The sequence below is a fragment of the Escherichia sp. R1 genome (assembly GCF_003000935.1).
GTDB lineage: Bacteria > Pseudomonadota > Gammaproteobacteria > Enterobacterales > Enterobacteriaceae > Escherichia > Escherichia coli.
In genome coordinates this window covers 230,687-346,029 of record NZ_PSRU01000002.1, presented here as the reverse complement: position 1 = coordinate 346,029, position 115,343 = coordinate 230,687, and the positions used below count along the sequence as shown (strand labels likewise).

General features: G+C 51.1%; 97 protein-coding genes and 1 riboswitch (2 of these 98 running past the window's edge). Of the genes, 31 read left to right on the top strand and 66 right to left on the bottom strand.

All coding sequences use genetic code 11. The annotated features are described in order from the left end of the window. The 26 genes from C4F37_RS04370 to wza all read right to left on the bottom strand — a co-directional run. On the bottom strand, positions 1-345 hold the 5' portion of the coding sequence (locus C4F37_RS04370) for a glycosyltransferase (RefSeq protein ID WP_001681956.1). Its footprint begins 759 nt before the window's first position; 345 of the gene's 1,104 nt are visible here — the first part of the coding sequence; it begins with the start codon at positions 343-345; its stop codon lies off the left edge, out of view. Between the two features lie 134 nt (positions 346-479). Continuing rightward, entirely contained in the window at positions 480-1,031 is a 552-nt protein-coding gene (gene rfbC / locus C4F37_RS04365) for a dTDP-4-dehydrorhamnose 3,5-epimerase (protein ID WP_001557076.1), read from the bottom strand. 4 nt (positions 1,032-1,035) lie between these two features. Further along, the gene (gene rfbA / locus C4F37_RS04360) at positions 1,036-1,914 is read right to left on the bottom strand and encodes a glucose-1-phosphate thymidylyltransferase RfbA (RefSeq protein ID WP_001681957.1); all 879 of its coding nucleotides are present in this window, start codon (positions 1,912-1,914) and stop codon (positions 1,036-1,038) included. A 57-nt stretch (positions 1,915-1,971) separates the two neighbouring features. Continuing rightward, positions 1,972-2,871, bottom strand: a complete 900-nt coding sequence (gene rfbD / locus C4F37_RS04355) for a dTDP-4-dehydrorhamnose reductase (protein WP_001023638.1) — start codon at positions 2,869-2,871, stop codon at positions 1,972-1,974. After that, complete coding sequence (gene rfbB / locus C4F37_RS04350) at positions 2,871-3,956, bottom strand: dTDP-glucose 4,6-dehydratase (protein WP_001557078.1); 1,086 nt, start codon at positions 3,954-3,956, stop codon at positions 2,871-2,873. Before rfbB ends, rfbD begins: the two co-directional genes overlap by 1 nt. 372 nt (positions 3,957-4,328) lie before the next feature. Continuing rightward, positions 4,329-5,222: a UTP--glucose-1-phosphate uridylyltransferase GalF gene (gene galF, locus C4F37_RS04345; RefSeq protein ID WP_001773992.1), complete on the bottom strand. Its 894-nt coding sequence runs from the start codon at positions 5,220-5,222 to the stop codon at positions 4,329-4,331. 174 nt (positions 5,223-5,396) lie between these two features. Beyond that, entirely contained in the window at positions 5,397-6,791 is a 1,395-nt protein-coding gene (wcaM, locus tag C4F37_RS04340; protein WP_001557079.1) for a colanic acid biosynthesis protein WcaM, read from the bottom strand. 10 nt (positions 6,792-6,801) lie between these two features. Beyond that, on the bottom strand, positions 6,802-8,022 hold the full coding sequence (gene wcaL / locus C4F37_RS04335) for a colanic acid biosynthesis glycosyltransferase WcaL (protein WP_000862600.1): 1,221 nt from the start codon (positions 8,020-8,022) through the stop codon (positions 6,802-6,804). Then, positions 8,019-9,299: a colanic acid biosynthesis pyruvyl transferase WcaK gene (wcaK, locus tag C4F37_RS04330; RefSeq protein ID WP_000770823.1), complete on the bottom strand. Its 1,281-nt coding sequence runs from the start codon at positions 9,297-9,299 to the stop codon at positions 8,019-8,021. Before wcaK ends, wcaL begins: the two co-directional genes overlap by 4 nt. Positions 9,300-9,863: 564 nt before the next feature. After that, positions 9,864-11,342 carry a colanic acid undecaprenyl disphosphate flippase WzxC gene (gene wzxC / locus C4F37_RS04325; RefSeq protein ID WP_001557081.1) on the bottom strand — a complete coding sequence of 493 codons (1,479 nt, stop codon included), beginning with the start codon at positions 11,340-11,342 and terminating at the stop codon, positions 9,864-9,866. A 1-nt stretch (position 11,343) separates the two neighbouring features. Next, positions 11,344-12,738 (bottom strand): undecaprenyl-phosphate glucose phosphotransferase, encoded by a 1,395-nt coding sequence (gene wcaJ, locus C4F37_RS04320; protein ID WP_000183120.1) that lies wholly within the window; start codon positions 12,736-12,738, stop codon positions 11,344-11,346. 55 nt (positions 12,739-12,793) lie between these two features. Next, positions 12,794-14,164 (bottom strand): colanic acid biosynthesis phosphomannomutase CpsG, encoded by a 1,371-nt coding sequence (gene cpsG, locus C4F37_RS04315; protein WP_001314854.1) that lies wholly within the window; start codon positions 14,162-14,164, stop codon positions 12,794-12,796. Between the two features lie 192 nt (positions 14,165-14,356). Beyond that, positions 14,357-15,793 carry a mannose-1-phosphate guanyltransferase gene (gene cpsB / locus C4F37_RS04310; RefSeq protein WP_001538925.1) on the bottom strand — a complete coding sequence of 479 codons (1,437 nt, stop codon included), beginning with the start codon at positions 15,791-15,793 and terminating at the stop codon, positions 14,357-14,359. 2 nt (positions 15,794-15,795) lie between these two features. After that, on the bottom strand, positions 15,796-17,019 hold the full coding sequence (gene wcaI, locus C4F37_RS04305) for a colanic acid biosynthesis fucosyltransferase WcaI (RefSeq protein WP_001538926.1): 1,224 nt from the start codon (positions 17,017-17,019) through the stop codon (positions 15,796-15,798). Further along, complete coding sequence (gene gmm, locus C4F37_RS04300; protein ID WP_024186851.1) at positions 17,016-17,495, bottom strand: GDP-mannose mannosyl hydrolase; 480 nt, start codon at positions 17,493-17,495, stop codon at positions 17,016-17,018. The genes wcaI and gmm overlap by 4 nt, the downstream gene beginning before the upstream one ends. A 2-nt stretch (positions 17,496-17,497) precedes the next feature. Next, a complete protein-coding gene (gene fcl, locus C4F37_RS04295; RefSeq protein WP_000043612.1) occupies positions 17,498-18,463 on the bottom strand; it encodes a GDP-L-fucose synthase in 966 nt (321 codons plus the stop codon). Positions 18,464-18,465: 2 nt separating this feature from the next. Beyond that, positions 18,466-19,587: a GDP-mannose 4,6-dehydratase gene (gene gmd, locus C4F37_RS04290; protein WP_000048190.1), complete on the bottom strand. Its 1,122-nt coding sequence runs from the start codon at positions 19,585-19,587 to the stop codon at positions 18,466-18,468. A gap of 26 nt (positions 19,588-19,613) precedes the next feature. Continuing rightward, a complete protein-coding gene (gene wcaF, locus C4F37_RS04285) occupies positions 19,614-20,162 on the bottom strand; it encodes a colanic acid biosynthesis acetyltransferase WcaF (RefSeq protein ID WP_001153594.1) in 549 nt (182 codons plus the stop codon). A 15-nt stretch (positions 20,163-20,177) separates the two neighbouring features. Then, positions 20,178-20,924, bottom strand: a complete 747-nt coding sequence (wcaE, locus tag C4F37_RS04280) for a colanic acid biosynthesis glycosyltransferase WcaE (protein WP_001358117.1) — start codon at positions 20,922-20,924, stop codon at positions 20,178-20,180. 10 nt (positions 20,925-20,934) lie between these two features. Next, complete coding sequence (wcaD, locus tag C4F37_RS04275; protein WP_001538929.1) at positions 20,935-22,152, bottom strand: colanic acid polymerase WcaD; 1,218 nt, start codon at positions 22,150-22,152, stop codon at positions 20,935-20,937. Continuing rightward, positions 22,127-23,344: a colanic acid biosynthesis glycosyltransferase WcaC gene (gene wcaC / locus C4F37_RS04270; protein WP_001023884.1), complete on the bottom strand. Its 1,218-nt coding sequence runs from the start codon at positions 23,342-23,344 to the stop codon at positions 22,127-22,129. Before wcaC ends, wcaD begins: the two co-directional genes overlap by 26 nt. Beyond that, positions 23,341-23,829, bottom strand: a complete 489-nt coding sequence (gene wcaB / locus C4F37_RS04265; protein WP_000888740.1) for a colanic acid biosynthesis acetyltransferase WcaB — start codon at positions 23,827-23,829, stop codon at positions 23,341-23,343. Before wcaB ends, wcaC begins: the two co-directional genes overlap by 4 nt. A gap of 2 nt (positions 23,830-23,831) precedes the next feature. After that, the gene (gene wcaA / locus C4F37_RS04260; RefSeq protein WP_001538930.1) at positions 23,832-24,671 is read right to left on the bottom strand and encodes a colanic acid biosynthesis glycosyltransferase WcaA; all 840 of its coding nucleotides are present in this window, start codon (positions 24,669-24,671) and stop codon (positions 23,832-23,834) included. A gap of 128 nt (positions 24,672-24,799) precedes the next feature. Beyond that, the gene (gene wzc, locus C4F37_RS04255) at positions 24,800-26,962 is read right to left on the bottom strand and encodes a tyrosine-protein kinase Wzc (RefSeq protein ID WP_001538931.1); all 2,163 of its coding nucleotides are present in this window, start codon (positions 26,960-26,962) and stop codon (positions 24,800-24,802) included. A 2-nt stretch (positions 26,963-26,964) separates the two neighbouring features. Then, positions 26,965-27,408, bottom strand: a complete 444-nt coding sequence (gene wzb / locus C4F37_RS04250; RefSeq protein ID WP_000482901.1) for a low molecular weight protein-tyrosine-phosphatase Wzb — start codon at positions 27,406-27,408, stop codon at positions 26,965-26,967. 5 nt (positions 27,409-27,413) lie between these two features. Then, on the bottom strand, positions 27,414-28,553 hold the full coding sequence (gene wza / locus C4F37_RS04245) for a polysaccharide export protein Wza (RefSeq protein ID WP_000978098.1): 1,140 nt from the start codon (positions 28,551-28,553) through the stop codon (positions 27,414-27,416). Between the two features lie 308 nt (positions 28,554-28,861). Between wza and C4F37_RS27500 the strand changes: the two genes are divergently transcribed. Both C4F37_RS27500 and C4F37_RS04240 read left to right on the top strand, forming a co-directional pair. Next, positions 28,862-29,011, top strand: coding sequence for a hypothetical protein (locus C4F37_RS27500; RefSeq protein WP_162829205.1), 150 nt, complete (start codon positions 28,862-28,864; stop codon positions 29,009-29,011). A gap of 200 nt (positions 29,012-29,211) precedes the next feature. Beyond that, the gene (locus C4F37_RS04240; RefSeq protein ID WP_000454700.1) at positions 29,212-30,795 is read left to right on the top strand and encodes a TerC family protein; all 1,584 of its coding nucleotides are present in this window, start codon (positions 29,212-29,214) and stop codon (positions 30,793-30,795) included. 67 nt (positions 30,796-30,862) lie between these two features. On the opposite strand, the gene asmA is transcribed toward C4F37_RS04240, so the two are convergent. From asmA to udk, 3 genes are all read right to left on the bottom strand, one after another. Further along, positions 30,863-32,716, bottom strand: a complete 1,854-nt coding sequence (asmA, locus tag C4F37_RS04235; protein WP_001538933.1) for an outer membrane assembly protein AsmA — start codon at positions 32,714-32,716, stop codon at positions 30,863-30,865. A 21-nt stretch (positions 32,717-32,737) separates the two neighbouring features. Further along, the gene (gene dcd, locus C4F37_RS04230; RefSeq protein ID WP_001773994.1) at positions 32,738-33,319 is read right to left on the bottom strand and encodes a dCTP deaminase; all 582 of its coding nucleotides are present in this window, start codon (positions 33,317-33,319) and stop codon (positions 32,738-32,740) included. Positions 33,320-33,410: 91 nt separating this feature from the next. Continuing rightward, positions 33,411-34,052 (bottom strand): uridine kinase, encoded by a 642-nt coding sequence (gene udk / locus C4F37_RS04225; RefSeq protein ID WP_001295424.1) that lies wholly within the window; start codon positions 34,050-34,052, stop codon positions 33,411-33,413. A gap of 317 nt (positions 34,053-34,369) precedes the next feature. Between udk and C4F37_RS04220 the strand changes: the two genes are divergently transcribed. Further along, complete coding sequence (locus tag C4F37_RS04220) at positions 34,370-37,687, top strand: diguanylate cyclase (RefSeq protein WP_000043712.1); 3,318 nt, start codon at positions 34,370-34,372, stop codon at positions 37,685-37,687. 109 nt (positions 37,688-37,796) lie between these two features. Here C4F37_RS04220 and alkA read toward each other — a convergent pair whose 3' ends face one another. Then, the gene (gene alkA / locus C4F37_RS04215; protein ID WP_001538936.1) at positions 37,797-38,645 is read right to left on the bottom strand and encodes a DNA-3-methyladenine glycosylase 2; all 849 of its coding nucleotides are present in this window, start codon (positions 38,643-38,645) and stop codon (positions 37,797-37,799) included. 133 nt (positions 38,646-38,778) lie between these two features. On the opposite strand from alkA, the gene yegD reads away from it, so the two are divergent. Next, positions 38,779-40,131 (top strand): molecular chaperone, encoded by a 1,353-nt coding sequence (yegD, locus tag C4F37_RS04210; protein WP_001538937.1) that lies wholly within the window; start codon positions 38,779-38,781, stop codon positions 40,129-40,131. Positions 40,132-40,143: 12 nt separating this feature from the next. Here the strand turns inward: yegD and yegI are convergent, their stop codons facing one another. The 5 genes from yegI to C4F37_RS04185 form a co-directional block, all read right to left on the bottom strand. Beyond that, a complete protein-coding gene (gene yegI / locus C4F37_RS04205) occupies positions 40,144-42,084 on the bottom strand; it encodes a protein kinase YegI (RefSeq protein ID WP_001538939.1) in 1,941 nt (646 codons plus the stop codon). Then, positions 42,081-42,842, bottom strand: a complete 762-nt coding sequence (gene pphC / locus C4F37_RS04200; RefSeq protein ID WP_032139937.1) for a protein-serine/threonine phosphatase PphC — start codon at positions 42,840-42,842, stop codon at positions 42,081-42,083. The genes yegI and pphC overlap by 4 nt, the downstream gene beginning before the upstream one ends. Further along, positions 42,839-43,498, bottom strand: a complete 660-nt coding sequence (locus C4F37_RS04195) for a vWA domain-containing protein (protein ID WP_000003163.1) — start codon at positions 43,496-43,498, stop codon at positions 42,839-42,841. Before C4F37_RS04195 ends, pphC begins: the two co-directional genes overlap by 4 nt. Positions 43,499-43,715: 217 nt before the next feature. After that, positions 43,716-43,772 carry a type I toxin-antitoxin system Ibs family toxin gene (locus tag C4F37_RS04190; protein ID WP_100249772.1) on the bottom strand — a complete coding sequence of 19 codons (57 nt, stop codon included), beginning with the start codon at positions 43,770-43,772 and terminating at the stop codon, positions 43,716-43,718. Positions 43,773-44,043: 271 nt separating this feature from the next. After that, positions 44,044-44,100, bottom strand: a complete 57-nt coding sequence (locus C4F37_RS04185; RefSeq protein ID WP_012767742.1) for a type I toxin-antitoxin system Ibs family toxin — start codon at positions 44,098-44,100, stop codon at positions 44,044-44,046. A gap of 278 nt (positions 44,101-44,378) precedes the next feature. Between C4F37_RS04185 and mdtA the strand changes: the two genes are divergently transcribed. From mdtA to trhP, 8 genes are all read left to right on the top strand, one after another. Further along, the gene (gene mdtA / locus C4F37_RS04180; RefSeq protein WP_000678976.1) at positions 44,379-45,626 is read left to right on the top strand and encodes a multidrug efflux RND transporter subunit MdtA; all 1,248 of its coding nucleotides are present in this window, start codon (positions 44,379-44,381) and stop codon (positions 45,624-45,626) included. Next, a complete protein-coding gene (gene mdtB, locus C4F37_RS04175; protein WP_001197836.1) occupies positions 45,626-48,748 on the top strand; it encodes a multidrug efflux RND transporter permease subunit MdtB in 3,123 nt (1,040 codons plus the stop codon). Before mdtA ends, mdtB begins: the two co-directional genes overlap by 1 nt. After that, positions 48,749-51,826: a multidrug efflux RND transporter permease subunit MdtC gene (mdtC, locus tag C4F37_RS04170; RefSeq protein ID WP_001773995.1), complete on the top strand. Its 3,078-nt coding sequence runs from the start codon at positions 48,749-48,751 to the stop codon at positions 51,824-51,826. It begins immediately after the preceding gene. Then, positions 51,827-53,242, top strand: coding sequence for an MFS transporter (locus C4F37_RS04165; protein WP_001538943.1), 1,416 nt, complete (start codon positions 51,827-51,829; stop codon positions 53,240-53,242). It abuts the gene before it with no gap. Continuing rightward, positions 53,239-54,642 carry a two-component system sensor histidine kinase BaeS gene (gene baeS / locus C4F37_RS04160; RefSeq protein WP_000675178.1) on the top strand — a complete coding sequence of 468 codons (1,404 nt, stop codon included), beginning with the start codon at positions 53,239-53,241 and terminating at the stop codon, positions 54,640-54,642. Before C4F37_RS04165 ends, baeS begins: the two co-directional genes overlap by 4 nt. Further along, entirely contained in the window at positions 54,639-55,361 is a 723-nt protein-coding gene (baeR, locus tag C4F37_RS04155) for a two-component system response regulator BaeR (protein ID WP_001538945.1), read from the top strand. Before baeS ends, baeR begins: the two co-directional genes overlap by 4 nt. Positions 55,362-55,540: 179 nt before the next feature. Then, positions 55,541-55,873: a YegP family protein gene (locus tag C4F37_RS04150; RefSeq protein ID WP_001300972.1), complete on the top strand. Its 333-nt coding sequence runs from the start codon at positions 55,541-55,543 to the stop codon at positions 55,871-55,873. Positions 55,874-56,019: 146 nt separating this feature from the next. Further along, positions 56,020-57,381: a prephenate-dependent tRNA uridine(34) hydroxylase TrhP gene (gene trhP, locus C4F37_RS04145; protein ID WP_000476012.1), complete on the top strand. Its 1,362-nt coding sequence runs from the start codon at positions 56,020-56,022 to the stop codon at positions 57,379-57,381. Between the two features lie 328 nt (positions 57,382-57,709). Here the strand turns inward: trhP and yegR are convergent, their stop codons facing one another. Continuing rightward, a complete protein-coding gene (yegR, locus tag C4F37_RS04135) occupies positions 57,710-58,027 on the bottom strand; it encodes a protein YegR (RefSeq protein ID WP_001361579.1) in 318 nt (105 codons plus the stop codon). A gap of 414 nt (positions 58,028-58,441) precedes the next feature. Between yegR and yegS the strand changes: the two genes are divergently transcribed. Beyond that, complete coding sequence (yegS, locus tag C4F37_RS04130) at positions 58,442-59,341, top strand: lipid kinase YegS (protein WP_001538947.1); 900 nt, start codon at positions 58,442-58,444, stop codon at positions 59,339-59,341. 81 nt (positions 59,342-59,422) lie between these two features. Here yegS and C4F37_RS04125 read toward each other — a convergent pair whose 3' ends face one another. From C4F37_RS04125 to fbaB, 8 genes are all read right to left on the bottom strand, one after another. Then, positions 59,423-60,196, bottom strand: coding sequence for a DeoR/GlpR family DNA-binding transcription regulator (locus C4F37_RS04125; protein WP_001295426.1), 774 nt, complete (start codon positions 60,194-60,196; stop codon positions 59,423-59,425). Positions 60,197-60,301: 105 nt separating this feature from the next. Further along, entirely contained in the window at positions 60,302-61,342 is a 1,041-nt protein-coding gene (gene gatD, locus C4F37_RS04120; RefSeq protein WP_001538949.1) for a galactitol-1-phosphate 5-dehydrogenase, read from the bottom strand. A 47-nt stretch (positions 61,343-61,389) separates the two neighbouring features. Beyond that, the gene (locus tag C4F37_RS04115) at positions 61,390-62,745 is read right to left on the bottom strand and encodes a PTS galactitol transporter subunit IIC (protein ID WP_001538950.1); all 1,356 of its coding nucleotides are present in this window, start codon (positions 62,743-62,745) and stop codon (positions 61,390-61,392) included. A gap of 3 nt (positions 62,746-62,748) precedes the next feature. Then, a complete protein-coding gene (gene gatB / locus C4F37_RS04110; protein ID WP_000823289.1) occupies positions 62,749-63,033 on the bottom strand; it encodes a PTS galactitol transporter subunit IIB in 285 nt (94 codons plus the stop codon). 30 nt (positions 63,034-63,063) lie between these two features. Further along, complete coding sequence (gatA, locus tag C4F37_RS04105; RefSeq protein ID WP_000182908.1) at positions 63,064-63,516, bottom strand: PTS galactitol transporter subunit IIA; 453 nt, start codon at positions 63,514-63,516, stop codon at positions 63,064-63,066. Positions 63,517-63,525: 9 nt separating this feature from the next. Next, complete coding sequence (gatZ, locus tag C4F37_RS04100; protein ID WP_000853836.1) at positions 63,526-64,788, bottom strand: tagatose-bisphosphate aldolase subunit GatZ; 1,263 nt, start codon at positions 64,786-64,788, stop codon at positions 63,526-63,528. Between the two features lie 28 nt (positions 64,789-64,816). Next, entirely contained in the window at positions 64,817-65,671 is an 855-nt protein-coding gene (gene gatY / locus C4F37_RS04095; protein ID WP_000289800.1) for a tagatose-bisphosphate aldolase subunit GatY, read from the bottom strand. A 226-nt stretch (positions 65,672-65,897) separates the two neighbouring features. Then, entirely contained in the window at positions 65,898-66,950 is a 1,053-nt protein-coding gene (fbaB, locus tag C4F37_RS04085; protein ID WP_000129551.1) for a class I fructose-bisphosphate aldolase, read from the bottom strand. Positions 66,951-67,206: 256 nt separating this feature from the next. Between fbaB and C4F37_RS04080 the strand changes: the two genes are divergently transcribed. Genes C4F37_RS04080 through C4F37_RS04070 form a run of 3 tightly spaced genes read left to right on the top strand, consistent with a single transcriptional unit; the run spans position 67,207 to position 70,447 of the window. Next, complete coding sequence (locus C4F37_RS04080) at positions 67,207-68,484, top strand: nucleoside permease (RefSeq protein WP_000858523.1); 1,278 nt, start codon at positions 67,207-67,209, stop codon at positions 68,482-68,484. Further along, on the top strand, positions 68,481-69,485 hold the full coding sequence (locus C4F37_RS04075) for an ADP-ribosylglycohydrolase family protein (RefSeq protein WP_001538954.1): 1,005 nt from the start codon (positions 68,481-68,483) through the stop codon (positions 69,483-69,485). Before C4F37_RS04080 ends, C4F37_RS04075 begins: the two co-directional genes overlap by 4 nt. Continuing rightward, positions 69,482-70,447: a carbohydrate kinase family protein gene (locus tag C4F37_RS04070; protein ID WP_000011944.1), complete on the top strand. Its 966-nt coding sequence runs from the start codon at positions 69,482-69,484 to the stop codon at positions 70,445-70,447. Before C4F37_RS04075 ends, C4F37_RS04070 begins: the two co-directional genes overlap by 4 nt. On the opposite strand, the gene C4F37_RS04065 is transcribed toward C4F37_RS04070, so the two are convergent. The 5 genes from C4F37_RS04065 to rcnR form a co-directional block, all read right to left on the bottom strand. Next, positions 70,421-71,167 carry a GntR family transcriptional regulator gene (locus tag C4F37_RS04065; RefSeq protein ID WP_000434049.1) on the bottom strand — a complete coding sequence of 249 codons (747 nt, stop codon included), beginning with the start codon at positions 71,165-71,167 and terminating at the stop codon, positions 70,421-70,423. The genes C4F37_RS04070 and C4F37_RS04065 overlap by 27 nt on opposite strands. 51 nt (positions 71,168-71,218) lie before the next feature. Further along, positions 71,219-72,037, bottom strand: a complete 819-nt coding sequence (locus C4F37_RS04060) for a glycoside hydrolase family 25 protein (RefSeq protein ID WP_001538956.1) — start codon at positions 72,035-72,037, stop codon at positions 71,219-71,221. Between the two features lie 64 nt (positions 72,038-72,101). Beyond that, the gene (gene thiD, locus C4F37_RS04055; RefSeq protein WP_000822280.1) at positions 72,102-72,902 is read right to left on the bottom strand and encodes a bifunctional hydroxymethylpyrimidine kinase/phosphomethylpyrimidine kinase; all 801 of its coding nucleotides are present in this window, start codon (positions 72,900-72,902) and stop codon (positions 72,102-72,104) included. Then, the gene (gene thiM / locus C4F37_RS04050) at positions 72,899-73,687 is read right to left on the bottom strand and encodes a hydroxyethylthiazole kinase (protein ID WP_001538958.1); all 789 of its coding nucleotides are present in this window, start codon (positions 73,685-73,687) and stop codon (positions 72,899-72,901) included. The genes thiD and thiM overlap by 4 nt, the downstream gene beginning before the upstream one ends. Before the next feature lie 34 nt (positions 73,688-73,721). Beyond that, positions 73,722-73,818: riboswitch (TPP riboswitch) on the bottom strand. A 91-nt stretch (positions 73,819-73,909) separates the two neighbouring features. Continuing rightward, entirely contained in the window at positions 73,910-74,182 is a 273-nt protein-coding gene (rcnR, locus tag C4F37_RS04045) for a Ni(II)/Co(II)-binding transcriptional repressor RcnR (RefSeq protein ID WP_000019944.1), read from the bottom strand. 120 nt (positions 74,183-74,302) lie between these two features. On the opposite strand from rcnR, the gene rcnA reads away from it, so the two are divergent. Both rcnA and rcnB read left to right on the top strand, forming a co-directional pair. Next, the gene (gene rcnA, locus C4F37_RS04040; protein WP_000134614.1) at positions 74,303-75,127 is read left to right on the top strand and encodes a nickel/cobalt efflux protein RcnA; all 825 of its coding nucleotides are present in this window, start codon (positions 74,303-74,305) and stop codon (positions 75,125-75,127) included. A 218-nt stretch (positions 75,128-75,345) separates the two neighbouring features. After that, positions 75,346-75,684: a Ni(II)/Co(II) efflux transporter accessory subunit RcnB gene (rcnB, locus tag C4F37_RS04035; protein ID WP_000153067.1), complete on the top strand. Its 339-nt coding sequence runs from the start codon at positions 75,346-75,348 to the stop codon at positions 75,682-75,684. An 81-nt stretch (positions 75,685-75,765) separates the two neighbouring features. Here rcnB and C4F37_RS04030 read toward each other — a convergent pair whose 3' ends face one another. The 6 genes from C4F37_RS04030 to apbC all read right to left on the bottom strand — a co-directional run bounded on the left by C4F37_RS04030 (position 75,766) and on the right by apbC (position 82,555). Beyond that, positions 75,766-76,800: a putative fimbrial-like adhesin protein gene (locus C4F37_RS04030; RefSeq protein WP_000405734.1), complete on the bottom strand. Its 1,035-nt coding sequence runs from the start codon at positions 76,798-76,800 to the stop codon at positions 75,766-75,768. Positions 76,801-76,815: 15 nt separating this feature from the next. Next, positions 76,816-79,296, bottom strand: a complete 2,481-nt coding sequence (locus tag C4F37_RS04025) for a fimbrial biogenesis outer membrane usher protein (protein WP_001538960.1) — start codon at positions 79,294-79,296, stop codon at positions 76,816-76,818. Positions 79,297-79,311: 15 nt separating this feature from the next. Then, positions 79,312-79,986, bottom strand: coding sequence for a fimbria/pilus periplasmic chaperone (locus C4F37_RS04020; protein ID WP_000677332.1), 675 nt, complete (start codon positions 79,984-79,986; stop codon positions 79,312-79,314). 80 nt (positions 79,987-80,066) lie between these two features. Further along, complete coding sequence (locus C4F37_RS04015) at positions 80,067-80,609, bottom strand: fimbrial protein (RefSeq protein ID WP_000830479.1); 543 nt, start codon at positions 80,607-80,609, stop codon at positions 80,067-80,069. 292 nt (positions 80,610-80,901) lie between these two features. Continuing rightward, positions 80,902-81,183: a YehE family protein gene (locus tag C4F37_RS04005; protein ID WP_001046487.1), complete on the bottom strand. Its 282-nt coding sequence runs from the start codon at positions 81,181-81,183 to the stop codon at positions 80,902-80,904. Between the two features lie 262 nt (positions 81,184-81,445). After that, on the bottom strand, positions 81,446-82,555 hold the full coding sequence (apbC, locus tag C4F37_RS04000) for an iron-sulfur cluster carrier protein ApbC (RefSeq protein ID WP_001538963.1): 1,110 nt from the start codon (positions 82,553-82,555) through the stop codon (positions 81,446-81,448). Between the two features lie 131 nt (positions 82,556-82,686). Here apbC and metG point away from each other — a divergent pair, with 131 nt between their 5' ends. The 9 genes from metG (at position 82,687) to C4F37_RS03955 (ending at position 100,449) form a co-directional block, all read left to right on the top strand. Further along, positions 82,687-84,720 carry a methionine--tRNA ligase gene (gene metG / locus C4F37_RS03995; RefSeq protein ID WP_001538964.1) on the top strand — a complete coding sequence of 678 codons (2,034 nt, stop codon included), beginning with the start codon at positions 82,687-82,689 and terminating at the stop codon, positions 84,718-84,720. A gap of 140 nt (positions 84,721-84,860) precedes the next feature. Continuing rightward, on the top strand, positions 84,861-88,649 hold the full coding sequence (locus C4F37_RS03990; protein ID WP_001538966.1) for a DUF4132 domain-containing protein: 3,789 nt from the start codon (positions 84,861-84,863) through the stop codon (positions 88,647-88,649). Positions 88,650-88,658: 9 nt separating this feature from the next. Further along, a complete protein-coding gene (gene yehI / locus C4F37_RS03985; RefSeq protein WP_001557088.1) occupies positions 88,659-92,291 on the top strand; it encodes a DUF4132 domain-containing protein YehI in 3,633 nt (1,210 codons plus the stop codon). A gap of 60 nt (positions 92,292-92,351) precedes the next feature. Next, positions 92,352-92,654 carry a hypothetical protein gene (locus tag C4F37_RS03980; RefSeq protein ID WP_001538970.1) on the top strand — a complete coding sequence of 101 codons (303 nt, stop codon included), beginning with the start codon at positions 92,352-92,354 and terminating at the stop codon, positions 92,652-92,654. Positions 92,655-93,355: 701 nt separating this feature from the next. Next, positions 93,356-94,444 (top strand): ATP-binding protein, encoded by a 1,089-nt coding sequence (locus C4F37_RS03975; protein ID WP_001773996.1) that lies wholly within the window; start codon positions 93,356-93,358, stop codon positions 94,442-94,444. Positions 94,445-94,454: 10 nt separating this feature from the next. Further along, on the top strand, positions 94,455-96,734 hold the full coding sequence (locus tag C4F37_RS03970) for a DUF5682 family protein (protein ID WP_001557089.1): 2,280 nt from the start codon (positions 94,455-94,457) through the stop codon (positions 96,732-96,734). Next, positions 96,727-97,863, top strand: a complete 1,137-nt coding sequence (locus C4F37_RS03965; RefSeq protein ID WP_001538973.1) for a vWA domain-containing protein — start codon at positions 96,727-96,729, stop codon at positions 97,861-97,863. Before C4F37_RS03970 ends, C4F37_RS03965 begins: the two co-directional genes overlap by 8 nt. Further along, entirely contained in the window at positions 97,860-99,863 is a 2,004-nt protein-coding gene (locus C4F37_RS03960) for an SWIM zinc finger family protein (protein ID WP_001538974.1), read from the top strand. Before C4F37_RS03965 ends, C4F37_RS03960 begins: the two co-directional genes overlap by 4 nt. 124 nt (positions 99,864-99,987) lie before the next feature. After that, positions 99,988-100,449, top strand: coding sequence for a YehR family lipoprotein (locus C4F37_RS03955; protein WP_001296231.1), 462 nt, complete (start codon positions 99,988-99,990; stop codon positions 100,447-100,449). 40 nt (positions 100,450-100,489) lie between these two features. On the opposite strand, the gene C4F37_RS03950 is transcribed toward C4F37_RS03955, so the two are convergent. From C4F37_RS03950 to btsS, 3 genes are read right to left on the bottom strand one after another with little or no spacing between them, the layout of a single operon-like run. Further along, on the bottom strand, positions 100,490-100,960 hold the full coding sequence (locus C4F37_RS03950; RefSeq protein WP_001295430.1) for a DUF1456 family protein: 471 nt from the start codon (positions 100,958-100,960) through the stop codon (positions 100,490-100,492). A 46-nt stretch (positions 100,961-101,006) separates the two neighbouring features. Continuing rightward, a complete protein-coding gene (btsR, locus tag C4F37_RS03945; RefSeq protein ID WP_000598641.1) occupies positions 101,007-101,726 on the bottom strand; it encodes a two-component system response regulator BtsR in 720 nt (239 codons plus the stop codon). Beyond that, positions 101,723-103,408 carry a two-component regulatory system sensor histidine kinase BtsS gene (gene btsS, locus C4F37_RS03940; RefSeq protein ID WP_001538977.1) on the bottom strand — a complete coding sequence of 562 codons (1,686 nt, stop codon included), beginning with the start codon at positions 103,406-103,408 and terminating at the stop codon, positions 101,723-101,725. Before btsS ends, btsR begins: the two co-directional genes overlap by 4 nt. A gap of 221 nt (positions 103,409-103,629) precedes the next feature. Here btsS and mlrA point away from each other — a divergent pair, with 221 nt between their 5' ends. Further along, positions 103,630-104,361 carry an HTH-type transcriptional regulator MlrA gene (gene mlrA / locus C4F37_RS03935; protein WP_001240405.1) on the top strand — a complete coding sequence of 244 codons (732 nt, stop codon included), beginning with the start codon at positions 103,630-103,632 and terminating at the stop codon, positions 104,359-104,361. A gap of 59 nt (positions 104,362-104,420) precedes the next feature. After that, on the top strand, positions 104,421-104,528 hold the full coding sequence (locus C4F37_RS03930; protein ID WP_001216963.1) for a protein YohO: 108 nt from the start codon (positions 104,421-104,423) through the stop codon (positions 104,526-104,528). Here C4F37_RS03930 and yehW read toward each other — a convergent pair. The 5 genes from yehW to bglX all read right to left on the bottom strand — a co-directional run bounded on the left by yehW (position 104,509) and on the right by bglX (position 110,732). Beyond that, positions 104,509-105,240, bottom strand: a complete 732-nt coding sequence (yehW, locus tag C4F37_RS03925) for a glycine betaine ABC transporter permease YehW (RefSeq protein ID WP_001538978.1) — start codon at positions 105,238-105,240, stop codon at positions 104,509-104,511. The two genes, C4F37_RS03930 and yehW, sit on opposite strands and share 20 nt — an antisense overlap. Positions 105,241-105,244: 4 nt before the next feature. Continuing rightward, positions 105,245-106,171 carry a glycine betaine ABC transporter ATP binding protein YehX gene (gene yehX / locus C4F37_RS03920; RefSeq protein WP_001538980.1) on the bottom strand — a complete coding sequence of 309 codons (927 nt, stop codon included), beginning with the start codon at positions 106,169-106,171 and terminating at the stop codon, positions 105,245-105,247. Beyond that, positions 106,164-107,321, bottom strand: a complete 1,158-nt coding sequence (gene yehY / locus C4F37_RS03915) for a glycine betaine ABC transporter permease YehY (RefSeq protein WP_000220861.1) — start codon at positions 107,319-107,321, stop codon at positions 106,164-106,166. The genes yehX and yehY overlap by 8 nt, the downstream gene beginning before the upstream one ends. Positions 107,322-107,327: 6 nt before the next feature. Continuing rightward, positions 107,328-108,245 (bottom strand): glycine betaine ABC transporter substrate-binding protein OsmF, encoded by a 918-nt coding sequence (osmF, locus tag C4F37_RS03910; RefSeq protein ID WP_001131270.1) that lies wholly within the window; start codon positions 108,243-108,245, stop codon positions 107,328-107,330. Between the two features lie 189 nt (positions 108,246-108,434). After that, positions 108,435-110,732, bottom strand: a complete 2,298-nt coding sequence (gene bglX, locus C4F37_RS03905) for a beta-glucosidase BglX (protein WP_032143645.1) — start codon at positions 110,730-110,732, stop codon at positions 108,435-108,437. Between the two features lie 195 nt (positions 110,733-110,927). Between bglX and dld the strand changes: the two genes are divergently transcribed. Next, positions 110,928-112,643 carry a D-lactate dehydrogenase gene (gene dld, locus C4F37_RS03900; protein ID WP_000097372.1) on the top strand — a complete coding sequence of 572 codons (1,716 nt, stop codon included), beginning with the start codon at positions 110,928-110,930 and terminating at the stop codon, positions 112,641-112,643. A gap of 38 nt (positions 112,644-112,681) precedes the next feature. Here the strand turns inward: dld and pbpG are convergent, their stop codons facing one another. Both pbpG and C4F37_RS03890 read right to left on the bottom strand, forming a co-directional pair. Next, entirely contained in the window at positions 112,682-113,614 is a 933-nt protein-coding gene (pbpG, locus tag C4F37_RS03895) for a D-alanyl-D-alanine endopeptidase (protein WP_001362798.1), read from the bottom strand. A gap of 173 nt (positions 113,615-113,787) precedes the next feature. Further along, positions 113,788-114,375 (bottom strand): Yip1 family protein, encoded by a 588-nt coding sequence (locus tag C4F37_RS03890; RefSeq protein WP_001295454.1) that lies wholly within the window; start codon positions 114,373-114,375, stop codon positions 113,788-113,790. A 169-nt stretch (positions 114,376-114,544) separates the two neighbouring features. Between C4F37_RS03890 and C4F37_RS03885 the strand changes: the two genes are divergently transcribed. Beyond that, on the top strand, positions 114,545-115,123 hold the full coding sequence (locus C4F37_RS03885) for a DedA family protein (RefSeq protein WP_001296821.1): 579 nt from the start codon (positions 114,545-114,547) through the stop codon (positions 115,121-115,123). A 119-nt stretch (positions 115,124-115,242) separates the two neighbouring features. Here C4F37_RS03885 and C4F37_RS03880 read toward each other — a convergent pair whose 3' ends face one another. After that, on the bottom strand, positions 115,243-115,343 hold the final stretch of the coding sequence (locus C4F37_RS03880; RefSeq protein ID WP_000079562.1) for an SDR family oxidoreductase. The gene runs 661 nt beyond the window's last position; the window shows 101 of its 762 coding nt (coding positions 662-762); its start codon lies beyond the right edge, outside the window; its stop codon occupies positions 115,243-115,245.

The following is a 115,343-nucleotide window of genomic DNA, read 5'->3' as shown; positions in this document are numbered from 1 at the left end:
AGCAATAATAATAGAAGGTTTTTCTAAATCAATTATCTTTTTTATGTTATCTCTAATGTCAGCAGAAGAAAATAATTGTTCATACCGAGTTCTGATATCAAATAATATTTGTAACTCGGCAATAAATGATCTAGATATTTTTTTTACTTCATATCTTTGAATATTATTAAATCTTGTTGGTATTAATTCATCTTTCTTTTCCGTAACATTTTCAAGGTTTATTTCAATCAAAACGACCTCATTATCCTCATTTAATAACTCATCAATTCTTCCTAATACAGAACTTTTGTACCCATTATTTGTCGGGAATATTGGAGCTGTAGAAACCACAACTATTTTAGTCATAAAAAACGCCTAGAAAGATAAATAACCACAAACCTTCATCAGGTCGAAATATTATTGCGCTTTGTGTTATAGATGTGCAATATAATTTACTTAAAGCATAAAAAATGATGACTATGTGCAGTGTAAAGATAACACTACTTGCTAAACATTTGAACAAATCTAAATGATGGTAAATTAATATCTTTCTGTGACAGAATCTTCTCTGATTGAGAGGGCCAGGCAATGTTAATTTCCTCATCGTTCCAAATGACTCCCCTTTCATGATTTAAAGAATAATAGTTGTTAGTTTTATAAACAAACTCTGCAATATCACTTAAAGTTAAAAAACCATGGGCGAATCCTTCTGGAATCCATAGCTGCCTTTTATTTTCTGACGAAAGAGTTACTCCAACCCATGAACCAAATGTTTCAGAATTAGGTCTAATGTCTACTGCAACATCAAATACCTCGCCAACTATACACCTTACTAATTTTGCCTGCTCAAAGGGAGGAAGCTGAAAGTGTAAACCTCTAAGTACACCTTTACACGATTTAGAATGATTATCCTGAACAAATTCAACCTTCCGCCCTACAGCCTCTTCGAAAACTTTCTGATTAAAGCTTTCCATAAAGAAACCACGCTCATCACCAAAAACTTTCGGTTCAAAAATCAGTACATCTGGAATTTCTGTTTTAATAACATTCATTTTATTAATAACCTTTAATCATTTTTAGCAGATACTGACCATAAGCATTTTTTTTCAGCGGTTTAGCTAATACTTTCACCTGCTCAGCATCAATAAACCCTTTACGGTAAGCAATTTCTTCCGGGCAGGAAACTTTCAAGCCCTGGCGCTCTTCAATGGTGGCAATGAAGTTGCTTGCTTCAATAAGACTTTGATGTGTCCCCGTGTCCAGCCAGGCATATCCACGTCCCATCATGGCAACAGATAAATGCCCCTGTTCCATATAGATACGGTTAATATCGGTAATTTCCAGTTCACCGCGGGCAGAAGGCTTAAGATTTTTCGCCATTTCCACAACGTAGTTATCATAGAAATAAAGCCCGGTTACCGCATAATTACTTTTTGGTTGTAACGGTTTTTCTTCCAGGCTGATTGCAGTACCGTTTTTATCAAACTCAACGACACCATAGCGTTCAGGATCATTAACGTGATAGGCAAATACCGTTGCACCACTTTCTTTGTTAACAGCGGCATCCATTAACTTAGGCAGGTCGTGACCGTAGAAGATATTATCACCAAGTACCAAAGCACAATCATCACCACCGATAAACTCTTCACCGATGATAAATGCCTGCGCAAGACCATCCGGACTCGGTTGCACTTTGTAGTGAAGATTTAGCCCCCACTGGCTCCCATCACCCAGCAGTTGTTGAAAACGAGGAGTATCCTGTGGCGTGCTGATAATCAAAATATCGCGAATACCCGCCAACATCAGTGTAGAGAGCGGGTAATAGATCATCGGTTTATCATAAATCGGTAACAGCTGTTTACTGACAGCCATAGTCACAGGATAAAGACGTGTACCAGAACCACCCGCTAAAATAATACCTTTACGCGTATTCATTCCATCATTCCTTTTAATTCATCTTGTTCCACCATCACGAACAAGATGCAAAAACTATTAAATTGCTGTAGTCGTAAATAATTCGTTGAGCATGCGTTTCACACCAACCTGCCAGTCAGGCAAGACAAGCGCAAAGTTCTGCTGAAATTTTTCTGTATTAAGGCGAGAGTTATGTGGACGACGAGCTGGTGTAGGATAGACTGTTGTTGGTACTGCGTTGAGCTTGTTGAGTGCAAGGGGAATGCCTGCTTTGCGCGCCTCTTCAAAAACCAGCGCAGCATAATCGTGCCAGGTTGTGGTACCACTGGCTACCAGATGGTACAAACCTGCGACTTCCGGTTTATTCAGTGCCACACGAATGGCATGTGCCGTACAATCAGCCAGCAACTCTGCGCCAGTTGGCGCACCAAACTGATCATTAATAACGGCTAATTCTTCACGCTCTTTTGCCAGACGCAACATCGTTTTGGCGAAGTTATTTCCTTTACCTGCATAGACCCAGCTGGTCCGGAAAATAAGGTGCTTCGCACAATGCTCTTGTAATGCTTTTTCTCCTGCTAACTTGGTTTCACCGTAAACATTTAGCGGTGCGGTTGCATCCTCCTCCTGCCATGGTATTTCACCGGTCCCCGGAAATACGTAGTCAGTAGAGTAGTGAATAACCCAAGCGCCGACTTCATTGGCTGCTTTCGCGATCGCTTCGACACTCGTCGCGTTCAGTAATTGTGCAAACTCCGGTTCTGATTCTGCTTTGTCTACTGCGGTGTGAGCGGCTGCGTTGACAATAATATCAGGCCGAATGCTTCTAACGGTTTCAGCCACACCTTCAGGGTTACTAAAATCACCACAGTAATCAGTGGAGTGAACATCAAGAGCAATCAAATTACCCAGAGGTGCCAGAGCACGCTGTAGTTCCCAACCAACCTGCCCTGTTTTGCCAAAAAGGAGGATATTCATTAGTGGCGGCCCTCATAGTTCTGTTCAATCCACGATTGATAGGCACCACTTTTCACATTATCAACCCATTTTGTATTGGACAGATACCATTCCACAGTTTTACGAATCCCGCTCTCAAACGTTTCCTGTGGTTTCCAGCCCAATTCGCGGCTAATTTTATCGGCATCAATTGCATAACGGCGATCATGCCCTGGGCGATCAGCAACATAGGTAATTTGCTCACGATAAGATTTCTCTTTCGGGACTATCTCATCCAACAAATCACAAATAGTGAACACTACGTCGATGTTTTTCTTTTCGTTGTGTCCACCAATGTTATAAGTTTCGCCCGCTTTACCTTCGGTTACGACGGTATATAACGCTCGAGCATGATCCTCTACATACAACCAGTCGCGGATCTGATCTCCTTTGCCATAAATAGGTAATGCCTTACCTTCCAGTGCATTAAGAATAACCAGTGGAATAAGCTTTTCCGGGAAATGATAAGGACCATAGTTGTTCGAGCAATTAGTCACAATGGTCGGTAAACCATAAGTACGTTTCCATGCGCGAACCAAATGATCGCTGGAAGCTTTAGAAGCAGAATATGGACTACTTGGCGCGTATGCTGTCATTTCCGTAAATAGCGGCAACGTTTCATTGCTATTTACTTCATCCGGATGGGGTAAGTCACCATACACCTCATCAGTAGAAATATGATGAAAGCGGAAGTTTTTTTTCTTTTCATCATCCAGACCAGACCAATAATTGCGCGCCGCTTCTAAAAGAACATAAGTACCCACAATATTGGTTTCAATAAATGCCGCAGGGCCAGTTATTGAGCGGTCAACGTGGCTCTCTGCTGCCAGGTGCATCACCGCGTCTGGCTGGTGCTGTGCGAAAATACGAGCCATCGCTTCGGCATCGCAGATATCTGCATGCTCAAATGAATAACGTTCAGAATCAGAAATTTCAGCGAGCGATTCCAGGTTTCCGGCGTATGTTAATTTATCGACATTAACAACACTATCTTGCGTATTATTTATTATGTGACGAACAACAGCAGAACCAATAAATCCTGCGCCACCAGTAACAAGTATCTTCACTTTTTTATTCCATATAGCCAGAGAGCATGCTGTGAAATAGACTGCTCCAGATTTGATTAATAGATGCATTAATGCACGCTACCGCCCCTGGCTTAACAGCTACCAGAGCACTGCGTACATTTCCACGATGTGACGAGCGTAACCCACTCGTGCCAAATCCGAAAAATTCAAACGCTAATTGTCTTACCAAACAGCTGTAGAAACAAGGAAAATCCTGGAAAAATTTGAACTATGATTGCAAGCTAACATGCTGTTTTTATTGTACTTATAAAAAAGACAACGGCAGTGAGATTCAATGAGCAAAACTTATGCTATGAATCTTCACTGCCGTTTTTAATTACTTACTGACCGACACTTCCAGTCAGGAATTTGTTACTCGCTTAACAACTTCTCAATGCCTTTGCGGAACTTAGCGCCCTCCTTCAGGTTACGCAGCCCATACTTCACAAACGCTTGCATATAACCCATTTTCTTTCCGCAGTCGTAACTGTCCCCAGTCATCAGCATTGCGTCAACTGCTTGTTTTTTTGCCAACTCAGCAATGGCATCAGTCAGCTGAATACGTCCCCATGCACCAGGCTGAGTACGTTCCAGTTCCGGCCAAATATCGGCAGAAAGCACATAACGGCCCACGGCCATGATGTCTGAGTCCAGCATCTGCGGCTGATCCGGTTTTTCGATAAATTCAACAATGCGGCTGACTTTACCTTCACGATCCAGTGGTTCTTTGGTCTGAATAACGGAGTATTCAGAGAGGTCACCCGGCATACGTTTTGCCAGCACCTGGCTGCGGCCCGTTTCGTTGAAACGAGCAATCATGGCAGCAAGGTTGTAACGCAGCGGGTCGGCGCTGGCGTCATCGATAACAACGTCTGGCAGTACCACGACAAATGGGTTGTCACCAATAGCAGGTCGTGCACATAAAATGGAGTGGCCCAAACCTAAAGGTTCGCCCTGACGCACGTTCATAATGGTCACGCCCGGTGGACAGATGGACTGCACTTCCGCAAGCAGTTGACGCTTCACGCGCTGTTCAAGGAGAGATTCTAATTCATAAGAGGTGTCGAAGTGGTTTTCGACCGCGTTCTTGGAAGCGTGAGTTACCAGGAGGATTTCTTTGATCCCTGCAGCCACAATCTCGTCAACGATGTACTGAATCATTGGCTTGTCGACGATCGGTAGCATCTCTTTGGGAATCGCCTTAGTGGCAGGCAACATATGCATCCCAAGACCCGCTACAGGAATAACTGCTTTTAAATTCGTCATTATTTCATCCACCTGTAAAATGGTTGCTGAATTATAGCTTGTTCGATTTTTTTCGCCAGCATCAATTACCCTGAATTGATTACTGAATTACTTGTGATGTTACGCCGCTTCGTTGTGGATTGCAGTAGCATTGTTCCTAAGTATGGCTCCATTTTTCCAGGAATGGTCGCAAATCTACTCTCTCCGTTCCGGCAATCTAAAGTTAATCTTTTCCACATTAACAATATGGTGATTAATCCTGTCGATATCGACGGAGCTTTGTCCTTTTTCATTCATCGCATGAACATTTGCAAGTGACAGCAGTGTTTCTTTTTTCGCCATAAAGACACCGCGTACGTCTTTGCGCATGTCGAAGTTCATGCTCAATGCGGGTCCAACAGAGGATTCCTGCATCACATTGATATTTCTCATAAAAAGGTGTTGCGGTTTATTGTGTAGCTCAAGCGACGCAGGCTTCATCTCAATGTTAGTCAGCGCCACAAAGGAGACAGCATTCCCGGCGGAGATTTGGATGCCGCGCAATTTATAAGCAAGATGAGTATTATCCAGTTGAATATCATTCACTCGGAAATTCTGCGGTATCGAGAGATATTTGCCTTTAATTACCCCATAGCCGATTAACATCCCGGCACTATTAATCATTTCAATATTATCAATCACAAAGTTGTCACAACCATAAATAGCAACTGTGGCGTTATCAATACCTGCTTTCTTACTGAAATCCGGTGTGATATTGCGGGCTTTGATATTACGAATAACAAAATGTTTACCATTTTCAACATGGATCAGTTGCCGACAATCTGATCCCGTGATATTCGCCACGACAAAGTTTTTCACTGCCTGGTTTTCCGGATAATTATTATCGTAGGTACTTCCCGCAAGGCCTATGCCGATGCCCCAGTTGATTTTGCCGTTAGTACAGTTGATGCGCTCGATGACATGGTCAGATATCAAAATATCACTGTCGTTAATCGCCACGTTCCATTCAATAGCGTCCCCCTGTAAGTCGCTGAACTTACAGTTGGTGATGTTGGCACCGATAATCTGGTTATGAAATCCCTGGCGTAAGATGGCATAATTAGCGTGGCTAACGGTCAGGTTATCGATGGTCAGGTTGTGCATGACCCGTTTGTTTTTGCCGCCGATATAAATCTGCGTTACCGGACCAAAGCCGCTCATCGCCAGCCCTTTGATGGTGCAGTCAGAGCCGCGCACATCCAGGGTGATGTTATGCATACTGCCGCCCCCCTCCCCTGTCACCTGGCTGCCATCCTGTAAGACAAATCGCCCTCTGCCGTTGCCGCGCAGGCTTCCAAGGATGTGTAACGTTTTGCCAGGAGGAATGAAGATGCCGGTGTTGATATTGTCACAAATCAATCCGGCGGGCACGACGACCGTTTGCCCTTCGCTGAAGGCTTGTTTAAATGAGGCGATCCAGTCGTGAGGGTTGTAGTCGTTAATGTTAACGCTTTGTTGAGCGGGAAGTGCGCGAGCGAAAGGGGTATGGAGGAAGGCAAGCGCCGAGCTTGCCGTCAGGAAGGTGCGTCGGGAGAGTTTTTTAAATGGCATGCGTTCTCCTCTATAAAGCCTGCAGCAAGCTGGCGAGTTCTCGATTGATCACCTGCTGGTTAAAATCGTGTTCGACTTTTTCGCGCGCACGTTTGACGACAGGAGCCAGTTCGTCGCTGTCCAGTTGGCTAAACGCCGCCAGTCGTTGCGCCAGTGCGCGAGCATCGTTCTCAGGCACCAGCCAGCCGGATTTATCGGCCTCCACCAGTTCAGGTATTCCGCTATGCAGAGTAGAAACCACCGGAATGCCGACCGCCATCGCTTCCATCAGCGCCACCGGAATACCTTCCATATCGCCATCCGCACCTGTAACCGATGGCAACAGGAAGACATCCGCGTCGTCTAGCATCGCTTTCACTTCATGGCTCGGTTTAAAGCCCGGCATCTCCACCACATCTTCCAGTTGATATTGTTCGATGAGGGTGCGCAGGCGTCGTTCCCACGGGCCAATGCCGAGGATGCGATAGCGAAATGCCACGCCCTGCTCTTTCAACTGACGGCAGGCTTCGATCGCCACATGCAGGCCTTTTTTTTCGGTTAAGCGTGCGACGGAAATGATTTCCAGCGGCGTTGCGGGCGCTTTCACCGGACGCGGGCTAAAGCGCGTCATGTCCACGCCCATGCGCGATACGGCGATTTTTTCCCTCGGACAGCCCATTTTTTGCAGCCTTCCGGCCCAGAGATCGCTGATCGGTAGCATCAGGTCGCCACGGCGGAACAGTTGCTGATATTCGGGAGTGTAGTGGTTGAGAACGTCCCGACTGGAGATATCAATACCGTGGAAGATAGTGGCAATTTTGCCGCGAATGACACCCAGTTCGCGTAGTTTTGCTGCGGTTACCCCCGCCGGGCCAAAATGAGCGATAAAGACATCGGCATGAAACGGTGTTGCGACCTGGCCACAAATGGCAGACAAAATCAGGTTCCGCGACTCGGCACCATAGCGTTTGAGGTTGAGCGCCTGCCAGGTATTTTTACGATGAATGCCGCGTAAGGTCTGGCTGGCGCGGTGGCGCAGCTTCGCCACTTTGCCCGTAGGTTCGTCCTGTAACCAGCGGGTTCTGGCGGCAAGGTTGTATTTCGTCCATGCCGCGTGGGTGTTCTCTGTATCGCCTTTTTGCAACGCGACAATCTCCACCTCAAAGCCCATATCAATAAACGCAGTGATTTGGTTAAGAACGAAGGTTTCCGACGACAGCGGAAATTTCAGTAAAAAGAAGCCGACCTTCATTTCACCTCCCCGATGCGTTCAAGCACAGATTGCACCATCTGCATTCCCGTCTGACGTTCGCGACTGACGGCTTCGTTAAGTCGCGTGTTCAGTGCCGGAAGCTGGCCTAAGGTATCCGCAACCATCGCTTGCAGGCTGCCGTCTAATAAATGACGGATATCAATCGCCATTTCTGGTAGCCCCAGTTGTTGCATGATCCCGGCGGATTTATGTTCATAGTTGATGGCAATCGCCGGGGTGGCAAAGTTCATTGAGATAATGGCGGAGTGCAGGCGCGTACCGACGGTGAGTTCACAGGCCCCCAGAATTTTGCCCATTTCCAGATCATTGAGTTCATCCATCACCACGTGGTAACGGGCAGGATCGCTGATGTGCTGGCGCAGATTGAGCGCCACCATGCGGTCGTCTTTGTTATAGCTGTCGATGCCCGTACAGGTGGAGAGCGCAATCACCTGATACCCTTCATCGAGAATGCGATTGACCACCCCGGCAAAGGCTTTTTCATACGCTTGTTGAGTGGTGCCGAGACGTTTGTCGAACGGTGCCAGTTCGCGCAGGGTAATGGCCACCGTTTTCTGTTGTGCGGCAACGTCCAGCCAGTGTTGAACGGCATAGCTGGCGGTGAAGTCTTCGGTGTGGTGATCGACCAGCCACGCGGTATCGACGCCATGTTCAACTTTTGCGGTGGTGATATTGCTGCGTTTCATCAGTTCAAGGCTGACCGATTCGCGCAGGATCAGCGCGTCGCAGTGACCAAAAACGTAGTTCGCCAGTTGGTTAAATTGCTCATCCTGGAACGGGCCGACGCTGTGACCAATCATAAACAGCGGCTTTTTCGCCATAAACGTGCAAAGCGCATGTTCAAACTGCGGCACGCCATAGAGATCGACAAAAAACGATCCGCCGACCTGAATAATGGCGTCGTAACCTGACAGCAGTCGCACGAAGTCAGTGAATCCCTGGGCGATGGCGATATTACGCAACTTGCCAGTGTCGGTGACGCGTGAGAGCAATACCTGGTGCTGGTAGCGGCGACGGAGGACTTTTTTAACGCGCCCAACCACGCCCGCTGCGCTGTTGTGTTGTTTCATTTGCAGGAACAGCGGATCGCCCATTACCGGGCGGTTGAGCAGCCAGGAAGAACTGACCGGATAGCGGCTCATCACGTCCACTTCGGCATGTGGATTGAGGATATTGATGGCATCAAGTAAGCCGCGCAAGATGGCGCTGTCGCCACGATTGCCGCAAGTGTGGTTGCCCAGAATAAGTAATTTCATTTTTTCCTCATAAATTTGATGCCAGGTGAGGCTATGTTTGTTGTGTTCGTTGCCGTTTTTTGCCTGATGCGACGCTAACGCGTCTTATCAGACCTACAAGTCCCGAGCACAGAACCGTAGGCCGGATAAGGCGTTCACGCCGCATCCGGCATTCAGTGCCTGATGCGACGCTGACGCGTCTTATCAGGCCTACAAGATCCGAGCACAGAACCGTAGGACGGATAAGGCGTTTTACGCCGCATCCGGCATTCAGTGCCTGATGCGACGCTGACGCGCCTTATCAGGCCTACAAGATCCGAGCACAGAACCGTAGGCCGGATAAGGCGTTCACGCCGCATCCGGCATTCAGTGCCTGATGCGACGCTGACGCGCCTTATCAGGCCTACAAGATCCGAGCACAGAACCGTAGGCCGGATAAGGCGTTTTACGCCGCATCCGGCATTCAGTGCCTGATGCTACGCTAACGCGTCTTATCAGGCCTACAAGATCCAAGCCCAGCCCCCCAGGACGGATAAGGCGTTCACGCCGCATCCGGCAACCGTTGCCGGAACCGAAAACAACCATTCACCCCGCCCGTAAAAGCATTTTCATTTTTTCGCTGCGACAAAACTGACGCTTCACTTCCACCACCAGCGAATGGCGCGACAGCACAATCATCACCACAAACGCCAGCACGCCTGCGGCTATTTGCACCGCCAGCAGCATCCCCAGCGCCAGTTGCCCTTTCAGCACAATGCCTAGCGCAGAACTAACCACCAGCGTCGGCAGCGAGAGATAAAACGGCAGCCACAAACTCAGGATGTACTGGCGATAACTGGAACCGAGCACCGGTTTAATCATCACGAAATAGCTCAGAATGGTGTTGATAATCTGCACCAGCAGGAAGCCAAGCGTGACGCCGATTGCGCCCGCCATCTGCCCACCAATAACAATCGCCGGAATAAACAGAAAGGTTTTGAATACGTTGAATTTAAAGCTGATATCGACCCGCGCTTTCGCCATCAGCAGCGAACCAATCGGGTTACCCACGGAACGCAGCAGCCCCACCACACACAGCAATTGCAGCACCGGAATAATGCTGTTCCACTTCTCACCAAAGACCAGCGGTACAAAGTTATTCGACACCACCATCAGCCCCAGCAGCGCCGGAAAGTTGATAATCCCCACCACCGACAGCAGCTTGTAGAAGTTGACGCGCAGCTTTTCTGTATCGTCCTGAATTTTGGCGAACGCCGGAAACAACACGCGGGTGATGATCGGGTTCAGTTTCATCGGCGGCACAACGGCCACGTTGTACGCCAGGTTGTATCCCCCAGCCACGCCCGCGCCGAGAATACGCGCCAGCACCAGCGTTGAAAGGTTGGTATTGAGATAGTTGATGATGCCGTCCGCCGTCAGCCAGGCACCAAAGCGTAAGTTCGGTGCCACCGACGCCAGCGAGAAATGCAGACCGGGGCGATAAATTTTGCGGCCAAAGTAGCCAAACAGCAGCGTTCTCACCGCACTATTGACCAGATAACCAAGAATCGCGGTCATCGCCAGCGGCCAGAAATGGGCGCTAACCACCGTAAAAGTAAAGCCCGCCAGCACCGCGCTGGTTTCGATCATGCCGATTTTGTTGAACTCCAGCTCTTTTTGCATCAACGCGCGGAACTGTTGCCCGTGGGGGATCACCACAAACGCCAGCGACAATGTTTTAATCAACGGTGCCAGGTCCGGGTTATTCAGCAAGTCGCCGATGAGATCACTCAACAAAAACACCGCCACACACACCACAAGCCCCAGCCCAACGTTCAGCCAGTACAGCGTGGTGAGTTCAAGGTGGCTGATTTCTTTTCGCTGAATAATCGAGTTAGCGATACCGAAGTCAGAAAGCGTATCTGCCAGCGCGATGATCACCAGCGACACAGTCAGCAAACCGAACTGGTGGTTATCTATAATCCGCGCCAGCACAGTCATTTGCACCAGACCGAGGCCGATGATGATCACCGTGGCAATCGCCGACCACTTCGCGCCGCTGATGGTTTTTTCACGTAAGCTCATATTAATATGCCGCTTTGTTAACGAAGCCCTTGAATACCGTCAGGAAAACGATTTTGATATCGAACCAGACGCTCCATTCGCGGATGTACTCAAGGTCGAACTCGACGCGTTTTTCCATTTTCTCCAGCGTGTCGGTTTCGCCGCGCCAGCCGTTAATCTGCGCCCAGCCGGTAATGCCCGGTTTCACTTTATGGCGCAGCATGTAGCCTTCAATGAGCTGGCGATACTGTTCGTTATGCGCCACCGCATGCGGACGGGGACCCACAATCGACATCCCGCCAGTCAGCACATTGATAAACTGCGGCAGTTCATCCAGCGAAGTGCGCCGCAGAAAGTTCCCCACTTTGGTGACGCGCGGATCGTTCTGCGTCGCCTGAGTCACCACTTTGTCGTTCTCCATCACTTTCATGGAACGGAACTTCCACACTTTGATCGGCTTGCCATCCATGCCGTAGCGAGTCTGGCGGAAAATAACCGGCCCCGGTGAGCTCAGTTTCACCGCCAGCGCAATGCAGCACAGCACCGGGGAGATCAGCAGCAGAATAAGCGTCGCCAGCACAATATCTTCCGCACGTTTGAGCAGGCGGTTAACCCCGGAAAGCGGCGTGTCATACAGCGGCACCACCGGTACGCCGTTCATCTCTTCGATACGGGAATGGAGAATGTTGAAGGTAAAGACATCGGGGATCAGCAGCACCGAACAGGTGGTGTCCGCCAGTTGATGGACCAGTTTTTTCACTCGCGCGCCGTCGCACATCTGCATCGCGATATAGACGTTATGAATCTTGCCCGCTTTCGCATCCTCGACCAGCTGTTGCAGATTACCCGCCCAGTCGTTAGAAACGCCGCCCGGTTTCGGGTCGTGGTAAACGCCCACCACTTCAAACCCTAACCACGGCTGATTACGGAAGCTCTCCATCAGCATTTGTCCGGCGGCTAAATCCCCCGCCACCGCGACCATACGCTTGTTATAGCCATGATTACGCAGCCAGCCCGCCCCAATACGAATACATGAACGGCAAACCACCAGTCCGATGCTGGTCAGCCCATACCACGCCAGCCAGATTTTCAATTGCGTGTCGAAATCATTGTTGAACGCCACCAGTCCGGCGCTGAAAATCACGCTTAACGTCCAGTTTTGTAGCAACAGGGCAAATTCTGTCGCTGCCCGAACACCGCGCCATGAGCGATAAAAATCGGTGATGCCGCCCAGCATCTGGAACACCACCAGCGTAATCAGCGCCACCAACAGGTGCATGTAGAGGAATGACAGTCCGCTGACTTCGCAAACCAGCCATAGTCCGGCAAACATGATGGTGATATCTGAAAAGCGTTGCACCATAGAGATTAACGATGCATTGGTTTTCGCTCGCTCGCGCTTTTTTAGATTTGTCATCGTTGTTCCTGTTTTTAGCCCCTTACCCGCAAGTGGGGTAAGGGAAGATCCGACATTACTCGTTCAGCAACGTCAGCAGAGTTCGCGTTCGCGCTTCCATCAGCGGCACATCACCGCGTGATTCCACATTCAACCGCACCACCGGCTCGGTGTTGGAGGAGCGCAGGTTAAAGCGCCAGTCGGCAAAGGTCATGCTGATGCCATCGGTACGATCCACCGCCAGTGCCTCGCGGCTAAAATGCTGTTCGACGCGGTTAATCGCCTCAACGGGGTGCGCCAGTTTGCTGTTGATCTCACCGCTTGCCGGAAACGCAGCCATCCGGTCGCGCACCAGTTCGCCCAGCGTTTTCCCTTTCAGGCACACCAGTTCGGCGACCAGCAGCCACGGGATCATGCCGCTGTCGCAGTAAGCGAAATCACGGAAGTAATGGTGAGCGCTCATTTCGCCACCGTAGATGGCGTCTTCCTTGCGCATACGTTCTTTAATAAAGGCGTGTCCGGTTTTCGACATTACCGGCGTGCCACCTGCGGCAGTCACCACATCAACGGTGTTCCAGGAGAGACGCGGATCGTGGATGATCTTCGCGCCGGGATTTTTTTCGAGGAACGCTTCTGCCAGCAAACCGACAATGTAGTAGCCTTCAATAAACTGCCCTTTTTCGTCAAACAGGAAGCAGCGGTCAAAATCGCCATCAAAGGCAATACCCATATCCGCGCCGTGTTTGATGACCGCATTGCGGGTGTCGTCGCGGCATTCCGGCAGCAGCGGGTTAGGAATTCCGTTGGGGAAATTGCCGTCCGGCGTGTTGTGCACTTTGATCAATTCCACTGGTGCGCCGAGGGCTTTAAAGCGGGCTTCAATGGCGTCCACCACCGGACCCGCTGCGCCATTCCCGGAGTTGATCACCAGCTTGAGCGGCGTGAGGTTTTTGACGTTGATATAACCGAACAGGTGATCAACGTATGCATCACGCAGGTTGATTTGCTGATAGCGACCGCGTTTGGTTTCATCGACGGGGGGAAAGTCGTTGGCTTCTGCCAGACGCTGGACATCGCGCAGTCCGGTATCGCCGCTGATCGGGCGAGCCCCCTCGCGCACCAGCTTCATGCCGTTATAATCCATCGGGTTATGGCTGGCAGTAACTTCGATGCCGCCATCCACGCCGAGATGGAACGTGGCGAAATAAATCTCTTCGGTGCCGGACATGCCAATATCCAGCACATCGACGCCCGCATCCTGTAAACCTTTCGCCAGCGCCAGTTTTAAGGTTTCGCTGGTGAGGCGGACATCACCGCCTAACACAATGGTTTTCGGTTTGAGAAATTCGCCATAGGCGCGACCAATGCGCCAGGCAATATCTTCATTCAGTTCTTCGCCTAATTTCCCGCGAATATCATAGGCTTTAAAGCAGGTTAATTTTTTCATATCGTTACCCTTTTTCAGGCAATAGTTGGCCCTGACCGAAACGGCCAATTTTGTTTTTGTCGTTATTTACATCGCGGTTTCGCATTCATTGCCTGATGCGACGCTGCCGCGTCTTATCAGGCCTACAAACCCGAACCGTAGGTCGGATAAGGCGTTCACGCCGCATCCGACAAACAGCGCCTGATGCGACGTTTACACCCGTCCGTAGCGATCCGCGAAGCGCACCACATCATCCTCTTCGAGATAAGAGCCGGAGCGCACTTCAATTAAATCGAGCGGAATTATCCCCGGGTTTTCCAGGCAATGCGTCGCCCCCAGCGGAATATAAATGGACTCGTTTTCACCAAGCAGTTTGATATCACCGTCGATAGTGACTTTTGCCGTTCCCGCGACAACCACCCAGTGTTCCGCGCGGTGATGGTGCATCTGTACCGACAAGCCTTCGCCCGGTTTCACGGTGATGCGTTTCACCTGGTAGCGGTCGCCCGCGTCGATAGAGTCATATTTGCCCCACGGACGATACACTTCGCGATGCACCCGATGCTCATGGCGACCATCAGCTTTGATCTGCTCGACCACTTTTTTCACATCCTGCACCGCGTTACGGTCGGCAATCAGCACTGCATCTTTGGTCTGCACTACCACCAAATCTTTCACCCCGACGGTGGTGACCAGGCCAGATTCGGCATACACATAGCTGTTTTCAGTTTTGTGATTAATCACATCGCCATGGCAAACGTTGCCCTCGGCGGTGTGGGCACTGATCTCCCATAAAGAGGACCAGGAACCGACATCGCTCCAGCCCGCATCCATCGGCACCACAACGGCATCTGCCGTGCGTTCCATGACCGCGTAATCTACCGACTCTTCCGGACAGGCGAGAAACGCCTCTTCATCCACACGAATAAAATCGAGATCCGGATCGACGGCGCTCATCGCTTTTTCACAGGCATCGAGAATATCCGGACGATACTTTTTCAGTTCTTCGAGATAACGTCCGGCACGGAACAGGAACATACCGCTGTTCCAGTAATATTCGCCACTTGCCACATAGGCCTGCGCGGTTTCCAGATTCGGTTTTTCGACAAACTGCGCCACTTCAAAGGCCACCGTATCCTGCTCACCCGCCGACACTTCACCGCGACGAATATAGCCATAACCGGTTTCTGGTAGATCCGGCACAATGCCGAAGGTCACCAGCTTGCCCGCTTCAGCATACGGCATGGCGTTACGCACGGCGGCGCGGAACGCATCTTCGTCGGCAATCACATGATCCGCCGCCAGCACCAGCATTAATGGGTCGTTCTCCGGGCTATGACGTTTTGCCGCCAGCGCCGCCAGCGCAATGGCCGGTGCAGTGTTACGCCCTGCCGGTTCGAGAATAATGTTCTCGGTGAGTTTGTTCAGTTGACGCAGCTGTTCCGCGACAATAAAGCGGTGCTGCTCATTGCAAATCACCACCGGGCTTTCGCACTCCACGCCATTCAGGCGGCAGATGGTGGTTTGCAGCATGGTGAGATCGCCTTTCAGGCATAAAAACTGCTTGGGGTAAAGTACGCGGGAAAGCGGCCATAAGCGGCTACCGGAGCCACCTGCCATCACAACTGGATAGAGTTTCGACTGCGCCATAATTATCCCCGAATATCATTTATAAATTGACGTAACACGTTCTCTTTATCGAGCGTGCGTTCGGCATATTCACGTGCCACCGTGTTGTGTTTGGGCAGCAGGAGCGCCTGACGAATCCCTGCCACCAGCGCCTCGACCGATTCCGGTTCCACGCAAACCGCAATGCCCGGAAAGGTTTCGCAAAGCTGCCCCAGTTCGGTGTGGGCTTCTGCGGTAATCACCGCGTTACCGCCTACCGCCAGAATATTGGTCAGTTTCGACGGCAATACGGCATCTGCCGCGCCGCGTTTTTGCACCACCAGATGGCAATCCCCCATCTTCAGCAGTGCGGGTAAAGCGTCATACGATTGCAGCGGAAAAAATTGCATGTTGCGCAGTCCACGCTGCTGCGCCATTTTTTCCAGCCGCGCTTTGCCGCCGCCCTGCCCGACAATGGCAAAAATAAGCGGTTCATCGCGCAGGCGATCGGCAGCTTCAATAACGTTTTCCAGCCCCTGCTTTTCACCAATATTGCCGGAGTAAAGAATGATTTTTTTGTTATCCGGCAGGCCAAGCTGGTTACGAAGGGCATCAACATCGGCGTCTGCGACATGCTGAAAACGGGCAATTTCTGACCAGTTGGGGAAGAAGATGACGTTTTCCGCCGCCACGCCTTTCTCGATAGCTCTATTCATCATCGAACGCGAAATCGTGGAGACGTTATCGACGTTATGCAGTCCGCTACGTTCGAACGCCGTTGCCAGCTGTGCCACTTTGCCGCCTTTACCTTTTCCGGCAAGGCCCAGCCCCAGCATGGCGTCCACTTCGTAATCCTGAATATGGAGCACCGTGCGCGCACCAGACAGTTTCGCCAGCAGGCGCATTCCTGGCGTGCAAAACAGCGTTGGCACCACGCCGATAATGCGATCCGGCTTCCAGCGACGTTGCGCCATCAGCGGAAAGAAACTGCTGGCGGCAAAACTGCCGAGATGCAACAGGCGTTTCAGGGTGCTCGGCTGTTTTGGCACGTACAGCGGGCAGCGCCACACCGTGGCGGCCCCCTCTTCCCGTTTGTACCGCCAGGCGGAATAGTTCTCGCCCACCTGCCATTGCGGGTAGTAAGGCGGTGCGGTAATAACCCGCACCTCATGACCTTGTGCCGCCAGCCATTCCACCATCTCGCCGGTGTACTTGCCGATGCCGGTTAACTCCGGCGAGTAGTTAATGCCGTAGACCAGTATTTTCATAATCCGGGTACTCCGGCACGCTTCTCAGCGAGAAAATAGGCGCGGCTGTTAGCGTGAACATTGTCACTGGCAAGCAACGTGTCCGGCGTCAGCCAGCGGTAATCGTCATGCTGCTCATCCGGCAGTAACAGTTCTTCTTCCGCGACTCTGAAGCGAAAACCGAGCACCACATAGTGAGTAGTGAAATCCGTGCCGGAGAAGTTATCGTCATAAAAGTGCTGCCAGACACCGTAAAACTGGCCTGCTGTTATCGGCAGACGCAACCCAAGTTCCGCCATCGTCAGCCGCTCAAATGCGGCCTCCAGCGTTTCGTCTTTCTGCACGCGCCCTCCCGGCACAAACCAGTAACCCTGCGCCGGGCGGTTGGTTCTTTTGCCAAGCAGAAACTCGCCGCGACTGTTCTCGACTATAAAATCGAGAGAGACAAGCGGAGTGGAGCGCACTACCGTGGCAAAGTCTTCCTGACGTAAAAACATCATTACCCCCGAAAGCGGTCTTGATTCTCAAGGAACCACTGGTAAGTGCTGGCAAGCCCCGCTTCCAGTGAGATTTCGTGATACCAGCCAAGCTGATGCAGGCGCGTCACATCCAGCAGTTTGCGCGGTGTGCCATCCGGTTTACTGGCATCAAAAACCACCCGACCTTTGTAACCCACCACTTTGGCGATGGTTTGCGCCAGCTCGCGGATAGTGCAGTCAACGCCCGTGCCGACGTTAATGTGCGACAGCATCGGCCGGGTGTTCTCCTGCCAGACTTCGTGCGCCAGCTCCATGACATGAATGCTCGCCGCTGCCATATCATCAACGTGTAGAAATTCGCGCATCGGCGTACCGCTGCCCCACACCACCACGTCCGGCGCATTCTGTGCCGTCGCCTCATGGAAGCGACGCAGCAATGCTGGGATCACATGCGAATTACTCGGGTGGAAGTTGTCGTGTGGCCCGTACAGGTTGGTTGGCATGACTGAGCGGTAATCCCGTCCGTACTGGCGGTTGTAAGATTCACACAGTTTGATCCCGGCGATTTTGGCAATGGCATAAGGCTCGTTGGTCGGCTCCAGCGTACCCTGCAACAACTCGCTTTCTGCCATCGGCTGTTTTGCCAGTTTCGGGTAGATACAGGACGATCCGAGAAACAGCAGTTTGTTCACGTCGTTCTGATGCGCGGCGTGAATGATGTTGCTCTCAATCATCATGTTCTGGTAGATGAAATCCGCCGGATAGGTGTTGTTGGCAACAATGCCGCCCACTTTCGCCGCCGCCAGATAGACCTGGTCAATACGTTCGCTGGCAAAGAAATCATGCACCGCGCGGCTGTCCAGCAGGTTCAGTTCATCGCGGGTGCGTAATACCAGCTCCACATCACCGCGCTGTTCGAGCTGTCGCCTGATGGCGGAACCGACCATTCCGCGATGGCCAGCGATAAAAATGCGTTGTTTACTCATGCTTATGACTCCAGCGCGATCGCCACGTCGTAGCCGTGAGATTTCAGCAGAGAGTGTTTTTTCGCCGCTTCGAGGTCATTAGCCACCATTTCAGACACCATCTCTCTGAGGGTGATTTCCGGTTTCCAGCCCAGTTTTTCGTGCGCTTTGGTCGGGTCGCCGAGCAGCGTTTCAACTTCCGCCGGACGGAAGTAACGCGGGTCAACGGCGATAATCACATCGCCCGGTTTAACGCCCGGCGCGTCATGCCCGGTGACGGAAACCACAATGCCCTTCTCTTCAACACCCGTGCCTTCAAAGCGCAGTTTGATGCCCAGTTGTGCTGCCGCCATTTCCACGAACTGACGTACGGAGTACTGAACGCCGGTCGCGATAACGAAATCTTCCGGTTGTTCCTGTTGCAGCATCATCCACTGCATTTTTACGTAGTCTTTGGCATGGCCCCAGTCACGCAGGGAATCCATATTGCCGAGATACAGGCACGACTCCAGCCCCTGGGCGATGTTGGCGATTGCGCGGGTGATTTTGCGGGTAACGAAAGTCTCGCCACGGCGCGGGGATTCATGGTTGAAGAGAATACCGTTACAGGCGTACATGCCGTAGGATTCGCGGTAGTTAACGGTTATCCAGTAGGCGTACAGTTTGGCAACCGCATACGGAGATCGCGGGTAGAACGGCGTGGTCTCTTTCTGCGGAATTTCCTGCACCAGACCGTACAGTTCAGAAGTAGAAGCCTGATAGAAACGGGTTTTCTTTTCCAGACCGAGGAAGCGGATCGCCTCGAGCAGGCGCAGCGTCCCCATCGCATCAACGTCTGCGGTATATTCCGGTGACTCAAAAGAAACCGCAACGTGGCTCATTGCGCCCAGGTTGTACACTTCATCCGGCTGCACTTCACGCAAAATGCGCGTCAGGTTGGAGGTATCACTCAGGTCGCCATAATGCAGATGGAATTTCGGGTTGCAGGTGTGCGGATCCTGATAAATGTGATCCACGCGCTCGGTGTTGAATGACGATGCACGACGCTTAATACCATGCACCTCGTAACCTTTTTCCAGCAGAAACTCTGCCAGGTAAGAACCGTCTTGTCCGGTTACACCGGTGATGAGAGCGACTTTTGACATGTCTTATTCCTCTGTATTTTTTGAATTTATTCAGTTTCAACGCGTTTGCGTATCACCACTGCGGGGTTCCCCCGGCAAACCACATTTGCCGGAAGCGATTTAAAAACACTGCTTCGCGCACCCACGACGGTGCCGTTGCCGATCGTGACGCCTGGGGCAACAAAGACATCGGTTGCCAGCCAGCATTTCTCGCCAATCACAATAGGCGTGGCGTTAATGGTGAAATGTTGACTTGCATGGTCGTGGCTCCCGGTGCATAAATAACTTTTTTGCGATATCACCGAATGTGCGCCAATGGTTATTTCACCGAGGGTATATAAATTGACCTCATCGCCGACCCACGCGTAATCACCTAAGGTTAATTTCCACGGATAGGTAATTTTTACTGACGGACGAATAACTACGTTTTTTCCTATTTTTGCGCCGAATAAACGTAATAAAAATGCCCGCCAGCGATACAATACTTGTGGCGACCAGGCAAATATTGTTGCCTGTACCGCCCACCACAATTGCACTTTAATAGCATTGCTGCCCCGGAACCCTTTCGGCACCGAGAAACCGCTTAAATCCTGCATCGTTTTCCCTTATATTCAGCTTTTGTTATATAAGGCTTTCGTCTTTGAGGTAGTACGCTGGCGTAAATGCCAGGATAATTCTGCCCAGAAGCCAGGTACATGTAATATTTGCCGTTGGACTTTTTTCGCGTCAGCACACAATTCCATATTATTGGTGGTAGATACCCCACCCATGGAAAATTCAGACACCAGGCCATTGAGTTTTTTAAATACATAACCGGCTTTATACATTTTGGCTGCCAGCGCGTAGTCGGAAGAAACTTTATATTCCAGGTCATAACGCCATTTTTTCAAGCCGGATACTGGAAAAAATATCGCCTGATGACTGGCGGGCAGGCTGTGATAAATATACCACCCCGGTTTGGCGCTACGTTTAATCTTATGCCCGTCGCCAAAATCCAGCAGCGCATCGCCGGTGATCATCATGTTATCTTTTTGCACTTTTAACTTACGGACAAAATTTGCGGCATCCTGATGAAAAATATCGCCTGAATTGAGAAACAGCGCGAACTTGCCTTGCGCCATCGCAATGCCTTTGTTCATAGCGTCGTAGATACCGTTATCTGGCTCGCTGACAAAGCGTAGGTTATAGATACCATTGAGATTTTCCAGATACTCACGGGTGCCGTCATTGGAACCGCCATCGACAACAATCCATTCGAAGCTGATATCGTCCGCCTGCGCCAGATGCGCCAGCGAGGCATGTGTTTTGACTATCCCTTCGAGGTTACGAAACGCGACAGTGATTATGCTAAGCAACATGTTCTTATTCTTACCTCGTAATATTTAACGCTTTTCGCAAAATAAACGGACAGACGATTAAAAATGCATATTCTGGGCTAAATATCGAACCGGTAAAAAACAGCGATACCGGAGTAAAAAGATATAATTGCACGCGAAAATTGCGGTTATCACCAAAAGCGTTGATCATCATTTTTATCACTTTCCCCATGTACCACAGCGATAAAAACACTGCGAACCAGGAAAAATAAATAATCAGCAGATACAAACCATTGTCTATGGTTTTTCCGACATCCGCACCGTTAAATATTCCGAATGATGCGACATATTCATAAAGTGAGCCAAATCTGACTACACCGTCAATATGGGTCAAAGAATAACCGACCATCACCAGCGGACCGACAATACGATAATACGATGACGATCCTTCTGTACCTAAATCGCCCAGACGGGTGGAAATATAAGGAAACGCGATTACCACACCAACCAGGAATACAGCCAGAGAAATCAATGCTAACGGTAACTTTTTCTTAATCGCCTCTTTATTCAGATATTGAAATGCCCACTCCAGCAAATAAAACAGGATAAAGGTCATAACCCCTGAAAACGATCCGGATAATATTATCCCTGCGAGAATCATAGCATCGGTTTTAGGCGTTTTGATACCAAACTGTTTGATGCTGAGCCAAATTGAGATTAATGCCAGAGCGAAAAATGCCGGTTCGAAATAAAGTGCTGTCGTGCGCTTGCCGCCGAATTTGATGAAATTCAGCACATAGCTGTTGCTGTAAATCAGATATTTCGAAATCGACTCCATAATACTGCTGCCGCCGGTGAGGATAATTTGCGCCATCTCCACTGCCGCCAGCGCCACCACCAGCCCGACCACCAGATAAAAGAAACGTAATATCTTGCGATGGTTGTGTGGCGAAATCGTTTTAAAGCGAATACTCCACACCATGCCAATAATGATCACAATATAGACAAACAGCATGGTTGAAGTGACGTATTTACCGGCATCCAACGACTGACCAAACAGGTAGTTAAACGCCGTGAGTCCCGCGCCAATCCCTAAGGTAATCATCAATTTTTTAACGCTGATGCGTTCTAAAAACAGCAGTAACAAGACAGGTAAAAAAGTGACGATGGTGATGGGGAAACTTTCGCCAAGCTGGGCGATTTTGACATTAACCAACAGGTAAATCAGCGGCAGCAGCAGGTAGCTACAGATTCTGATAGAAGTTGACATACTCCTCCAGCATCTGTTGTCCACTGTAGGCGGCGCGGCTGCGTTGGCTGAACTCAGCCAGCGTGGTACCAAATATCGCCTGCGCGATTTCCGGTTTGCTTAACTGCACCAGTTGCAGCACGTCTTCTTCGCTGACGGTTTTACCGCCGGATTTTTGCAGCACTTCCCGCGCCGCGTCGCTATGGGTGGCAATCACCGGCACGCCAATCGATAGCGCCTCACACAAAATCAGCGGGTAGTTATCGACGCGAGAACTGAATACCAGCGCATCCATCTGATTGAGCGCGCTCATCAACTTGCGCTTGTCAGTTTCAAAGCCGTGATTAACCACGTTGCCAGCGGTGAACGGCGAGAACTTACCAAAGGTATGCAGTTCAATTTTGTCGCCCAGCGCCATCATCTCACGTACCAGTTGCTGGTTAGTTTTGCCGTCGTAACGCAGATCATGCGCCACCACCGCGATTTTCGGCTTGTCCTGGGTTTCGCGCACCGGAGGCAAGTCCGCCAGAATCGCTTCGGTTGCCATATCAATACCGTTATTGATAATCCGGCAACGCCCTGGACCGTACAGACTATTGAAAGCATCAGCCACATGCTGGCTGGGGGAAATAAACTGACAGCCCAGTGCCAGCATCTCGCGGAATAACTGGCGTTTACCCGCCACCAGCTGGTGCGCGCGATCAATCTTCACCGGTGGATAGTTATTTAAGGTCGGGCATTTCTGGCAGCCCGTTTTCCAGCCTTCGCAACCGTCGGTAAAGGCGCAGCGTCCGGTAACGCTCCAGTGATCGTGTAACGTCCAGACCAGAGTGATATCCGGTTTATGGTTTTTCACTTTTTCGCAAAAGCGCACCACGCTCTTAAGATTCAACCAGTAGCTGTGCAGCACATGAAAATGCAGGACCACCGGACCCGGTGTGCGAGTAATGGTGCGATATAACTCATTGAAATTGCCGAACAGATCGCGATTAAACAGACGAAACAACGCAATGTTCGCCATCGCGGTCATCCGCGGCGTATGTTTGATGACCTGCGGATAGTTTTGATGACTGACGCTCTCTTTGCCGCCTTTGCCGTAGCCGTAGACAAAATGTGATGCCAGCCCCTGTTGCAGCGCACGCTGGTGGAGATCTAACGCCACACCTGCTGCCCCGCCTTCCGCCAGTCGCACATTGAATTGCAGAATATTCATTTAATTACCTTCACTCGCGCTTTTTCTCCCACCACCAGCGCGTTGTCCGGGACAGAGTCGAGCACCACGCTGCCCGCGCCCACGGTGACGTTGTTACCAAGCGTGATATCACCAAGAATAATGACGTTGGCACCGAGTTCGACGCCGTTGCCAATGTGTGGACATGCCATGTTATCGGCACCACGATTGCCGATAGTGACGCCGTGGCGAATGGTGAAATCATCCCCCGCGACCACGTTTTTATTGATCACTACGGCGTAACCGTGATGGATAGTAAAGCGTCGACCTATGGTCGCGGCGGCCTGGATTTCATAACCGAAAAAGCATTCGGTGATAATGCGATACAGCACCAGCAGCGGGGCCGCCCACAGATTGTTGAGGACGTTCTTTTTGCGCCACACCGAACAAAAATGAGCGACGCGATAGGCAAGAACCATGCAGCACGGACGTAAACTCCAGCTGTTGGCGCGCAGATCTTCCAGCATCTTTAGCGCCCCCGAATACCATCAGCCAGACGTTTGCCGTTACGCACCGACAGCAGCGTCAGCAAAGTGCGCCAGGTCATGCGTTTATTGCGGATCTGGTAGAGGGTAAACAGCTGATATTTTTTGCTGGCGCGGTCGAATTTGTCTTTGTGCTTGCGGTAAAAGTGGAAGTATCCGGAGAATTTTTTCGGTGACGAGGTGATCTGCATTTCACCATGATTGATATGCAGGATCTGCGTCGCCTCTTCCACTTTCCACGGTTCGCCGTACTCCACCACCATCCGCAGGAAGATGTCGTAATCCTGTGCCGCTTTCAGTTTGGTATCGAACAAGCACTCTTTGAAACGCCACGCCCAGGTAAAGACCTGATTGCCAATGATATTGCGTTTGTAAAACAGGCGGCGTGAATACGGCGATTTGGGATACAGCGGCAAGCTTGCCGGTTGGGAATAAACTTCGCCCTGGCAAACGTAGTCGTTAGCGTACAAAAAGGCGTGTGTGACCAGTTGCTGTTTATGGGCGAGGAAGACGCTCAGGCGGTTGGGTATCCATTCATCGTCGTCATCGATCCCGGTGATGTATTCCCCTTGCGCCAGCATAATCGCCTGGTTACGTACCGCGCACGCCCCGCTGTTAATGTCGTTGTGAATGTAAGTGATACGCGGATCGTTGAGGGCGGTGACGTACTGTTGTAGTTGTTCCCAGGAGGTGGAGCAATCATCCACGATGATCATCTCCCAGTTGTTGTAGTCCTGGCGCAGGACCGATTTTATCGCCCGAATCGCCAGTTGTTGGCGGTTCCAGGTCGGCATATAGATTGAAATCAGCGGATTGTCTTTCATAGGTTGTTCTCCCGGAGTATCGAGATGTTCTGCCGGTTTATAAGCTGGTTTACAGGTTCTGTTGCCGGATGCGGCGTGAACGTAGGTCGGATAAGATGCGTCAGCATCGCATCCGACAGCGGATCTCGTTATTTCGCATCCGACTTATATTCGTATTCGTAATAGCCATAATCCTGATACGCGCTGGCGCGGCGGAAGATGGAGTTCAGAATCACCCCTTTCACCGGAATACCGTTTTGCTCAAAGCGGCTCAGACTGGTTTCCACTTCTTTCAATGTGTTGACCGCATAACGCGCCACCATCAACGTGGTTCCGACATGACGACCAACAATTGCCGCATCGGTCACTGCCAGAATCGGCGGCGTATCAATCAACACCAGGTCGTAGTTTTTACTCGCCCACTTCACCAGTTCGGCAAAGCGTTCGCTCATTAACAGTTCAGAAGGATTTGGCGGTACCTGACCGCGCGGGATCAGGTCAAATTTGGCAATAGAGGTCGGTTTAGCAGCGGTAGTAATATCGCCCTGTCCAATCAGAATTTCCGACAGGCCATTAACGTTATTAGTGCCCAACAGCTCGTGGGTGTAGCCTTTGCGCATATCGCAGTCGATCAACAACACCCGTTTATTGGTCTGGCTAATCACCGCCGCCAGGTTGGCGCAGACAAAGGTTTTACCGATTGACGGGCTAACCCCGGTCATCATCAACACATTGTTCTGTGCCTGCATCATCGCGAAGTGCAGACTGGTACGCAGACTACGGATGGCTTCAATCGCCAGATCGGTTGGATTCCCCACCGCCAGTAGCTGGCTCTGTTTATAGCGTTTAATCCCTTTGATGGTTTTGACGCTATCGCGCGCTTTCTGCCACTCCGACAGCGGGATGCTGGCATAAACGCTGATACCGTGTTCTTCCAGCACCTGCGGGCTTTCGATACCGCGATTAAACAACGAGCGCAGCAGCACACCCACGATAGAGAGCATCAGGCCAAGGATAATCGCCCCAAGGATAATCAGCCCTTTCTTCGGTTTCAGTACACCTGGCTGGGTGATTGCCGGGTCGACAATGCGCACATCGCCGACGGTGCTGGCTTCGGTGATTTTCAGCTCCTGCTCTTTATTCAGCAGTTGCATATAGACCTGCTGACCAGACTCGACATCGCGGGTCAGACGCACAATTTCCTGCTGGGTTTTCGGCATCGCCGTTACGCGACCATTAAGTTTGGCTTTTTCGTCTTCCAGCGCCTGCCGTTTCTCCAGCAGCGTGCGGTACGCCGGGTGAACTTTGGTGTACAGCTTGGAGATTTCCGCCTCTTTAAAGGTCAGTTCGTTCAACTGCGCGTCGATGTTCACCATCGAATCGAGCACCGCTTTCGCTTCCAGCGGCAGATCAACTGAATCTTTATCCTGACGGAAGGCATTCAGTTTGTTTTCGGCAACATCAAGGCGGCTACGTACTTCCGGTAACTGTTGCGCGAGGAAAGCGAGGCTTTTCGACGCTTCCGCCGATTTGCGCTCAATATTTTGTTCCTGATAGTTACGGGCGATGCTGTTAAGAATGTCGCGGATCTGTTCGCGATCTTCACCGGTGTAAGTCAGGCTCAGAACACCTGCGTCTTTGCCGTTCTCCGTTACCGTCAGGCTGTTTTGCAGTTGGTTGATCATCCCCAGCGTGGAGTATTTGGTGACGGTAAACTCACTGCCCGGGCTGGCGTGAATGGCTTCAACCATCAGCGTGACGCCTTCTTTTTTCAGCATCTGGCCCGCTTGCCCACGGGCGCTAAAGCCGCCATCGCTGCTCAGGGTGTAGTTTTTGTTGTCCAGCACATTAAGCGTAAACACCTGATCCGCCATCTCCTTCGGTCGGTTAAAGGTGGTCACTTTCACCGTCTCGTTCTGGCGTCCCATCAGGCGATCCCAGCCCGCACCGAAAATCGGGAACGTGTTTTTGCTCACCGCAATATCAAGGTCGAGATCGTCCACCGTTTTACCAAGCACCAGACGCGAACGAATCAACTGGATCTCGGCGTCCGATGCAGGCGGTTTGTTGGCTAATGCCGATCCGATATCCTGCACTAACGAATTGCCGCTGCTTTGTTCGATTTGTACCAGTGCGTCGGCGCTGTATATCGGCGTAGCGAAGAAGGTGTAAACCACGGCACAGAGGGCGAATACGGCGGTAATGCCAATCACCCACCAGCGTGCTTCAATGATGGTGCCGACCAGGCGACCAATATCGATTTCATCACTGCCCGTTACCGGAGCGGCATGTTGTTTTACTTTTTCTGTCATTCTTATACCTGCTCTGCGTTCAATGCCTGCGCCCACTGGCGGGCAGACCGTTCAAGTAATGTGTACACCGCTGCAAACGTTTCCCGGCTTTTGCGATATGGATCGGGGATTTCACATTCGTTATCCCAGTGACCAAACAGCATCACTTTGCCGCGCATCTCGGGTGCCATCTCGCATAAGCGTTCGATATGGCGCTTTTCCATGGTCAGAATCAGGTCGTAGTTGCGACACAGACGGCGGCTGATTTGCCGTGCGCAATGACCTTCCAGAGACAGTTGATGTTCTGCGGCGACGCTGATAGCGGTAGGATCAGCGCCCTTTCCGACCAGCGCGCCGAGTCCAGCGGACTCCACTTTTAGCTCCGGGTGATAACGTTGCAGTAAGCGTTCCGCCGTCGGGGAACGGCAAATATTGCCGACACAGACAACTAAGATGTTGTTAAACATGACGATTACCAGTTATGAATGTCGCTGGCTGTATCCGTCATGTAACGGACACCGCTAATAGTTGGCAGCAACTGATTGATCAGACGGTTCCAGCGGGATACCGGGGCGGTGGTGACATACACCACGTCATAAGGTTGCAGGCGGAATTCTGTCGCCATTACCAGCGACGTCGCATCGGACATATCCAGCTGGTAGATATTGGCAATCTTGCCGTTACGCCCGCTCTCGCCTTTCAGCGGACGAATGACAAAGATGCCGCTGGCGTTGGAGGTGGTCATGTCGATACCTTCAGCATTGCCCAGGGCTTCAGTCAGGGTCATGCCGCTAAAGTCCATTTTCAGGGTGCTCTGTTTCTTCACTTCACCCATCACAAACACTTTCAGATCATCATTACGTGGCACGTAAAGAATATCGCCGGGGTAAAGCAGTCGGTTCTGATTGAGGTCGCCGTTTTGCATCAGCGCCTGCAAAGAAATGCGCTCTTCACGACCATTGTGTGTTAGCACCACGTTGCGCCAGTCAGCGGTGTCGGTCAGGCCACCTGCGGCGTTGATAGCGTCGAGAATGGTCAGAGGCACGTTGGTAATGGCCTGTTGACCGGATTTATTCACCTGACCGGAGATATAGGCTTTTTGCGAGCGGAAGGCGGCGATATTAACGTCCACCTGCGGATCAGCGATGTACGTCGCTAAGCGCCCGGTAATATCACTGCGGATTTCAGCGAGCGTTTTCCCCACGACGTGAACCTTGCCGATATACGGGTAGAACATGGTGCCGTCAGGCTGTACCCAGTTGCCGGTGTCGCTGGAGCTGCGGTACTGACCGGCTGGCGTGGTGAGCTCCGGGTGATCCCAGACGGTGACATTAAGAACGTCCCCCGGCCCGACGCGATACTGGTAATTCGCGATCTCGCTTTCCAGCGTCATATTGGGGCGCGCTACGTTGGGGCGTGGGCGTAATTGGTCAATCAGGCGCGGGGTCAGCGGATAAACATTCACCATTTTGTCGAGATCGAAATCAGCGTCCTGCTGTTTGATGACGTCTTTACCCATCGTCGACATATTGCTGCCCGGAAGTACTGTGCAACCGCTTATCAAGGTTACTGACACCAATAATGGCATCAATTTCATTTTGGATTTCATCATTGTTTATTTATCACTTTGGCAGAGTAATTATCCTGTGCACTATTAATAGCAATGTCGCCATGCACATTTACCTTGCAGTTAATTGAATAAAAATTTAACAGGCATCAGTCCTAAAAAAATTGATTTCATCCGCAGGCTATTGACAGAATAATTCAGACTGGTCTCTCAGGCATCCAGACACGCTACCGCCCCTGGCTTTTTAGCTACCAATACACTGATTTAGCTTAATTTTTCAAACCCTCTCTGCATACAGTCGTTGATGAGAAAGGGTTATTGCGGAAATTAATTTCCGAATATAAGGTGACATTATGGTAATTGAATATTGGCTCTCCAATAATGCAGGAGGAAGTGTTACAGCTAACGGAATAGCAGGCAAGGTAACAATTCGGCAATTGGCTATTTTTAAGAATTATATTAAGTGTCATTCAATATGGTTTTTAGGAGTTTCTTTAGGTTGACAATATTTAATATGGCGTTTCCACATGCGATATTTCTTAAATAACGCTTTATTATTACCACTTATAATTCGGGGATAATGTGAGGTTATAACCCTCAAATAATATGAGATAAATAGTGCTGCAACATTGCATTTTTGCCCCGATTTATCCATGATCGAATTGTGACATTTGTCATACAACGAATAGGTTTTGTACTTACTATGGAATGGATTGCCGATCCGTCTATCTGGGCTGGGTTAATCACGCTGATTGTGATCGAACTGGTCCTCGGCATTGATAACCTGGTCTTTATTGCCATCCTCGCCGAAAAACTACCGCCTAAGCAGCGCGACCGCGCACGGGTTACCGGGCTCCTGCTGGCGATGTTAATGCGCCTGTTACTGCTGGCGTCAATCTCCTGGCTGGTCACCCTGACTCAACCGCTGTTCAGCTTCCGCTCGTTTACCTTTAGCGCCCGCGATTTAATCATGCTGTTTGGTGGTTTCTTCCTGTTGTTCAAAGCCACGATGGAGCTGAACGAACGGCTGGAAGGGAAAGACAGCAATAACCCCACCCAACGCAAAGGTGCGAAGTTCTGGGGGGTGGTGACACAAATTGTGGTACTGGACGCCATCTTCTCACTCGACTCGGTGATTACCGCCGTCGGGATGGTCGACCATTTACTGGTCATGATGGCCGCCGTGGTTATCGCTATCAGCCTGATGTTGATGGCCAGCAAGCCGTTAACCCAGTTCGTTAACAGTCACCCGACGATCGTTATTCTCTGCTTAAGCTTCCTGTTGATGATTGGCTTTAGCCTGGTGGCGGAAGGTTTCGGCTTCGTCATTCCGAAAGGCTACCTGTACGCTGCCATTGGTTTCTCGGTGATGATCGAGGCACTCAATCAGTTGGCTATCTTTAACCGACGACGTTTTCTTTCCGCTAACCAGACACTGCGCCAGCGGACTACCGAAGCGGTAATGCGCCTGCTTAGCGGGCAAAAAGAAGATGCGGAACTGGACGCCGAAACCGCGTCCATGCTGGTGGATCATGGTAACCAGCAGATCTTTAATCCGCAGGAACGGCGGATGATTGAGCGGGTACTTAATCTTAACCAGCGTACCGTCAGCAGCATTATGACATCGCGCCACGATATTGAGCATATCGATCTCAACGCGCCGGAAGACGAGATCCGCCAGTTACTGGAGCGAAATCAGCATACGCGGCTTGTTGTTACTGATGGCGATGACGCAGAAGATTTGCTCGGTGTTGTTCACGTTATCGACCTGTTACAACAGTCACTGCGCGGCGAACCGCTCAACCTGCGGGTGTTGATTCGTCAGCCGCTGGTGTTCCCGGAAACCTTGCCGTTGTTACCTGCCCTGGAGCAGTTCCGTAATGCCCGCACACACTTTGCTTTTGTGGTGGATGAGTTTGGCTCGGTGGAAGGGATTGTGACATTAAGTGACGTCACTGAAACCATTGCCGGTAACTTACCGAACGAAGTGGAAGAGATCGACGCCCGCCATGATATTCAGAAGAATGCGGACGGTTCCTGGACGGCGAATGGCCATATGCCGCTGGAAGATCTGGTGCAATATGTGCCGCTGCCGCTGGATGAAAAACGTGAATATCACACCATTGCCGGGCTATTGATGGAATATTTGCAGCGTATTCCAAAACCTGGCGAAGAAGTTCAGGTGGGGGATTATTTGCTTAAAACGTTGCAGGTGGAAAGCCATCGCGTGCAGAAGGTACAGATTATTCCGCTGCATAAGGATGGCGAGATGGAGTACGAGGTGTGATGGCATGTAGGCCTGATGCGACGCTTTACGCGTCTTATCAGGCCTACAGGACAGGTCACCTGGTAACCTACATCTTCTCCAGCAACTTCTTCACATCTTTGCCATTGCGGGAATCTTTATTCCGCTCGGCCCAGTCGTTAAGACGGCGTTTTGCTTCATCCTGTAGATGTTTACGCAGTAACTGATCCACTTGCAGGCTGTAATTAAGTTGCTGCCAGTTGCCATAAACCCGCAGCGGTACTGGCGTTTCTTTCAGGAAATCAATCAGTTTGCTTTCCCCGTTCCAGCCACCCACGACCCGAATATCAAACTGGGTGTCACAGGTTTGCTCCGCCAGATTCAACATGCCTTCCCCTGTCAGCGCCAGCACAGGCGATTGACCTTGCATGTCGTTTAACGTCACGACGCCATCCTTCAACGTCAAATCGGTGGTAAAGCGGTCAAGACGCGTTACGTTATCGAAGTTTTCAGCGGCCTTCACATCACCACCATTACGTTCTACCGCTTGCTGAATCATCTGCTGGAAGTTCATCCCTTCCATGCGCGTGTCGGTCATTTCGACATGTGCCTGTCCTTGCCAGTTATGGCGGAATGCGTCGGCATCTATGTCAGCACCGGAGAAATCACCAGCCAGTGACATCTTTCCGGTCAACGAAATCGGATAGTTAAACGCCTTCAGAATGGTACCAATCTCAACGTTTTCCAGCCGTGGCTGGAAGTTTATCCGCGGATTTATTGATGTCGCGTCCAACGTGCCCGGCAGTGAAACCTGTCCACCGTTAAGTTTGCCCTGCAGTTGAGTAATTTCCAGCAAACCCGACTTGTTGGTCATTTGCGTGGCAACATCTGTAAAATTCATTCCGCGCCAGCGCACGTTACTGGCCTGCAACAAAATATCAGCCGTAAAGCCTTGCAGTCCCTGATAGGCCGGTTCATCAATACGCGAAGAAATGACCGGGCGCGGCAACGTTGATTGGCTCTGCCCTTGCTGCGCGGCACCGTTCTCACCATTCGCTGTTTCATTAAGGGGGATGAGGTTGTCAAGATTCAGTTGCGGGAATTGCAGTCTCAGCTGCCATTCCGGTTTCTCTGTCAACGTGACCTGTGCTTGCCCGCTCAGCGTACTGTCATTGGCGGTCAAACTAATTTGGTTAAATGAAAGGCGTTTATGTGACTCCTGCCACTGGACCTGGAAACTCCCCTGCCCTTGAATACCTTGTTTTGGTAAATCGGCACCCTGCAACTGCCAGTTAATTTGTTCAATAGCCGCCATTAAATCATGCGGATAATCAGAAGCATCCACCGTACCGTTAAGGGATATCGTGAGATCGCGCTGATCGCGATTAACCCGCCCGGAAAACTCAAATGAGCCACGATGTTGGGGATCTTGTTCCATTTGCAGGCGGATATTGCGGATTGTCACCTGCTCGTCATCTTCATGCTGGAACACCAGAACGCTGTCCGCCACCTTAAGACTGGATATATCAAACGACCATCCGCGATCGTCTGACAGATCCGGCAAGGTATTGTCGCGCGGTGCAACCGGAGCGTCTTCACTGCGCACCGCTTCCGTCTGCGGCGTCAGTTGGATCACTGCCCCTTTTAGCATCACCTGCTTAACGCTCAGTTGATGGCTCAGTAGTGGTAAAAGCGCCACGTCCAGACGCATGTTGTCTGCTCGAACCAGTGGCTGGCTCGCGCCCTGGGCGGTGAGAGACATTCGCCCGGAGAGGATACTAAGCTGCGGCCAGACGTGCCAACGCAGTGGCCCGTCGAGCTGCAATTGATAACCGCTACGTGCAGCAACTTGCTTGACCATATAGTCGCGGAAATCATTCGGATTCACCAGCAACACTAACGCAGATAACCCGGCCACCAGCACGACCAGGAGTATCATCAGCGTCGTCAGAAATCGTCTCATGGTATCCTCAATGGGCCTGAATTAGTCTTTATCGATTCGGCTGGCTACCGCGCCCTGCTGGTTGCGATATTTCGCATCTTCACGGCGGTTGTAAGGTCGCGCCGCCGGGCCGGAAAGCGGCTCAAAGCTCAGCGCACCAATTAACATGCCCGAACGCAGCGCCAGCGGCAGCTTACCGGAGTTGTAGAACTCCAGCACAATGCAGCCAGACCAGCCCGGATCGATACGGTGCGCGGTGACGTGCACCATCAGCCCCAGACGCGCCAGTGAGGAACGCCCGTCCAGCCATCCCACCAGATCGGCTGGCAGCGTCACCGACTCCAGCGTCACCGCCAGCGCCAGCTCTCCTGGGTGAAGATAGAACGCCTCGCTTTCATCGAGAACGATCTCATCGCTCATCACGCGGTCAAGCGCGGCGCTCACTTCATCTTTGGGACCGCTCAGATCGATAAACGCTGCCGTGTGACCACGGAAGGTACGAAATTTATTGCCCAGGCGCACATCCACCGTCGCGCCGTTAATACGCTCCACTGGCGGACGTGGGTTGATCGACAAACGGCCTTCATCAAGCCAGGCTTCAATATCTCGGTCACACAGACGCATGGCATTTTCTCCTTTCGAGCATCACTCCCTTAACGCCAATTACGTCAAGGGCATACCAGGTTATCACTGAACGGTACACAATTTATCAAGCTTATTCAAAGAACTGACTTATTTTCGCTTTCAATATATCGATCGCGATGCGGTTTTTCCCGCCGCGCGGCACGATAATGTCCGCATATTGTTTAGAAGGCTCAATGAATTGCAGGAACATCGGGCGCACGGTTTTTTGATATTGCGCCATCACTGAATCCATTGAACGCCCACGCTCGTTAACGTCACGCTTGATGCGGCGCATCAGGCAGATATCCAGCGGGGTATCAACGAAAATGGAGAAGTTAAGTTCGTCACGTAAACGCGCATCCGTCAGCAACAAAATGCCTTCGAGAATGATGACCTTCTTCGGCTCAACCGTCACCGTTTCTTTCATACGCGTATGTTCAACATAGCTGTAAACCGGCAGGTCAATTGCCGAGCCGCGTTTCAACGCTTGTAAATGCTCAAGCAACAGGCTGTGATCCATCGCGCTGGGATGGTCGTAGTTGGTCTTAACGCGTTCTTCCATCGACAGATGGCTTTGATCTTTGTAATAGCAGTCTTCGGGAATTACGCCGATGTGTTCATCACCGACTTGCTCACGTAATTCACGATAAAGGGTACTGGCAATAAGACTCTTGCCGGAAGCCGATGCGCCAGCGATACCGATAATGACGCACTGATGAGACTGATCAGTCATATATTTAGCGACCTGATTAACCTGGATGTTAGGAAGGGGGCGACGAAGCGCCAAACGCGGCAATTATAGGGATTTCATCCGCCTGATACCAGTCGAATAGCGTTGCCGCGCGCTCAGAGTTAATTGTTGACGAAGAATTCCCGGTGGCAAATTACGTTGATCAGTTTTATACAAGGTAAAAAATGTTATACGCAGTTGCGCAAATTATCCGCCTTTACGTCACTTTATGAGCAATTCGCATATAAAATGTAAAACTTTTGTACTAGCATAAACACAGAAACGAATACTGGCGACCTGGCCTTGCGGATAAAGCGGTAATGAGCAAACAATCACAGCATGTATTAATTGCCCTGCCCCACCCGCTGCTTCACCTGGTCAGTTTAGGTTTAGTCTCGTTTATCTTCACCCTTTTCTCACTTGAGCTTTCGCAGTTTGGCACCCAACTCGCCCCACTGTGGTTCCCGACGTCCATCATGATGGTGGCGTTTTATCGCCATGCCGGGCGCATGTGGCCGGGAATTGCGCTGAGCTGCTCGCTGGGAAATATCGCCGCATCCATCCTGCTTTTTTCCACCAGCTCGCTGAACATGACCTGGACGACCATCAATATTGTTGAAGCCGTGGTCGGGGCAGTGCTGCTACGTAAATTGCTGCCGTGGTATAACCCCTTGCAAAATCTGGCTGACTGGCTGCGTCTGGCACTCGGCAGCGCCATTATTCCGCCTCTGTTGGGGGGTGTTCTGGTTGTCCTGCTGACGCCCGGAGACGATCCTCTCAGGGCATTTTTGATATGGGTACTGTCAGAATCCATCGGCGCTCTGGCACTGGTGCCGCTGGGATTGTTATTTAAACCACACTATCTACTGCGCCATCGCAACCCAAGGTTGCTTTTTGAGTCGCTGCTCACGTTAGCCATCACGCTGACGTTAAGCTGGCTTTCGATGCTGTATCTGCCGTGGCCTTTTACTTTCATTATTGTGCTGTTGATGTGGAGCGCCGTGCGCCTGCCACGAATGGAAGCCTTTTTGATCTTCCTTACCACGGTGATGATGGTGTCGCTGATGATGGCCGCGGATCCCTCCCTGCTTGCTACGCCGCGTACGTACCTGATGAGCCATATGCCGTGGCTACCGTTTTTGCTGATCCTGCTGCCCGCCAACATCATGACGATGGTGATGTATGCCTTTCGTGCGGAACGCAAACACATTTCCGAAAGCGAAACCCGCTTTCGGAACGCCATGGAATATTCCGCCATCGGCATGGCATTAGTGGGCACCGAGGGACAATGGCTGCAATCCAACAAAGCGCTCTGCCAGTTTCTCGGTTACAGTCAGGAAGAGCTGCGCGGACTCACCTTTCAGCAACTGACCTGGCCGGAGGATCTCAATAAAGATCTCCAACAGGTTGAAAAGCTGATAAGCGGTGAAATAAACACCTATTCAATGGAAAAACGTTACTACAACCGCAATGGCGATGTTGTCTGGGCGTTGCTTGCCGTCTCACTGGTGCGCCACACGGATGGCACGCCGCTCTATTTTATCGCTCAGATTGAAGACATTAACGAGCTAAAACGCACCGAACAGGTCAATCAACAACTGATGGAGCGCATCACGCTGGCCAACGAAGCGGGCGGGATTGGCATCTGGGAGTGGGAGCTGAAGCCGAATATTTTTAGTTGGGATAAGCGGATGTTCGAGCTGTATGAAATTCCTCCGCATATCAAACCGAACTGGCAGGTGTGGTACGAGTGCGTGCTGCCGGAAGATCGCCAGCACGCCGAAAAAGTGATTCGTGATTCGTTGCAATCACGCTCGCCCTTTAAACTGGAATTTCGCATTGCCGTGAAAGATGGCATCCGCCATATCCGCGCCCTCGCCAACCGGGTACTGAATAAAGAAGGCGAAGTTGAACGCCTGCTCGGCATTAATATGGATATGACGGAGGTTAAACAGCTTAACGAGGCATTGTTTCAGGAAAAAGAGCGCCTGCACATTACGCTGGACTCCATCGGCGAAGCCGTGGTCTGTATTGATATGGCAATGAAAATTACCTTTATGAATCCAGTGGCGGAGAAGATGAGCGGCTGGACGCAGGAAGAAGCGTTAGGTGTTCCGCTCCTGACGGTGTTGCATATTACTTTTGGCGACAACGGACCATTAATGGAGAACATTTACAGTGCTGACACCTCACGTTCCGCGATCGAACAAGATGTGGTATTGCACTGCCGGAGCGGCGGCAGTTACGACGTGCATTACAGTATTACGCCGTTAAGTACTCTGGACGGCAGCAATATAGGCTCGGTACTGGTGATTCAGGACGTTACCGAATCACGCAAAATGCTGCGCCAGCTGAGCTACAGCGCCTCCCATGATGCACTGACGCATCTCGCCAATCGCGCCAGTTTTGAGAAGCAACTGCGTATCCTGCTGCAAACGGTAAACAGTACGCATCAGCGACATGCCCTGGTGTTTATCGATCTTGATCGCTTTAAAGCGGTGAATGACAGCGCCGGGCATGCGGCGGGCGACGCTTTACTGCGCGAACTGGCGTCGTTGATGCTGAGTATGCTGCGCTCCAGCGACGTGCTGGCGCGGCTCGGTGGTGATGAATTTGGTCTGCTACTGCCAGACTGCAATGTTGAAAGCGCTCGTTTTATCGCTACACGCATTATCAGTGCCGTGAATGACTATCACTTTATATGGGAAGGACGTGTGCATCGGGTAGGTGCCAGTGCCGGGATTACCTTGATTGATGACAACAATCATCAGGCAGCTGAAGTGATGTCGCAGGCTGATATCGCCTGTTATGCCTCCAAAAATGGTGGCCGGGGCCGGGTGACGATTTACGAACCGCAGCAAGCTGCCGCACATAGCGAACGGGCAGCGATATCGCTTGATGAACAGTGGCGGATGATTAAAGAGAATCAGTTGATGATGATCGCCCACGGCATCGCTTCGCCACGGCTCCCGGAAGCAAGTAATTTGTGGCTGATTTCACTTAAGCTCTGGAGTTGCGAAAGCGAGATTATTGATGAACAAACATTTCGTCGTAGCTTCAGCGATCCGGCACTTAGCCATGCTCTTGACCAACGGGTATGCCACGATTTTTTCCAGCAGGCCGCAAAAGCGGTTGCCAGTAAAGGCTTAAGCATCGCCCTTCCCCTTTCCGTTGCTGGTTTGAGTAGCGCCACGCTGGTGAATGAACTGCTTGAGCAGCTGGAAAATAGCCCTCTACCAGCACGGTTATTACATCTGATTATTCCGGCAGAAGCGATTTTCGATCACGCAGAAAGCGTGCAAAAACTGCGGCTGGCGGGATGTCGGATCGTATTCAGTCAGGTAGGCCGCGATCTGCAAATCTTCAACTCGCTGAAAGCAAATATGGCAGATTACCTGCTACTTGATGGTGAGTTATGCGCCAACGTGCAGGGTAATTTGATGGATGAGATGCTGATTACGATTATTCAGGGGCACGCTCAGCGACTCGGGATGAAAACCATCGCCGGGCCAGTCGTTTTACCCTTAGTGATGGATACGCTTTCGGGCATCGGCGTCGATCTGATTTATGGTGATGTGATTGCCAATGCCCAACCGCTGGATTTGCTGGTGAATAGAAGTTATTTCGCGATTAACTAAGGGAGCGTTTGCCCATTGCCTGATGCGACGCTAACGCGTCTTATCAGGCCTACAAATCGCTCATTCCCCAGGCCGGATAAGGCGCTCGCACCGCATCCGGCGACCAACGTCATGCTTCGTCTGGTTGCCAGCCTTCCGTATACCAGATATGCAACAGCGCATAAGAACGCCAGGGCTTCCAGCGTTCGGCATAACGGCGGATTTGTGCCAGTGTCATTCCCGGAAATCGCTGTTTAATCAGATAATCATCCGGCAGAAAAACATCTTTCGCCTGCCAGCCACGCAAAGCAAAATAATTTGCCGTCCAGCGTCCGATACCCGGAAAGGTTTGCAGCGTTTTCATCGCTTGTTCTACGTCGCCCGGTATTGTCATTGGTAAGGTGCCCTCCAGCGCCGAATTTGCCAGATGAATCAGCGCCTCTGCCCGTTTCAACGGCATACCTAACGCTTTTAATGCCTGCGGGTCGGCTACTGCCAGCCGCTGAGGCGTGGGGAAGCAGACATAATCCGGAAAATCATCCAGCCGTTCGCCATAAAGCTGTGCCACTCTGGAGGTCAATTTTGCCGCCATCGCCACGCTCACCAGTTGGCCTAAAATCGCCCGCACGCCCTGCTCAACAGCGTCAACACAACCAGGTAAACGCAATCCTGGCCGCGCCGCGCCTAACTTGCCCAACGCACCGTTAACAATCTGCGGGTTACATTGCAGATCAAACAGGCGGCTCATTTTCGCCAGACACTCAGCGGCAACAGGTTCTAAACCTGCACTTAAATTTATGTGCAGAGTATGGCGGGCTATATCCGGAATAGCAGTCACCACGCCGCGATATTCGCCTACCGCCAGACTACGGGCATAATAACTGTCCGCGACCGTTTCCACGCCGCTCACCGCACGGGCGGCGAGAAATCCCAACATCCACGACCAGTCATACGGCGGCTGCCAGTTCAGGGTATACATCGCATCTCCTTGTTAATCCGCTTTCAGCATAAACGTTATTCAGACGTTACGCTTTGCTTTCATATTCCGGTTGTCGCGACGGCAACATTTCGCTAAAGTCACGCCCCTTCTTCACCGGCATGGGGATTATTTCGTGTTTATTGGTTTTGATTACGGTACAGCAAACTGTTCAGTGGCGGTCATGCGCGACGGTAAACCGCATTTGCTAAAAATGGAAAACGACAGCACGCTGCTGCCTTCAATGCTTTGCGCGCCAACGCGTGAAGCTGTAAGCGAATGGCTGTACCGCCATCATGATGTTCCGGCAGACGACGATGAAACGCAGGCGCTGTTGCGTCGGGCGATTCGTTATAACCGCGAAGAAGATATCGATGTTACGGCGAAAAGCGTGCAGTTCGGTCTTTCCTCACTGGCACAGTACATTGATGATCCAGAAGAAGTGTGGTTTGTGAAATCACCAAAATCGTTCCTCGGTGCCAGCGGCTTAAAACCGCAGCAGGTAGCGCTGTTTGAGGATCTGGTCTGCGCAATGATGTTGCACATTCGCCAACAGGCGCAGGCGCAGCTGCCGGAGGCAATTACTCAGGCGGTGATTGGTCGCCCGATCAACTTCCAGGGGCTGGGCGGTGATGAAGCAAACACCCAGGCGCAAGGGATTCTGGAACGCGCGGCGAAGCGTGCCGGGTTTAAGGATGTGGTATTCCAGTACGAGCCGGTCGCGGCTGGGCTGGATTACGAAGCCACCTTGCAGGAAGAAAAACGAGTGCTGATAGTGGATATCGGCGGTGGTACGACTGACTGTTCATTGCTGCTGATGGGGCCGCAATGGCGTTCGCGTCTCGATCGTGAAGCCAGCCTGCTGGGTCATAGTGGTTGCCGTATTGGTGGTAACGATCTGGATATCGCACTGGCGTTTAAGAACCTGATGCCGTTACTGGGCATGGGTGGCGAAACCGAAAAAGGCATCGCCCTGCCGATTCTGCCGTGGTGGAATGCGGTTGCGATCAACGACGTTCCTGCGCAAAGTGATTTCTACAGTAGTGCTAACGGTCGTCTGCTTAACGATCTGGTACGCGATGCCCGTGAACCGGAAAAAGTGGCCCTGTTACAGAAAGTCTGGCGTCAGCGTTTAAGCTATCGCCTGGTGCGTAGCGCAGAAGAGAGCAAAATCGCCCTTTCAAGTGTAGCGGAAACCCGCGCCTCACTGCCGTTTATCAGCGATGAACTGGCTACGCTGATTAGCCAGCAAGGGCTGGAAAGCGCCCTCAGCCAGCCACTGGCGCGGATTCTGGAACAGGTGCAACTGGCGCTGGATAACGCCCAGGAAAAACCGGACGTTATCTACCTGACCGGCGGTAGCGCCCGTTCGCCGCTGATTAAAAAAGCGCTGGCAGAACAGTTGCCGGGCATTCCGGTTGCAGGCGGCGATGACTTTGGCTCCGTCACCGCCGGGCTGGCACGCTGGGCGGAAGTGGTGTTTCGTTAATTGAAAAATGGCTCAGCAACGGCTTAAATCTGCCTGCGCCTGAGCCAGTTTTTCTGCCGCCTGACGTAGCGGTTCCATCAACGGCATGGTCCGTGCTGGCGCATGAAGGCGGAATCGCTGCAACTCTGTCGCGCCGACAGTCAGCGCCGATTCCAGCCGATGTCGTTTGGCGGCTATTTTTGCCATTACCGCTTGTCTGTCTGCAGGCGTTACCGCTTCGTTCGGCCTGAACACAAAACGGCGTTCACAGCTCGCTTTCCAGTCGATAACCGCCTGGGTCAGATGATCACCAAAACCTTTTACTTGCTTAACGCTCCGTCGGGTAACATCCGCTGCTGTTTCAATACCAAAGGACCGTAACGCCGCTTTACGCGCAGGGCCAACGCCGGGAATAGAGGCAACATCAATAAAAAATCCCTCCAGAAACTTCTGCTTCTGCCGTTCCCTTGCGGTGTCGTGAAGTGCTACCAGAGCGCGTTTCTCTTCTTCCGGTAACCCGAGAATTTCGTCCTTCATTTTTTCGAGCATCGCCCGTTTGGCGATAAAACCTTCCAGCCCGCCCAACTGCTGGATCTGGCTGACTAAATGGTCATAGTCCATTTTCGCGCGATTAAACGCCTCACGGCGTTGCTGGATTTCTGCTTTGTACGCTTTGCTTGTCAGGCTGCCAATAATCCAGATAGCCGCCAGCACAGGAATCAAAATAATATAACGCGGTTCTGCCTGAAGGCCGCAAAGCAACAGCGATAACGCTGACAGTGCGATCTCAATCAGAATGATGTATTCGCGCCGTAACAGGCCTGAAGGAAGCGGCCTGCCAGTCGGTTGGAAATGATCGGGTAATGGCAGTTGCAATGCTGGCGGTGCTACTGATGCCATCACCATCGCCCAGACTCTCGCCAGCACAAAATCACCGCCGGTGGTAATGACCTCTTCGCCGAGATCAATAAAATAGATAACGCCTTGATTATCCAGCGCACACCACGGGCAGTCAGTCAAATGAGCGGGGTAAACATGCATTGCCGAAACGGTACATTTCTTTAACTGTTGGCGTAGTAAATCAAGTGCCGCTACCCACGCTTTTGCCGTCGGACGCCCGGTTGCCACGCCACTTTCCGTGAATGCCTGCTGAAACATGGCTTCAACATCGCCCGGTAACATCGACAGCGGAATCGATCGTGGCGGCGGTTTTAAACCACGTCGCTGATTATCTGAGGCGTAGGCATAACGGAAATGGGCAATATCCGTCTCCAGCGCATTACCTGCATCAGAGATAAGCGGTACACCGGAATAAGGATGCCGCCCACCAAACAAGATGTGAAATATCAGCAACGCAAGGCCAAAATTATCGTGATTTTCTGTGCGTTCAAAGCCGACAAATGATGGCATGGTTTGCAGCTCTGGCGGCGTAAAATGCGACACGCCGACTTCGCATAAATGCAGTGTACCATTGGCATTAATCTGAAAGGAGTCGCTATCAATCAACACCACTTTGCTGTCGCGACCTACCATAAAGCTGTTCTGGTTTACGTCACCCACGACGTGCCCGTGCTCATGAACAGTAGCAAAAGATGAAGCAATATTGCGCGCAACATAGAGTAGAAAATCCCACGCACAATGAGGGTAACTCTGGCGACGATGTGCCGGGCTATAGATCATATGAATCGGTTCTTTACCAGAAACTTTTGGCATCATAAAACCGATAACTTTTCCGCCTCGTCCACCGTGAAGCGTTGCCTGCGGCCAGGCGACATAATTCAACAACTGCGCGTCAGCTGTCGCAGCCATAAAGGCAAGTTTGTCCTGTTTTAAGGCGGGTGGCGGCGTGTGATAAATCTTGGCGACGCTATCGACAAACTCCTCGATATCATAAACCGCACCTTCGCCGCCTTTGCCCAGTTCACGGCCTGGCGTAACGCACTCACCAGTAGCAGTATATAAAGTGGGTTTCATGGTAACCACAGCGCCAGTGCCAACGTTTTATCATCATCCGTACGCTCGTTTACCGCCGGGCTGGACAAAAACTGCTTTAACAATTCAGGTAATAAATCGAGTTGTTCCTGCGTTGCTGACGCCAGTCCATTGAAAAACGGGGTAAAGAAAGGCACATGCGGAGAATTATCCAGCATATTTAACGCCAGTCGCTGAATACCATCCGTAAATGCTGCAACTTTGTGCGCACGCTCAGTGCTGGTGAAAGTTTCCAGTCTGGAAACGGCATCTTCATCGGTAATGAAGTGCGTCATATTGGTATATTCACCCACCATCGGCGTGAGCGGCAGTTGCAAACCGTGCCCCAAATCTACCACCACGCCGCCATCGCCAATCTGCATAATCAAGGTGCCATTAGCTGATGAAATCAATCCCAAAAACGTGCAGGCAAAATCGCGAACCGCTAATTCTTTGGCTTCCGCCTCGGCAAAAAGTCGCTGACGAATGGTCAGCACAATGTCCGTTGCGAGGACATCATTAAGCCCCAATTCCCCGCCCTGCAATTTTTGCGACATATAAGCCATCGCTTCATTGACGGCGAGCATCGCACCTTCGCCACCCTGCGAGACGCTGCCTGCGCCATCAGCGACAAATACCGACAATAATGGCTGCTGGTCATTTAGCCAGGCAACCTGCATCTGGCAGGCATCCTGGCAAGGCAAATCAGCGCTAATATGCGACGTTCCAACGGCTGATGCATAGACCAGTCGCCAGCTCACACTGACGTCCAGCCTTTTGGCGCTTCCAGCACAACTTCCGTTCCCGGCGTGGAGCGGGAAACCGAACGCAGCGAACTGGATAACCAGCTAAACAGTTCACGGAATTGTAATCCCTGCAGAGACAAAGGCTGACGGACGCTGATTTGGGCCAGCGTCTTCATATCCGCCCCCTGAACACCGATGGTAAAGAAGGCAAACTTCTTATCTTCTTCCCCCTGAAACACTTTGTTGGCGGCAGCCTGCCACTCATCGGTTGGTGCGCCATCGGTGATCAGGAAAATCCACGGACGATAATAGGAAATACCATTGGCACGATATTCACGTTTCCGCTCCTCAACCATATCCAGGGCTTTGGTAATGGCAGCGCCCATTGGTGTATCGCCCTGGGCAAACAGGATGGGCGGGAAAAAATTAGCGGCGCTGGTAAAGGGTTGTTCCACATGCACCGGGCCGAACGTCACAATGCCGAGTTCCACTCTTTTTAAGGCCAGCGAATCGGCAAGCAGCTCATCGCGAAAGGTAACCAATCCGGCGTTAAGTTCATTAATGGGTCTACCGTTCATAGAACCAGAAACATCCAGCAGCAAAATGCAGGGGCAACGTGGTTCCGGGTTACTGGCAAAATCGCTGGTGGCAAACGTGATTTGTTCGCTCATAAGAAATCCTTTCTTAGAGAATTATTGAGGTCCGGTATCATACCGATTGCAATAATGAAATAAGAGCAAACGAAGAAACTTTCAGAATTAGGCCCGGCGGCGCAGAAAATTTTGCTATTCGCCTCGCAAGAACGGAGAGCCGTCGATTGACACTAAGGGCGGAGTGACATAATTTCAGGAGTAAGGGTAGAGCGGGGTTTCCCCCGCCCTGGTAGTCTTAGTAAGCTGGCCAGCTAATGACTAAGAGCACCACGATGATGAGTAGCTTCATCATGACCCTTTCCTTATTTAAGGCCCCTTCCTCGGGAGGGGCTTTCCCGTTTCAGCGTCCCGCTGAAATCTTCGGCTTACTTCCTTTCGCCCTGTATGCAGTCTATCGCTGACTTGCGGATAAAATAGTTTCAAGTGTGATTATTGCGTAACGACTCGCAAAGAATATTTGCTGGCAGGATCGCAGACTGCAAAGTCTGCGGATTGACAATTGGACCGTGAAGGCATACTTTCAGGAGTGAGGGTAGAGCGGGGTTTCCCCTGCCCTGGTAGTCTTAGTATGCTGGGTAGCTAATCACTAAGAGCACCACGATGATGAGTATCTTCATCATGACCCTTTCCTTATTTAAGGCCCCTTCCTCGGGAGGGGCTTTCCCGTTTCAGCGTCCCGCTGAAATCGTCGGCTTATCTCCTTTCGCCATGCAAGCAATCTATCGCTAACGCGTAGATAAAATAGTTTCATGTGTTATTACTGGATGCGTGCTCGCAAAAGTGCCCGTCATTCAGACGATTCCCGACAGTGTTTCATAATTCCTCCATTTTTCTCCCTTATTGGCTGGCTACACTAGTATCATTCCGCGAAACGTTTCAGGAAGAGAAACTCTTAACGATGAAAGGCAGTTATAAATCCCGTTGGGTAATCGTAATCGTGGTGGTTATCGCCGCCATCGCCGCATTCTGGTTCTGGCAAGGCCGCAATGACTCCCAGAGTGCAACCCCAGGGGCGACGAAACAAGCGCAGCAATCGCCAGCGGGTGGTCGCCGTGGTATGCGTGCCGGCCCATTAGCTCCGGTTCAGGCGGCGACCGCAGTAGAACAGGCTGTTCCGCGTTACCTCACCGGGCTTGGCACCATTACCGCCGCTAATACTGTTACGGTGCGCAGCCGCGTGGACGGTCAACTGATGGCGTTACATTTCCAGGAAGGCCAGCAGGTCAAAGCAGGCGATTTACTGGCAGAAATTGACCCAAGCCAGTTCAAAGTTGCATTAGCACAAGCCCAGGGCCAACTGGCAAAAGATAAAGCCACGCTCGCCAACGCCCGCCGTGACCTGGCGCGTTATCAACAACTGGCAAAAACCAATCTCGTATCTCGTCAGGAACTGGATGCCCAACAAGCGCTGGTCAGTGAAACCGAAGGTACCATTAAGGCTGATGAAGCAAGCGTCGCCAGCGCGCAATTGCAACTCGACTGGAGCCGTATCACCGCACCAGTTGATGGTCGCGTTGGTCTCAAGCAGGTTGATGTTGGTAACCAAATCTCCAGTGGCGACACCACCGGGATTGTGGTGATCACCCAAACACATCCTATCGATCTGGTCTTTACTCTGCCGGAAAGCGATATCGCCACCGTTGTACAGGCACAAAAAGCCGGAAAACCGCTGGTGGTAGAAGCCTGGGATCGCACCAACTCGAAGAAGTTAAGTGAAGGCACGCTGTTAAGCCTTGATAACCAAATCGATGCCACTACCGGTACGATTAAAGTGAAAGCACGCTTTAATAATCAGGATGATGCGCTGTTTCCCAATCAGTTTGTTAACGCGCGCATGTTAGTCGACACCGAACAAAACGCCGTGGTGATCCCCACCGCCGCTCTGCAAATGGGCAACGAAGGCCATTTTGTCTGGGTACTGAATAGCGAAAACAAAGTCAGCAAACATCTGGTGACACCGGGCATTCAGGACAGTCAGAAAGTGGTGATCCGCGCAGGTATTTCTGCGGGCGACCGCGTAGTGACGGACGGCATTGATCGCCTGACCGAAGGGGCGAAAGTGGAAGTGGTGGAAGCCCAGAGCGCCACTACTCCGGAAGAGAAAGCCACCAGCCGCGAATACGCGAAAAAAGGAGCACGCTCCTGATGCAGGTGTTACCCCCGAGCAGCACAGGCGGCCCGTCGCGCCTGTTTATTATGCGTCCTGTCGCCACCACGCTGCTGATGGTGGCGATCTTACTCGCCGGGATTATCGGTTATCGCGCCCTGCCCGTTTCGGCGCTGCCGGAAGTGGACTATCCAACCATTCAGGTGGTCACGCTTTATCCAGGTGCGAGCCCGGATGTCATGACCTCTGCCGTTACCGCGCCGCTCGAACGCCAGTTCGGGCAGATGTCTGGCCTGAAACAGATGTCGTCGCAAAGTTCCGGCGGTGCGTCAGTTATCACTTTACAGTTCCAGCTAACATTGCCGCTGGATGTCGCCGAGCAGGAAGTGCAGGCCGCGATTAACGCTGCGACCAACCTGCTACCGAGCGATCTGCCTAACCCGCCGGTTTACAGCAAAGTGAACCCGGCAGATCCACCGATCATGACGCTCGCTGTCACCTCAACCGCCATGCCGATGACGCAGGTGGAAGATATGGTGGAAACCCGCGTCGCGCAGAAAATCTCGCAGATTTCCGGCGTAGGGCTGGTCACACTTTCCGGCGGGCAGCGTCCGGCGGTACGCGTAAAACTCAACGCTCAGGCAATTGCCGCTCTCGGCCTGACCAGCGAAAGTGTGCGCACCGCTATTACTGGCGCGAACGTTAACTCAGCGAAAGGGAGCCTTGACGGCCCTTCTCGCGCGGTCACGCTTTCCGCGAACGACCAGATGCAATCGGCAGAAGAGTATCGTCAGTTGATTATCGCTTATCAGAACGGCGCACCAATTCGTCTTGGCGATGTCGCTACTGTAGAGCAAGGAGCAGAAAACAGCTGGCTCGGCGCGTGGGCGAACAAAGAACAGGCCATTGTGATGAATGTTCAGCGCCAGCCCGGTGCTAACATTATCTCCACCGCCGACAGCATCCGGCAGATGCTACCACAGCTCACCGAGAGTCTGCCGAAATCGGTGAAGGTGACGGTACTTTCTGACCGTACCACCAATATCCGCGCATCGGTCGACGATACCCAGTTTGAGCTGATGATGGCTATCGCGCTGGTAGTCATGATTATCTACCTGTTTTTGCGCAATATTCCGGCGACCATCATTCCCGGCGTCGCAGTGCCGCTGTCGTTAATCGGCACCTTCGCGGTCATGGTGTTTCTCGATTTTTCAATCAATAACCTGACGCTGATGGCACTAACCATCGCCACCGGATTTGTGGTCGATGACGCCATCGTGGTGATCGAGAACATTTCCCGCTATATCGAAAAAGGCGAAAAACCGTTGGCGGCGGCGCTCAAAGGCGCGGGTGAAATCGGCTTTACCATTATCTCGCTGACCTTCTCGCTGATTGCGGTGTTGATCCCCCTGCTGTTTATGGGCGATATCGTCGGGCGACTGTTCCGCGAATTTGCTATTACCCTGGCAGTCGCGATTTTGATCTCGGCGGTGGTGTCGCTGACCCTGACACCGATGATGTGCGCGCGGATGCTCAGCCAGGAGTCGCTGCGTAAACAGAACCGCTTCTCCCGTGCCTCGGAGAAAATGTTCGACAGGATAATCGCCGCCTATGGTCGTGGACTGGCGAAAGTGCTGAATCATCCGTGGCTGACCTTAAGCGTGGCGCTCAGCACGCTGCTGCTTAGCGTGCTGCTGTGGGTATTCATTCCGAAAGGTTTCTTCCCGGTGCAGGACAACGGCATTATTCAGGGCACTTTGCAGGCACCGCAATCCAGCTCCTTTGCGAATATGGCCCAGCGGCAACGCCAGGTCGCGGACGTGATTTTGCAGGATCCGGCAGTGCAAAGTTTGACCTCATTTGTTGGCGTTGATGGCACTAACCCGTCGCTGAACAGTGCGCGTTTACAGATCAATCTCAAACCACTGGATGAACGAGATGACCGGGTGCAAAAAGTCATCGCCCGTCTGCAAACGGCGGTGGATAAAGTGCCGGGCGTCGATCTCTTCCTGCAACCAACGCAGGACCTGACTATTGATACTCAGGTCAGCCGCACCCAGTACCAGTTTACCTTGCAGGCCACGTCACTGGATGCGCTCAGTACCTGGGTGCCACAGTTGATGGAAAAACTCCAGCAGCTGCCACAGCTTTCTGATGTCTCCAGCGACTGGCAGGACAAAGGGCTGGTGGCGTATGTCAATGTCGACAGGGACAGCGCCAGCCGCCTGGGGATCAGCATGGCGGATGTCGATAACGCCCTGTACAACGCGTTTGGTCAGCGACTGATTTCCACTATTTATACTCAGGCTAACCAGTATCGCGTGGTACTGGAACACAACACCGAAAATACCCCAGGCCTCGCGGCGCTGGATACCATTCGCCTGACCAGCAGCGACGGTGGCGTGGTGCCGTTAAGCTCAATTGCCAAAATTGAGCAGCGTTTTGCGCCGCTTTCCATCAACCATCTGGATCAGTTCCCGGTAACGACTATCTCCTTTAACGTGCCGGATAACTATTCGCTGGGCGATGCGGTGCAGGCGATTATGGACACAGAGAAGACGCTGAATCTGCCGGTGGATATCACCACGCAGTTCCAGGGCAGCACCCTCGCCTTCCAGTCGGCGCTGGGCAGCACTGTCTGGCTGATTGTCGCGGCGGTGGTGGCGATGTATATCGTGCTCGGCATTCTGTACGAGAGCTTTATTCACCCGATCACCATTCTCTCGACGCTACCCACCGCAGGGGTCGGCGCGCTGCTGGCGTTAATGATTGCCGGTAGCGAACTGGATGTGATTGCCATTATCGGCATTATTTTGCTGATCGGTATCGTGAAGAAGAACGCCATCATGATGATCGACTTCGCGCTGGCTGCTGAGCGCGAGCAAGGCATGTCGCCGCGCGAAGCTATTTACCAGGCTTGTCTGTTGCGTTTTCGTCCGATCCTGATGACCACTCTGGCGGCTCTGCTTGGTGCGCTGCCGCTGATGTTGAGTACCGGGGTCGGCGCGGAACTGCGTCGTCCGTTAGGTATCGGCATGGTCGGCGGTCTGATTGTCAGCCAGGTGCTGACGCTGTTTACCACGCCGGTGATTTATCTGCTGTTCGACCGTCTGGCATTGTGGACCAAAAGCCGCTTTGCCCGTCATGAAGAGGAGGCGTAAGTGAAGTTTTTTGCCCTCTTCATTTACCGCCCGGTGGCGACGATTTTACTGTCGGTCGCCATTACCCTGTGCGGCATACTGGGTTTCCGTATGCTGCCAGTCGCCCCGCTGCCGCAGGTCGATTTTCCGGTGATCATGGTCAGCGCCTCGCTGCCCGGTGCGTCACCAGAAACAATGGCGTCTTCCGTTGCCACGCCGCTGGAGCGCTCACTTGGGCGCATTGCCGGAGTCAGCGAAATGACCTCCAGCAGTTCGCTCGGCAGCACGCGCATTATTTTGCAGTTTGATTTTGACCGGGATATCAACGGCGCAGCGCGCGATGTGCAGGCGGCGATCAACGCCGCGCAAAGTCTGCTACCCAGCGGGATGCCCAGCCGTCCGACCTATCGCAAAGCGAACCCATCGGATGTGCCAATTATGATCCTCACGCTGACATCCGATACTTATTCGCAGGGTGAACTGTACGATTTCGCCTCGACACAGCTGGCTCCGACGATTTCGCAAATCGACGGTGTCGGTGATGTCGATGTTGGCGGCAGCTCGCTGCCCGCCGTACGCGTCGGGCTGAATCCGCAGGCGCTGTTTAATCAGGGCGTCTCGCTGGACGACGTACGCACTGCCATCAGCAATGCCAACGTGCGTAAACCGCAGGGCGCACTGGAAGATGGCACCCACCGCTGGCAGATCCAGACCAATGACGAACTGAAAACTGCCGCTGAATATCAGCCGCTGATTATTCATTACAACAAAGGCGGCGCGGTTCGTCTGGGCGATGTGGCGACGGTGACCGACTCTGTACAAGATGTACGTAACGCCGGGATGACCAACGCCAAACCGGCCATTTTGCTGATGATCCGCAAGCTGCCGGAAGCCAATATTATCCAGACGGTAGACAGCATCCGCGCCCGTCTGCCGGAATTACAATCCACCATCCCGGCAGCAATTGATCTGCAAATTGCCCAGGATCGCTCCCCTACTATCCGCGCGTCGCTGGAAGAGGTTGAGCAGACGCTGATTATCTCGGTGGCGCTGGTGATTCTGGTGGTGTTTTTGTTCCTGCGTTCGGGTCGCGCCACCATTATTCCCGCCGTTGCGGTGCCGGTTTCGCTGATTGGTACGTTTGCGGCGATGTACCTGTGTGGTTTCAGTCTCAATAATCTTTCGTTAATGGCGCTCACCATCGCCACTGGCTTTGTGGTGGATGACGCCATCGTGGTGCTGGAAAACATTGCCCGTCATCTGGAAGCGGGGATGAAACCGCTACAGGCCGCGCTGCAAGGTACTCGCGAAGTCGGCTTTACGGTGCTGTCGATGAGTCTGTCACTGGTGGCGGTGTTCCTGCCGCTGCTGTTGATGGGCGGATTGCCGGGTCGCCTGTTACGCGAGTTTGCCGTGACGCTTTCTGTCGCCATTGGTATTTCGCTGCTGGTTTCCCTGACGTTAACGCCGATGATGTGCGGCTGGATGCTAAAAGCCAGCAAGCCGCGCGAGCAAAAGCGACTGCGTGGCTTTGGTCGCATGTTGGTTGCTCTGCAACAAGGCTACGGCAAGTCACTAAAATGGGTGCTCAATCATACCCGTCTGGTGGGCGCGGTGCTGCTTGGCACCATTGCGCTGAATATCTGGCTGTATATCTCGATCCCGAAAACCTTCTTCCCGGAGCAGGACACCGGCGTACTGATGGGCGGGATACAGGCTGACCAGAGTATTTCGTTTCAGGCGATGCGCGGTAAGTTGCAGGACTTCATGAAAATTATCCGTGACGATCCGGCGGTGGATAATGTCACCGGCTTTACCGGCGGTTCACGGGTGAACAGTGGAATGATGTTTATCACCCTTAAACCACGCGGCGAGCGGAGCGAAACGGCCCAACAGATTATCGATCGCTTGCGTAAAAAACTGGCGAAAGAACCGGGAGCGAATCTGTTCCTGATGGCGGTACAGGATATTCGCGTTGGCGGACGTCAGGCTAACGCCAGCTACCAGTACACATTATTGTCCGACGATCTGGCGGCACTGCGCGAATGGGAGCCAAAAATCCGCAAAAAACTGGCGACATTGCCAGAGCTGGCTGATGTTAACTCCGATCAGGAAGATAATGGCGCGGAGATGAACCTTATTTACGATCGCGACACTATGGCGCGATTGGGAATTGACGTGCAAGCCGCCAACAGCCTGTTAAATAACGCCTTCGGTCAGCGGCAAATCTCGACCATTTACCAGCCGATGAACCAGTACAAAGTGGTGATGGAAGTTGATCCGCGCTATACCCAGGACATCAGTGCACTGGAAAAAATGTTCGTTATCAATAACGAAGGAAAAGCGATCCCGCTGTCGTATTTCGCTAAATGGCAACCGGCGAACGCTCCACTGTCGGTGAATCATCAGGGATTATCGGCGGCCTCGACCATTTCGTTCAACCTGCCGACCGGGAAATCGCTCTCGGACGCCAGTGCGGCGATCGATCGCGCAATGACCCAGCTTGGTGTGCCTTCGACGGTGCGCGGCAGTTTTGCCGGAACAGCGCAAGTGTTCCAGGAGACGATGAACTCACAGGTGATCCTGATTATCGCCGCCATCGCCACGGTATATATCGTACTGGGTATCCTTTACGAGAGTTATGTGCATCCACTGACGATTCTCTCCACCCTACCCTCGGCGGGCGTCGGAGCGCTGTTGGCGCTGGAGCTGTTCAATGCCCCGTTCAGCCTAATTGCGCTGATAGGGATCATGTTATTAATCGGCATCGTGAAGAAAAACGCCATTATGATGGTCGATTTTGCGCTTGAAGCCCAACGGCACGGTAACCTGACGCCGCAGGAAGCTATTTTCCAGGCCTGTCTGCTGCGTTTTCGCCCGATTATGATGACTACCCTGGCGGCGCTGTTTGGTGCGCTGCCGCTGGTATTGTCGGGCGGTGACGGCTCGGAGTTGCGGCAACCATTGGGGATCACCATTGTCGGCGGTCTGGTCATGAGCCAGCTTCTGACGCTGTATACCACGCCGGTGGTGTATCTCTTTTTCGACCGTCTGCGGCTGCGTTTTTCGCGTAAACCTAAACAAGCGGTAACCGAGTAAATGACAGATCTTCCCGACAGCACCCGCTGGCAATTGTGGATTGTGGCTTTCGGCTTCTTTATGCAGTCGCTGGACACCACCATCGTAAACACCGCCCTTCCCTCAATGGCGCAAAGCCTCGGGGAAAGTCCGTTGCATATGCACATGGTCATTGTCTCTTATGTGCTGACCGTGGCGGTGATGCTGCCCGCCAGCGGCTGGCTGGCGGACAAAGTCGGCGTGCGCAATATTTTCTTTACCGCCATCGTGCTGTTTACTCTCGGTTCACTGTTTTGCGCACTTTCCGGCACGCTGAACGAACTGTTGCTGGCACGCGCGTTACAGGGCGTTGGCGGTGCGATGATGGTGCCGGTCGGTAGGTTGACGGTGATGAAAACCGTACCGCGCGAGCAATATATGGCGGCGATGACCTTTGTCACGCTGCCCGGTCAGGTCGGGCCGCTGCTTGGCCCGGCGCTCGGCGGTCTGCTGGTGGAGTACGCATCGTGGCACTGGATCTTTTTGATCAACATTCCGGTGGGGATTATTGGGGCGATCGCCACACTGATGTTAATGCCGAACTACACCATGCAGACGCGGCGCTTTGATCTCTCCGGCTTTCTGTTGCTGGCGGTTGGCATGGCGGTATTAACCCTGGCGCTGGACGGCAGTAAAGGTACAGGTTTCTCGCCGCTGGCGATTGCTGGCCTGGTCGCAGTTGGCGTGGTAGCACTGGTGCTTTATCTGCTGCACGCCCAAAATAACAACCGCGCCCTGTTCAGTCTGAAACTGTTCCGCACTCGTACCTTTTCGCTGGGCCTGGCGGGGAGCTTTGCCGGACGTATTGGCAGTGGCATGTTGCCCTTTATGACACCGGTTTTCCTGCAAATTGGCCTCGGTTTCTCGCCGTTTCATGCCGGACTGATGATGATCCCGATGGTACTCGGCAGCATGGGAATGAAGAGAATTGTGGTACAGGTAGTGAATCGCTTTGGTTATCGTCGGGTACTGGTGGCGACCACGCTGGGCCTGTCGCTGGTCACCCTGTTGTTTATGACTACCGCTCTGCTGGGCTGGTACTACGTTTTGCCGTTCGTCCTGTTTTTACAAGGAATGGTCAACTCGACACGTTTCTCCTCCATGAACACCCTGACGCTGAAAGATCTCCCGGACAACCTGGCGAGCAGCGGCAACAGTCTGCTGTCGATGATTATGCAATTGTCGATGAGTATTGGCGTCACCATCGCCGGGCTGTTGCTGGGACTTTTTGGTTCGCAGCATGTCAGCGTCGACAGCGGCACCACACAAACCGTCTTTATGTACACCTGGCTTAGCATGGCGTTTATCATCGCCCTTCCGGCGTTTGTCTTTGCCAGAGTGCCGAGCGATACGCATCAAAATGTCGCTATTTCACGGCGGAAAAGGAGCGTGCAATGAAGTTCTGGCGACCCGGTATTACCGGCAAACTGTTTCTGGCGATTTTCGCTACCTGCATTGTCTTATTGATCACGATGCACTGGGCGGTACGTATCAGTTTTGAGCGCGGCTTTATCGATTACATCAAGCATGGTAATGAACAACGGCTGCAAATGCTCGGCGATGCGCTTGGTGAGCAGTACGCCCAGCACGGGAACTGGCGCTTCCTGCGTAATAACGATCGCTTTGTATTTCAGATCCTACGTTCACTGGAGCATGATAACAACGAAGATAAGCCCGGCCCCGGTATGCCGCCACACGGCTGGCGCACACAATTTTGGGTGGTTGATCAAAACAACAAAGTGCTGGTTGGCCCGCGAGCACCGGTTCCACCCGACGGCACACGGCGGCCCATTATGGTCAATGGTGCGGAAGTTGGCGCGGTGATCGCCTCCCCTGTTGAACGACTGACCCGTAATACTGATATCAATTTTGACAGACAACAGCGGCAAACCAGTTGGCTGATTGTGGCTTTATCTACCTTATTAGCGGCGCTGGCGACATTCCCACTGGCGCGCGGTTTGCTGGCTCCGGTAAAACGACTGGTGGATGGCACGCACAAACTGGCAGCGGGTGATTTCACTACTCGCGTAGCCCCCACCAGCGAAGATGAGTTGGGCAGACTGGCAGAGGATTTCAATCAACTCGCCAGCACACTGGAGAAAAACCAGCAGATGCGCCGCGATTTTATGGCCGATATTTCTCATGAACTGCGCACGCCTTTAGCAGTACTGCGCGGCGAACTGGAAGCCATTCAGGATGGTGTGCGTAAATTCACGCCGGAGACGCTGGCTTCTTTACAGGCAGAAGTCGGTACACTGACAAAACTGGTTGACGATCTCCATCAATTGTCTATGTCTGATGAAGGCGCTCTCGCCTATCAAAAAGCACCGGTAGATTTGATCCCACTGCTGGAAGTGGCGGGAGGCGCATTTCGCGAACGATTCGCCAGCCGTGGCCTGAAATTGCAATTTTCCCTGCCAGACAGTATTACCGTATTTGGCGATCGCGATCGTTTAATGCAGTTGTTCAATAACTTACTGGAAAATAGCCTGCGCTACACTGACAGCGGCGGCAGCCTGAAAATCTCTGCCGAGCAGCACGACAAAACGGTGCGCCTGACCTTTGCCGACAGTGCGCCGGGTGTCAGTGACGATCAGCTACAAAAATTGTTTGAACGTTTTTATCGCACCGAAGGTTCCCGCAACCGCGCCAGCGGTGGTTCCGGGCTGGGGCTGGCGATTTGCCTGAACATTGTTGAAGCACATAACGGCCGCATTATTGCCGCCCATTCGCCTTTTGGCGGGCTTAGCATTACAGTAGAGTTACCGCTGGAACGGGATTTACAGAGAGAAGTATGACCGAGTTACCAATCGACGAAAACACACCGCGTATTTTGATCGTGGAAGATGAACCGAAGCTGGGGCAGTTGCTCATTGATTATCTGCGTGCTGCGAGCTATGCGCCAACGTTGATTAGCCACGGCGATCAGGTACTGCCATATGTGCGCCAGACACCACCGGATCTGATACTGTTGGATCTGATGCTCCCTGGCACCGATGGCCTGACGCTGTGTCGGGAGATTCGTCGTTTTTCTGACATTCCGATCGTGATGGTGACAGCAAAAATCGAAGAGATCGACTGCCTGCTCGGACTGGAGATTGGCGCAGATGATTATATCTGCAAGCCGTACAGCCCACGGGAAGTGGTAGCGCGCGTCAAAACCATTTTGCGCCGTTGCAAACCGCAGCGCGAGTTGCAGCAACAGGATGCTGAAAGCCCGTTGATTATCGACGAAGGTCGTTTTCAGGCTTCCTGGCGCGGTAAAATGCTTGACCTGACGCCTGCAGAATTTCGTCTGCTGAAAACGCTCTCTCATGAACCAGGAAAAGTGTTCTCCCGCGAGCAGTTGCTGAACCATCTTTATGACGACTACCGCGTGGTAACCGACCGTACCATCGACAGCCACATTAAAAACCTGCGCCGCAAGCTGGAATCTCTCGACGCCGAACAGTCATTTATCCGCGCCGTTTACGGCGTCGGTTACCGCTGGGAAGCCGACGCCTGCCGCATCGTTTAACATTTTTACCTGCCGGAGATGGCCTTCAGACCAGATCCGGCAACATTATCCCACGCATGGTCAGCAAACTGACATTATCTCTCCGCCCTGGCAGGCACCAGAAAATCGCTCATACTTTAATTGGCAAACAGTACCTTTAGATGCTGTTTTCGATACGCAATTTCAATCAAGGAGTCATTATGGCTGGTTGGTTTGAACTCAGTAAGAGCAGTGATAATCAGTTCCGGTTTGTGCTAAAAGCGGGCAATGGTGAGACTATCCTCACCAGCGAGCTGTATACCTCAAAAGCCTCTGCGGAAAAGGGCATCGCGTCGGTGCGTAGCAACAGCCCGCAAGAAGAACGCTATGAGAAAAAAACGGCAAGCAATGGCAAATTCTATTTCAATCTGAAAGCCGCCAATCATCAAATTATCGGCTCCAGCCAGATGTATGCCACCGCGCAATCTCGTGAAACCGGAATAGCCTCCGTTAAAGTAAATGGCACAAGCCAGACGGTGAAAGACAATACGTAATTACGATGCCGGGCGTAGGTTGTTGGCGTCCGGCGCTTTACCAGTTACCCCCACAGCGCTACAATGCCCGCCCTTAAAGTGGGGGCACTCCCCTAACCGCTTCATCAGGTGAAGCGGCTCTGACCTGTCATCAGAACGAGAGAATTATGTTTAAACCGGAACTCCTTTCCCCGGCGGGAACGCTGAAAAATATGCGTTACGCTTTCGCTTATGGCGCAGATGCTGTTTATGCGGGCCAGCCGCGTTACTCCCTGCGTGTACGCAACAACGAATTCAACCACGAAAATCTTCAGCTCGGCATCAATGAAGCCCACGCGCTGGGGAAAAAGTTTTATGTCGTGGTCAACATTGCACCGCACAACGCCAAGCTGAAAACCTTTATCCGTGACCTGAAACCGGTGGTGGAAATGGGGCCGGATGCGCTGATTATGTCCGATCCAGGGCTGATTATGCTGGTGCGTGAGCACTTCCCGGAAATGCCAATCCACCTCTCGGTACAGGCTAACGCCGTAAACTGGGCGACGGTGAAATTCTGGCAGCAAATGGGTCTGACCCGCGTGATCCTCTCTCGCGAACTGTCACTGGAAGAGATTGAAGAGATCCGCAATCAGGTGCCGGATATGGAGATCGAAATCTTCGTTCACGGCGCGCTGTGCATGGCCTACTCCGGTCGCTGCCTGCTCTCTGGCTATATCAACAAGCGCGACCCGAACCAGGGCACCTGCACCAACGCCTGCCGCTGGGAGTACAACGTCCAGGAAGGGAAAGAAGATGACGTTGGCAACATCGTGCACAAGTACGAGCCGATTCCGGTGCAAAATGTTGAGCCGACGCTGGGCATCGGCGCGCCAACCGACAAAGTGTTTATGATCGAAGAAGCTCAGCGTCCGGGCGAGTATATGACTGCGTTTGAAGATGAGCACGGCACTTACATCATGAACTCGAAAGATCTGCGCGCTATCGCCCACGTTGAACGCCTGACCAAAATGGGCGTGCATTCGCTGAAAATCGAAGGTCGTACCAAATCTTTCTACTATTGCGCACGCACCGCGCAGGTTTACCGTAAAGCTATCGATGACGCAGCTGCGGGAAAACCATTCGATACCAGCCTGCTGGAAACTCTGGAAGGTCTGGCGCATCGTGGCTATACCGAAGGTTTCCTGCGTCGTCATACTCACGACGATTATCAGAACTACGAATACGGTTATTCAGTTTCTGACCGCCAGCAGTTTGTTGGTGAGTTTACCGGTGAGCGCAAGGGCGACCTCGCGGCGGTAGCGGTGAAAAATAAATTCTCCGTTGGCGACAGCCTTGAGCTGATGACGCCGCAAGGCAACATTAACTTTACCCTTGAGCATATGGAAAACGCCAAAGGTGAAGCAATGCCGGTCGCACCAGGCGATGGTTATACTGTGTGGATCCCGGTCCCGCAGGATCTTGAGCTAAATTACGCGCTGCTGATGCGTAATTTCTCCGGGGAAACCACGCGTAACCCCCACGGTAAGTGATTAATTTCGATTATTTTTCCCGGATGGAAAATTCTTAGAAACCGATCACATACAGCTGCATTTATTAAGGTTATCATCCGTTTCGCTGAAAAACATAACCCATAAAATGCTAGCTGTACCAGGAACCACCTCCTTAGCCTGTGTAATCTCCCTTACACGGGCTTATTTTTTATGCATAAGCCGTATCCTGGTAACCGTCTTCCATTGACCACATCGATAGAATCTCCCTTCATAGCACGATGCCTTTCACTTATTGGCATCGTGCTCGCACAGGTTCCGGTTACGCACAGCCAGAACGCGCATGTTTGACGCTTACCAAAAAATATTCTCACTCTCCACATTTGAATGTCAGACGAGCGACGCCATGTAATCCTGCACCTTCTGTCTTCAATTTAACTATCTGCATTTTTTTGCCCTGAGTAACACAGAAATGAACTGCATCATTTTTTACTATATTTTCTGCACCAGATATTCTACCCCTGGCTAAAGAAGCTTCGGCTTCGGTGTAGTATTGGTTATCGAGTTTACGCTGAATATTACTTTTATATGCAAGACCAAACTTACCGATACTTGTCTCATCATTATGTACAGCACACCCAGACATAAGAAAAACACTAATTAATGATATAGCAGCTATCTTTTTCATCTTACCTTCCCCCATTAAATACCAACGACACGCTCTGGTGTTTAAATATAATAATGGCATGATTATTATAATTGAATAGGATTATAATAAATGTTCTGTACAACATTTCCTACATAAGTAGGAATTACATACACGGATGCCCTTCCGGGTAACCCCATGGGGGGGTTAATATATTTTTAATAGTATATTGAAGATGCCACTGTTTAGTTGAATATTAGGTATATGCTCTTTTTTGAAATTTATCGGTGGCTGCCGTTAGTATTCGCTGTCCCCATTGCAAGCTCCTGGTGGTAACCACTGAATCTTCCATACTTGAACTGACTTTTTATCCTCCGACTTTCATCCTGTTCTGACTCTACCTTTTCTTTTCTGCTCTACACTATCTACAGACCAATCATAAAGGCACATACGATCATGGCAGAATTTCCCGCCAGCTTACTGATTCTTAATGGCAAAAGTACTGACAATCTACCCTTGCGCGAAGCAATTATGCGGTTGCGTGAGGAAGGAATGACGATCCATGTGCGGGTCACCTGGGAGAAAGGCGATGCCGCACGATATGTAGAGGAGGCCCGGAAGTTGGGCGTCGCAACGGTGATTGCCGGTGGTGGCGATGGCACCATTAATGAAGTTTCTACGGCGTTGATTCAGTGTGAGGGGGATGACATACCCGCGCTGGGAATTCTGCCATTAGGAACCGCCAATGATTTTGCCACCAGTGTAGGGATTCCTGAGGCACTGGATAAGGCGCTGAAACTGGCAATTGCCGGTAACGCCATTGCGATAGATATGGCGCAGGTCAACAAACAAACCTGTTTTATTAATATGGCGACAGGCGGATTTGGGACGCGTATTACCACAGAAACGCCGGAAAAATTAAAAGCCGCGCTGGGTGGCGTCTCTTACATCATTCATGGCTTAATGCGCATGGATACTCTGCAACCGGACCGTTGTGAAATCCGCGGTGAAAACTTTCACTGGCAAGGTGACGCCCTGGTCATTGGTATTGGTAACGGGCGTCAGGCCGGTGGCGGTCAGCAATTGTGCCCGAACGCATTAATTAACGACGGCTTACTGCAACTGCGCATTTTCACCGGCGATGAAATTCTTCCGGCTCTCGTATCAACCTTAAAATCTGACGAAGATAACCCGAATATTATCGAAGGTGCTTCGGCGTGGTTCGATATACAAGCCCCACACGAAATCACTTTTAATCTTGATGGCGAACCGTTGAGTGGGCAAAACTTCCATATTGAAATACTTCCGGCGGCGTTGCGTTGTCGATTACCACCAGATTGTCCATTATTGCGTTAATCAAACTATTCTCTGTTGAACCAGGGAGAATCCGTAATGCCGGATGCGGTGTAAACACCTTATCCGGCATACAGAACAATACTACACCGTAATTAATTTTACCCGTGTCTTCTGCAATGCCAGTTTATCCACCTCAGACACAGCATCATCGGTAATAATAATGTCAATTTTTTCGATTGGCAGTACCTGATTAAAACCGCGACGATTAAATTTCGATGAATCGAGAACGGCAATCACTTTATTTGCGGCTGTGACCATCGCCCCGCTAATCGAATAGCCTTCATTAAAGGTCGTAATACCATTAACCGCATCAATACCATCAGCACCGACAAACATTAAATCGGCATTAATATCCTGCAATGAACGCTCAGCAATGGAGCCATGCATCGAGCGCGTTTTATGGCGGACCGTGCCACCGCAGACGACCAGAGTAATGTCTTTATTTTCGGAAAGGGCAAATGCTGCCGGGAGACTGTTGGTAATCACCGTGATATTTTTGGCGGTCATTAATCCTTCGGCGATAAGCATTGTCGTACTTCCGCTGTCGAGAATAACGGTCATCCCTTCGTGGATCATTTTGACTGCCGCCTGCGCTATTCTGTTTTTTGGCGCGCTGGCGAGCTGAAATCGCTCTTTAAACCCGACTTCCTGGGTCTCGGTTTCACTATTACCGGACATTATTTTCGCCGCACCGCCATGAAAGCGCGTAACCACGCCTTTTTGTTCGAGAAAGCGCAAATCGGCACGGATTGTCGCTTCCGAGGCAGCAAATACTCCCGCCAGATCCTGAACAAGCACGGTTCCCTGTTCATTCACTAATTGGATGATCTTATTCCTTCGCTCGAATGAATTCATCGTCATTTACCCATATTCAATTGTGGCTAGTGTAAACGAAGGGGGACCATTGGTGAATGATCTGTTTTGCACAATACCGGGCCAGCATCTCACTGGCCCGAGGTTTCAGGGAATGAGCAACACTTTGCCCGGCATGGCATTACGAGCGATGTCACGCACCGCCTGGGCGAAGCTTTCAAAGCTTCCACGGTGAGCGATTAATGGCTCCAGGCTTAACTTACGTTCTGTCAGCAACCGACTCGCCGTTTCCCACTCCTGCCCCGGCCAAGGGCTGGAGTAGTTCATCCAACTGCCGATAACCGTCAGCTCTTTACGCAATATTTTGCCAAACGTTGCCGATGTTAAATGCAGATCCTGATGCAACGTGCCCACCAGCGCCAGCTGGGCATGAGGCCCGGCAATCTCTACCGCCAGTTCGACGGTTTGCGGGACGCCAGCCGCCTCGAGGATAAGCTGATTAAAGCGCAGCTCGCGTAAAACGCCCTGCATTTGCGGCGCGCTCATTTCAAGGCTGTTAAATGTTTGCATCGCACCGAAAGATTTTGCCAGTGCCAGTTTTTCTGAGCTAATGTCGATAGCCGTCACACTCTTTGCTCCCAGCGCGACAGCGCACTGAATTGCCAGCAGGCCAATGGTTCCGGCACCAATAATAATAACGTTTTTATTCTCACATCCTTGCGCTAAATGGAACGCATGCAGGCCAACGGTAATCGGTTCAATAAAAGCCCCATCCTCAATAGGCATATCCGCAGGTAGTGCAAAGACATTGTTTCGCTTAACGACAATATATTCGGCAAATCCACCATCACGCCGTGAGCCAATAAAATCATATTTTGCGCACTGGGAATAAAACCCTTTCAGACACTCTGGACAAGTAAAACAGGGTAATAACGGCACACAGGCAACCGCATCGCCGGGGTGTAAATCATCAACACCGGATCCCACCGCATCAATATAGCCGCTAAATTCATGGCCTAACGTTATTGGATAATAATGTGCACCATTTTTAAATATCCTGGGTAAATCGGAACCACATAAGCCCGAGCTGGCAATTTTTACCCGCACCTCATCCTGATGTTTAATTTCAGGAATGACGCTTTCTGCAACGCGCACGATACCATCAGTATCATTCACCACTGATTTCATAAAAACTCCTGATTGTTAAGGGGGATTACCACCCCCTCAGGTAAAAATTATTCTGCGAGAACGGCTTTCTCTTGTTTAATAAAACCACGCGCTCTACGCCAGGTCATGAAAATACCGGTCAGATAAATTGCGCCGATAATAATGAAACCGGGAATATTTTGCGGGGAGAAAACCTGAATCAGTAACCAGGTAATGGGAGAACCGCCCTGATCCATTGAAGCCACCATCCCCCCGGCTTTTAACGCCCCAGCATTAGCCGCCAGTTGGGTGTGCAAACCAATAGTTTGCGTCGCGATCCACAGGGTGATGCTCATAATGATGACACCCGAGATTAAGGTGCGGAACAGATTTCCACGATGCACCGCGACCGCCATCGCCACGAAGAAGCCGATAGTTGCAAGATCGCCAAACGGCAGCACCTGATTACCCGGAACACAAACAGCAATTAAAATGGTGAGCGGGATAAAAATCAGGCTTGCCGATACCACCGCCGTATGCCCCAGCAGTAATGCGGGATCCAGGCCAATCAGGAACTCCTGACCGCCGAACTTCGCCTGTAAACGACTACGGGCCTGCTTAGCGATGGGCGTTAAACCATCCATGATGGGTTTAATCACCCGTGGCATCAGCAGCATAACCGCCGCCGTTTTTACCGCCAGCTGCAATACACCTTTGACATCGTAACCCGCGAGGATGCCGATAATCAGCCCCATCACAAAACCCACGGTGACAGGCTCGCCAAACGGACCAAATTTGCGCTGAATATCGTCGGCACTAAATTTAATTCGGTTAACGCCTGGGATTTTCTCGATGATAGCATCGACCAGCACAGCAATTGGTCCCATATACGCCGACGTACCGTGCGGAATAGCAATGCCTTCCAGCTCAAAGAAATTTCGGGTATCGCGGGCAAACCAGTCGCCGAGCTTATAAACAAACGCCGCGTGAATTACCACACCCGCCATCCCTATCATCCATGAACCGGTTGCCAGATGCAGCAACGCGCCGGTGAAGGTCATATGCCAGATATTCCAGATATCAACATTTACCACCCGCGTCATACGGGTCAGTAACATCGCCACGTTAACCAGAATCGCAATCGGAATCGCCACCAGCGCAATTTGCGACGCCCAGGTCATGGGTGAAGAGCCCGGCCAGCCGACATCGACCACATGCAGATTCAGGTCGAAATTTTCCGCCATCGCTTTCGCCGCCGGGCCAATGGAATCCAGCATTAAGCCAATCACAAGGCCAATGCCAACAAAGCCAATCCCGATATGCAGACCTGCTTTAAAGCAATCGCCTGCCTTCATGCCTAATATTTTAGAAAACATAATGATGACAATCGGCAGCATCACCGTAGGGCCGAGGTCGAGAATATAACGCATGACTTCTGAAAACATAGGTCACCCCTGTAAGATAGTCAGAATTTTATTTTGTAATGCTTCGATACCGACACCAGAAACAAAAGGCATGCCGTGAACTAACGGAATATTGCCAAAACTACGATCCACCCTGGCAGTGGTGCATATCAAATGCACGCCATCCATATAGGTTTCTATTTCATTAACCCGACACTGGATTAATTCAACAGGAATATTATGACTCTGACACAACTCTTTAATTTCTTCCGCCGCCATCGTAGAGGTCGCAACCGCGCCTCCGCAAGCGACAATAATTTTGCGTTTCATAAATAGTCCTTTTTATTGTTACAGAGGGATTTATTCGTCTGAATCTAAAACATACTTTGTGAAGTATTCCTTTAACTGGGTTTCAGGAAGAGTGATTAGTGTCTCGACGATATCGGGCTGTTGTAACTTGCCAAATAAACAGCGTAAAAGTTTCAATTGCTGCTGCGGATTTTCCACAATCAACGCAATAACCAACGATACCGCCACGTCGTTATCATCATCCGCTTGCTGAAAATGAACTTTATTTGTTGGCCTTAACAGATAAATGGCTGACGACTTAGCATGAATCGCCTCACAATGCGGTATTGCAATGGCGTGCTGCTCAAGCATTATCCCGGTAGGGAATTCTGCTTCTCTGGTAATTAATGCCTGTGGCCAGGTATCATGAACCACACCTTTCGCGAGCATCTCATTACCGATATGGGTTAAAACTTCGCTACGATCGACAAAAGAAATTCCGCTACGAACAAACAGGTTAGTCATATACCGTCCTTATTCCGCACAGCCGTAGCGATAGGCGCGCAAAACATCATAAATTTTATCCATAATAAGCTGATGCGGTATTGCTGATAATTCCCCGGACTGAATGCGTTCAAATTGTTTCGGAAGATACTGACTAATCATGCCCAGTGGGATGTCCACGCCTTCCAGATTCACCATCATCGTTTCGACGCTATTTTTAATCCGGCTATGCGGCCAGTAATAACGAATACGATCCGACAGGCTGTAACGAATACCCAGTAATGAATCGTTAAAACCCGTGCGATAATATTTTTTCCAGTATTGCGGTTCGTCGAGCATCACTTCTTCAATTACCGCCAGACAACGGCTACGATTTTCGGGTGCGATAAGTTCCTGCTCAATTTGTGCCAGCGCAAATATCGCCTCACGTAAAGCAAAGGTTAATGCCGGACCGACTTTCAAAATTGCAAAATGATCGCGAACTAATTCCCGATAGGCCGTCTGAGTCTGGTAATCGGTGGAATGCGCTTCATAAACCATTTTGGTTTTTTCTATCCATTGCGCCAACGCCTGAGCTTCTTGCGCCTGATAATGAATAATATTGCTATGGTCAAATTCCACACCCGGCTGCACCACGATGGCAATCACGCGTGTTAACGCCTCTGCCAGACCACGGGCAATAAAGGCCTTTTGATGCGTGCGTAAAGTATTGGCGGCATCTTCAACCTGGGTGATGTGTACTGACTGAATGGCGCTGGCCTCACCGCCCGGAACCGGAACTTCAGTGCCAATGACATAGTTCAGTTGCTCACGCTGGCAATCAGTCGCCACACTTTCCGCCGCCAGACAAAGCACAGCGGCACGTTCAGCAACCGTTTCTGGCGCTAACGGTATGGAATCGTCAGCGCAGGACATTGACGCATCAAGATGAATTTTACTGAAGCCGGCACGAACATATGCCTTTACCAGCTCGACGGATTTTTCCATCGCCGCATCCGCATTTTCTTGCTGCCAGCAGTTTGGTCCCAGATGGTCGCCGCCGAGAATAATACGCTCACGAGCAAATCCGACTTTATCGGCAATCGCAAAAACAAATTCGCGAAAGTCTGCCGGTGTCATTCCGGTATAACCGCCAAATTGATTGACCTGGTTTGACGTTGCTTCAATCAGCACTTTACGCGTGCTGTTGCGATCAAATGCCAGCGCCGCTTCGATAACCAACGGATGTGCAGAACAGACTGAACATATGCCAATATGTTCACCAGCTTTATGCCGGGCAATTAACGTTTTCATGTTTTTTCCTTGTTAAATGGCAGGTGCGTTATGCCCTGCCCTCGCAGCCACAATCGGCAATCACTTTGCTCACCACATCGCGCATTGCAGATTTAGCCGACTGCAAATAATCACGGGGATCAGTCGCTTCGGGGTGCTCGGTCAGGTAATTTTTTAACGCCTGCGAGAAGGCATTTTTCAGCTCCGTTGCAACGTTGATTTTGCATATCCCCAGTTTGATGGTTTGCTGAATATCCTTAGTCGATAATCCTGACGCGCCATGCAGCACCAGCGGTAAATTCACCCACTGGCGAATGTTCTCCAGTCGAGAAAAATCAAGCGCCGGTGCTCTGGCATACATACCGTGAGCCGTGCCGATGGCGACCGCCAGGGAATCAATCCCGGTTGCCTCGGCAAATTCACGCGCCTGAACGGGGTTGGTATAAAAAGCATCGGCTTCATTGACTTGCACATCATCTTCCTGGCCGCCAAGTTGCCCCAGCTCCGCTTCGACGCTGACATCAAAGCGATGGCAAAAATCCACCACCTCTTTGACCCGTGAAATATTTTGCGCAAAAGGCAAATGCGAGGCGTCAATCATGACTGAGCGCACGCCAGAACGAACCTTCTGAGCGATATCGTCAAATTTCGTGTGATGGTCGAGATGAATCGCCAGTGGATGGTGATATTGCTTCGCCATCGCGCTGACCAGCGCCATCAGATTTTCTGTACCGGCATGAGTAAATGTGCCGGGCGTTCCGGCGATGATGACCGGCGCATGCATGCTGGCAGCGGTTTCCACCACCACTTGCATCGTTTCGAGATTGTGAATATTGAATGCCGGAACCGCATAACCGCCGCGCTGCGCGTTGTTCAGCATCTGCTTTGTCGATACCACGTACATTTTCATATCCTGTCGTTTGTTTTCGATTTCAAAACATAATGAAATTATTTGTTTTCAAATGTCGAGATAACGATCACAAAAACGACAATGTGAAAATTAATCAGAATGACAGGCAAAAAAAACGGCCTCCCGGGGGAAGCCGTAACGAAGTGCGCGTGTTTTTATGCCGGATGCAACGTAAACGCCTTTTCCGTCCTACGGGGTGGTGCTGTTCGTATGAGGCGCATCAGGCGATAGTAATTTTGCTATCGAGATAAACGTCCTGCACGGCGTTAATCAGTTTCACGCCGTCAGCCATCGATTTCTTGAACGCCTTACGTCCAAGAATCAGCCCCATTCCGCCTGCGCGTTTGTTGATAACCGCAGTACGCACTGCATCGCTGAGGTCAGTTTCACCGCCTGCAGCACCGCCGGAGTTTATCAACCCGGCCCGGCCCATATAGCAGTTAGCTAACTGATAACGCACCAGGTCAATCGGGTTTTCACTGGTCAGTTTGCTGTAGACTCGATCGTCGGTATAACCGTAATTAATCGCTTTATAGCCGCCGTTATTTTCCGCCATTTTTTGTTTGACGATATCTGCACCTATGGTTGCCGCCAGATGGTTCGCCTGACCAGTCAGGTCGGCGGAAACATGGTAATCAACGCCATCTTTCTTAAAGGCGGAGTTACGCAAATAGGCCCACAGCACTGTCACCATGCCCAGCTCGTGCGCACGTTCAAAAGCCGCAGAAATTTCTTCAATCTGGCGACGTGACTCTTCCGAGCCAAAATAGATAGTCGCCCCAACCGCCACCGCGCCCATATTGAACGCCTGCTCCACGCTGGCATACAGCGTTTGATCGTAGGTATTCGGGTAACTTAGCGTCTCGTTGTGATTAAGTTTGACGAGGAATGGAATGCGATGCGCGTAACGCCGCGATACCGACGCCAGCACGCCGTAAGTTGACGCCACACAGTTACAGCCCGCTTCGATCGCCAGTTCAACAATGTTTTTCGGGTCAAAGTAGAGCGGGTTAGCGGCAAATGAAGCTCCGGCAGAGTGCTCAACGCCCTGGTCAACGGGCAGAATAGAAAGATATCCTGTGCCAGCCAGACGCCCGGTGTTGTACAACGTCTGCATATTACGTAACACCGCTGGCGGGCGATTATTGTCAATCATCACGCGGTCTACGTAGTCATGTCCGGGGAGATAAAGCTGGTCAGAAGGAATAGTCATACAACGGTGCTGTAAAAGGTTGTCGGCGTCTTTGCCAAGCAACTGCGCAATATCTGTCATTACTATGCTCCCGTAAATTCCGATTGGATATCGGCTATGGATTGTCCTGGCCCGCCTTTTGCGGGCAATCATAATCCTGGTCGTTACGGGCGAGTTTTTCCATCTTTTGGATGTTTTTTCAGCGTTTTCTGTTGGCTCGATTCATCAGAAAAAATGTTACCGCGGTCAAGTTTTCACCGCAAAGGTATTTAAAAGGTATTACTAAGTGGTATTGTCATCGCGTACCTTACATTACCTGTCATGAAGGAATTAAAAGATGAAAACAACAGCAAAGCTGTCGTTCATGATGTTTGTTGAATGGTTTATCTGGGGCGCGTGGTTTGTGCCATTGTGGTTGTGGTTAAGTAAAAGCGGTTTTAGTGCCGGAGAAATTGGCTGGTCGTATGCCTGTACCGCCATTGCGGCGATCCTGTCGCCGATTCTGGTTGGCTCCATCACTGACCGCTTTTTCTCGGCGCAGAAAGTGCTGGCGGTATTGATGTTCGCTGGTGCGGTGCTGATGTATTTCGCTGCGCAACAGACCACTTTTGCCGGGTTCTTCCCGTTACTGCTGGCCTACTCGCTAACCTATATGCCGACCATTGCGCTGACTAACAGTATCGCTTTTGCCAACGTGCCGGATGTGGAGCGTGATTTCCCGCGCATTCGTGTGATGGGCACTATCGGCTGGATTGCCTCTGGTCTGGCATGTGGATTCTTGCCGCAAATGCTGGGGTATGCCGATATCTCACCGACGAACATCCCGCTACTGATTACCGCCGGAAGTTCTGCTCTGCTCGGTGTGTTTGCATTTTTCCTGCCCGACACGCCACCAAAAAGCACCGGCAAAATGGATATTAAAGTCATGCTCGGCCTGGATGCGCTGATCCTGCTGCGCGATAAGAACTTCCTCGTCTTTTTCTTCTGTTCATTCCTGTTTGCGATGCCACTGGCGTTCTATTACATCTTTGCCAACGGTTACCTGACCGAAGTTGGCATGAAAAACGCCACTGGCTGGATGACGCTCGGCCAGTTCTCTGAAATCTTCTTTATGCTGGCATTGCCGTTTTTCACTAAACGCTTTGGTATCAAAAAGGTATTGTTGCTTGGTCTGGTCACCGCTGCGATCCGCTATGGCTTCTTTATTTACGGTAGTGCGGATGAATATTTCACCTACGCGTTACTGTTCCTCGGTATTTTGCTGCACGGCGTAAGTTACGATTTTTACTACGTTACCGCTTACATCTATGTCGATAAAAAAGCTCCCGTGCATATGCGTACCGCCGCGCAGGGGCTGATCACGCTCTGCTGCCAGGGCTTCGGCAGTTTGCTCGGCTATCGTCTTGGCGGTGTGATGATGGAAAAGATGTTCGCTTATCAGGAACCGGTAAACGGACTGACTTTCAACTGGGCCGGGATGTGGACTTTCGGCGCGGTGATGATTGCCATTATCGCCGTGCTGTTCATGATTTTTTTCCGCGAATCCGACAACGAAATTACGGCTATCAAGGTCGATGATCGCGATATTGCGTTGACACAAGGGGAAGTTAAATGAAAACAGAACGTATTCTCGGTGCTCTTTATGGGCAGGCGTTAGGGGATGCGATGGGGATGCCCTCCGAGCTTTGGCCGCGCAGTCGCGTCAAAGCACACTTTGGCTGGATTGACCGTTTTCTGCCTGGGCCAAAGGAGAATAACGCAGCCTGTTATTTTAACCGCGCCGAATTCACCGACGATACCTCGATGGCGCTGTGTCTGGCGGATGCGTTACTGGAACGTGAAGGCAAGATCGATCCGGATCTGATTGGGCGTAATATTCTCGACTGGGCGCTGCGTTTCGACGCCTTTAACAAAAACGTACTAGGTCCGACCTCGAAGATTGCGCTTAACGCCATTCGCGACGGTAAACCCGTTGCTGAACTGGAAAATAACGGCGTGACCAACGGCGCAGCGATGCGCATCTCGCCATTAGGTTGTTTGCTTCCGGCGCGTGATGTTGATTCCTTTATTGATGATGTGGCGCTAGCCTCCAGCCCGACACATAAATCCGATCTGGCGGTTGCGGGGGCGGTAGTCATCGCATGGGCGATTTCTCGTGCCATTGACGGAGAAAGCTGGTCAGCAATTGTTGATTCACTGCCTTCAATTGCGCGACATGCTCAACAAAAACGCATCACTACCTTCAGCGCCTCACTGGCTGCACGTCTGGAGATTGCGCTGAAAATTGTGCGCAATGCTGACGGCACCGAATCCGCCAGCGAACAGCTTTACCAGGTCGTTGGCGCAGGTACCAGTACTATTGAGTCCGTTCCGTGCGCCATTGCGCTGGTTGAACTGGCACAAACCGACCCGAACCGTTGCGCCGTCCTGTGCGCTAACCTTGGCGGCGACACAGACACCATCGGTGCTATGGCGACGGCAATTTGCGGCGCGTTGCATGGCGTTAATACTATCGATCCTGCGTTAAAGGCGGAACTGGATACAGTAAATCAGCTTGATTTCAACCGCTATGCCACGGCGCTGGCGAAGTATCGCCAACAACGGGAGGCGATATGAGCGGCGCTCGATTACACACGCTGCTGCCTGAATTAACCTCGCGTCAGCCAGTTATGGTGATTGGCGCGGCGGTCATTGATGTGATCGCCGACGCTTATGCCCTCCCCTGGCGTGGGTGCGATATCGAACTGAAACAGCAGAGCGTTAACGTTGGCGGCTGCGCCCTGAATATTGCCGTGGCATTAAAGCGCCTCGGCATCGAAGCGGGTAATGCCTTGCCGCTCGGTCAGGGGGTGTGGGCGGAGATTATTCGCAACCGCATGGCAAAAGAGGACTTAATCAGCCTGATCGATAACGCCGAAGGTGATAACGGCTGGTGTCTGGCGCTGGTTGAGCCGGATGGCGAACGCACTTTTATGTCGTTCAGCGGCGTGGAAAATCAGTGGAATCGCCAGTGGCTGGCGCGATTAACCGTTGCGCCTGGCAGCCTGCTCTATTTTTCCGGTTATCAACTGGCCTCGCCCTGCGGCGAATTGTTAGTGGAATGGCTGGAAGAGCTGCAAGACGTGACGCCATTTATCGATTTTGGCCCACGTATTGGCGATATCCCGGATGCATTACTGGCGCGGATCATGGCCTGTCGACCTTTAGTGTCACTCAATCGTCAAGAGGCTGAGATTGCCGCCGAACGTTTTGCTCTATCCGCAGAGATAACAACACTAGGCAAGCAATGGCAGGAGAAATTTGCCGCGCCGTTGATCGTTCGTCTCGATAAAGAGGGCGCATGGTATTTCAGCAACGACGCTTCTGGCTGCATTCCGGCATTTCCAACGCAAGTTGTAGACACCATTGGGGCGGGCGACAGTCATGCCGGTGGCGTACTTGCCGGGCTGGCCTCTGGTCTGCCACTGGCGGATGCCGTATTACTGGGCAATGCAGTGGCGTCGTGGGTTGTCGGGCATCGGGGCGGTGATTGTGCGCCAACGCGCGAGGAACTACTCCTCGCACACAAAAACGTATAGATCGCTGCGACAGTGGCTGATGCTGTACTCAATAGGCCGTTGCTGTTGGTCAAGCGCCACTTGCTTGATCACCAGCACCGGTATTTTGCTATCTAACTGAATATGTGACTGAAACTCGGCATCCGGCATCCGGGCGCTAACGCGGGAACGCGTACGTTGTGGGTAAATGTGCTGGCTGCGGAAGTAGTCATAAAGAGAAATCCCGATGGCATCAACATCATGAATTAAATGTGCCGGAACCCACGATTCCTCAATCGATACCGCCTCTTCATCGACATAGCGAATACGCTTAAGCAAAAAGACATCACTTCCCGCTTCGACCGCCAGCTGCTGCGCGACTTCTTCGGGACATTTCACGACACGCTTGTTAACCCATAACGTATCGGGCTTTTTCCCGCGCAATACCACCTGCTGAGAAAACCCCCGCGCTTCTTTCAGCGAGTATTCGAAGATGTTGTTGATCTGCGTGCCGTAACCACGCGAACGCGTCACCACGCCCTCTTCTTCCAGCGACTGCATCGCCTTGCGCACCGTAATGCGCGAAACGCCGGTTAACTGACTTAAATCACGCTCACCGGGCAAAATATTGCCATGCTCCAGCACCCCGCTGCGCACGGCATTTTTTACCGTTTCGGCAAACTTAATATAAAGCGGCGTGTTATCCGCCGCTAAAATACGCTCGTTCAGTTGGGCAATCAGCTGGGTATGCGCTTGTTCCATTTGTCTTTTTCCTGCCGGGGAATCTGGTGGGAGTATATCACTGCTTCATATTTAAGGCGTTTCTTTAATCCCATCAACGAATCCCTGCAACTCCTCCACCGTGCCATTAAACACATTAAAATCCACCGGACCATTAATGCCATCGACCTGTCCACGGTCGGAATGCTGCCAGAAGCGCCAGGCCATGCCGTCATTGTCCGGGCGACGTTGATAATAGTGAGCCACCCACCACGGATATTCATTGAAATAGCCCGCCAGATTGGTGTGATAAAAAACGGCTCCTGAGTAAATAATTGGCTTTTTACCCGTACGTTTTTCGACCATTTTTAGCCACTGACTTACCCGCTTGCGTAATTCTTTTGCCGATAATTTTCCCCGTTCTTCTACGTCCAGCACGGCAGGGAAATCGCCTTGTGAGAAATCCACCGTTTGCAGAAATAATCTCGCCTGAACTGAAGCAGATACCGACGGGGAAAAATAATGATACGCCCCGCGCAGCAGGCCATTTTCGCGGCTTAGTTGCCAGTTACGCGAAAAATAGGGGTCCACCAGCTTTTCGCCTTCCGTCGCCTTAATAAAGGCAAATTGTAAGCGAATACCGTTATCGCGCATTTTTGCCACCCGCTGCCAGTTGATCCGCTCCTGCCAGCGCGAAACATCTATTCCGTGAATGGTGTAACTGGCAGGAATGCGAATAGCAAAAGATTTGACCGGACGATAACCGTAGAAGTGGATGTAGTCTTTAATCTGAATTGCTGTCGAGTAGAAAAAATTCACCGTCTGACGCGGATAAATTGCAACGATGGAAATTAGCCCAAGAGCGCATAATAAAACGGTGAATTTTTTTCGACTGGTGATTCTCAACTGCATTGGTTTCATCCCTGAATGTCAGCACCAAAGGCTGACAATAACCAAAGCAGCTATAGTACGGTGCTCACCACCAGGCGTGGAAGTGGTGAACCGGACCAATACCGTGACCAACTTCCAGCGTGTCGGCCTGGGCTAATGCCGATGAAAGCCAGCTTTTTGCCTCCTGTACGGTGTCAGCCCAGTTTGTATGGCGCGGGCGTAGTGCAGCCAACGCCGCAGAGAGCGTACAACCAGTGCCGTGAGTGTTTTTGGTCATAATGCGCTGTGCGGTAAACCGTTGTTCACCCTCGCGGGTAAACAGCCAGTCCGGGCTTTGCTCATCATCCAGATGACCACCTTTCATTAGCACTGCGCCACAGCCCATCGCCAACAGCGATCGCCCTTGTTCCAGCATTTCCTGTTCGGTGCGCGCGTGTGGCGCGTCGAGCAAGGCGGCTGCTTCGGGCAAGTTTGGTGTTATTAATGAAACCTGTGGCAATAATCGACTGCGTAGCGTGGCAACTGCCGAAGGTGAAAGCAGCGGGTCGCCGCTTTTTGCCAGCATAACGGTGTCGAGTACCACGTTTTGGATCTGATAACGTTGCAACCGTTCTGCCACCGCTTCAACAATATCGGTTTCCGCCAACATACCGATTTTAGTGGTGTCGATTCGCACATCGCTGAACACCGAATCGAGCTGGGCGGCGACAAAATCAGGCTCAATGCGATACACCGACTGTACGCCACGGGTATTTTGCGCCACTAGTGCAGTAATAACTGAGCAACCATAAGCGCCAAGTGCCGAGAAGGTTTTAAGATCGGCCTGAATCCCCGCACCACCACTCGGATCAGTACCGGCAATCGTCAGAGCGTTAATTCGTTTCATGCCTGCACCTCCTGCGTCAATTGCCAGAGCGCATCAAGGAAATGTGGAACAAAACTACCTGGCCCCTCGCTTCTGGCGACTGCGCGTTCTCCGGCTTGTTTCATCCAGTGACAGGCAGATGCGACATTTTCCAGCGTATCGCCTGGTAGCGCACAACAGGCAGCGACAACCGCCGATAATGCACAGCCAGTTCCTACCACTTTGGTCATTAGCGGATCGCCACCGTGAATGCCAACGATACGATGTCCATCGGTAACATAATCCACCTCGCCAGTGACCACGACGATTGCGCCAGTTTCCCGTGCCAGTGTTTGTGCAGCGGGTATCGCGTTAGCTGCGGCATCAGTAGTATCCACTCCCCGTCCACCATTAGCAACGCCAGCTAATGCCATGATTTCCGAAGCATTACCACGTATGGCGGTTGGCTTATGGGACAGAAGTTCCACACAAAAACGGCGGCGATAATCGAGCGCACCAACCGCAACCGGATCAAGCGTCCAGGGCGTTTGTGATCGTGTTGCTTGCTCAACGGCAGCACTCATCGCTTGCGCTCGTGGCTGCGTCAGTGTGCCAACGTTAATCAGCAACGCACTGGCGATAGCCGCAAACTGACTGGCTTCTTCGGTTTCGATAACCATCGCTGGCGATGCACCGAGCGCCAGCAAGGTATTGGCAGTAAAGGTTTGCACCACATCGTTGGTCATACAGTGCACAAGAGGGGAATGTTGGTGAAAAAGGTGTAACGCGTGCGCAGATTGCGCTGAACTCAGCAGGTCGACTTGCATAGTTTGCTCCTGCCATAACGTGAAGAAGCAATGACCTGGTGGTCCGTGACTTCCCTACGCTGGCATTATCCAGATCAGGTGATACGGGTATTTCTCAGCCTTCACGCAGAAGGGCACCCCGAGTCGTTTGGTTGCGATGATAAATCGCAAAGGAGGATGGTAATGTCCAGCGCACGCGTTGTAAACGAGGAAAAACGGCAGTTTTACAATCGCGTTAATAAATTATTTGATATATGAATCCAGCACCTTCAGAACGACATCCAGATCTTCTTCACGTTTTAGCTCATCCCCCTGGTGAACGATGTGTTCCGTCAGATGACCTTTAATCACTTCCCGCATCAGACCGTTCACCGCGCCACGGATAGCAGCAATCTGTTGTAAAACTGCAGCGCATTCGTGCGGCTCGTCGAGCATTTTCTTGAGCGCCACGACCTGGCCCTGAATCTTACTGGCACGCGCTTTCAGTTTCTGTTTATCACGGATTGTATGAGACATGGCAACACCTGGTTAACAAGAATATGAAAAATCATAGCACTATTAATCTACTGGGGGGTAGTATCAGGTACTGGGGGGGAGTAGAATCAGATTGCCGAATTAATACTAAGAATTATTATCATGACCGAATTTACAACACTTCTTCAGCAAGGAAACGCCTGGTTCTTCATCCCCAGCGCCATCTTACTTGGTGCGCTTCATGGCCTGGAACCGGGGCACTCAAAAACGATGATGGCGGCGTTTATCATCGCCATCAAAGGCACCATTAAACAGGCGGTGATGCTCGGACTGGCAGCAACCATTTCGCATACCGCAGTGGTCTGGTTAATTGCCTTTGGCGGGATGGTGATCAGCAAACGCTTTACTGCTCAATCAGCAGAACCGTGGCTCCAGTTGATTTCCGCAGTGATCATTATTAGCACCGCGTTCTGGATGTTCTGGCGTACCTGGCGCGGCGAACGCAACTGGCTGGAGAATATGCACGAGCATGATCATGAGCATCATCACCACGATCACGAAGATCACCACGACCATGGACATCATCACCATCACGAACATGGCGAGTATCAGGATGCCCATGCACGAGCCCATGCCAATGACATTAAACGACGCTTTGATGGTAGAGAGGTCACCAACTGGCAAATTTTGCTATTTGGCTTAACCGGTGGCCTTATCCCCTGCCCGGCAGCAATTACCGTGCTGTTGATTTGCATTCAGTTGAAAGCCCTGACACTGGGCGCAACACTGGTCGTCAGTTTCAGCCTCGGCCTGGCGTTAACGCTTGTCACCGTAGGCGTTGGCGCAGCAATCAGCGTTCAGCAGGTCGCAAAACGCTGGAGCGGATTTAACACTCTCGCTAAACGCGCTCCCTATTTTTCCAGTCTGTTGATTGGCTTAGTTGGTGTGTATATGGGCGTACATGGCTTCATGGGCATAATGCGATAACTCAATCCTTTAGGCTTGCATGTTATCTTCAGCCCAGGATGATTCTTAAATCAGCTATTTCCGCTGACTCTCTGCTCGCTAAGGATGCTTTTAGGGCATCCTTTCATTTACACTTTTTACGAAATCATGGGATCACTAACAAAATATCGCTTGTCAGTTATATTGTATGGCAGGAAAGATATGCGACTGATATTACAGATCCCCAAAGTGGAGAGTTTATGACCATTAAAAATAAGATGTTGCTGGGTGCGCTTTTGCTGGTTACCAGTGCCGCCTGGGCCGCACCAGCCACCGCGGGTTCGACCAATACCTCGGGAATTTCTAAGTATGAGTTAAGCAGTTTCATTGCTGACTTTAAGCATTTCAAACCAGGTGACACCGTCCCAGAGATGTACCGCACCGATGAGTACAACATTAAGCAGTGGCAGTTACGTAACCTGCCCGCGCCTGATGCCGGGACGCACTGGACCTATATGGGTGGCGCGTACGTGTTGATCAGCGACACCGACGGTAAAATCATTAAAGCCTACGACGGTGAGATTTTTTATCATCGCTAAAAAAAAGCCCCCTCGGAGAGAGGGGGGAATGCAGACACCTTAATATTTTTATTATTAGCCACTTGCTCGTCTTGCTTGTTATTAGTCGTATTTCACGTTGATTAATGCGGTTGCCTCCAGTGCGCCAGATTTAACTTTGTTTGTATCGTAGACGTAGTAACTGGCCGTTATCGGAATTGAAACCGTTGTATCTGTAAGTTTTGACTTTGCCGCAATTTCTTTTAAATTTGTATATCCTTTACTGCTGTTAGTGATATTTAAAAGTGTGACTGGCGTACCATTACTTTCAAGAATAAATCCTACGCCATTATCTTCCGCACCTTTCAGGATCGTGTTGCTGTTGGTTAACAAGTCAGAACTTGATAAATACACCTGCATTTTCCGTGATGTTTGATTTTGTTGACCTAATAAATTTTTACAACGCAGAATAATATCCCCTTTTTTACTATTTATTGTTGTTTTGTTACCTGTGGCTGGTAATTGTGAAACGGGAATACTCTCTAACGTAATTAATAAATCGTCCGGTTTGCAGGTTGTGGTTATCGGGTTGTATGACAATGTCAGATTAAAGGAATAGACACCTGCATTTTGTGCCAATGCATTTCTGTAGCTATTTACACATGCATCCCATGACTTACCACCTAATAAACACAGTAGAAATTGTACTGCGGCACTCCCGCGTGTCGATGATGAAGCACTGGATAATGTCGCAACTCCATTAATCATCACTGAACCACCGCCCCCCGCAGAAACATTCACTTTTGCATTACTGGCCGCAGGTGTCACCGTCACCGAATAACCACTGGTGAAACTGGTCTGATTATTTGACAACGTAATGTTGTTTTTATTGGTCCATTCAAAATGTAAATTTAATTTAATGGTATCGTTATAAAGTCCAACAATAATATCCGACGGGCTCATAGGTGTGATAGTATTTGTACTCACGCATGACGAATCATTAAAATTATGCTCATATGTCGCCATTTGTGTTTGAGTAAGTGCAAAATCCCCCTGAACAACCAAATTGTGCTGAACAGATAACTCACTATAACATGCCGCATAGCTCACAGGCATAACCATCATCATTACTATAAATAGCATTATGCGAATTTCCATAGAACCACCTGACTATTACTGGCAAATATAATTTCTACTTTCATCAATCTCTTTACCGAAGGTGATTGTGCATGAAAGCCCTTGTTGCTTATCAATTGCCACATTAACCGATGGCGGTACTTCATTGGTGCGAATAAATAACTGGCTTCCCTGGCCGACAACACCAATATTATGACCATGGATATCATTGACTTCATAACCAAACGTTAATGGTTGCCCATCCGCTCTTAACGCTTTTATAAACCATGGCTTGCGCTGATCGGTATCAAAATTAACCAGTACAACCGCGCCGCGATAAGGGGCGGCAATTTTACGGTTGCCACGTAATTCTGCTTCGCTATCGCTTTGTGACACATCCAACATCAGGTAATTTTCCCGATAAGGTGTCATTCCGTCGTATACCACCACTCCATTACGGTTTGTTGTGCGATATTTTTGCCCATTGACATAAGCATCTTTAATTCCTGGCGCATTCATCACAGCAAACGTTTCAGAAAGACGGTTTGCCAGATTAACGCCACCCGACCAGGCGACAATGCCCCCTGAAACACTGGCTCCAGCCTGTCGATAAGCACTCGACTGACTATAACTGCCATTCACTGTCGCAACCGGCGCGTTCCAGGTTAAATTCGCCCCAGCTGTCGTTTCATTTCCCTGATACTGATAACTCAGGTTGACCCCATAGTTAAACTGATCCCGGCTTCCAACGGTTCCTGATAATCCCGTATTATTTGAGGCAACCCCCTGATCATCAAACGTCGTTGAGTTAGACATATATATTTGCCGACGAGGCGTCGTAACGTCATCACCCCAATCAAAGGGAATCGATATAAAAATATTAAAACGTTTCTCTTCATGATGATTCTCGTCATAAGCATGGCTTGCCGCGAGGGTATAGCTTATCCTTCGCAGGTTGTTGGAATAACTCAACTGATAATCCTTACTGCTGCCGCTACGCCCCCAGTAATCTCGCCATAACGTACTTAAGGACACAGAACCCCAGCCTTCTGGCAATGACTGACTCATATTGGCAGAGAAGCTATTTTTACGGCCAAAATCGTTCTGGTAATAATCGGCAATGTCATAGATATCGTTTTCATCACGGCGATAATTATCTTTATTGTTTGCCCATACGTGATCATTAAATGTCCGATAATCACGCGACGAATAACGCCAGGCCGCCAGACCAAAACGTGTCGACGTTTGGCTCACAAATTTGTTGTAGGCAATTTGATAACTTTGCCCGTCAAACACATCGCCGTTGTCTTGTTTACTATGTGACTTCGTGGCATCGACGGAAATGGCACCAATGCGTGTATTCCAGCCAGTCCCCAAAGTGAACGCGTAATAATTATTCGCGACCATCGAGCCACCATACAGCGTTAATAAGTTATTAAAACCATACTGATGACCCGCCTGGACAAAATCACTTTGTTTGCTCGCCCCTTCAATATGGCTACGACCCGCCGCAAAATCATATTTCGACACGCCGGGTTGCAGCATATTTGGTACCGCTGCATAAGGCACCAGATAGGTGGTTACCGAACCGTCCGCCTCTTTCACGCTGACATCAAGATCCGCTCCACCACCGGCCAACTGCAAATCTGTAATCGCAAACGGGCCAGGAGGAACCTCTTTCTGATAAACCACAAAACCATTCTGTTCAATAGTTACCAGCGCGTTACTCTGAGCAATCCCCTGCACCCGTGGCGTAAAATTTTGTTTCGAGTTAGGCAACATCTGCATATCACGAAACAACCGCACACCGCTGAAGCGAACAGAATCAAAAATATCGCTTGATGTGTACATATCACCCACACGAAGCGTGCCGAGAAGTTGGGCAAATCCACGTTCCAGATACAGGGTATTGCTTTTCCACACCCCTGGATTGTTATTTGTTTTACTGAAACTGGCATCAGAATGCAGTTGCCACTCCTGTAAATTTAACCCGCTGTTAAAACGTACATATGTACTCTTGCTATTACCGGACGCTTTATAATCGCTGTAATACTGACTCACATAATAAGAGGTATAAAACGCATTAATACCCCGCTCCCAGTTTTCTGGTGGAACATAGCCACTTTCCAGCTCTTCCACCCAGGCCTGCGGGACACTGAAATCGAGACGAAAAACTCCGATATCCCAGGTATAGCTCCCGCCCTGAATAAGTTGCTTAAATGTTAAACATTGCTTACCGCTGGCAAAGCTATCGGTATTAATGCCTAACCGCTTGATCATTTCCCTTGATAAACATGTTTCTTGCGGGTTGTCTTTAACAATGATCTCATATTTCCCACGCCATTGTTTATTGACATAAATATCGATGTCATACTGCCCCGGCAAGGGCTGACTATCTTCAAGACGAATATTTGAAACCTGCTGGTCTTTCATTCCACCTATCATGAAATGGGTATCAAAGGTTTCTTCAGCTGCATAAGCTTCAATGCCGATCAATAACGCTACGATTGCTGATGCAAGTGGGGTCATTCTCAACATAGGCAGCTCCTGCAATTAAATTTTGTCACTAATATAATTGCCATGGTCATCGATAATGGTCAGATGCCAGTTATTTGCATTATTACTTTTGACATTAACACTCTGACTTTCTAAGGGGGCAATCATAATAGTTTCATAATTGACTTTGACATTATTAGCTTTGACATCCGAAATCGTCACCCAATTAGCTGAGTCATTTTTTATCACCAATCCATTGCCACTGCGATTTACCAGTAACTTTTTAAAGGTCACTTTATTTACCGGAGCAATACCCGCTGGCCGGTAAAACAACTTAATTCTGTTTTGCATCGCAAACTTCAGTGCATTCTTACCTTCTTGTTCTGGACTATTTGGTGGAATATCCAGAACATTCAGATAAAAAATACTCTCTTTATTAGTGGGTAGTTTATTCGGCATAATTTTAATTTTTACTTGCTGCCCGGAATTTGCCCCTATTTTTGCCACTGGTGGCGTTAACATGAAAGGAACCTGAATTTTTTCTGGTGGTAATGACGTATCGCCATCATCAATCCACGCCTGCATCAGCGAAGAACGGTTTCCCTGGTTCATCAACTGCACCATCACTTCTTTGTGCTCTGCCGGGTAAATAATACGCGTCCCGTAGATAACAATACCGGCATGTGCAGGAAGGACCATAGAAGAAATGAGTAAAGCTAATAATCCTTTCATCTTAATGCCTCTTAAATTAAAAGGCCGCCATGGAGATAGCGGCCATGTTAATTACCTGAAGAATCTTGCAATTTTATTTATTAATCCTGCGCCACACGCATAATCAGGGAAGATAACACATCACCTGAATTCACTGAGTTATCTGTCAGTTTCAGGTATTTTGCTTTAAACGGAATGGCATATTGACCGTCCGCTGTTTTATAACTCTCGATGTTGAAAGGTGCAGAAACATCCAGGACATCGCTGTTATCACCTAAATAGAGATAATAACCCACGGTATCGTTGCTACTGGCTATCGCCTTATCGTTTCCGGTTATTTTATCGTTGGTAATCAACGAGAGTTTTACACCAGCAACTTCTTTCGGACAGCTAATTTTTAACATGCTGCTGGTTACACCGACTGCACCATCATAGGTCGAGTATTTAGCTTTACCTTCAAAGACCGTAGTTGGTACAGTTGGCATATTAATACTTACTGAATCGCCACCTGCTTCGAATTTACACGGAGATTCTGCAATATTCCCTTTAATGGTTAATGTTCCGGTATCAACGTCTGCGGCAAATACCCCAGCGCTCATAAAAAAAGAAGAAAAAACAGCGGCAGCAATAATTGAACGTTTCATAATATGCTCCTTAATAAAATCTATTTTTGGTTGTTAAGAGTCTGTATCTCTTGGAAACAAATTTCTCACACCAAAAAAGTTGCCGCAATGTAAACACATTGTTTTATTGATTTAAAGCAAATTAACTATTGCAATATAAACACAACAAATACTTAAGCACATTAAATATTTATCAAATCTATTAATTAATGTGGATTTCTATAAATGGTATTATTAATATCAATAAAAAAGCTTAAATCATTCATGTAAATGATTTAAGCTTTCTAAATCCGATTAAAACCAGGGTGGCAAATTAATCGTAGCGATTTAACACGATTCGACGTTTGCTATCGCTATCTGCAGCAATCACTTCCGTCGTTACACCTTTAACTGGCGAAGAAACCTGATGACGGGTATCAACATTATACGTTAACTGACCACAATGCTGTTGAGGTTGACCATTAACCATAGCCATACTGCATGTTGGGGGACTGATCCTACCATTAATCGTTAATGTGGCAGTTTCTGAAGAGAACGCGGGAGAAGCCAATCCATAGGCAAGAAAAATAATTCCTGACAGCCAGTACTTATTCATTGAACGTTATCCCTGTAGTAAAGGTTATGCCTGGAAAGAATGAGTGCATAACAAACTATAGCTGTACATCCACTACACAGCCACGAAGGATGATAATGAAGCATCGCCGGTACGATCAATCGACTTTGTAGAGTTTCGGACGAAGGTCCGCAGAATATTCGCAGCATTAAATAAGTGTTCATTAATGCGGCAAAAACAAATACACCGCATCAATGTAACATCTCTGCGGTGTATGAAGAATAATCAGAATGGTTAATACGCGTTAGACCGCGCGGAAGGAAATCTCGCCTGGAATGACTTCACCCTGCCAGTAGAGCTGAGCTGCAACGCGGTCAGCCAACTGGCGGTAGATAGCGGTAAATTCGCTATCAGGACGGCTGATAACCGTTGGCGTGCCTTTATCGAGATCCTCACGTAAGGAGATGTGTAACGGCATCTGCCCCAGCAGCTGTGTGTGGTATTTCTCGGCCAGTTTCTCTGCACCACCGGTACCGAAAATCGGCTCATGGTGACCACAGTTACTGCAAATATGCACACTCATATTCTCTACAATACCGAGCACCGGAACTTCGACTTTCTCGAACATCACAATGCCTTTTTTCGCATCGATCAACGCGATGTCCTGCGGGGTGGTGACCACGACTGCACCGGTTACTGGAATGTTTTGTGCCAGTGTCAATTGAATGTCACCGGTACCTGGCGGCATATCAAGCACCAGATAGTCGAGATCCGGCCACAAGGTTTCCTGCAACATTTGCATTAACGCCTTGCTCGCCATTGGGCCACGCCACACCATCGCATTGTCGTCTGTCACCAGATAACCAATTGAATTAGTTGCCAGGCCATGAGACATAATCGGTGCCATATGGGTACCGTCCGGCGAAGTTGGACGCTGATTTTCTGCGCCCAGCATGGTAGGGATTGATGGGCCGTAGATATCGGCGTCCAGAATGCCGACTTTCGCCCCTTCCGCCGCCAGTGCCAACGCCAGGTTTACCGCCGTGGAGGATTTACCCACGCCACCTTTACCGGAACTGACCGCGATAATGTTCTTCACGCCGTTAATTCCCGGCTGATTCTTCACGCGTTTCAGAGTGGCTATGTTATGCGACAGTTTCCAGTCGATAGCTTTCGCTCCGGTGATGCGCAGCAGTTCGGCGCTACATTGCTCTTTTAACTCTTCGAACGCGCTATGCCAGACGAATGGCATAACCAGTTCCACATGCAGCGTGTCGTCCATCCAGGCGACATGGTGCAACGCTTTCAGCGTTGTGAGGTTATGCTTCAGGGTTGGGTGCTGAAAATTGGCCAGTGTCCCGGCGACCATTGCGCGCAAGGCTTCTGGTGATTTGGCCTGGGATTGTTCGTTCATCCCGACTCCTTTTTTGTATAGATAAACCATCAGCTGATAGTTTACCTGAAGAATATAGAGAAGTACTTACTTAACATTTTCCCATTTGGTACTATCTAAGCCCTTTTCACTATTAAGAAGTAATGCCTACTATGACTCAAGTCGCGAAGAAAATTCTGGTGACGTGCGCACTGCCGTACGCTAACGGCTCAATCCACCTCGGCCATATGCTGGAGCACATCCAGGCTGATGTCTGGGTCCGTTACCAGCGAATGCGCGGCCACGAGGTCAACTTCATCTGCGCCGACGATGCCCACGGCACGCCGATCATGCTTAAAGCTCAGCAGCTTGGTATCACCCCGGAGCAGATGATTGGCGAAATGAGTCAGGAACATCAGACTGATTTCGCAGGCTTTAACATCAGCTATGACAACTATCACTCGACGCACAGCGAAGAGAATCGCCAGTTGTCAGAACTTATCTACTCTCGTCTGAAAGAAAACGGTTTTATTAAAAACCGCACCATCTCTCAGCTGTACGATCCGGAAAAAGGCATGTTCCTGCCGGACCGTTTTGTAAAAGGCACCTGCCCGAAATGTAAATCCCCGGATCAATACGGCGATAACTGCGAAGTCTGCGGCGCGACCTACAGCCCGACTGAACTGATCGAGCCGAAATCGGTGGTTTCTGGTGCTACCCCGGTAATGCGTGATTCTGAACACTTCTTCTTTGATCTGCCCTCTTTCAGCGAAATGCTGCAGGCATGGACCCGCAGCGGTGCGTTGCAGGAGCAGGTGGCAAATAAAATGCAGGAGTGGTTTGAATCTGGCCTGCAACAGTGGGATATCTCCCGCGACGCGCCTTATTTCGGTTTTGAAATTCCGAACGCGCCAGGCAAATATTTCTATGTCTGGCTGGACGCACCGATTGGCTATATGGGCTCTTTCAAGAATCTGTGTGACAAGCGCGGCGACAGCGTAAGCTTCGATAAATACTGGAAGAAAGATTCCACTGCCGAGCTGTATCACTTCATCGGTAAAGATATCGTTTACTTCCACAGCCTGTTCTGGCCTGCCATGCTGGAAGGCAGCAACTTCCGCAAGCCGACCAACCTGTTTGTTCACGGCTATGTGACGGTGAACGGCGCGAAAATGTCCAAGTCTCGCGGCACCTTTATTAAAGCCAGCACCTGGCTGAATCATTTTGACGCCGACAGCCTGCGCTACTACTACACCGCCAAACTGTCTTCGCGCATTGATGATATCGATCTCAACCTGGAAGATTTCGTTCAGCGCGTGAATGCCGATATCGTGAACAAAGTGGTTAACCTGGCGTCCCGTAACGCTGGCTTTATCAATAAGCGTTTTGACGGTGTGCTGGCAAGCGAGCTGGCTGACCCGCAGTTGTACAAAACCTTCACTGATGCCGCTGAAGTGATTGGTGAAGCGTGGGAAAGCCGCGAATTTGGTAAAGCTATCCGTGAAATCATGGCGCTGGCTGACCTGGCTAACCGCTATGTCGATGAACAGGCTCCGTGGGTGGTGGCGAAACAGGAAGGCCGCGATGCCGACCTGCAGGCAATTTGCTCGATGGGCATCAACCTGTTCCGCGTGCTGATGACTTACCTGAAACCGGTACTGCCGAAACTGACCGAGCGCGCAGAAGCATTCCTCAATACAGAACTGACCTGGGATGGTATCCAGCAACCGCTGTTGGGCCATAAAGTGAATCCATTCAAGGCTCTGTATAACCGCATCGATATGAAACAGGTTGAAGCACTCGTGGAAGCATCAAAAGAGGAAGTAAAAGCCGCTGCCGCGCCAGTAACTGGCCCACTGGCAGATGATCCGATTCAGGAAACCATCACCTTTGACGACTTCGCCAAAGTTGACCTGCGCGTGGCGTTGATTGAAAACGCAGAGTTTGTAGAAGGTTCTGACAAACTGCTGCGCCTGACGCTGGATCTCGGCGGTGAAAAACGCAATGTCTTCTCCGGCATTCGTTCTGCTTACCCGGATCCGCAAGCACTAATTGGTCGTCACACCATTATGGTGGCTAACCTGGCACCACGTAAAATGCGCTTCGGTATCTCCGAAGGCATGGTAATGGCTGCTGGTCCTGGCGGGAAAGATATCTTCCTGCTAAGCCCGGATGCCGGTGCTAAACCGGGTCATCAGGTGAAATAATCCCCCTTCAAGGCGCTGCATCGACAGCGCCTTTTCTTTATAAATTCCTAAAGTTGTTCTCTTGCGATTTTGTCTCTCTCTAACCCGCATAAATACTGGTAGCATCTGCATTCAACTGGATAAAATTACAGGGATGCAGAATGAGACACTTTATCTATCAGGACGAAAAATCACATAAATTCTGGGCGGTGGAGCAGCAAGGCAACGAGTTACATATCAGTTGGGGCAAAGTCGGCACTAACGGGCAAAACCAGGTAAAAAGCTTTGCTGATGCTGCGGCGGCGGAAAAAGCGGAACTGAAGCTGATTGCGGAGAAGGTGAAGAAGGGATATGTGGAGCAAGCGAAGGATAATTCTTTGCAACCTTCCCAAACGGTAACGGACTCTCTCAAGGTAGCGGACTTATCCACCATTATTCAGGAACAACCCTCTTTCGTAGCAGAAACCCGTGCGGCTGACAAAAATACAGATGCTGTTTTACCATGGCTGGCGAAAGATATTGCTGTCGTTTTTCCGCCCGAAGTTGTACACACCACGTTAAGTCATCGCCGCTTTCCCGGAGCTCCTGTTCAGCAAGCAGACAAATTGACCCAATTACGTCGCTTAGCCTGTAGTGTATCGCAACGGGATAATAAAACAGCCACATTTGACTTCAGCGCCTGTTCTTTAGAATGGCAAAACACCGTCGCACAGGCGATCAGTCAGATCGACGGCCTGAAAACAACACAGCTACCATCACCCGTAATGGCTGTACTCACGGCACTTGAAATGAAATGCACAAGATATAAAGAGCGTGAGGATGTTATGGATCAGATTATTCAGGAAGGCGGTCTGGAATATGCTACTGATGTAATAATACATCTTCAACAAATATCTATTGAATGGGATTATGTCAACAATAATATTGTTTTCCTGTCGTCTGGCATTTCACCTGATTACTTGCAGCAATATTCCAGCTTTGAATTACGCCTACGTAAACATTTATCACTGGCGGAAGAGTCTCTCTGGCAAAAATGTGCACAAAAACTTATTGCCGCAATTCCACATATTCCAGAATGGCGGCAACCATTAATTGCTTTGTTATTACCCGAAAAACCAGAAATTGCACATGAAATTTCCCAGCGTCTACTGGGGCAAAAGAAATTACCCTCGCTTGAGTGGCTAAAAATAGTGGCGACTGATGAGCACATTCTTGCCTCATTAGAAAAATATCACGAGCCATATGCCATTTTTGATGATTACTATTGTGGTGCGATATGGTCAGCCACCGTATTACAGGAGCAAGGTGTTACAGCCCTGCCCCGATTTGCTCCCTATGCCGCAAGTGACTACTGCGCCGATGTGTTGCGTCATATCAATCATCCGTTCGCATTAACACTGCTTATACGTGTAGCCGGGCATACTAAACGCTGTCACGATCGAATGACGAAAGCCTGCGCTGCGTTCCCACACGCAGCACTGGCAGCACTGGCGGAACTTCTAGTGCAAAAAGAAGAGAATAGTTGGCGCATTATGCTAATGACGATGCTTATCTCGCATCCGACACTAGCAGAACAGGTCATTCCCTGGCTTTCGACACCCGCAGTTGCAGTGCTGAAATCATGTCAGCAACAACTGACACAGCCCTCAAACCATGCCAGCGCCGATCTACTGCCGGCCATAGTAGTCTCCCCACCATGGCTTTCGAAAAAGAAAAAATCGCCGATTCCGGTGCTGGATTTAGCACCGCTCAACCTCGAATCCATATGCACAATAACCGACACAGAAGCTAAAGAGTTTCAAACTCATTGGGACTGGGAACCGCATAAGCCAAGTGAAGGTGCTAAAAATTTCCTTTACTCGCTGGGGTATCGCCGCTGGGATTTTGACACATATAAATATATCGGCGCTTCTGACTCGGCAATTGACGCATGGGAACGTGAGGACTTCGCTACACTCATCCAAATGTTTAAAGCCCACCATGCACCGTATCAGGGGGAGTGGCATCTCAACTCACTTCCCTTTTTACCTATGCAAAAAGCGATTAAGCTATGGGAATTTCTCAGCAAAGAGCCGCATACCGCGATAAAACCAGTCATGCTTTATTTGCGACTGGCAGGTATGAGTGGTTTTCTACACTCGTTTTCACGCTACCCTCAAGAAGGTTTTGCGGTTGCTAATTATTTTGCCGCAACGGAACTGGCTCCTGCCGTCGCCCGCGCCTTCAACAAACTCAAAACATTACGACAAGACGCCAGTAGCTGGCTGCTGAAATATCCGGAACACGCCATTACCGGCCTGCTGCCTGCAGCGCTCGGCAAAGCCAGTGAAGCACAGGACAACGCCCGTGCTGCCTTGCGTATGCTTACCGAAAACGGTCATCAGCCATTGCTGCAAGAAATCGCCCGGCGTTATAACCAGCCGGAAGTAACCGATGCGGTGAACGCTCTACTTGCGCTCGATCCCTTAGATAATCACCCGACAAAAATCCCCACTCTTCCGACCTTTTATCAGCCATCGCTCTGGACGCGCCCGTTATTAAAAGCAAACGCCCAATCACTGCCTGATAGCGCACTCCTCCACCTCGGTGAAATGCTCCGCTTCCCTCAGGAAGAGGCACTGTATCCGGGATTATTGCAGGTGAAAGATGCCTGTACCACCGACTCACTGGCTGAATTTGCCTGGGATCTGTTTACCGCCTGGCAGACCGCTGGCGCGCCGTCGAAAGAGAGTTGGGCGTTCACTGCGTTAGGCGTTCTCGGTAACGATGACACCGCCCGCAAACTGACGCCTTTGATTCGCGCCTGGCCTGGTGAATCCCAGCATAAACGCGCCACCGTCGGGTTGGATATTCTCGCTGCTATCGGTAGTGATATCGCCCTGATGCAGCTTAACGGCATCGCCCAGAAACTGAAATTCAAAGCATTACAGGAGCGGGCGAAAGAAAAAATTGCCAACATTGCCGAGAACCGCGAACTCACGGTAGCGGAGCTTGAAGATCGGTTAGCACCGGATCTCGGTCTGGATGATAACGGTTCGTTGCTGCTGGATTTCGGCCCACGCCAGTTCACCGTCAGCTTTGATGAAACCTTAAAACCGTTTGTGCGTGACGCTTCCGGCTGTCGTCTGAAAGACCTGCCCAAACCAAACAAAAGCGATGATGAATCACAGGCGAACGATGCGGTTAACCGCTACAAATTGCTGAAAAAAGATGCGCGTACCGTCGCCGCCCAGCAGGTAGCAAGGCTGGAATCCGCCATGTGCCTGCGTCGCCGCTGGTCACCGGAAAACTTTCAGCTCTTCCTGGTTGAGCATCCGCTGGTCCGCCACTTAACCCGCCGTCTGATTTGGGGCGTTTATAGCGCCGAAAACCAGCTACTGGCTTGCTTTCGCGTAGCGGAAGATAACAGCTACAGCACCGCTGACGATGATCTTTTCACCCTGCCGGAAGGCGATATCTCTATTGGTATTCCTCACGTTCTGGAAATATCACCGACGGATGCTGCCGCCTTCGGGCAGCTTTTTGCCGACTACGAACTGTTACCACCATTCCGCCAGCTTGATCGTAACAGTTACGCGCTGACAGAAGCCGAGCGCAACGCCAGCGAACTGACACGCTGGACAGGCAGAAAATGCCCGAGTGGTCGGGTAATGGGGCTGGCGAATAAAGGCTGGATAAAGGGCACCCCGCAGGATGCTGGCTGGATCGGCTGGATGATCAACCCCCTGGGCCGCTGGTCGTTAATCATGGAAATCGATGAAGGTTTTGCGGTAGGCATGTCGCCAGCCGAACTGAGTGCCGAGCAAATCTTAAGCAAGCTGTGGCTATGGGAAGGCAAAGCAGAAAGCTATGGCTGGGGGAGTAATTCAACACAGGAAGCGCAGTTCTCCGTACTCGATACCATCACCGCCAGCGAGCTAATTAACGATATTGAAGCCCTGTTTGAATAAGGAAAGAGCATGGACAAGGAATTACCGTGGCTGGCGGATAACGCCCAACTGGAACTTAAATATAAAAAAGGCAAAACACCACTCAGCCATCGCAATTGGCCAGGCGAACCGGTACCTGTTATCACTGAAAACATCATTCAGACACTGGGTGATGAATTGCTACAAAAAGCAGAGAAGAAAAAAAACATTGTCTGGCGTTATGAAAACTTTTCACTGGAGTGGCAGTCCGCCATCACGCAGGCCATCAACTTGATCGGCGAACACAAACCCTCAATCACGGCCCGGACAATGGCGACGCTAGCCTGTATCGCGCAAAATGATAGCCAACAGTTGCTCGACGAAATCGTCCAACAAGAGGGGCTGGAATATGCAACTGAGGTGGTGATTGCACGCCAGTTTATTGTACGGTGTTATGAGAGTGATCCTCTGGTAGTAACATTGCAATATCAGAACGAGGACTATGGCTATGGTTATCGCTCAGAAACCTATAACGAATTCGATCTCCGATTGCGTAAGCATCTCTCTCTGGCAGAGGAAAGCTGCTGGCAGCGTTGCGCCGACAAACTCATTGCCGCACTGCCAGGAATAACCAAAGTTCGCCGCCCTTTTATTGCGCTGAACCTCCCGGAAAAACCCGAAATCGCCAACGAGCTGGTAAGCCTTGAATGTTCGCAAACTCATTTTCGCTCAAAAGAGTGGTTAAAAGTTGTTGCTGATGACTCTAAGGCGGTGAAAGAACTCGCACGTTACTGGAGCCAGGATATATTTAGCGATCGAGAAGCCAGCTACATGTCGCATGAAAACCACTTCGGTTACACGGCCTGCGCTGCCCTTTTGCGCGAACAAGGACTGGCAGCCGTTCCGCGCCTCGCGATGTATGCACATAAAGAAGATTGCGGCAGTCTGCTGGTACAAATTAACCATCCGCAAGTCATCCGCACCTTGCTACTGGTGGCTGATAAAAACAAACCCAGCCTGCAACGTGTGGCTAAATACAGTAAAAACTTCCCCCATGCGACGCTCGCCGCACTGGCAGAACTGCTGGCGTTAAAAGCCCCCCCTGCGCGCCCTGGTTATCCCATCATCGAAGACCAAAAGCTGCCTGCACAGCAAAAAGCACGTGATGAATACTGGCATACGCTGTTACAAACGCTGATGGCATCGCAGCCACAACTGGCAGAAGAGGTGATGCCGTGCTTAAGTACACAAGCCCAGGCAGTGGTGAATAGTTATTTATCGGCACCGCTAAAACAGGTTATTGATAGCACCGATAATAGCTGTCTGCCTGAAATCCTCGTTTCACCACCGTGGCGTAGTAAGAAAAAAATGACAGCTCCACGTCTTGATTTGGCATCGCTCGAATTAACTCCGCAAGTTTACTGGCAACTAGGCGAACGAGAGAGACTTGCCGCCACAGAGTCTGCCCGTTATTTCAGCACGGGATCTTTTACGGAACGCATGGAACGAAAAAGTGGTCGAGTTGTACTACAGGAACTGGGTTTTGGGGATGATGTATGGCTGTTTTTGAATTATATACTCCCCGGAAAACTGGATGCTGCACGCAATTCACTCATTGTTCAGTGGCATTACTACCAGGGGCGAGTTGAAGAGATCCTGCATGGCTGGAACTCCCCGGAAGCACAATTAGCAGAACAGGCGCTTCGCAGCGGTCACGTAGAAGCGTTAATTAACATATGGGAAAATGACAACTACTCACGTTATCGTCCGGAAAAGAGTGTCTGGAACCTGTATTTATTGGCACAGTTGCCGCGTGAGATGGCTTTGACTTTCTGGCTGCGTATCAATGAGAAAAAGCATCTGTTCGCGGGTGAGGACTATTTTCTCAGTATCCTCGGGTTGGATACATTACCTGGCCTGTTATTGGCTTTTTCACATCATCCAAAAGAAACATTTCCGTTAATTTTAAATTTCGGCGCAACAGAACTGGCCCTGCCCGTTGCCCGCGTCTGGCGACGTTTCGCGGCGCAGCGTGATCTGGCTCGCCAGTGGATTTTACAATGGCCGGAACATACGGCTACTGCACTTATCCCTCTTGTCTTTACAAAACCCAGCGATAATAGCGAAGCTGCATTACTTGCCCTGCGTTTACTGTATGAACAAGGGCATGGCGAATTACTGCAAACCGTGGCAAACCGCTGGCAGCGTACTGATGTATGGCCTGCCCTGGAGCAATTACTTAAACTGGGTCCAATAGAAATTTACCCGGCACGTATTCCAAAAGCTCCTGATTTCTGGCATCCGGCAATGTGGTCCAGACCGCGCCTTATCAAGAATAATCAGCCTGTTACCGATGACGCTCTGGAAATTATCGGCGAAATGCTGCGCTTTACCCAGGGCGGACGTTTTTATAGCGGACTGGAACAGCTGAAAACGTTTTGCCAGCCGCAAACGCTGGCAGCTTTTGCCTGGGATCTTTTCACCGCGTGGCAACAAGCTGGTGCCCCCGCAAAAGACAACTGGGCATTTCTGGCGTTAAGTCTCTTTGGTGACGAAAGCACGGCTCGGGAGCTGACGACACAGATCCTCGCCTGGCCACAAGAAGGCAAATCTGCCCGTGCTGTCAGTGGACTGAACATCCTTACCCTGATGAATAATGATATGGCGCTGATACAGCTGCACCATATATCCCAACGGGCGAAATCCCGCTCCTTACGTGATAACGCGGCGGAATTTCTTCAGGTGGTCGCAGAAAATCGCGGGCTAAGCCAGGAAGAGTTAGCGGACAGATTAGTCCCAACATTGGGCCTTGATGATCCGCAGGCGTTGAGTTTTGATTTTGGTCTCCGGCAGTTTACCGTTCGCTTTGATGAAAACCTCAACCCGGTTATCTACGATCAACAAAACGTTCGCCAGAAAAGTGTTCCCCGGTTGCGCGCCGATGACGATCAACTGAAAGCGCCCGAGGCACTGGCCCGACTAAAAGGGCTAAAAAAAGATGCCACTCAGGTGAGCAAAAACCTGCTCCCACGTCTTGAAGCAGCCCTACGTATCACCCGCCGCTGGTCGCTTGCAGATTTTCATTCTCTGTTTGTTAATCATCCCTTTACCCGCCTGGTTACCCAGCGATTAATATGGGGGGTTTATCCGGCAAATGAACCGCGTCGTTTACTCAACGCCTTTCGTGTGGCCGCAGAGGGGGAGTTCTGCAATGAGCAAGATGAGCCAATTGACCTGCCTGCCGATGCTCTGATTGGCATTGCCCACCCGTTAGAAATGGCAGCAGAAATGCGCAGTGAATTTGCACAGCTTTTTGCCGATTACGAAATTATGCCGCCTTTTCGCCAGTTGGCGCGGCGCACGGTGCTGCTCACACCTGACGAGTCAGCCAGTAACAGCCTGACTCGCTGGGAAGGTAAATCCGCTACCGTTGGGCAACTTATGGGAATGCGATACAAAGGCTGGGAGTCAGGCTATGAGGACGCATTTGTCTATGACTTAGGTGCGTACCGGCTGGTCCTTAAGTTTTCACCCGGTTTTAACCACTACAATGTTGATAGCAAAGCGCTAATGAGCTTCCATTCTCTTCGGGTTTACCGTGACAATAAATCCGTCACTTTTGCCGAACTTGATGTGTTTGATTTGAGTGAAGCGTTAAGCGCACCCGACGTTATTTTCCATTAAAACACAGCGGGCAGTGATGCAACTGCCCGTTATCGACACGACTTACCTCCGGGAAAAGCGATGATCGTACAAAAAGAGCTGGTCGCTATTTACGATTATGAGATTCCTGCTCCTGAAGATCCGTTTTCCTTCAGACTTGAGATCCATAAATTCTCTGAATTATTTACAGGTTCCGTCTATCGACTGGAACGATTCCGGCTACATCCAACATTTAATGATGCCGACTCGCTAATAAATGATGCGTTGATTTATATAAGAGATGATTTTATTGATGAGCGGAAATTACGAGGTGAATCACATGAAACAGTAATAGCAATTTTTAATTGTGAACTACAGAATATATTCAACCAAGAAATAGAATAATATACTCTAGATAATTCAAGTCGCAGGAAGGCGATAAGCGAGTGAATCCCCAGGAGCTTACTAAAGTAAGTGACAGGGGTGAACGAACGCAGTCGCAGCACATGCAACTTGAAGTATGGCGAGTAAAGCTTTATTAAAGGGGGAAACGGTATTCCCCCTTAGATGCGTTTCAATTTGCCCGTTACTTCAACAAATCAATCAACCGTAACAGAGCCACTAATAGCTCCAGTACAGCAATGAGCACGGTTAACTTTTGTGTCAGCGTGTCCATCCGCTCTCCTTATTAAGGAGCGCAACACCAGCACCTTACCCTTACACTGCCTGTCGATACTGGTTTACGTATGTTGGTACGAAACGTTGCTCTCCGGATCAGGGCACCGCCTGCGGCACCACCCGTCCAGCAGCCAGGACTTAAAATTGGTCCGATCCGGCACAACCTCCCAACGGGCAGGATTATAAATCTCATTCACTGAATTGCAATGGAGTGTGGATATGGTTATAATTTATTCGTTGGTACGAAATGTTGCACAATCAGCAAGTTAGCGTCATTGTAGTAAATAAAAGAACCTGCCTCACCAGCAGGTTTTTTTATTTACTGTGATCTGCTTTCCAGATATTTTTCGCTCAAACAACTAATGCGGCAAACATTTATTGCGCGTAAAATATCGTTTATTTCATTAATACATTTCAGGGATGAATATATGTCACCGCAGAATAATCATCTGCAGCGTCCGCCTGCCGCTGTGTTATACGCCGATGAACTGGCAAAATTAAAACAAAATGATCACGCACCTTGCCCGCCCGGTTGGCAGTTAAGTTTGCCTGCGGCCCGCGCTTTTATCCTTGGCGATAGCGCGCAAAATATTAGCCGTAAAGTCGTGATCAGTCCCTCCGCTGTCGAACGCATGTTAGTCACTCTCGCTACCGGGCGCGGTTTGATGTTGGTGGGGGAACCTGGCACCGCAAAATCGCTCCTGTCTGAATTACTGGCAACCGCTATTAGCGGCGATGCCGGGTTAACCATCCAGGGCGGCGCATCTACCACCGAAGATCAAATCAAGTACGGCTGGAACTACGCCCTGCTTATCAACCATGGTCCGTCAACGGAAGCGCTGGTCCCTGCCCCGCTTTACCAGGGAATGCGCGACGGCAAAATTGTCCGTTTTGAAGAGATAACGCGTACACCGCTGGAAGTACAAGACTGTCTGTTAGGTATGCTTTCTGACAGGGTAATGACGGTGCCGGAACTCACTGGTGAAGCCAGCCAGCTCTATGCACGGGAAGGCTTTAATATTATTGCCACTGCCAATACCCGCGATCGCGGCGTCAATGAAATGAGTGCTGCGCTAAAGCGTCGTTTCGATTTTGAAACTGTCTTTCCGATTATGGATTTCGCCCAGGAGCTGGAGCTTGTCGCCAGTGCTTCGGCGCGTTTGCTGGCCCATAGCGGCATTCCGCATAAAGTGCCTGACGCGGTACTGGAGTTACTGGTGCGCACCTTTCGCGATCTGCGTGCCAACGGCGAAAAGAAAACGTCAATGGATACACTAACAGCGATTATGTCCACCGCTGAAGCCGTGAACGTGGCCCACGCGGTGGGCGTCCGCGCCTGGTTTTTAGCGAATCGCGCAGGTGAGCCAGCCGATCTGGTGGACTGTATTGCCGGAACCATCGTCAAAGATTACGAAGAAGATCGCGCGCGCCTGCGCCGTTACTTCGAACAACGTGTTGCTACACATAAAGAAGCTTACTGGCAGGCTTATTATCAAGCTCGCCACCGCCTGCCGTGAGGAAAGATGCATGAGCGAGCCGTTAATTGTCGGCATCCGGCATCATAGCCCGGCCTGCGCCCGGCTGGTGAAATTGTTAATCGAAAGCCAGCGGCCACGATACGTATTGATTGAAGGCCCGGCTGATTTTAATGACCGGGTGGACGAACTGTTTTTAGCCCACCAGCTTCCGGTAGCTATTTACAGTTATTGCCAGTATCAGGACGGTGCGGCCCCCGGGCGTGGTGCCTGGACGCCATTTGCTGAATTTTCGCCGGAGTGGCAGGCGCTACAAGCCGCACGTCGTATTCAGGCACAAACTTACTTCATCGATTTGCCTTGCTGGGCGCAGAGTGAAGAAGAAGACGAATCACCCGATACGCAAGATGACAGCCAGACCTTACTGCTGCGTGCCACCTGCATGGATAACAGCGATACCCTGTGGGATCACTTATTCGAAGATGAAAGCCAGCAAACTGCATTACCCTCTACGCTGGCGCACTATTTTGCTCAACTGCGGAGCGATTCCCCCGGAGATGCGCTCAATCGTCAGCGCGAAGCCTTTATGGCTCGCTGGATTACATGGGCGATGCAGCAAAACAATGGCGACGTGTTAGTCGTCTGCGGCGGCTGGCACGCTCCTGCACTGGCAAAAATGTGGCGCGAATGCCCGCAGGAAATTAACAAGCCAGAATTGCCCTCGCTGGCAGATGCCGTTACTGGTTGTTATCTCACACCCTACAGTGAAAAGCGCCTTGATGTGCTGGCAGGATACCTTTCCGGAATGCCTGCCCCGGTCTGGCAAAACTGGTGCTGGCAGTGTGGCTTACAGCAGGCAGGTGAACAACTGCTGAAAACGGTTCTTACCCGTTTGCGCCAGCACAAATTGCCCGCTTCTACCGCTGATATGGCTGCTGCTCATCTGCATGCTATGGCACTGGCACAGTTGCGCGGCCATACACTACCTCTACGCACTGACTGGCTGGATGCCATAGCTGGTTCGCTGATTAAAGAAGCCCTGAATGCGCCGTTGCCGTGGAGCTACCGCGGAGTCATTAATCCCGATACCGATCCGATTCTGGTAACGTTGATAGACACATTAGCGGGTGACGGATTCGGTAAACTTGCCCCTTCTACGTCACAACCGCCTCTGCCAAAAGATGTCACCTGCGAACTGGAACGTACCGGAATCTCTCTTCCGGCGGAGCTTACCTTAAATCGCTTTACCCCCGATGGACTGGCGCAAAGTCAGGTGTTACATCGGTTGGCAATACTGGAGATCCCAGGGGTTGTGCGCCAGCAGGGAAGTACACTGTCACTTGCAGGCAACGGTGAAGAACGCTGGAAATTAACCCGGCCACTTAGCCAGCATGCGGCATTGATTGAAGCCGCATGCTTTGGCGCCACACTCCAGGAAGCCGCACGCCATAAATTAGAAGCCGATATGCTGGACGCGGGTGGAATCGGCTGTATCACCACATGTCTTAGCCAGGCAGCGTTAGCGGGTCTGGCGTCTTTCAGTCAGCAATTACTGGAACAACTCACATTATTAATCGCCCAGGAAAATCAATTCGCCGAAATGGGCCAGGCGCTGGAAGTGCTATATGCCTTATGGCGGCTGGATGAAATTAGCGGTATGCAAGGCGCGCAGATATTACAAACGACATTATGCGCGGCCATCGATCGCACGCTGTGGCTATGTGAATCCAACGGCAGACCGGATGAAAAGGAGTTTCACACTCACCTACATAGCTGGCAGGCGCTTTGCCATATCCTGCGCGATCTACATAGCGGCGTTAATTTACCCGGCGTTTCGCTTTCTGCGGCAGTAGCCTTACTGGAGCGCCGCAGTCAGGCGATTCATGCCCCGGCGCTGGATCGCGGCGCGACTCTTGGCGCACTGATGCGTCTGGAACATCCCAACGCCAGTGCCGAAACGGCGCTGACGATGCTGGCGCAGTTATCCCCGGCACAATCCGGCGAGGCGCTGCACGGTTTGCTGGCATTAGCCCGTCATCAACTGGCCTGTCAGCCGGTATTTATCGCCGGTTTCAGCAGTCATTTAAATCAACTGAGTGATGCCGATTTTATCAATGCCCTGCCCGATTTACGCGCGGCGATGGCCTGGCTACCACCTCGAGAACGCGGGACGCTGGCGCATCAGGTGCTTGAGCATTATCAACTGGTGCAACTTCCCGTTTCGGCACTGCAAATGCCGTTGCATTGTCCACCACAAGACATTGCACATCATCAACAACTCGAACAGCAGGCACTGGCATCGCTGCAACACTGGGGAGTTTTCCATGTCTGAACTGAACGATCTTCTGACCACCCGTGAGCTACAACGCTGGCGATTAATTCTTGGCGAAGCGGCAGAAACGACGCTTTGTGGGCTGGATGACAACGCCCGGCAGATAGACCACGCGCTGGAGTGGCTGTATGGGCGCGATCCTGAACGGCTCCAGCGTGGTGAACGTTACGGTGGATTAGGTCGTTCAAATCTCACCACCCCTGAGTGGATCAACAGCATTCACACGCTGTTTCCGCAACAGGTGATTGAGCGGCTGGAAAGCGATGCCGTGCTGCGCTACGGCATTGAAGATGTGGTGACGAATCTCGACGTGCTGGAACGTATGCAGCCTTCTGAAAGCCTGCTACGCGCCGTTTTGCACACCAAACATCTGATGAATCCCGAAGTACTGGCTGCCGCCCGCCGGATAGTGCACCAGGTTGTTGAAGAGATTATGGCGCGACTGGCAAAGGAAGTTCGTCAGGCTTTTTCTGGAGTACGCGATCGCCGTCGCCGCTCATTTATTTCACTGGCGCGAAACTTTGATTTCAAAAGTACTCTGCGCGCCAACCTGCAACACTGGCACCCGCAACACGGCAAGTTGTATATCGAATCCCCCCGCTTTAACAGCCGCATTAAACGCCATAGCGAACAATGGCAACTGGTCCTACTGGTTGATCAAAGCGGATCAATGGTGGACTCGGTGATCCACTCCGCAGTGATGGCGGCCTGTTTATGGCAGTTACCCGGCATTCGTACCCATCTGGTCGCTTTTGACACAAGTGTCGTCGATCTCACCGCCGACGTTGCCGATCCGGTAGAGCTATTAATGAAAGTGCAATTAGGCGGCGGGACCAATATCGCCAGTGCCGTGGAGTATGGTCGGCAACTTATTGAACAACCTGCAAAAAGTGTCATTATTCTCGTGAGCGATTTTTATGAAGGTGGGTCATCATCATTGCTGACGCATCAGGTGAAAAAGTGTGTCCAGAGCGGCATCAAAGTGCTGGGGCTGGCAGCGCTCGACAGCACCGCAACGCCTTGCTATGACCACGATACGGCCCAGGCGCTGGTTAATGTCGGCGCACAAATAGCCGCAATGACACCGGGCGAGCTGGCTTCCTGGCTTGCGGAGAATCTTCAGTCATGAATTCACTACGTCCGGAATTATTAGAACTGACACCACAGGCACTGACGGCGTTAAGCAATGCCGGTTTTGTTAAGCGCAGCCTTAAGGAACTGGAAAATGGCAACGTCCCGGAAATCAGTCATGAGAACGGCGCTTTAATCGCCACGTTCAGTGACGGTGTCCGTACCCAGCTGGCGAACGGCCAGGCACTGAAAGAGGCTCAGTGCACCTGCGGGGCCAGCGGCATGTGCCGTCATCGCGTGATGCTGGTGTTAAGTTATCAACGACTTTGTGCCACCGCCCAGCCTACGGAAAAAAAAGAAGAAGAGTGGGATTCGGCAATCTGGCTGAAAGAACTGGCTACCTTGCCCGATGCCACCCGCAAACGCGCGCAGGCGCTGGTCGCTAAAGGCATCACCATTGAGTTGTTCTGTGCGCCTGGCGAAATTCCCTCTGCCCGATTACCGATGAGCGATGTGCGTTTTTATTCCCGCAGCAGCATTCGCTTCGCACGCTGTGATTGCATTGAAGGCACACTTTGCGAACATGTGGTACTGGCTGTGCAGGCCTTCGTCGAGGCCAAAACTCAGCAAGCGGAATTTACTCATTTAATCTGGCAGATGCGCAGTGAACACGTCACATCATCTGATGATCCGTTTGCCAGCGAAGAAGGCAAAACGTGTCGTCAATATGTTCAGCAATTAAGCCAGGCATTATGGCTGGGCGGGATAAGTCAACCGCCAATCCATTACGAGGCCGCTTTCAGTCGCGCGCAACAAGCGGCGGAACGCTGCAACTGGCGATGGGTGAGTGAATCGCTACGGCAATTGCGCGCCAGTGTTGATGCCTTCCACGCCCGTGCCAGCCACTACCATGCCGGAGAATGCTTACGTCAGCTTGCGGCATTAAACAGTCGATTAAATTGCGTACAAGAGATGGCGCGACGCGACAGTATCGGTGAAGTTCCTCCCATGCCGTGGCGCACGGTCGTTGGCGCTGGTATTGCCGGAGAAGCAAAACTTGATCATCTGCGGCTGGTGTCTTTAGGTATGCGTTGCTGGCAGGATATTGAGCAGTATGGTTTACGCATCTGGTTTACCGATCCCGACACAGGAAGTATTTTGCATCTTTCGCGTAGTTGGCAGAGAAGCGAACAGGAAAACTCACCGGCAGCGACGCGTCGGCTGTTTAGTTTTCAGGCTGGCGCACTGGCAGGTGGGCAAATTGTTTCACAAGCAGCAAAACGCAGTGCCGATGGCGAGCTGCTGTTCGCGACCCGTAACCGCTTGAGTAGCGTTGTTCCACTGTCGCCAGACGCCTGGCAAATGTTGAGCGCGCCGTTGCGCCAGCCGGGCATTGTGGCTTTGCGGGAATATTTACGCCAGCGTCCCCCCGCCTGCATACGACCACTCAACCAGGTCGATAACTTATTTATTCTGCCGGTCGCGGAGTGTATTTCGCTCGGTTGGGATAGCAGCCGCCAGACACTGGATGCGCAGGTAATCAGCGGCGAAGGGGAAGATAATGTGCTGACGTTATCCCTTCCGGCATCTGCCTGTTCTCCTTTTGCCGTTGAACGCATGGCGGCGCTTTTGCAACAAACAGACGACCCCGTGAGCCTGGTTTCTGGCTTTGTCAGTTTTGTAGAGGGGCAATTGACACTGGAACCACGGGTGATGATGACAAAAACCCGCGCCTGGGCGCTGGACGCAGAAACTGCGCCTGTGGCACCGCTACCTTCTGCCAGCGTTCTGCCTGTGCCGTCTACCGCTCATCAGTTGCTGATGCGCTGCCAGGCGTTACTTATTCAACTGCTCCATAACGGCTGGCGCTATCAGGAACAGAGTGCTATTGGTCAGGCAGAGTTGCTGGCGAATGACCTCACCGCGGTGGGTTTTTATCGGCTGGCACATGTGTTGGGACAATTTCGTAATACAGAAAGCGAGGCACGGGTAGAAGCAATGAATAACGGTGTTTTGCTTTGCGAACAATTATTCCCCATGCTTCAGCAACAAGGATGAAATAGTGCTTTTTATTAAGAGTTCTACTCCTGTTCCGGACTGCTCACGCCACAGTATTAGGCATATCCTATATAGCCCCTGGTGAGAGTCACCAGTTCCTTGATTAAATAAAATGGAGTTTTACATGAAGGCTTTCAATAAGCTGTTTTCCCTTGTTGTTGCATCTGTTCTGGTTTTCTCTCTTGCTGGCTGCGGTGACAAAGAAGAATCAAAGAAATTCAGCGCCAATCTGAACGGCACTGAAATTGCCATTACCTATGTCTACAAAGGTGACAAGGTGCTTAAGCAATCTTCTGAAACCAAAATTCAATTTGCCTCCATTGGTGCAACCACCAAAGAAGATGCCGCCAGGACACTTGAGCCGTTAAGCGCTAAATACAAAAACATCGCGGGTGTTGAAGAAAAATTAACCTATACCGATACCTACGCGCAGGAAAACGTGACTATTGATATGGAAAAAGTGGATTTTAAAGCCCTGCAGGGTATTTCAGGAATCAACGTTTCTGCTGAAGATGCCAAAAAAGGTATCACTATGGCGCAAATGGAACTGGTGATGAAAGCCGCTGGTTTTAAAGAAGTGAAATAATCTGTCGGCGGCCATGTTTCGCATGGCCGCCATACCCGTCTTAGCTTTTCTTCACATGCTGGCGCGCTGCCAGTCCACGCAGAAAATAACGTAAAAATTGATCGCCGCATTCGCGGAAGTTTTTATGATCCGGTGCACGCATCATCGCCGTAATTTCCGGCATCGAAACGCGGAACTGCTGTTCGGTAAGGATTGCCAGAATGTCATCGGTTTTAAGCGAAAACGCGATGCGTAATTTTTTCAGCACGATGTTGTTATTAATGCGACGTTCCGGCTCCAGTGCCGGAGCAGACTCATCCTTGCCGCGTTTTTCATAAATCAGGCCATTGAGGAATGAAGACAAAACAATGTCCGGACAACGCTGAAAACCCTCTTCGTCTTCTTTACGTAGCCAGACGGCGATCTGTTCCGCGGTGGCTTCGACATTACCCAGCGCCAGAATACGCACCAGGTCATTATTATTGGCTTTCAAAATGTAGCGCACGCTGCGCAGAATATCGTTACTTAGCATGAGGCCTTCAGGTGTTGATGAGGCAAAAAGCCATTTTAGCAGTCTTTTACAGGCCAATCGCCTCTTTTAAGCTTTTCAGATAACGGCGGCTGACCGGCACGGTTAAGCCATTACGCAAAATCAACTCGGCCTGGCCGTTATCTTCCAGACGGATCTCCTGTAAATGCGCGAGGTTAACCAGATACTGACGATGGCAGCGCAGTAGTGGTGTACGACTTTCCAGGGTACGTAATGTCAGTTCGGTAAAGCCCTCTTTCCCTTCGTGACTGGTAACGTAGACACCGCTCATCCGACTGCTGACAAATGCCACATCTTTCATTTGCAGCAAATAAATCCGACTATGCCCCGTACAAGGGATAAATTTCAGCGCCTGTTGATTTTCCGGTAACAACGAAACATCCTGCTTGCTGCGCTCCTGACGCAATCGCGCCAGCGTTTTCTCCAGTCGCGCTTCATCAATTGGCTTCAGCAGATAATCAAAGGCATGTTCTTCAAAGGCTTTAATGGCGTATTCGTCAAACGCGGTGAGAAAAACAATATACGGGCGATGTTCCGGGTCGAGCATCCCCACCATTTCCAGACCACTGATGCGCGGCATCTGGATATCGAGAAACAGCACATCCGGGCGCAGTTTATGCACCGCGCCGATCCCTTCTACGGCGTTTGAACACTCTCCAACGATTTCAATATCGCTCTGCTCCTGCAAAAATACGCGCAGGTTCTCCCGTGCAAGCGGTTCATCATCGACAATTAAGACTTTAATCATGCCTCGTCCCTCCATGGTAGTCGTAACGTTATTCGGGTGTAACTATCAGGCTCACAGGCGACGCTTATCCCATAGTCATCGCCAAACCGTTCACGTAAACGCTTATCCACCAGATTCATCCCCAGCCCACTGGCATTGGTTACCGGTTGATACAAACCGGCATTGTCTTCGATCTCCAGCATCAAATGTTGCCCCTCACGTCGGGCGCTGATTGCCACTCGCCCTGTATCCAGCAGTTGTGATGTCCCATGTTTAATGGCGTTTTCCACTATCGGTTGCAGGGTAAACGCGGGCAATTGCTGCTGGGATAATTCTTGCGGAATAGCAATGTTGACCTGCAACCGCGACTGGAAGCGCGCCTTTTCAATTTGCAGATAAGCGTTCACATGTTCAATTTCGTCGGCGAGAGTAACAAACTCCGAAGGCCGCTTTAAGTTTTTGCGGAAAAAAGTAGAAAGATACTGCACCAGCTGGCTGGCCTGTTCGCTGTCGCGGCGGATCACCGCTTTAATGGTGTTAAGCGCATTAAACAAAAAATGGGGATTCACCTGGGCGTGAAGCAGTTTGATCTCTGACTGGGTGAGCATCGCTTTTTGCCGCTCATATTGCCCGGCGAGGATCTGCGCCGAAAGCAGTTGCGCAATCCCCTCGCCCAGCGTGCGGTTGATTGAACTGAATAAACGGTTTTTGGCCTCATACAATTTGATGGTACCCATCACTCGCTGATTTTCACCACGCAACGGAATGACCAGCGTCGACCCCAGTTTGCATTGCGGATGCAAAGAGCAACGATAAGGTACTTCGTTGCCATCAGCGTAGACCACTTCACCGGTTTCAATCGCTTTTAAGGTATAAGTCGAAGAAATCGGTTTGCCGGGTAAATGGTGGTCGCCACCAATTCCGGTAAAGGCCAGCAATTTCTCTCGATCGGTAATCGCGACTGCACCAATATCCAGCTCCTGATACAGCACCTGTGCCACTTTCATGCTGTTCACTTCGTTAAACCCCTGGCGCAAAATGCCTTCCGTCGAGGCCGCCACTTTCAGCGCAGTGGCAGAAAAAGCCGAAGTGTATTTTTCAAACATCGCGCGTTTATCGAGCAATATACGCATAAACAACGCCGCGCCGACGGTATTGGTGACCATCATTGGCGCAGCAATATTACTCACCAGACGCACCGCATCTTCATAAGGTCGGGCGATCGCCAGGATGATCAACATTTGCACCATTTCAGCGACGAACGTGACGGCACCGGCGGTAATGGGGTTAAAGACTTTATCAGTGCGCCCGCGACGGATAAGGATGCTGTGTACCAGGCCGCCGAGCAATCCTTCAACGATGGTCGAGATCATGCAACTTAGCGCGGTCATGCCCCCCATCGAATATCGATGTAACCCGCCGGTCAGACCAACCAGCCCACCGACGACCGGACCGCCGAGTAAGCCGCCCATTACCGCGCCTATCGCACGGGTATTGGCAATAGAATCGTCAATGTGCAACCCAAACCAGGTGCCCATGATGCAGAAGATGGAAAAGACGATGTAGCAGAGAAATTTATGCGGCAGACGAACCGTGACCTGCATTAACGGTATGAATAATGGCGTTTTACTCATTAACCACGCAATGACTAAAAAAACGCACATCTGCTGAAGCAGCAGCAACACCAGATTAAAATCGTACATACCCGCAAACCACACTTCCCTTTAAAACGCGTAACATACATTGCTTGCGTTTAACTTTCTTTGAACTCTTGCAGAAAAATGAGAATTCGTGAGTACGATCACTCAAAATCGCCTGGCAAAAATAAAATCACCCTATAGATGCTCAAAAAACGGGCAAAACTACCTGGTTCGCAAAACTGCGTCTAAAGTTAAACCGGGACCTCGCGAGCAAGGGTGAGACGATGGCGCTTTACACAATTGGTGAAGTGGCGTTGCTTTGTGATATTAACCCTGTCACGTTACGCGCGTGGCAGAGGCGTTACGGATTGCTGAAACCGCAACGGACAGACGGCGGTCATCGGCTGTTCAACGATGCCGATATTGACCGGATCCGCGAGATCAAACGCTGGATCGACAACGGCGTGCAGGTCAGCAAAGTAAAAATGCTGCTCAGTAATGAAAATGTTGATGTGCAGAACGGCTGGCGCGATCAGCAAGAAACATTACTGACTTACCTGCAAAGCGGCAATCTGCATAGCCTGCGAACGTGGATCAAAGAGCGCGGTCAGGATTACCCCGCCCAGACACTCACCACACATCTGTTTATTCCTCTGCGCCGACGGCTTCAGTGCCAACAACCGACTCTCCAGGCGCTGCTGGCGATCCTCGACGGCGTACTGATCAACTACATCTCTATTTGCCTGGCTTCGGCGCGCAAAAAACAGGGTAAAGATGCACTGGTGGTTGGCTGGAATATTCAGGATACCACTCGTCTGTGGCTGGAGGGCTGGATTGCCAGTCAACAAGGATGGCGCATTGATGTCCTCGCCCACTCGCTCAATCAACTACGCCCTGAACTGTTCGAAGGCCGTACATTGCTGGTATGGTGCGGTGATAATCGAACCTCCGCCCAACAGCAGCAACTCACCAGTTGGCAGGAACAAGGCCATGATATTTTCCCACTCGGCATTTAATGATTCGTTAACAAATACGCTTTACTGTACAATCCTTTCGTTAACATAAGGAGTGCATTATGCGCATAGCTAAAATTGGGGTCATCGCCCTGTTCCTGTTTATGGCGTTAGGCGGAATTGGTGGCGTCATGCTCGCAGGTTATACCTTTATTTTGCGTGCTGGCTGAACGCCTGCACCAGCCTTTCAAACAGGCGGTCTGCGATGATCGCCGCCAGTGCCACCAGTAACGCTCCCTGGATCACATACGCGGTATTAAATCCGCTAAGCCCGATGATGATCGGCGTACCCAGCGTGTTGGCCCCTACCGTTGAGGCGATCGTCGCCGTGCCAATGTTGATAATCACCGAAGTTCGTACACCCGCCAGAATCACCGGAGCTGCCAGCGGTAGCTCGACCTTACGCACTCGCTGACCACGACTCATTCCCATACCTTTCGCAACTTCTGTCACGCTGGCATCAATCGCTCCCAGCCCGGCAAGTGTCGCCTGCAGGACGGGCAGCACGCCGTAAAGGATCAAGGCGATAATCGCTGGTTTCAGACCAAAGCCGATCACCGGAACGGCAATCGCCAGCACCGCGACGGGCGGAAAAGTCTGCCCAACGGCGGCAATAGTTTCCACCAGTGGGCGAAATTCCGCACCCCACGGGCGAGTGACAGCAATTCCGGCACCAGTACCAATGATCACCGCAAACAAACTCGAAATTCCCACCAGCCAGAAATGAGCCAGTGCCAGAGCTGCAAAGCTTTCCTGCTGATAAACGGGTCGTGGCAGTTGTGGGAACAAGGCAGCAAACAGCGGCTGGCTGTAAGGCAGCCAGAAAATCAGCGCCACAAACAGAGCAATCAGCCAGAACAGCGGATCGCGCAACATCTTCATACGATTACGCCTCCTCCAGCAGATCCTGAAAATGCAGCGTGCCGCAAGGCTCGCCCTGCGTGTTCACCACCGGCAGCACCTCGCATCCCCGCGCGACAAACAGAGAAAGCGCATCGCGTAGCGTCATCCTTTCTTCCAGTGCCTCACCTTCAGCCCGTTCTTCACGGCGCACGTAATCTGCCACGCTACGTAACGAAAGCAGGCGTACACCCAGCTCACTACGACCAAAAAACTGGCGGACAAAATCATTCGCCGGACGAGTCAGCATCGTCAGCGGATTACCCTGCTGCACCACTTCACCGTGATCCATCAATACAAGATGTTCTGCCAGCCGTAGCGCCTCATCAATATCATGAGTGACCAGCACAATAGTGCGCCCCTGCAAACGGTGAATGCGCGTCATCTCTTGTTGCAACGCGCCACGCGTTACCGGGTCCAGCGCGCCGAATGGTTCATCCATCAGCAAGACTTGCGGATCGGCAGCCAGCGCGCGCGCCACTCCCACACGTTGCTGCTGACCACCGGAAAGCTGATGCGGATAACGCTCACGCAAATTTGGCTCCAGCCCCAGTAGCGCCATTAATTCGTCGATACGATCGTCGATCCGCGCCCGTGACCATTTTTGTAATTGCGGCACGGTGGCAATATTTTGCGCCACGCTCCAGTGGGGAAACAGGCCAATAGATTGAATGGCATAGCCCATCCGGCGGCGCAACTCCAGCACTGGCAGCGAGCGAATTTCTTCTCCGGCAAAGCGGATCACCCCGCTGTCATGCTCCACCAGGCGGTTAATCATTTTCAGGGTAGTGGATTTACCGGAACCCGACGTGCCAATCAGTACCGAAAAACTCCCTTCCTGAAAATTGAGATTGAGATCGTTAACGGCTTTTTGTGCGCCGAACAGTTTGCTGACATGGCTAAATTCAATCATTACGTTTCACCTTCAGCAGTGCGATAAGCAAATCGAACAGCGCGTCGGTAAGCACCGCCAGAACAATTACCGGGATCACCCCCAGCAACACTAAATCAATGGCACTGCTTAACAGCCCCTGAAAAACCAGCGCACCAAAACCGCCTGCGCCGATTAACGCCGCAATCACCGCCATGCCAACGGTTTGCACCATCACCACCCGCAGGCTGCGCAGAAATACCGGTAACGCCAGCGGTAACTGAACATGCAGGAAACGCTGCGTCCCGCTCATCCCCATCGCTCTGGCGCTCTCCAGCACATCGCGCGGGATCTGGTTCAAGCCGACTACTACGCCGCGCACCAGCGGTAACAGGGCATAGAGCACCAGTGCAATCAGAGCGGGTGTCATTCCGGTTCCTGCTATGCCGAGCGTTCCCAGCCACGGAAAGGCCGTAACCAGCGCGGCAAGCGGCGCAATCAACAGGCCAAAGAGCGCTACCGAAGGCACGGTCTGAATGACATTCAGCAGAGAAAAAATCGCCCCTTGCCGCGCGGTGGAAAAGTAGCACCAGATGCCCAACGGCACACCAATCACTAACGCAGGCAGCACCGCACCAAACAGCAACGTCAGATGTTGTGCCAGCGCGTCGTCAAACACATCCTGACGGTTGGCGTATTCTTTCATTAACGAGAGATCGTTAAGCGTGCCGGAGTACAGCAACCACAGCGGAACAATGGCAATCTGCATATGCAACAACCAGCGCCACAGCGGATGCGTGGAGATTCGGCGGATGGCATCGCTACAGGCCAGCAGTGCCAGCGCCGCAGCCAGCCAGAAACCACTGCCGAGGCTGGTACGCGCCAGCGCACTGCCATTTTGCGCCAGTTGTGTCGCCGCCTTTCCAGCTCCCCACACCAGCAATACGAAGACGAATTGCGCCAGAATGAGTGCAAAAATGCTGCCTTTTTTAGCGGGAATAAAACAGGCTGTCAGCCAGGCGCAACCAACGCCCACCAGCATCCAGAGAGTTTGCGGCCACAGCTGCCAGAGATGACGCCCCTCACCCGAAACTAAACGATTAGGTGCGTAACTGATAAACGGCAGCGCCGCTGCGATTGCCGTCAGCAACAGCAGCAGCGCCAGAACAGGATTAATACGGAAATAAGTCACGGGAAATTACTTCGTCCACCCTTTTTGTTTCAGGTAGTCGGCTGCCACTTTTTTGGCATCCAGTCCTTCCACTGCAATGCTGGCATTCAGCTGCTGCAATGTTTTTTCATCGAGGCTGGCGAAGACTGGCTGTAGCCACTGTGCTATTTGCGGATACTCTTTCAGCACCGACTCACGCACCACTGGCGCAGGCGCGTAGATAGGTTGCACGCCTTGCGGATCGCTTAAGGTTTGCAGCCCCAGCGCCGCAACCGGGCCGTCGGTGCCGTAAGCCATTGCGGCATTAACACCAGAAGTTTGCTGGGCAGCGGCTTTGATCGTCACCGCCGTGTCACCACCGGCCAGTGACAGCAACTGATCCTGACCGAGCTTAAAGCCATAGGCTTTTTCAAACGCGGGTAAGGCATCGGCGCGTTCAATAAACTCTGCCGAGGCTGCCAGTTTGAAGTTACCACCCTCTTTCAGATAACGACTCAGCTCGGCAAGCGAAGTGAGTTTGTTTTTCTCTGCCACATCCTGACGCACGGCGATGGTCCAGGTGTTATTTGCAGGCGCGGGCGTCAGCCAGATTAACTTGTTTTGCTCTGCATCGAGTTTTTTGACTTTCTCATAGCCTTGCTGCGCGTTTTTCCATGCCGTATCGTTTTCATCTTTAAAGAAAAACGCGCCATTGCCAGTATATTCCGGATAGATATCCAGCTCGCCAGAAGTGATCGCCCCGCGCACTACGGGAGTCGTTCCCAGCTGCACTTTATTTACCGTAGGAACGCCGTGACTTTCCAGCACCTGCAAAATGATATTGCCGAGCAGCGCGCCTTCCGTATCGATTTTTGAACCAACCTTAACGGGGGAAGCCGCCTGTAGCGGCAGGCTCACGGCTGCCAACAAAACCAGTGAACCTGCCCAGACCTTTGAGAGTGGCATGATGCTTTCCTCATTCTTTTACTGTTGTTTTCAGCGAATTAAGAGAAAAGCATAGTTGATAATGGCGGAGTTAGCCTGACTGGGTGGACTCAGTTGCAGAATCAGATAAATACTTAAAAGGCATATTTTGCCCGGCGTTTCTTGCCGGATGCGGCGTAAACGCCTTATCCGGCATACAAACATCGAAAATTACAACAACTCAAACTCGCCTTTCTTAACGCGTGCGGAATCAGTGCCGATGAAGACATTGAACTTGCCAGGCTCGGCATCATATTTCATCTGTTGATTCCAGAACTTCAGCGCCTCAATATCGATTGGGAAGCTGACGGTCTGAGTTTCGCCCGGTTTCAGGGTGATTTTCTCAAAGCCTTTAAGCTGCTTCACCGGACGACTCATGGAAGCCGTCACATCCTGCAGGTACATCTGCACTACCGTCGCCCCTTCGCGCTTACCGGTGTTCGTCACCTGCACGCTGGCCGTCACTTTGCCGTCACGCTTCATGGTCGGCGCAGAAAGTTTCACATCAGAGACGGTGAAAGTGGTATAGCTCAGACCATAGCCGAACGGATAAAGCGCCCCGTTAGCTTCATCAAAATAACGCGAAGTGTATTTGTTCGGCTTGTCGGCATTATACGGACGCCCGGTATTCAGATGGCTGTAGTACACCGGGATCTGCCCGACAGAACGCGGGAAGGACATCGGCAGCTTGCCGGACGGGTTATAATCGCCAAACAATACATCGGCAATTGCATTACCGCCTTCAGTCCCCGCAAACCAGGTTTCCAGAATCGCATCAGCCTGCTGATCTTCTTTCACCAGCGCCAGCGGACGCCCGTTCATCAGCACCAGCACCAGCGGTTTACCGGTGGCTTTCAGCGCCGCAATCAAGTCACGTTGGCTTTGCGGAATAGTGATATCGGTACGACTGGAAGCTTCGTGCGCCATCCCCTGAGCTTCACCGACCACAGCCACCACCACATCAGATTGTTTCGCGGTTTGCACTGCTTCATCAATCATCTCTTGCGGCGAACGCGGATCAACTTTGACCGCCTCTTCATACTGATTCAGGAAATCGATAATGCCTTTGTCACTGGTAACGTTCGCCCCTTTGGCATACAGCACTTTACCGTTTTCACCGACGGCGTTTTTAATCCCTGTTAGCACAGTAACAGATTGATCGGCGACACCTGCCGCCGACCAGCTTCCCATCACGTCACGCTTGCTGTCTGCCAGCGGGCCAACCACCGCAATGGTTACAGATTTTTTCAGCGGCAGCGTTTCGAGACGATTTTTCAGCAACACCAGGCTTTCGCGCGCCACTTCACGCGCTTCTTTGCGGTGCAGGCGGCTTTCGGCATTGGTATCCACCGGGTCAGACTCTTTCGGCCCCAAATGGCTGTATGGATCGTTAAACAATCCCATATCATATTTAACGTTCAGTACATGGCGGGCAGCATCGTCCAGCTCTTCCATCGTCACTTTGCCGGATTTGATCAACCCAGGCAGATACTTCGAGTAATACTCGTCGCTCATGCTCATGTTGATTCCGGACTTCAGCGCCACGCGTACCGCATCCTCTGGATCTGCCGCCGTGCCATGTTTAATCAGCTCTTTGATTGCGCCGTGATCGGAAACGGTGATGCCTTTAAAGCCCCACTGGTCGCGCAGAACATCTTTCAGCAGCCAGGAGTCGGAGGTGGCTGGCGTGCCGTTCAGCGAGTTCAGCGCCACCATCACCGCACCGCTGCCTGCATCCAGCCCCGCTTTGTACGGCGGCATATAGTCGTTAAACAGGCGCTGCGGACTCATATCGACGGTGTTGTACTCTTTACCGCCTTCTACCGCGCCGTATGCGGCAAAGTGTTTGACGCTGGTCATCACCGAGTAGCGATCTGCCGGGCTTTTACCCTGCATCGCTTCCACCATGGTTTTGCCCATTATTGAGGTGAGATACGTATCTTCGCCAAAACCTTCGGAAGCACGTCCCCAGCGCGGATCGCGCGAGACATCGACCATCGGTGCCCAGGTCATATTCAGGCCATCATCTGCCGCTTCATAAGCAGAGACACGCCCGACTGTTTTCACCGCATCGAGGTTAAAAGACGAAGCCAGACCGAGACTAATCGGGAACACCGTGCGCTGACCGTGCAGCACGTCGTAAGCAAAGAAAAGAGGAATTTTCAGGCGGCTTAATTCCATCACCTGATCCTGCATGGCGCGGATATCCTGACGGGTTACGGTGTTGAAAATCGCCCCAACCTGACCGTCTTTGATCATCTCGCGGATCGCCTCTTTCGGGTTATCCGGGCCGACGCTGATTAAGCGCAGCTGACCAATTTTCTCATCAACTGTCATTTTCTTAAGCAGTTCGGTGACGAACGCATCCCGCGCTTCGGGCGTTAATGGATGGTTGCCGAATAAATCATCCGCCAGTGCTGGCTGCAGGGCCAGACTCACCGCGATTCCTACTGAACATAGCCATTTCATATGGATTTTTCTTCCTTTGTTGCCCGACGTGGCAGCGAAAATGGTGCAAAAACCGTAGTTTGCCATAAGCATGATAGAGAGAGAAAAAGAATGCTCAGTTTATTGTCTGAATTTTCAAAATATTCACTCGCTGAATTGTCATACAAGGCGCTATTCTAGTTTGTGATATTTTTTCGCCACCACAAGGAGTGGAAAATGTCTTCCATGACAACAACTGATAATAAAGCCTTTTTGAATGAACTTGCCCGTCTGGTCGGTCATTCACACCTGCTCACCGATCCCGCAAAAACGGCCCGCTATCGCAAGGGCTTCCGTTCTGGTCAGGGCGACGCGCTTGCTGTCGTTTTCCCTGGCTCACTACTGGAATTGTGGCGGGTGCTGAAAGCCTGCGTCACCGCTGACAAAATTATTCTGATGCAGGCTGCCAATACAGGCCTGACCGAAGGATCGACGCCAAACGGTAACGATTATGATCGCGATATCGTGATCATCAGCACCCTGCGTCTCGACAAGCTGCACGTACTCGGTAAGGGCGAACAGGTGCTGGCCTATCCGGGCACCACGCTCTATTCACTGGAAAAAGCCCTCAAACCGCTGGGACGCGAACCGCACTCAGTGATTGGATCATCGTGTATAGGCGCATCGGTCATCGGCGGTATTTGTAACAACTCCGGCGGCTCGCTGGTGCAACGTGGCCCGGCGTATACCGAAATGTCGTTATTCGCGCGTATAAATGAAGACGGCAAACTGACGCTGGTGAACCATCTGGGGATTGATCTGGGCGAAACGCCGGAGCAGATCCTTAGCAAGCTGGATGACGATCGCATCAAAGATGACGATGTGCGCCACGATGGTCGTCACGCCCACGATTATGACTATGTCCACCGCGTTCGTGATATTGAAGCCGACACGCCCGCACGTTATAACGCTGATCCGGATCGGTTATTTGAATCTTCTGGTTGCGCAGGGAAGCTGGCCGTCTTTGCGGTACGTCTTGATACCTTCGAAGCGGAAAAAAATCAGCAGGTGTTTTATATCGGCACCAACCAGCCGGAAGTGCTGACCGAAATCCGCCGTCATATTCTGGCTAATTTCGAAAATCTGCCGGTTGCCGGGGAATATATGCACCGGGATATCTACGATATTGCGGAAAAATACGGCAAAGACACCTTCCTGATGATTGATAAGTTAGGCACCGACAAGATGCCGTTCTTCTTTAATCTCAAGGGACGCACCGATGCGATGCTGGAGAAAGTGAAATTCTTCCGTCCGCATTTTACCGACCGTGCAATGCAAAAATTCGGTCACCTGTTCCCCAGCCATTTACCGCCGCGCATGAAAAACTGGCGCGATAAATACGAGCATCATCTGCTGTTAAAAATGGCGGGCGATGGCGTCGGTGAAGCCAAATCGTGGCTAGTGGATTATTTCAAACAGGCCGAGGGCGATTTCTTTGTCTGTACGCCGGAGGAAGGCAGCAAAGCGTTTTTACACCGTTTCGCCGCTGCGGGCGCAGCAATTCGTTATCAGGCTGTGCATTCCGATGAAGTCGAAGACATTCTGGCGCTGGATATCGCTCTGCGGCGTAACGACACCGAATGGTATGAGCATTTACCGCCGGAGATCGACAGCCAGCTGGTGCACAAGCTCTATTATGGCCATTTTATGTGCTATGTCTTCCATCAGGATTACATCGTGAAAAAAGGCGTGGATGTGCATGTGTTGAAAGAACAGATGCTGGAACTGCTACAGCAGCGCGGCGCGCAATACCCTGCCGAGCATAACGTCGGTCATTTGTATAAAGCACCGGAAACGTTGCAGAAGTTTTATCGCGAGAACGATCCGACCAACAGTATGAATCCGGGGATTGGTAAAACCAGTAAGCGGAAAAACTGGCAGGAAGTGAAATAAAAATTACGGATGGCAGAGTATCGCCATCCGTACTTCATTTAATCGTTCTGTGCCGTCTGCCCCGCCGCCGCCATTTGGGCGGCTTTTTGTTTTTTATAGCTCAACGCTGCTGCCGGAACAGGCATCACTTTACCGGTTTCAATCCAGGTACGCAGGCGGCTGGCATCGGCAAAATGGGTATATTTGCCAAACGCGTCCATCACTACCAGCGCCACCGGTTTATTATTGATAACCGTGCGCATCACCAGACAATGGCCCGCCGCATTGGTAAAACCGGTTTTGGTTAACTGAATATTCCAGTTATCACGATACACCAGATGGTTAGTATTGCGGAACGGCAGCGTATACGTCGGGTTAGAGAAGGTTGCCATATCTTCCCGGGTAGTACTTAACTGCCCGATCAACGGATATTGTTTGCTGGCAATGAGTAGTTTGGTTAAGTCACGGGCGGTTGAAACGTTATGCACCGACAATCCGGTTGGTTCAACAAAGCGCGTGTTGTTCATTCCGAGCGATTTCGCTTTCGCGTTCATCGCCTTAATAAAGGCTTTGTAACCACCGGGATAATGGTGCGCAAGACTTGCCGCCGCGCGGTTTTCTGAAGACATCAGCGCCAGCAACAGCATATCTTTACGGCTGATTTCGCTGTTCAGTCTGACACGCGAATAGACCCCTTTCATCTCCGGCGTCTGGCTGATATCCACTTTTAGTTTTTCATCCAGCGGCAGTCGTGCATCCAGCACAACCATCGCGGTCATTAATTTGCTGATAGACGCAATCGGACGCACCAGATCCGGGTGGTTCGAATAGATCACTTTGTTGGTATTCAGATCAACAATCATCGCGCTACCGGAGGCAATTTCCGGTTGTGACGCGGTGGTAGCGGCTACCGTTTTCGCAACGGCCTGCGGTGCAAAAGGCACAGCCAGCATCAGGGCCAGGCTAAATAAAGAAACTCGAAATTTCGGCATGATGAGCATTCAGATAGTGGTTCACGCGCACGGGTTGCGCACCGCCGGAGTAAGGATTTACTGAGGCTAGCGACGCCATCATAACGAGCAAAAAGTGCGATCGTCAAAGAAGAATCGTGAGGAAATGCTGCATTGCTGACATTTACGCCAGCAATGCAGCGCAAAAGAACTTTCTAGAACAAACGATAACCGTAGCCCCATAGTATAACGGTAAGGGCGAGCAGCACTTCCAGCACCAGCACGCCTATCGCCAGTGTCGAACTGGAGAAGCTAAGTCCTTCCTCTTTGTTGATATTCAGGAAGCTCGGAATACCGAGATACAGCAGGTAGCCGGTGTAAAACAGCGCCACCGTGCCGACCAGCGCACACAACCAGACCAGCGGGTAAAGCGCCACCAGACCGCTTAAAAACAGCGGAGTTGCAACGTAGCCCGCGAAGACCATGCAGTGCGCAAGTGACGGACGCTGCGGATAATTACGCGCCATCCACCAGATGACCCGCCCCATCACCGCAACCCCAGCCAGCATAACGCCGTAAAACAAGACAGCCAGCGCCAGTCCGGTAAACCAGGATAACTTCAGGATAGTGCCATCGCCAAAATTCCAGCCAATCTGTGTAGTGCCAATGAAGGCGCAAATCACCGGAATCGCCGCCATCAGCAAAACGTGGTGGGTGTAGTGATGAGAAATCGTTTCGTTTTCGCGATTAATCACCTGCATTTCACGATCGGGATGGGAAAACAGTCCCCAGACATGGCTCATACCGCCCCCTTGTTGTGAGTTCATGAACCTGACAGTTCAAGTATAAGTCAGCTTGTGATTATTTTTTGTTCGCTCATGTAATTTGCACCGTCTGATGTACGTCCTTTTTCAGCGTGAATGATTCACAGGGTGTATGCTTACAGGCAAGCAAAGGGAGACAGACTGTCCTATGGATCTCAATACACTCATCTCACAATATGGTTATGCCGCGCTGGTGATCGGTAGCCTGGCGGAAGGTGAAACCGTGACTTTGCTGGGAGGCGTTGCGGCACATCAGGGGCTATTAAAGTTCCCGCTGGTGGTACTTTCTGTGGCGCTTGGCGGCATGATTGGCGACCAGGTGCTTTATCTGTGCGGGCGGCGCTTTGGCGGCAAGCTGTTACGCCGTTTCTCGAAACATCAGGATAAAATTGAGCGGGCGCAGAAACTTATCCAACGCCATCCGTATCTGTTTGTCATTGGTACGCGTTTTATGTATGGCTTTCGGGTGATTGGCCCGACGCTGATTGGTGCCAGCCAGCTGCCGCCGAAAATCTTTCTGCCGCTGAATATTCTCGGCGCATTTGCCTGGGCGCTGATTTTTACCACTATCGGTTACGCTGGTGGGCAGGTGATTGCGCCGTGGTTGCACAATCTCGACCAGCATTTGAAGCACTGGGTCTGGTTGATTCTGGTCGTGGTTCTGGTGGTAGGCGTGCGCTGGTGGCTGAAACGGCGCGGGAAGAAAAAGCCGGATCATCAGGCGTAAAACTATTGCCCTGGATAAGGTGTTCGCGCCGCATCCGACATCCGGTGCACCATGCCTGATGCGACGCTGGCGTGTCTTTTCTGGCCTAACCCAATGAAATAACCACGCACCTCACTGCGCTATTCTGGGTTGAACTGCGGATTCGCCAACATAAAGCCGCCATCCACTATCAACGACTGCCCGGTGGTGTAATTTGCGCCCTCCGAACAAAGCCATACCA

What these genes read in the sequence shown, in the direction of transcription:
- C4F37_RS04005 (WP_001046487.1), bottom strand. Translation starts at nt 81,183, where the DNA reads ATGAATAAGTACTGGCTGTCAGGAATTATTTTTCTTGCCTATGGATTG.
- wzb (WP_000482901.1), bottom strand. Translation starts at nt 27,408, where the DNA reads ATGTTTAACAACATCTTAGTTGTCTGTGTCGGCAATATTTGCCGTTCC.
- bglX (WP_032143645.1), bottom strand. Translation starts at nt 110,732, where the DNA reads ATGAAATGGCTATGTTCAGTAGGAATCGCGGTGAGTCTGGCCCTGCAG.
- C4F37_RS04020 (WP_000677332.1), bottom strand. Translation starts at nt 79,986, where the DNA reads ATGAAAGGATTATTAGCTTTACTCATTTCTTCTATGGTCCTTCCTGCA.
- C4F37_RS03970 (WP_001557089.1), top strand. Translation starts at nt 94,455, where the DNA reads ATGAGCGAGCCGTTAATTGTCGGCATCCGGCATCATAGCCCGGCCTGC.
- wcaF (WP_001153594.1), bottom strand. Translation starts at nt 20,162, where the DNA reads ATGCAGGATTTAAGCGGTTTCTCGGTGCCGAAAGGGTTCCGGGGCAGC.
- alkA (WP_001538936.1), bottom strand. Translation starts at nt 38,645, where the DNA reads ATGTATACCCTGAACTGGCAGCCGCCGTATGACTGGTCGTGGATGTTG.
- wzxC (WP_001557081.1), bottom strand. Translation starts at nt 11,342, where the DNA reads ATGAGCTTACGTGAAAAAACCATCAGCGGCGCGAAGTGGTCGGCGATT.
- udk (WP_001295424.1), bottom strand. Translation starts at nt 34,052, where the DNA reads ATGACTGATCAGTCTCATCAGTGCGTCATTATCGGTATCGCTGGCGCA.
- wzc (WP_001538931.1), bottom strand. Translation starts at nt 26,962, where the DNA reads ATGACAGAAAAAGTAAAACAACATGCCGCTCCGGTAACGGGCAGTGAT.
- C4F37_RS04220 (WP_000043712.1), top strand. Translation starts at nt 34,370, where the DNA reads ATGAGCAAACAATCACAGCATGTATTAATTGCCCTGCCCCACCCGCTG.
- gatZ (WP_000853836.1), bottom strand. Translation starts at nt 64,788, where the DNA reads ATGAAAACGTTAATTGCCCGGCATAAAGCTGGTGAACATATTGGCATA.
- thiD (WP_000822280.1), bottom strand. Translation starts at nt 72,902, where the DNA reads ATGAAACGAATTAACGCTCTGACGATTGCCGGTACTGATCCGAGTGGT.
- wcaK (WP_000770823.1), bottom strand. Translation starts at nt 9,299, where the DNA reads ATGAAATTACTTATTCTGGGCAACCACACTTGCGGCAATCGTGGCGAC.
- wcaB (WP_000888740.1), bottom strand. Translation starts at nt 23,829, where the DNA reads ATGCTGGAAGATCTGCGCGCCAACAGCTGGAGTTTACGTCCGTGCTGC.
- C4F37_RS03980 (WP_001538970.1), top strand. Translation starts at nt 92,352, where the DNA reads ATGATCGTACAAAAAGAGCTGGTCGCTATTTACGATTATGAGATTCCT.
- wza (WP_000978098.1), bottom strand. Translation starts at nt 28,553, where the DNA reads ATGATGAAATCCAAAATGAAATTGATGCCATTATTGGTGTCAGTAACC.
- pbpG (WP_001362798.1), bottom strand. Translation starts at nt 113,614, where the DNA reads ATGCCGAAATTTCGAGTTTCTTTATTTAGCCTGGCCCTGATGCTGGCT.
- wcaC (WP_001023884.1), bottom strand. Translation starts at nt 23,344, where the DNA reads ATGAATATTCTGCAATTCAATGTGCGACTGGCGGAAGGCGGGGCAGCA.
- C4F37_RS04115 (WP_001538950.1), bottom strand. Translation starts at nt 62,745, where the DNA reads ATGTTTTCAGAAGTCATGCGTTATATTCTCGACCTCGGCCCTACGGTG.
- yehI (WP_001557088.1), top strand. Translation starts at nt 88,659, where the DNA reads ATGGACAAGGAATTACCGTGGCTGGCGGATAACGCCCAACTGGAACTT.
- btsR (WP_000598641.1), bottom strand. Translation starts at nt 101,726, where the DNA reads ATGATTAAAGTCTTAATTGTCGATGATGAACCGCTTGCACGGGAGAAC.
- C4F37_RS27500 (WP_162829205.1), top strand. Translation starts at nt 28,862, where the DNA reads ATGGTAATTGAATATTGGCTCTCCAATAATGCAGGAGGAAGTGTTACA.
- gatD (WP_001538949.1), bottom strand. Translation starts at nt 61,342, where the DNA reads ATGAAATCAGTGGTGAATGATACTGATGGTATCGTGCGCGTTGCAGAA.
- cpsG (WP_001314854.1), bottom strand. Translation starts at nt 14,164, where the DNA reads ATGAAAAAATTAACCTGCTTTAAAGCCTATGATATTCGCGGGAAATTA.
- apbC (WP_001538963.1), bottom strand. Translation starts at nt 82,555, where the DNA reads ATGAACGAACAATCCCAGGCCAAATCACCAGAAGCCTTGCGCGCAATG.
- C4F37_RS04240 (WP_000454700.1), top strand. Translation starts at nt 29,212, where the DNA reads ATGGAATGGATTGCCGATCCGTCTATCTGGGCTGGGTTAATCACGCTG.
- C4F37_RS04195 (WP_000003163.1), bottom strand. Translation starts at nt 43,498, where the DNA reads ATGAGCGAACAAATCACGTTTGCCACCAGCGATTTTGCCAGTAACCCG.
- wcaL (WP_000862600.1), bottom strand. Translation starts at nt 8,022, where the DNA reads ATGAAGGTCGGCTTCTTTTTACTGAAATTTCCGCTGTCGTCGGAAACC.
- C4F37_RS03885 (WP_001296821.1), top strand. Translation starts at nt 114,545, where the DNA reads ATGGATCTCAATACACTCATCTCACAATATGGTTATGCCGCGCTGGTG.
- rcnR (WP_000019944.1), bottom strand. Translation starts at nt 74,182, where the DNA reads ATGTCTCATACAATCCGTGATAAACAGAAACTGAAAGCGCGTGCCAGT.
- yegR (WP_001361579.1), bottom strand. Translation starts at nt 58,027, where the DNA reads ATGAAAAAGATAGCTGCTATATCATTAATTAGTGTTTTTCTTATGTCT.
- btsS (WP_001538977.1), bottom strand. Translation starts at nt 103,408, where the DNA reads ATGTACGATTTTAATCTGGTGTTGCTGCTGCTTCAGCAGATGTGCGTT.
- rfbA (WP_001681957.1), bottom strand. Translation starts at nt 1,914, where the DNA reads ATGAATACGCGTAAAGGTATTATTTTAGCGGGTGGTTCTGGTACACGT.
- C4F37_RS04165 (WP_001538943.1), top strand. Translation starts at nt 51,827, where the DNA reads ATGACAGATCTTCCCGACAGCACCCGCTGGCAATTGTGGATTGTGGCT.
- rcnB (WP_000153067.1), top strand. Translation starts at nt 75,346, where the DNA reads ATGACCATTAAAAATAAGATGTTGCTGGGTGCGCTTTTGCTGGTTACC.
- C4F37_RS03990 (WP_001538966.1), top strand. Translation starts at nt 84,861, where the DNA reads ATGAGACACTTTATCTATCAGGACGAAAAATCACATAAATTCTGGGCG.
- baeR (WP_001538945.1), top strand. Translation starts at nt 54,639, where the DNA reads ATGACCGAGTTACCAATCGACGAAAACACACCGCGTATTTTGATCGTG.
- C4F37_RS04070 (WP_000011944.1), top strand. Translation starts at nt 69,482, where the DNA reads ATGAGCGGCGCTCGATTACACACGCTGCTGCCTGAATTAACCTCGCGT.
- thiM (WP_001538958.1), bottom strand. Translation starts at nt 73,687, where the DNA reads ATGCAAGTCGACCTGCTGAGTTCAGCGCAATCTGCGCACGCGTTACAC.
- mdtA (WP_000678976.1), top strand. Translation starts at nt 44,379, where the DNA reads ATGAAAGGCAGTTATAAATCCCGTTGGGTAATCGTAATCGTGGTGGTT.
- C4F37_RS04080 (WP_000858523.1), top strand. Translation starts at nt 67,207, where the DNA reads ATGAAAACAACAGCAAAGCTGTCGTTCATGATGTTTGTTGAATGGTTT.
- wcaD (WP_001538929.1), bottom strand. Translation starts at nt 22,152, where the DNA reads ATGTCAACTTCTATCAGAATCTGTAGCTACCTGCTGCTGCCGCTGATT.
- cpsB (WP_001538925.1), bottom strand. Translation starts at nt 15,793, where the DNA reads ATGGCGCAGTCGAAACTCTATCCAGTTGTGATGGCAGGTGGCTCCGGT.
- C4F37_RS04125 (WP_001295426.1), bottom strand. Translation starts at nt 60,196, where the DNA reads ATGAATTCATTCGAGCGAAGGAATAAGATCATCCAATTAGTGAATGAA.
- rfbD (WP_001023638.1), bottom strand. Translation starts at nt 2,871, where the DNA reads ATGAATATCCTCCTTTTTGGCAAAACAGGGCAGGTTGGTTGGGAACTA.
- gmd (WP_000048190.1), bottom strand. Translation starts at nt 19,587, where the DNA reads ATGTCAAAAGTCGCTCTCATCACCGGTGTAACCGGACAAGACGGTTCT.
- C4F37_RS03965 (WP_001538973.1), top strand. Translation starts at nt 96,727, where the DNA reads ATGTCTGAACTGAACGATCTTCTGACCACCCGTGAGCTACAACGCTGG.
- C4F37_RS04150 (WP_001300972.1), top strand. Translation starts at nt 55,541, where the DNA reads ATGGCTGGTTGGTTTGAACTCAGTAAGAGCAGTGATAATCAGTTCCGG.
- gmm (WP_024186851.1), bottom strand. Translation starts at nt 17,495, where the DNA reads ATGTTTTTACGTCAGGAAGACTTTGCCACGGTAGTGCGCTCCACTCCG.
- fbaB (WP_000129551.1), bottom strand. Translation starts at nt 66,950, where the DNA reads ATGACAGATATTGCGCAGTTGCTTGGCAAAGACGCCGACAACCTTTTA.
- gatA (WP_000182908.1), bottom strand. Translation starts at nt 63,516, where the DNA reads ATGACTAACCTGTTTGTTCGTAGCGGAATTTCTTTTGTCGATCGTAGC.
- yehW (WP_001538978.1), bottom strand. Translation starts at nt 105,240, where the DNA reads ATGAAGATGTTGCGCGATCCGCTGTTCTGGCTGATTGCTCTGTTTGTG.
- C4F37_RS04065 (WP_000434049.1), bottom strand. Translation starts at nt 71,167, where the DNA reads ATGGAACAAGCGCATACCCAGCTGATTGCCCAACTGAACGAGCGTATT.
- rcnA (WP_000134614.1), top strand. Translation starts at nt 74,303, where the DNA reads ATGACCGAATTTACAACACTTCTTCAGCAAGGAAACGCCTGGTTCTTC.
- wcaE (WP_001358117.1), bottom strand. Translation starts at nt 20,924, where the DNA reads ATGTTGCTTAGCATAATCACTGTCGCGTTTCGTAACCTCGAAGGGATA.
- metG (WP_001538964.1), top strand. Translation starts at nt 82,687, where the DNA reads ATGACTCAAGTCGCGAAGAAAATTCTGGTGACGTGCGCACTGCCGTAC.
- C4F37_RS04075 (WP_001538954.1), top strand. Translation starts at nt 68,481, where the DNA reads ATGAAAACAGAACGTATTCTCGGTGCTCTTTATGGGCAGGCGTTAGGG.
- C4F37_RS04025 (WP_001538960.1), bottom strand. Translation starts at nt 79,296, where the DNA reads ATGTTGAGAATGACCCCACTTGCATCAGCAATCGTAGCGTTATTGATC.
- dcd (WP_001773994.1), bottom strand. Translation starts at nt 33,319, where the DNA reads ATGCGTCTGTGTGACCGAGATATTGAAGCCTGGCTTGATGAAGGCCGT.
- mdtB (WP_001197836.1), top strand. Translation starts at nt 45,626, where the DNA reads ATGCAGGTGTTACCCCCGAGCAGCACAGGCGGCCCGTCGCGCCTGTTT.
- C4F37_RS04015 (WP_000830479.1), bottom strand. Translation starts at nt 80,609, where the DNA reads ATGAAACGTTCAATTATTGCTGCCGCTGTTTTTTCTTCTTTTTTTATG.
- wcaJ (WP_000183120.1), bottom strand. Translation starts at nt 12,738, where the DNA reads ATGACAAATCTAAAAAAGCGCGAGCGAGCGAAAACCAATGCATCGTTA.
- C4F37_RS04030 (WP_000405734.1), bottom strand. Translation starts at nt 76,800, where the DNA reads ATGGAAATTCGCATAATGCTATTTATAGTAATGATGATGGTTATGCCT.
- wcaI (WP_001538926.1), bottom strand. Translation starts at nt 17,019, where the DNA reads ATGAAAATACTGGTCTACGGCATTAACTACTCGCCGGAGTTAACCGGC.
- gatY (WP_000289800.1), bottom strand. Translation starts at nt 65,671, where the DNA reads ATGTACGTGGTATCGACAAAGCAGATGCTGAACAACGCGCAGCGCGGC.
- yegS (WP_001538947.1), top strand. Translation starts at nt 58,442, where the DNA reads ATGGCAGAATTTCCCGCCAGCTTACTGATTCTTAATGGCAAAAGTACT.
- baeS (WP_000675178.1), top strand. Translation starts at nt 53,239, where the DNA reads ATGAAGTTCTGGCGACCCGGTATTACCGGCAAACTGTTTCTGGCGATT.
- C4F37_RS03930 (WP_001216963.1), top strand. Translation starts at nt 104,421, where the DNA reads ATGCGCATAGCTAAAATTGGGGTCATCGCCCTGTTCCTGTTTATGGCG.
- yegI (WP_001538939.1), bottom strand. Translation starts at nt 42,084, where the DNA reads ATGAAACCCACTTTATATACTGCTACTGGTGAGTGCGTTACGCCAGGC.
- C4F37_RS04060 (WP_001538956.1), bottom strand. Translation starts at nt 72,037, where the DNA reads ATGCAGTTGAGAATCACCAGTCGAAAAAAATTCACCGTTTTATTATGC.
- yehX (WP_001538980.1), bottom strand. Translation starts at nt 106,171, where the DNA reads ATGATTGAATTTAGCCATGTCAGCAAACTGTTCGGCGCACAAAAAGCC.
- trhP (WP_000476012.1), top strand. Translation starts at nt 56,020, where the DNA reads ATGTTTAAACCGGAACTCCTTTCCCCGGCGGGAACGCTGAAAAATATG.
- C4F37_RS03890 (WP_001295454.1), bottom strand. Translation starts at nt 114,375, where the DNA reads ATGAGCCATGTCTGGGGACTGTTTTCCCATCCCGATCGTGAAATGCAG.
- gatB (WP_000823289.1), bottom strand. Translation starts at nt 63,033, where the DNA reads ATGAAACGCAAAATTATTGTCGCTTGCGGAGGCGCGGTTGCGACCTCT.
- osmF (WP_001131270.1), bottom strand. Translation starts at nt 108,245, where the DNA reads ATGCCACTCTCAAAGGTCTGGGCAGGTTCACTGGTTTTGTTGGCAGCC.
- C4F37_RS03950 (WP_001295430.1), bottom strand. Translation starts at nt 100,960, where the DNA reads ATGCTAAGTAACGATATTCTGCGCAGCGTGCGCTACATTTTGAAAGCC.
- dld (WP_000097372.1), top strand. Translation starts at nt 110,928, where the DNA reads ATGTCTTCCATGACAACAACTGATAATAAAGCCTTTTTGAATGAACTT.
- wcaM (WP_001557079.1), bottom strand. Translation starts at nt 6,791, where the DNA reads ATGCCATTTAAAAAACTCTCCCGACGCACCTTCCTGACGGCAAGCTCG.
- C4F37_RS03960 (WP_001538974.1), top strand. Translation starts at nt 97,860, where the DNA reads ATGAATTCACTACGTCCGGAATTATTAGAACTGACACCACAGGCACTG.
- fcl (WP_000043612.1), bottom strand. Translation starts at nt 18,463, where the DNA reads ATGAGTAAACAACGCATTTTTATCGCTGGCCATCGCGGAATGGTCGGT.
- wcaA (WP_001538930.1), bottom strand. Translation starts at nt 24,671, where the DNA reads ATGAAAGACAATCCGCTGATTTCAATCTATATGCCGACCTGGAACCGC.
- mlrA (WP_001240405.1), top strand. Translation starts at nt 103,630, where the DNA reads ATGGCGCTTTACACAATTGGTGAAGTGGCGTTGCTTTGTGATATTAAC.
- C4F37_RS03975 (WP_001773996.1), top strand. Translation starts at nt 93,356, where the DNA reads ATGTCACCGCAGAATAATCATCTGCAGCGTCCGCCTGCCGCTGTGTTA.
- rfbC (WP_001557076.1), bottom strand. Translation starts at nt 1,031, where the DNA reads ATGAATGTTATTAAAACAGAAATTCCAGATGTACTGATTTTTGAACCG.
- C4F37_RS03955 (WP_001296231.1), top strand. Translation starts at nt 99,988, where the DNA reads ATGAAGGCTTTCAATAAGCTGTTTTCCCTTGTTGTTGCATCTGTTCTG.
- galF (WP_001773992.1), bottom strand. Translation starts at nt 5,222, where the DNA reads ATGACGAATTTAAAAGCAGTTATTCCTGTAGCGGGTCTTGGGATGCAT.
- asmA (WP_001538933.1), bottom strand. Translation starts at nt 32,716, where the DNA reads ATGAGACGATTTCTGACGACGCTGATGATACTCCTGGTCGTGCTGGTG.